Raw genomic sequence first — 82,663 nt, 5'->3', positions numbered from 1 at the left:
GACCGGCCCGCGGGCCGGTCTCGCTCCTATTTTCGACCGGTCTCGGTGATAAGTGGGGATTATTGGAGGAGGGACTCGACGGCGTCGACGATCCTGCTGCGGTAGCGCTCCACGGAGAAGCGCTCAGCGGCGTCCGCCCGCCCGGCGAGCGCGAGCTCGCGGGCCCGGGTGGGGTCGCGCTCGAGCACGGCCAATGCCGCCGCCAGAGCCTCCGGCGACTCCGGGGCGACGAGCAGCCCCGTCTCGCCATCGCGCACGACCTCCATCAGGCCCTGGACGCGCGAGGCCACGAGCGGGCGCCCCGCGTGCAGGGCCTCGACAGCCGTATTGCCGAAGGGCTCGGCCCGCGAGGGGACGATGACCGCATCCGCATCGGCCAGGATAGGCCAGGTCGGGTTGACGTAGCCCAGCAGCTCGACGGCGCTGCTCAGGTCCGGCCGGCTGATCCGCTCCCGCAGTTGCTCCTCGTACCACTCGTATCCGGGGAAGATGGATCCGGCCACCACGAGACGCGCATCCACGTCCTCGGCGCGGAGCAGGCCGATGGCCTCCAAAGCGATGTCGATGCCCTTGCGGGGTGAGAGCCGGGCGATGAGGGCCACTCGGAAGGGGGTGCCCGCCGTCCGATTCCGCGGCCCCGGCAGGGGCCGCTCAGGGCCGGGGACGCCGTTGTGGATCACCCTTGTTCGGTTCTTGAGCGGGGGCTGGGCGGTCAGGAGGACGTCCCGGGCCGCCCCCGAGTTGGCGATGACGGCGCGCGCCGTCAGCAGCGGTGCGTTGAGGCCCGCGCGGATGATGAGCGGCTGAGAGTCCTCCGCCTCATGCACATGGGCGATGACCGGTACTCCTGCGAGGCGCGCAGCCAGTGGCCAGGTGGGGATCGTCACGGTGTTCGTCAGGACGGCCCGGGCTCCGGAGGAGCGGATGATCCTCGCCAGTCTCAGCGCCTCCGGGCCCGCCTCCGCCCCGAGGCCCGCGAGTCCGCGCGGGTTGAGCAGCGCCTTGCGCAGCACTGTGAAGGGGATGATGGCGACGGCGGCGCCCGCCTCTCGCAGCACTGCGACGAGCGGGCCGTCGGTGGGCAGCGCCACCTTGACCATGTGGCCGGCGCCGATGAGCGCGTGAATGGTCTCGACCAGCTGCAGGTCGGATCCGTACAGGTCGGGGGAGGGGTGGGCGACGAGGATCGTGCTCATGCGGGGAAGGCCCCCGTCCTGCGTCCCGAGGGGCGGTGGCGCACCGGGCCGCTCAGGGCCAGGCGGCGGCACAGCGCCTCATAGGAATCAGCGACGGCATCCCAGTCGTAGCCCTCGGCCCGTTCCCGGGAGAGCTCGCCGCGCGCCGCCGTGCCGTCCGGATCGGCCTCGGCGGATTCGATGAGGGCGCGGACGTCGTCGGCGGTGGTCCAGTAGCGGCCGGCGGGTCCGAGCACCTCCCGGTTGAAGGAGACGTCGAAGGCGTCAACGGCGGCCCCCGCCCCGATCGCGCGCAGCAGTGAGGGGTTGGTGCCCCCCACTGAGTGCCCGTGGAGGTAGATCGCGGCCCCGCCGTAGAGCTGGTCGAGGAGCTCCTGGTCCCACAGACCCCCGAGCAGGCGCACCCGGTCGTCGGCCAGGGAGTGGATCCGCTCGGTGTACTCGTTGGCGTAGGGCGCCGAGCCGACGACGACGAGCGGGTGCTCTGCGCTGGAGGCCGCGTAGCCCTCCACCGCGACGTCGACGTGGTTCTCAACCTCGAAGCGGGCGACCACCAGGTGGAAGCGGCCGGCCTCGAGGCCCAGCTCGGCCAGGCGGTCGGTGCCGGCGTGGATGCGCGGGGCGCCGTAGGCGATGAGGTCTGTGGGAGCGTTGAACTCGGTGTCGTAGTAGTCGGCGATGCCCTGAGCATCGGCGATGAGTGCGTCGGAGTAGCGCACGGCCAGGGCCTCGGCGGCCCGGTAGTAGCGCTTGCCGGTGGGCCCCCACTTGCCGCGCTGCCACTCCAGGCCGTCGACATGCGTGGCCACGGGGATGCGGGCGGCGCGCAGGGCGGGCAGGAAGGGGGAGTTGGCGGCATTGAAGACGATGGCGGCGTCGGGGTGCACACGGCGCAGGAGGTGGACAGTGCTCAGGGCCGTGTGGGAGAGGGTCTCGAGACTGCGCTTGCGCATGGCGGGCAGCTCCACGAGCCTCATGCCGAGGTACCTCTCGGGCAGGGGGTCGGCGGGCTCGGGGTTGCGGCAGTAGACGAGGACCTTGTGCCCCTTGGCGGCCAGGCGCCTGCCGACCTCCTCGACGGCGGTCTCGAAGCCCCCGTACCGGGCGGGCACGCCGCGGGTGCCGATCATCGCGATGCGCAGTCGGTCGGGGGAGGCAGTGGTCACGTCGGGGCCTTTCATGTGGGGCGCGGACCCGGGGCGTGCCGGTGCGCCGGAGGGTTGGGGCGGCCGGGCGCGCCGGATGGGGCGGCTTCGGCAGGGCGAGGGCGCGGGGCCGTCGCATGGGAACAGCACCATGGTACCGAGGTCGGGAGTTCCCCATCGCATGGGAGGGCGATGTGAATGAGCCGGGTCGAGGAGCGGGAGCGGGGCGATACTCGCCGTCGGTTCCAGATCGAGTGTGTTGCTTCTCACCAGGCTGACGGACGGGCGGTTATCCGTGGCGGACCTGTGCGGGCCTCGCCCGCCGCGCCCGGTGATGTCCGCAGGATTGGCATGTCAGAGGGCGGATCGCCCTCGTGGACCCGGATAGGCGGGGGCCGTGATCTTTGAGGATCTCCCAGGGGGATTGACGTTATCTGAAAGTTATCTGAGTGCTAGGGTCGGGGTCGGCGCCTGGCCCTTCCGAGCTCCCACGGCGATGCTCGGCGCCCATGCCGGAAGCCGTCCCTGTTATCCCCAAGCGTTGAACGGAATATCTCCATGCGTCTACGTTGCCATGCCCGAAGGCTCGCCATGTCCGCCGGGCTCCCCCTCGCCCTGGTGGCGTTGTCCGTCCTTCCCTTCACGAGCCCGACCGCCCACGCCGCCGACGCCCGGGGTGCGGCGGGCGAAGTGGCGGTCGCCTCCCCGACGCCTCTCCCGACAGCCCAGATCAACGGCGTCGTGTGGGATCAGAAGATCGTCGGCAACACGGTCTACGCCGTCGGCGAGTTCTCCAGCGCGCGCCCGGCCGGTTCCTCGCGGGGCGAGAACGAGGTCCCGCGCTCCAACGCGATGGCCTACGACATCACCACCGGCGCCCTCCTCGATTGGGCGCCCACCACCAATGGCGTCATCTACTCCATCGACGCCTCGAAGGACGGCAAGACCCTCTATCTCGGCGGCAACTTCACCCGTCTCAACGATAAGGACACTTTCCGCCTCGGAGCTGTCAATGCCTCCGACGGCAATCGCGTGAACCTCGGCATCTCCCCCAACACCGAGGTCCGTGACGTCGAGGTCTCCCCGGACGGCTCCACCCTCTACTTCTCCGGCGCCTTCACCCAGGTCAACAACAAGGCCCGTTCCCGCGTGGCCGCTGTCAGCCTGCCCACGCTGTCCCTGGCCGACTTCGCCCCCCGGGTGGGTCGCGGTCTCGTCCGCACCATCACCGTCGCCCCCGATGGCGCCCAGGTGGCCATCGGAGGCTCCTTCAGCGATGTCGGGGGCTCCTCCAACCCCGGCATGGCGATCATCGGCAGCGACGGCACCGTCAAGTCGACCAACATCAACTCGGTCATCCGCAACTCCGGCACCTACGCCGCGATCTTCTCCCTGAAGTCGGACAACCAGGGCCTTTACGGCGCCGCCTACTCCCAGGAGGGCACCTTCGAGGGCATGTTCCGCGCCAACTGGTCCACCGGCGACCTCGACTACATGGCCGACTGCCACGGCGACTCCTACGACGTCCACCCCGCGGGCGGTGTCACCTATGTCGCGGGCCACCCGCACGACTGCTCCAACATCGGTGGCTTCAGTGACACCGCGCCGAGCAGTTACTACAACGCCCTGGCCTACGTCAACGGGCGCACCGGTACGGTTCAGCGCAACCACGTCCGCGGTTACACGGACTACTCCGGCCAGCCCGCCACGACGGCGCTTCAGAGCTTCCGCCCCAATTTCATCGTCGGCAGCTACACCGGCATGGGCCAGGCCACCTGGACCGTCGAGGGCAACGACAAGTACGTCGTCTACGGCGGCGAGTTCATCGGCGTCAACAAGAAGGGCCAGCAGGGCCTCGTCCGCTTCGCCATCGACTCCAAGGAGGTCCCGCCGCAGGGCGAGGGCGACGACAACGGCGGCCAGGACAACGGTTGGAACAACAACGACTGGTGGAACAACGGCGGCGGTCGCGACAACGACGATGACGATGATCGCGACAACGACGGCTGGAACAACTGGGGCTGGAACGGCGGTGGCCGCAACGACCGTTGGAACAACTGGGGCTGGGGATGGCGCTGATGACGCGCCACCACCCGGGACGTGTGGGGATGGGCGCGCTGCGTCGCGCGGCTCGCCCATCCCTCGCGCTCCCCGTGGCCCTGATCCTGGCGCTCGGAGCCTGCTCCAGTGACAAGGCTCCCGGCTCGTCGGCGCCCAGCGCCTCGACGACGGCCGACGCCACTGCCGGCACGACGCCCTCGACCACCGTCACCCCCTCGATGACGGGCGAGCCACTGCCAACCGGTTCCGAGACGCCGTCGGCGCAGGCGGCCACGCCGGATGCCACGGCCCTCAGCATGGGCGATATCTCCGCCGATGAGCTCCCTCCCGTCGCCCTCGACCAGACGAGCACTGTCGACGGCGCCGCCATCGCGCTGGGCGCCATGCGCTCCGAGAACCTCCAGGCCGGGCCTGGCGAGACCGGTGGTCCGGGCGTGGTCATCCCGGTGACGATCACGAACAACACCGGATCGGACCTGTCGCTGTCCGGCCTCGTGGTCACCGTGACCTACGGTGCTGATAAGGCCCCGGCGGCGGAGCTGGTCAGTGCCTACGGCGCGGTGCCCGACTCCGTCGCCCCGGGTGAGACCCAGACCGTGGAGAAGGCCTTCACGATTCCGGCCTCCGGCCGCGGGCAGGTGCATATCGTCGTCGACCTCGGCGCCGATCATGCGGCCGCCACCTTCGACGGCGCGGCGCCCAACTGAGCCCGAACCGCCGCTCATCCTCCCTCCCGCCCGCCGAGAGCCCCATGGCCTGGCGGGCGGGATGCGTATCGGCGCCGCTCCACGGGCGCACTCGGGAATCGTGAACGCGCCCGGGGGGTGTGAACGCGCCGTCGGGGCACGTCCACAACCCCCGGGCGCGTTCACAACCACAGGGGACGTCGAGCACGTCGTCGAGCGCAGGGCCCGCCGGCCCGCTATCGCAGGATCGGCTCGTCCTGGGAGGGCAGGAGCCCCCGGGCCGCCCGGCGCGCGAGGCGCAGACCGTCCAGGGTCGCGCGCAGTGCTGTCGCCACCGGCCTGGGTGAGCGCAGCAGCTGGCGCCTCCCCCCGCGCAGGACGATCTCGCGAGCCGCGCCCGGCGCCGTCGCCCGCCACCGACGGCGGCCCTGGGCGTCCATGTGCAGGCCTGCGTACAGGAGCCGGTTGCGCGCGTTGTAGTAGTAGTACGTGTCCGACTTCTCCACCTGTCCCGCTGAGGAGCCGTGGGTGGCGCCCTCGTCGTGCACGGCCGCAGCCCGGCGCTCCAGGACCAGGCTCCCCCCGGCAGCGAGCACCCGCGCGGAGAAGTCCACATCCTCCCAGTACAGGAAGTAGCGGGCATCGAAGCCCCCTACCCGCTGGTACAGGGACGCCGAGAGCGCCAAGCACGCCCCGCTCAGCCAGGGCGCGGTGCCGCCGGGCGGGATCGGCCGTCGCGAGCGGCGCGACCGCATCGACCCGTCCGCCAGGCAGACCACGTGGCCATCGGACACGATCGCGCCGCTGGAGTCCCGGATGACCGGTCCTACGAGCACCAGGGGGTCGGTCTGCGCGTGTCGCGCCAGAGCCACCAGGGAGTCCCGCTCGATGACGGCGTCCGGGTTGAGCAGGACGAGGATCTCCGCGCCATCGGCGATCGCCCGGGCGGCCCCCAGGTTCATCCCCCCGCCGAAGCCCGTGTTCGACTCCGGGCACTCCAGGGCCCAGCCGCGCGCCTGGGCCAGGGCGCGGATGCTCTCGCGGGCCCCGGGGGAGGAGTAGTTGTCGACGACGACGACCCGGGCCTCGGGGGATCGCCGGGCCACCTCGGCGAGGTTGCTCGCCAGGAGCTCGGCGGAGTCGTAGTTGACGACGATGATCGCGGTGCGCGCGAGCAGCTCGGCGGCCTCGGCGCCGGTGGGGGGCTCGCCGGACGCGCCGGGGGAGAAGAGATCGGGGGGGAAGTCGGCCATGGGGTCCTCTCAGGTCCTCATCGATGGGTGCCGCGCCGTCCTCCCCTGGGCGCGCCGTCGTCTCGGGCGCCTGCGGGCGGGGCCCGTGCGCCTGCATAGTAGCGTTGTCCCAACCCCACCCCTCCCATCGACGCCCTGTCCGTCGACCTGCCGTCCAGGAGGACGTATGAGCCTGTCTTCGACACCGCCCGCGCCGGTCCCACCGCCACTGCCGCCATCGGTCTCATTGGTCGTCGCCGTGACCACCTACCGGCGCAATGACTGGCTCGCCGAGCTCCTGCCTCAGCTCGTGGACCAAGCCCGTGCCGCCCGCGCGGATGAGGAGGCCGGCGTTGGGCGGGCGCGCGTCGTGGTGGTCGACAATGACCCGGATGCGGGCGCTCGCGAGGTCGTCGAGGCGGTCCGGGCCGCCAACGCCGACGAGCCCGGAGCGGCTGGGATCGGTCCCCATTACGCCCATGAGCCCGTCCCCGGGATCACCGCTGCCCGCAACCGCGCCCTCGATGAGGCCGCCGACGCTCGCCTCCTGGTGTTCATCGACGACGACGAGCTCACCCGCCCCGGCTGGCTCACCTCCCTCGTGCGTGCCTGGCGCACCCACGGCTGCGCGGCTGTCACCGGTCCCCGCCATCCGCTCTTCGAGGCCGAGCCCAGCGCCTGGGTGCGCGGCTCGGGGGTCTTCGACGCCGTTCGCGCCATCGATGGTGCCATCATGCCCAGCGCGGCCACCGCCAACCTCCTCCTCGACATGGACGTCATGCGCGCCCTGAGCCTGCGCTTCGACGAGCGCTACGGCCTCACCGGAGGCGAGGATTCCATGCTCATGCGCTCCCTGCGCAAGGGCGGCGGGATCATCCGCTTCGCCGCTGACGCCGTCCTGGACGAGCGCGTGCCGGCCGCGCGCGCCACCCGGGGCTGGGTGCTCCGCCGCTGCCTGCGCTCGGGGTCCACATGGGCGCAGGTGCGCATCGAGACGGATGCCGATGGCAGTGGATCGGGCATGCCTCTACGGCTGCGCTACGCCGCCAAGGGCGCGGTGCGCGCCGGCCGCGATGGCGCACTGGCCGCCATCGGCACCATCCGCCGTGATGATGACTCCCGCGGTCGTCATGAGGCCGCCTGCGCGGGTGCGGTCGGCATGGTGATGGGGGCCATCGGCGGGCGCGTTCAGGAGTACGGGCGAGTCTCCCGACTTCCCTGGAGGCGCAAGTGAGCGCCAAGGGCGTGGCTGCCGCCGGCTCGGGAGGGAGCGCCGCTCGCGGGATGGACCCGGGCGGTGCCTCCCTCATCATCGCCATCCCGACCTACAAGCGCCCGCACGGCCTGGAGCGCGCCGTCGGATCCGTCCTGCCCCAGCTGAGCGCCGTGGTCTCGGATGAGGCCAGTCCGGTGGCCCGGGCCGAGTTGCTCGTCATCGACAACGATCCCGCCGCCAGCGCGCGCTCCGCCGTCGAGCGCCTGGCTGCCGGGCCCGGCGGGGGCGCGCTGCGCTACGTCATCGAGGAGCGCCCCGGCGTGGCCGCCGTGCGCAACCGCGCCCTCGATGAGGCCGCCGGCGCTCGCCTCCTGGTGTTCATCGACGACGACGAGGAGGCCCTCGAGAATTGGCTCTCCTCCCTCGTGGGGCTCTGGGCCCGCGAGGGGGCGCAGGCGGTGGCGGGGCATGTGCTGCCCGCCTACGACACCGAGCCGGAGCCATGGGTGGTCGCCGGGGGCTTCTTCGAGCGCGCCACCTGGCCCACAGGCACTGCCCGGCCCGCCGCCGCCTCGAACTGCCTGCTGCTCGATCTGGACTTCCTGCGCGCGCGGGGCCTGCGCTTCGATGAGCGTTTCGGCGCCACCGGCGGGGAGGACACGCTGCTCACCCGCTCACTCGTGGCCGCCGGCGGAACGCTCCTGTGGTGCGCCGAGGCCCAAGTGGTCGACCACGTGCCCGCGCAGCGCCTAGACCGGGCCTGGATCCTGCGCCGCCAGCGCAGTCATGCCGCCACTTCCGTTCGGGTCGACCTCGTTCTGGCGGGTGCGGGGGACCGCGCCACCCGAGCGCGGATCCGGGGCAAGGCGCTCATCGGGGGCGCGGCGCGCCTCATCGCGGGCGCAGGGCGCGCGGGCGCCGGGGTCCTGCTGAGCTCCACGGTCCACCGCGCCAGGGGGGCCCGTCTCATGGCCCGGGGCGCGGGTCTGACCTCAGCGGCTCTGGGCCGCGCCGGTCATGCCGAGTACGGCCGCCCGTGAAGGACCATCCCCCCGGTTCCCGGTCCGACGGCGCCGAGTTACGCGGCTAGCGGCGGTGGCGCATCGAGGCCGGGAGGAGCTTGGAGGAGGCTGGCGGTGGTGTGTGGTCCTCAGTGGGCAATGGCACCGACACGGTCGGGCCTGTCTCCTCGTCGGTCCGTGGGTCGGAGTCGCCCCCCACGTGGGCGACTCCGACCATGGTCCTACGGCCTTCCCCGCGGCGCCCTGTCAGGCCCGCGCGGCGCATGAGGATGACGATCGCGGCGCCGACCGCGGTCCCGATGAGCGCGCCGTTGAGGGCGTAGCGCGAGGCGATGGGCGCGATGGGGGCGGTGGGCAGGGTGGGCGGATCCTGCTCCTTGATCTCGAGCGTCTGCCCGTCCTTGTAACCCCACTTGCCCACGGCCTTCTTGAAGGCGTCGATCTCGGCTTCGACCACGGCCTGGGCCTGATCCGCGGAGGGGGCCTTGGCGGTGATGTCGATGAAGAGCGTGTTCTCCCTGGCGCTCAGCATGAGCATGCGCTTGACCGCCGCAGGATCGAGCCCTGTGTTCGTGGCGACCTCGTTGAGAACGGCCTGGGTGGTCCCTATCTGGACGAGTGTGGGCATGAGGAGGGAGTTCTGGCCGGAGGCCGAGCCGAGATCCTGCCCGCTGCTGTCGCGACTCGAGGTGGACACGACGACGCTCGCATGCGAGGAGTAGATCGGAGTGCTCATCATCGCCACTGAGAACCCTGCCAGGGCGCCGAGGACGATGTGCAGGATGAGGATGGGGGCGTGCCTGCGCAGCAAGCGGAGGATATCGGCCGGCTCCATACGCGTGTCGTTCCTTCGAGATCAGAGGAGAGGATGGTGGCCCACGAGCGAGCCGTCATGGGTACACCGTAGACCAAGGTTCAGGGGCGGCTCCTCCCCGGGCAGGTGATGGCGGACTCAGGCGGCATGCCTGCCTCGGGGCGCTCGGCGGCTCCCGTTGCGGCGTGCGCGGAATCGGGAGCTGGCCCAGCGGCCCGCCGCTCGGGACCACCGATGGCTCGGCCTCTCGATGAGCCGGTGGAAGAGGCAGGCCGGCGGCAGCGCCGCGGCCGGTCCCGCCAGGAGCATCCACCACGGGGATATCGACGGTGCCAGGGTGCGCACGAGGAGCACCATCGGGGTATGGACGAGGTAGAGAGAGAAAGACAACTCACCGGAGATCTGCACCACTTTCGAGCGCAGGAGCGGGCGCAGCGCCCCGGCGCGCACGATGAGCGCTATGGTGGCCGCTGCGCTGGCGACGGCGATCGCTGATCCGAGCCGATGCCCCCAGGGAGAGGCGGGGGAGCCCAGGGGGACTAGCGCCGCGGACGGCTCTCCCGAGAGCAGGCCCGGCCAGGTCTCCGGGGCGGTCCACCACGGGCTGGTCATGGTGATGAGGCAGACCACGGCGGCCGCGCCGGCCCAACGGGCGGGTCGGGCGGGCAGCGGGTCGGGCATCGTCCCCCAGCGCCAGCCGAGCACGGCTCCGATCGCGAACACCGGCAGGAACAGGGCGGAGCCGGGGTCGCCGCTCACCAGCGGCACGGCCAGTGCTGCCGCCAGCAGGGCCCAGCTCAGGCGCGCCCGGGCCGCCAGCGCCACGATGAGGATGATCAGCGGCAGGAGGATGGAGAAGATGGCCTCGGCGTGCAGCGACCACAGAACCGAGTTGCGATAGGCGTAGGTGGGCAGCAGGGCGAGTTCCCGGACCGTCTGCTTGATCGAGATATCTGACACATAGTGGGCCCGCACCCATGCCCCCAGAGAGGCGTCGTTCGAGCGCGGCACGAGGATGATGAGCGCGATCGCCAGGAGTGTCGAGGCGCCGGCCGGCACCCACAGGCGGATGAGGCGGCGGGGAGCGTAATCAACCCAATCGAATTGAGTCCCCGCGGCGCGCCGCTGGGCGATCGGGTAGCTGAGCGCCACTCCGGACAGGATGAAGAAGATGAGCACCGCCTCGTAGCCGCCCCACAGGAGATGCGCCGGTGTGAGGCTGAGCAGGCGCTCCAGGGCGCCGTCCGGCGCCGTCCCCGGGCGGGCGCCGACCTCCGCCAGCGCGGGGACGGTGAGCAGGCAGTGATGGATGAGGACGACGATGGCCGCCAGGCCGCGCAGGCCATCCAGCTCCCGCAGGCGGCCCGCGCCCTGGGGCGGCGCGGGGGGCGTGGCGGTGGCGCCCTCGGCCGAGGGCTGATGGCGGATCGAGATCATGGGGCTCCGTGGGCGGGATCATGCCGCGCGTGGCGGCTGGACGTGGACGGCGGTCCGGATCGGTCCGCTCAGGGGTCAATGATCCTCCTCCCGGTGGTCGCGGAGGGCGCCGATGCCACTCGTTGATCAAGTTGCGGCGAAAAAGTGAGACACTGGCACCGCGCAGGAACATGCCTGATTCCGCGGAACCAGGTGTGGCCTGCGCATTCCGCCCTGGTGTAGTGGCAGCACGCAGGCCTTTGGAGCCTTGAGGCCCGGGTTCGAATCCTGGGGGCGGAACCGGTGCGCGGCGTCGTAGGATGTTCCCGTACCGGCCCGCTCGGCCAGCACGGGGCGTCATGTTCCCGGCAGCGCCGCAGGACGCCCATCTCGAGCGAGAAGAGGACTCGTGGCTCCCACCACTCCCGCCGCCGTCATCGTCATGGCCGCAGGCAAGGGCACGCGCATGCGCTCCGCCACCCCTAAGGTCCTGCACCGCATCGGCGGGCGCAGCCTTCTCGATCACGCGGTCACCGCGGCCCGGGGCCTGGATCCCGAGCGCCTCGTCGTCGTGGTCCGCCACGAGCGCGATGCCGTCGTCGCCCACCTGGAGCAGGTCGCCCCCGACGCCATCCCGGCCGATCAGGATGAGATCCCCGGCACCGGCCGCGCCGTGGCCTGCGGCCTGGCGGCCCTGCCCGAGGATGCCGGGGGCGCCGTCGTCGTCACGAGCGGGGACGTGCCCCTGCTCGATACCCCCACCCTGTCCGCCCTCGTCGCCCAGCACCATGAGCGGGGCGACGCCGTGACCCTGCTGACCGCCGTCGTCGACGACCCGCACGGCTACGGCCGCGTCGTGCGCGAGCCGGATGGCACTGTCTCGGCGATCGTCGAGCAGCGCGACGCCACCGAGGCCCAGCGGGCCATCACCGAGATCAACGCGGGCGTCTACGCCTTCGACCTGGCGCACCTGCGCTCGGCCCTGGCCGCCCTGGGTACGGACAACGACCAGGGCGAGGTCTACCTCACCGATGTCGTCGCCCACGCCCACGCCGCGGGCCGCTCCACCTCCGCGCTCGTCGTGGCCGATCACTGGCTCGTCGAGGGTTGCAACGACCGGGCCCAGCTCGCGGTCCTCGGCGCTGAGCTCAACAGCCGCATCCTCGCCCGCGCGATGGAATCCGGTGTCGGCGTCGTCGATCCCTCCTCCACCTGGGTCGACGTCACTGTCGAGATCGGCCCGGACGCGTCCCTGGAGCCGGGCGTCCTCCTGAGGGGCGCCACCCGCATCGGCCCCGGCGCCCGCATCGGCGCCTACGCCATCCTCGCCGACGTCGATATCCCGGCGGGCGCTGTCGTGGCGCCCTTCGCCCAGTACGACGCCGAGACGCCGGTTCCCGCCCAGGGCTCCGGCACCACAGGCGCGTGACCGCCCAGGCTCCGCGCACCGACCGGGCCCGGCGGGCCCGAACGAAGGGAATCACTTCATGACGGGCATCATCACCAGCGGCGAGAAGCGACTGGTCATCGTCTCCGGCCGGGCCCACCCGCAGCTGGCCCTGGATGTGGCGCGCGAGCTGGGCACCGAGGTCCTGTCCTCGACCGCTTACGACTTCGCCAACGGGGAGACCTACGTCCGCTTCAACGAGTCGGTGCGCGGCTGCGACGTCTTCGTCGTGCAGTCCCATGGGGACCGAGTCAACGACTGGCTCATGGAGCAGCTCATCATGGTGGACGCCCTCAAGCGCGCCTCGGCCAAGCGCATCACGGTGGTGGCCCCCTTCTTCCCCTACGCGCGCCAGGACAAGAAGCACCTGGGCCGCGAGCCCATCAGCGCCCGCCTCGTGGCGGACATGTACGCCGCAGCGGGCGCGGACCGCATCATGAGCGTCGATCTCCACACCGCTCAGGAGCAGGGCTTCTTCGACGGCCCCTGGGACCACCTGTGGGCCCAGCCCGTACTCGTGGACTACATCAAGGGCAGGCTCGACGTGACCAACGCCGCCGTGGTCTCCCCGGACGCCGGCCGCATCCGCGTCGCCGAGCGATGGGCCAACGCCCTGGGCGGCTCGCCGCTGGCCTTCGTCCACAAGACTCGGGACATCACCCGCCCCAACGAGGCCGTGGCCAACCGCGTCGTCGGCGACGTCGAGGGGCGCTCCTGCGTTCTCGTCGACGACATGATCGACACCGGCGGCACCATCGCCAAGGCCGTCAAGGTGGTCCTCGATGCCGGCGCGAAGGACGTCATCGTCGCCGCCACCCACGGAGTGCTCTCCGGCCCGGCCATCGAGCGCCTGGCCACCTGCGGCGCCCGCGAGGTCGTCATCACCGACACCCTGCCGATCCCCCAGGGGAAGCGATTCGAGCGGCTCACCGTCCTGTCCATCGCCCCGCTGCTGGCCCGCGCCATCAAGGCGGTCTTCGACGACGGCTCCGTTGCCGAGCTCTTCGACACTACCGAAGTGTGACGAGATTCACTACCCCTCAAGTGAGGGGTTGTCTCGCCCTCCCCTCCCTCCGGGGGGCGGGCCTCCCCGCCTCCTCCTAAAGTCGATCCCGCACTCCGGCGCAGGTCGGAGTGGATCGGAGAATCGTCGTAATCGGAACGATACGAAAGTGATGGGTGTCGCTTTTTAGCGCAGAATTACCCATAATCAGCCACGCTGTCATTCCGGTGCCCCAGTGCTCTAGGCTCACTCAGGCGCCTGCGCCCCCCAACCGCCGGCGCCATGCCCTGATCAACGGAGAACCTTTACGTTTCCCTTGGTTCGTCTACACAGTCCCGGAGTGTCTAGTACCGTGAGTTCTCACCGTTCCATGCGCAGATTGGCCGCACTGGCCGCCTGCCTTCCCCTGGCCCTGTCCGTCCTGCCCGTGGCGACCGCTGCTGCCGCCGAGGCCGACAGCTCAGGCCGTCCCCAGTCCAACTACACGGCCGATCCTCTGCCCACCGTGCAGATCAACGGCGTCGTGTGGGACCAGCTCATCGTCGGCGACATCGTCTACGTCGCAGGCTCCTTCACCCAGGCCCGCCCCCACGGCGCTCCCGCCGGCTCCCAGGAGACGCCCCGAGCCAACCTCCTGGCCTACCGCCTGAGCACCGGGGAGCTCATTGCGGACTTCGCCCCGACGCTCAACGGCCAGGCGCGCGCCCTCGCTGTGTCGGAGGACAAGCGCACGCTCTACGTCGGCGGGGACTTCAACAAGGTCAACGACGAGTGGCACAGCGCCATGGCCGCCTTCGACATCTCGAACGGCACCGGCACCCTCATCTCGACCTTCCGGCCCCAGTTCCAGACCACCGTGCGGGCCATCGCCGTGCGTGGGAACACGGTCTACGCCGGAGGCGCCTTCAAGCACGTCAACGGCGTCCAGCGCCTCAAGGCGGCCGCGGTGAGCGCCTCTACCGGAGAGACCCTCTCCTGGGCGCCCAAGGCCGACGGCAGCAACGCCCAGGTCTGGTCCCTGCAGATCTCGCCCGATGGCTCCAAGGTCGCCATCGGCGGCTCCTTCACCTCCCTCAACGGCTCGAGCAATCCCGGCTACGGCCTGGCCCTCGTCTCCGCCTCCGACGGCACCGTCCTGTCCACCCCCGTCAACTCCGAAGTCCGCAACGGCGGCGTCTACGGCGCCATCACGGACCTCAAGACCGACGGCACCAGCCTGTACGGGACCGGCTACTCCTTCTCCGTGCGCAATGCCAACCTGGAGGGGACCTTCAAGGCCGACTGGAACGGCAACATGACTTGGGTGCAGCCCTGCCACGGTGACTCCTACGCCGTCTACCCCACGAGCGACCAGGTCTACGTCGCCAGCCACGCGCACTCCTGCGAGACCATCGGCGGATTCGCGGACTCCTACTACAAGGACGAGAACGGCCGCACCCGGCAGCGCCAGTACCGCCTCACCTCCTACACCGCCACCGGCGAGGTGACCGTCTCCCGCAAGGGCACCGATGGCTACAAGGACTGGTCGGGGCGCACCGCCCCCAGCATCATCGACTGGTTCCCCGACCTGTCCGCCGGCACCTACACCGGCCTGGGCCAGGGCGCCTGGGATGTGACCGGCAACGACCAGTACATCGTCGCCGGAGGCGAGTTCCTCGCCGTCGACGGCAAGCCCCAGCAGGGGCTCGTCCGCTTCCCCAAGCGAGGCGCCACCAAGAGCCACGCCCCCGAGGGGAAGGCCGCCGACCTCGCTACGAGCATCTCCAGCCCCGCCGACGGCACCGTTGACGTCGCCTTCACCCCCACCTGGGACCGCGACGACTCCACCCTCACCTACTCGCTCTACCGTGACGGCCGATCGGCCCCGGTGAGCACGACCACGGTCTCGGACCGCTTCTGGAGCCGCGAGTCCCGCAAGACCCTGCGCGACAACCTCGCCCCCGCGGGCGAGCACACCTACAGGCTCGTCGTCTCCGATGCCGGCGGCAACACGCTGGCCAGCGAGCCGATGAACATCAAGGTGGCCAAGGGCTCCGACCTCGACGACCTCGACACCGGCGCGGCGGAGCTGGGGGCCAAGCACCTGTGGACCTTCGACGAGTCGACCGGGACCACCTTCAAGGACGTCCTCGGCGGTGCCAACATGACTGGCCAATCCGGTGTGAAGCCCGGTCAGGAGGGCTCCCGCAGCGGTTCCAAGGCTCTGGGCATCAGTGATCGCGCCGGCGCCGTCTCCTCCGCCTCCGACGGCCCGGTCAACACCTTCAGCATCGAGACCTGGGTGCGCACCACCTCCACCAAGGGCGGCGCCATCGTCGGCTACGAGGCGAACGGCGACCGCGACCGTATGCTCTACATGACCCCCAATGGGGCCATCCGCTTCGGTGTCTACCCCGGCCAGGTCAAGGTCGTTGAGTCGCGGTCTGGCCTCAACGATGGCCAGTGGCACCACGTCGTCGCCACCCTGGGTACGGGCGGCCAGCACCTCTACGTCGACGGCAAGCTCGCCGCCTCCGACAAATCGGTGACCACCGCGCAGAACTTCTCCGGCTCCTGGCGCCTCGGCCTGAACACCCTGTCGGGGTGGCCTGGTGTTGAGGCGGCCCCGGGGACTCTCGAGGCGACCGTGGACTCCACCGCCATCTACCACACCCAGCTGACCGATGCGCAGGTGAGCCAGCGCGCGGGCCAGAAGGACAACGCGGCGCCCCATCCCGTCATCCGCCCGCAGGTCGACGGCATGACCGTGACCGCTGACGGCGCCGGCTCGGCCGACCCCGACGGCACGATCGAGTCATACGAGTGGGACTTCGGCGATGGGACCACCGCCACCGGCGCCACCGCCACGCACACCTACACCGAGGCCCGCGACTACACGCTGACCCTCACGGTCACCGACAACACCGGTACCCGCAAGTCCACCAGCCAGACCATCACCATCTCCGATGTCCCGCAGGGCCAGGGCATCCTCGCCCGGGCCGACTTCGCGAAGGCCCAGGAGAAGGGCTGGCCCGACGCCAAGGTCGCCGGCGCCTGGAAGATCTCCTCCCCCTCGCGCTTCTCCACGGCTGACGGCGTCGGCGCCATCGCGCTGAACAAGGCCGCCTGGACCTCCACGGCCATGCTGCCCAAGGTGTCCTCATCGTCGACGGAGCTGGCTTCCAGCTTCACCCTCGCCGAGGTTCCCACCGGTGGTGGCGTCTACGCCTCCTTCTTCCCCCGCTCCACCGCCTCGGGCTCCTACGCCACGAAGATCCATGTCAAGAGCACCGGCGAAGTGCTCGTGCTCCTCACCTCGCAGGTCGGAGGGACTGAGAAGATCCTCGCCCAGACCACGTTGCCGACCCGTTGGGCCATGGGCACTAAGATCAACGTGAAGACCTCCGCCGTCGGCACGGGAACCACGTCCCTGAGCGCCACCGTGTGGCTCGACGGAGAGCAGGAGCCCAACACGCCCACCCTGACTGCCACGGATTCCACCGAGCAGATCCAGGCGGCCGGCTCAGTCCTCATGTCGACCTACCTCTCCGGCTCGGCAACCTCCTTGAACAACAAGATCCTGGTATCCGATTTCCAGGCCCGATCTATCGGGCAGTGATCGGCGACCAACACCGGCGCCGGCCGGCGGCGGCCGATACCACACCGCCGCCGGCCGGCGCTCCCCACCCGATCCCAACGATCCCACGGAAGACACCATGTCATCTCAGATAAGTCCCCGGATCCTCCGGGCCTCCGCCCTCGTCCTCTCAGCGGTGATCCTCGCCGGCTGCTCGAGCGACTCCGCGTCGACCAGCGCCGCGGACACCGAGTCCATGCCGCCGGTGACCACCACCGAGACGGCCGGAGCCACCACCGAGCCGACCCCGGTGGTCGCCGCGAGCACTGAGGACGCCCAGTCCGCCGATCCCCAGAGCCTTCAGCCCGGCCAGGCCGGCTATGTGGAGCCCTCCGCCTCGCCCGTGGCCTTGGACCAGACCGCGACCTCCGGGGACGCGACTGTCGCCATCACCTCCCTCGAGGCCATCGAGGTCTCCGGGGATGCCATCGTCCCCGGCGAGATCGGCGGCGCCGCGCTCCAGGTCAATCTCTCCGTCACGGCGGGCGCCCAGGACGTCGACCTGTCCGGTGCTCTGGCCACCCTCACCTACGGCGGGGACGCCACCCCGGCCGCCCCCCTCAGAGCCGCCGAGGGCACCGAACTGCCCAGCAGCGTCGCCGCGGGGCAGACCGCCACCGGGTCCTTCCGCTTCTCCGTGCCCGCGGATGCCCGCGACCGGGTCACCGTCACCGTCACGATCGAGCCAGGACAGCCCGCCGTCGTCTTCCAGGGCTCAGCGTCCTGACACCACCGTCTGACCCGCACCCCTGCGCGGTGGCGGGGAGCGCGTAGTAGCCTCTTAGCGCCTCCTCGGGGGCGCCGTCGCGGGAAGAGAGGAGGGCCCGATCATGCAGATGCTTCTGCTCGCGGCCATCGTCCTCCTGTCCTACCCGGTCATCGCGATGATCCTGTGGACGGTTCGGCGCAGGCCGATCGTCGGCGCCAGGCTCGTCGCGGTCGCCATCGCCCTCATGGGCATCTGGATGACCGTGAACGTCGGCCTCATCATCCCGCCGGCCGCCGGGGTCTGCATACTCGTGTGCCTGGCGCTGGCCGCCGACTTCTCCTGGAGGCTCACCCCGGGCGATCTCCTCATCTGCACGGGCTTCGCCCTCGTGGCGATCTCGCTGGTCGCGGGGGCCTCGACGAACACGGTCCTGGGCGAGCTCATCCTCGACGCCGTGCCTGCCTACTTCGCCGGGCGCATGCTCGTGGAGAGGATCGGACTGAGGGATTTCGCCACCACCATCGCCACCGTGTGGCTCATCGCCGCCGCGCTCGGCTACTTCGAGGCACTCACCCGCATCAATCCCTTCGTGCTCATCGAGTTTCCCACCCGCGCCTACGCCTACTGGGCGGAGATCCAGATCCGCGCCGGACTGCCCCGCATCGAGGGGGCCTTCGGCCACTCGATCGTCTTCGGCGTGTCCATGGCGGCGGGCATCCCCATGGTGGCCATCGCCCGCTGGCCCTCATGGGCGAGGATCGCCGGGATGGCGGCGCTCGTCGGCGTCACCCTGCCCTCCCTGTCGCGCGCGGGCATCCTCGGCGCCGTCATCGCCCTCATCCTCTCCCTGACGATCCTACGCACCGACCTGACCCCCTCCTGGCGCTCGGCCACCCTCATCACGCTGATCGCGGGGACGTTCGTCGTCGCCCCCGTGCTGCTGCGCGTCTTCGCCAAGGCCGGTGACGAGCAGGAAGGCAGCGCGGAGTATCGGGGGCAACTGCTCATCCTGGTCAAACGACTGGTGCTTATCGGGGCCTCGCCCGCCCGCACCGTCCGCAACGGCACGGTGTACTGGGAGGGTTTCCGCTCCATCGACGACCAGGTGCTCCTGGCCGCCCTCCGCTACGGCTGGGCGCCCGTCATCCCCTTCATCATCGGCGCGCTCTACGTCGTCCTGCGTGTGCTGGGCGGCCGTGGCAACGCCGCCCAGGTCGCCATCGCCTCCATGATCCCGGCCTTCGTATCCGTCGCCTTCATCACCCAGCTGTCCACCGTGGTCTGGGTGATCGCGGGGGCGAGCGTCGCTGCCAGCGCCGCCGAGCGCGAGGGGAGGGCCGACGCAGCCGGGCTGCCCCAGGAGCGCTGGGAACCCGGCGAGATCGACGACGGCGAGCGCGCCCAGGCCCCGCTCTCCGCCGACGGCGGGGCAGTGGCCGGTTCTCCCGACGGGGTCCCGGCGCCCGTCGCCGCGCCGAGCGCCGCCGTCCCCGGGCCCGGAGTGCCGATCAGCTCGTCGGCCGACACCTCGCCCATTTCCGCCTCCCGCCGCGCCCATCACCCGGGATAGGAGCGCGGCGGTATTCCGCCCCGCGTCGATGGCCGGCGGGTGAGCGCCCTCCCGCCCCTCGGCTCGGCCCCTGTCCCCGGCGCCTCTAGACTCTCCGCGTGCGACTGACCGCCCTCCTCCCCCCGCTCCTGGCCGACCCCGCGATCGCCGAGCTCGTCCGCACCGCCGCCGCGACCCGGCGAGGCGAGAACAGCGCCGTCGTCGCCTCCGGGGCGCGCCCCGCGATCCTCGCCGCCATGGCGATGGGGGAGCGCGGCGTCGCTCGCGCCGTCGGGGTGGAGCCCGGCGCCTCCGGCGCCGGGGGTGAGGGGACGCCACTGCTCGGCGTCACCGCCACCGGCCGCGACGCCGAGGAGCTCGCCGCCGCCCTCGCCTGCTACCTGCCGCCCACCGATATCGCGGTCCTCCCCGCCTGGGAGACCCTGCCCCACGAGCGTCTCTCGCCGCGGGCGGACACCGTGGCCACCAGGCTCGCGGTCCTGCGCCGTCTCGCTCACCCCGTCGAGGGGCCCGCGAGTGCCGACGGCCCCATCCGCGTCCTCGTCGTCCCCATCCGCGCCCTGCTCGCGCCCGTCATCGACGGCCTGGGGGAGATCGAGCCCATCCGACTCGCCGCCGGCCCCAGTGAGGGCCTGGAGGCCATCGCCGCCCGACTGGCCGACGCCGCCTACACCCGGGTGGATATGGTGGAGGCGCGCGGCGAGTTCGCCGTGCGCGGCGGCATCCTCGATGTTTTCCCACCCACACTGCCGCGCCCCGTGCGCGTCGACTTCTTCGGCGACGACATCGAATCCGTCTCCTCCTTCGCCGTCGCCGATCAGCGCACAGTGGAGGAGCTGGACGGCGCCACCCTCCATCCCTGCCGCGAGCTGCTCCTCACCGACGCCGTGCGTGAGCGCGCCCGGGCACTGACCGGGGCGATCCCGGGAGCCGCCGACATGCTCGACAAGATCGCCGAGGGCATCCCCTGCGAGGGCATGGAGTCCCTCGCTCCCGTGCTCGCCCCTCGCATGGTGCCCGTCCTCGACCTCGTCGGGCCACGACTCGTCGTCGCCCTGGAGCCCGAGCGCATCCGCAGGCGCGCCGAGGACCTCGTGGCCACCACCTCCGAGTTCCTCGCCGCCGCCTGGACCTCCGCCGCCTCCGGCGGAACCGTCCCCGTGGACCTGTCCGCCGCCGCCTTCGCGAGCCTCGGCGAGGCCCGAGCGCTGGCCCTGTCCAGCAACCTGGGCTGGTGGTCGCTCACCTCCCTGGCCTCCTCCCCGGATGCGACGGCGCCGGCGCTGCGCGATCCCGCCGGCTACCGGGGCCGTCTCGACGAGGCCGTCATGGACCTCGGCCGCATGGCCCGCGAGGGGTGGGGCGTTGTCGTGGCCACCGACGGGCCCGGGCCCGGCCGCCGCATGGCCCAGCTGCTCGCCGACGGCGATGTGCCCGCCCGCATCGTCACCCAGCTCGACGAGCCCGCCGATCTCGGGTGGTCCGTCGCCGACGATGGGCCGCGGGGCGACGGCGTCGTGCGCATCACCCAGGCCTCCGCCGGCCACGGCTTCGTCGCCGAGGGGCCGCGTCTCGCCCTCATCGCCGAGTCGGACCTCACCGGGCGCGCCTCCACCGGCCCGCGCGGCCCCAAGGCCCTGCCCGCCCGCCGCTCCCGCGCCTCCGTCGACCCCCTGTCCCTGCGCCCCGGCGACCTCGTCGTCCACGCCCAGCACGGCGTCGGGCGATTCATCGAGCTGCGGCGCCGCGCCGTCGGCACGGGCAAGAGCGCCGCCACCCGGGAGTACCTCGTGATCGAGTACGCGCCCTCCAAGCGCGGCCAGAGCGGCGACCGGCTCATGGTCCCCACCGACTCCCTCGATCAGGTCACCAAGTACGTCGGCGGGGATGCGCCGGCCCTGAACAAAATGGGCGGCGCCGACTGGGCCAAGACCAAGTCCAAGGCGCGCAAGGCCGTCCGCGAGATCGCCGGCGAGCTTGTGCGCCTCTACGCCGCCCGCGCCGCTGCCGCAGGGCACGCCTTCGGTCCCGACACCCCCTGGCAGGCCGAGCTCGAAGAGGCCTTCCCCTACACCGAGACCCCCGACCAGCTGGCCACCATCGACGACGTCAAGGCCGACATGGAGAGGCCCCAGCCCATGGACCGCCTCATCATGGGCGACGTCGGCTACGGCAAGACCGAGGTCGCCGTGCGCGCCGCCTTCAAGGCCGTGGCCGATGGCAAGCAGGTCGCGGTCCTGGCCCCCACGACCCTGCTGGTCAGTCAGCACGCGGAGACCTTCACCGAGCGCTACGCGGGCTTCCCCGTGCGCGTCGCCCAGCTCTCCCGCTTCCAATCCGAGGCCGAGTCCGCCGAGGTCCTGGCCGGGCTCGCCGACGGCTCCATCGATGTCGTCGTCGGCACCCACCGCCTCATCACTGGGCAGGTGCGCTTCAAGGACCTCGGCCTGCTCATCATCGACGAGGAGCAGCGCTTCGGCGTCGAGCACAAGGAAGCCCTCAAGGCCCTGCGCACCGATGTCGACGTCCTGGCCATGTCCGCCACACCCATTCCCCGCACCCTGGAGATGGCGGTGACCGGTATTCGCGAGATGTCCACCCTGGCCACTCCGCCCGAGGACCGCCACCCCATCCTCACCTACGTGGGGGCCTGGGAGACCAAGCAGGTCGGTGCCGCCATCCGCCGCGAGCTCCTGCGCGACGGGCAGGTCTTCCTCGTCCACAACCGCGTCTCCGACATCGACCGCGTCGCCGCCCGGATCGCCGAGCTCGTTCCCGAGGCGCGCGTGGCCACCGCCCACGGGCAGATGAGCGAGGCCCGGCTCGAGGCCGTCATCGACGACTTCTGGCGCAAGCGGATCGACGTCCTCGTGTGCACGACGATCGTCGAGACCGGCTTGGACGTCTCCAACGCGAACACCCTCATCGTCGACCGCGCTGACCGCTTCGGCCTGTCCCAGCTCCACCAGCTGCGCGGGCGTGTGGGCCGGGGACGCGAGCGCGCCTACGCCTATTTCCTCTACCCCGCGGACAAGCCGCTGACCGAGACCGCCCTGGAGCGCCTGCGCACTATCGCCACCAACACCGACCTTGGTGCCGGCATGCAGGTGGCCATGAAGGACCTGGAGATCCGCGGTGCCGGGAACCTGCTGGGCGGGGAGCAGTCCGGTCATATCGCCGGGGTCGGCTTCGACCTGTACATGCGCATGGTCTCCGACGCCGTGGCCGCCTACAAGCGCTCCCTGGGGATGGGGGAGGGGGCCGGCGTCGCGGACGATGGCGAGGACGAGCTGCGCATCGAGCTGCCCGTGGACGCCACCATCCCCGAGGACTACGTGCCCCACGAGCGCCTGCGCCTGGAGGCCTACACGAAGTTCGCCGCCGCCCGCAGCGATGAGCAGGTGGCCGACGTGCTGGATGAGCTCGCCGATCGTTACGGACCCGTGCCCGAACCGGTGACGCGTCTGGCCGCGCTGGCTCGGCTGCGCGCGCTCGCGGCCGGGCTGGGGGTGCGCGAGATCGTGGCCCAGGGCAAGTCCATCCGCTTCGCGCCCGTGGAGCTGCCCGAATCCAGTCGGATGAGGCTCACCCGCCTCTACCCGGGCACGACGATCAAGCCCGCCACCCGTACCATCGTGGTGCCCGCCCCCGGCGCGGCGCGCATGGGCGGCGGGCCGATCGAGGGAGAGGCCCTCCTGCGCTGGGCAGAGGTGCTGCTGCGCGCCGTCGTGGCCGGGGAGGCCGACTACGAGGCCGAGGCCACCGCATACCGGCGCCGCCGTTGATCGATCCTTCGCCCCCAGTGGTGCGGGTAGAACGCTCCACTCGGCGTGGATGGCGCCACTCGGGGATACGATGGCTTGGTGACTCGCCGTGAGAACAGGAGAAGCACTGTGACCGCTCCCCGGATCGCCTCCCGCGCGCCCCGACTGCTCGCCGCCGCCGCGGCCCTCCTGCTCGGCGCTTCGGCCCTGGGGGCCTGCTCCGTCCGGCCCGGCATCGCCGCTACGTCCTCCTACACGGGGCTCGATGGCACCACCCACTCGACGACGATCACGGAGAGGGAGCTTCAGGAGGCCGCTGAAGAGCTCAAGCCGTTGAACTGGCCCGTCTCCGGGACGCTCAGGCTCCTCCTCTCCGCCGACATCATCGAGGAGGTCTGCGCGTCCCAGGGCCTGGCCGTGAGCGATGAGCAGGTCGATCTCCTGCTCGACGACCAGATCGGCAAGGGCAGGCACTCCGTCCAGGCGCGGCGGGCGATGCGCGCCACCTACCTGTACGGCATCATCTCCAACCCCGGCCGGGGCGGCATCGGCGCCCCGCGGGCCGCGCAGGCGCAGGCCGACATCCAGCGGATCGACGGTGCCGCGGAGGTCGAGGTCTCCCCGCGCTACTCGAGTGCCCGCCCCTGGCTCCTCGCTCCCTCCGCGGCCGGGCCCGTCCCCCCGGAGCGCGGCGCGCAGCAGCCGGCCACGCGCTGACGCCGAAGTGCTGCCGCGTCCCGCGCCCGGGGCCGGGTTCGGGACGCGTGCTCGCCGGACGTGAACTCCGCCGATCCGGGGACCATGGCCCTCGTGCGGACCTGCTCATCCCGGTAGGCTTGGGATCGCATCCGGATCACCCCGATCGGTTCACACGACAAAGGAGCACCAAGTGGCCCTCATCGAGAACGTTCACGCCCGCGAAATCCTCGACTCCCGCGGCAACCCGACCCTCGAGGTCGAGATCCTCCTGGAGGACGGCTCCTTCGCCCGCGCCGCCGTCCCCTCGGGCGCCTCCACCGGCGCGTTCGAGGCCGTCGAGCTGCGCGACGGCGACAAGGGCCGTTACCTCGGCAAGGGCGTCGAGAAGGCCGTCGCCAACGTCAACGAGACCATCGCCCCCGAGATCATCGGCTACGACGCCGCCGACCAGCGCGGCCTCGACCAGCTCATGATCGACCTGGACGGCACCCCCAACAAGGGCAAGCTCGGCGCCAACGCCATCCTCGGCGTCTCCCTGGCCGCCGCTGCCGCCTCCGCCGACTCCGCCGGCCTCGAGCTCTTCCAGTACGTCGGCGGCCCGAACGCCCACGTCCTGCCCGTCCCGATGATGAACATCATGAACGGTGGCTCCCACGCCGACTCCAACGTGGACATCCAAGAGTTCATGATCGCCCCCATCGGCGCCAAGACCTTCCTCGAGGCCCTGCGCATGGGCGCCGAGGTCTACCACTCCCTCAAGGCCGTCGTCAAGGGCCGCGGCCTGTCCACCGGCCTGGGCGACGAGGGCGGTTTCGCCCCCAACCTCGACTCCAACCGCGAGGCCCTCGAGCTCATCGTCGAGGCCATCGAGAAGGCCGGTTACAAGCCGGGCGCCGATGTCGCGCTGGCCATGGACGTCGCCTCTACCGAGTTCTTCGACGAGGCGACCAAGACGTACAACTTCGAGGGCGAGGCCCGCGACAACGCCTTCATGGTCGACTACTACGAGAAGCTCATCACCGACTTCCCGATCGTCTCCATCGAGGACCCGCTGAGCGAGGACGAGTGGGATGACTGGAAGGCCCTCACCGACCGCATCGGCGACCGCGTCCAGATCGTCGGCGACGACTTCTTCGTCACCAACCCCGAGCGCCTCGCCAAGGGCATCGAGCTCGGAGCCGCCAACGCCCTCCTGGTCAAGGTCAACCAGATCGGCTCGCTCACCGAGACCCTCGAGGCCGTCGAGATGGCGCACCGCGCCGGTTACAAGTCGATGACCTCCCACCGCTCCGGTGAGACCGAGGACGTCACCATCGCCGACCTCGCCGTGGCCACCAACTCCGGCCAGATCAAGACCGGTGCCCCGGCCCGCGGCGAGCGCATCAACAAGTACAACCAGCTCCTGCGCATCGAGGAGTCCCTCGGCGAGGCCGCCGTCTACGCCGGCGCCTCCGCCTTCCCGCGTTTCAAGGCCTGAGCCCGGGGCCGGGCGCCGTGCCCGCCCTTGGATCGGGGCGATCTGACGCCCACACCGCCTCGCGCGGGCCGGTGACCGTCGGCCCGCGCGAGGCCTTTTGGCCTCCACCGCCCCGTGATCCTTCCGCGCCCATGGCCCGTACCACTCCCGCGTGCGCCTGCTTGGAGGAGGCCCGGCCCTGCGGCAGGATCGCCCCATGAGCCCGCGCCGCCCGACCCCCGCCCGCCCGAGGGCCCGCTCCGAGGCGCGCCCCGCCCCGCGCACGATCCCCCGCGGCACCGGGCCCGGGCGCCCCACCGATACCGGCGACGCCGTTCGCCCCCGCCGCGCTGAACGGCCCGAGCGCTCCGACCGCCCTGAACGGCCCAGCACGACGTCCGAGCGCGGCTCGGCCCGGGCCGGCACCGCTGAGCCGGCGTCGACCCCGATAGTCCTGCGCCTTGGAGGCCCGGAGGGTCTCGCCCTGCCCGTCCGCCTGCTCGTGCTCGCGGCCGTGCTCATTCTCGCGCTCGTCGTCGTCCTGCCCACCCTCAACCACTACCTGGCTCAGCGCGCCCGGTACGACGCCGTCGCCCGGCAGATCGACGCCGCCAGGGCCACCGCCACCGCCCTCGAGCAGGAGGCGGCCCAGTGGAAGGACGAGGCCTACGTGCGCGCCCAGGCGCGCGAGCGCCTCTCCTACGTGATGCCGGGGGAGAAGAGCTACGTCGTCGTCGGCGCCGACGAGGTGCAGGCGCAGGCCGATGCCGATGCCCGGGCCGCCGCCAAGGAGGAGACCCGCGCCCCCTGGTACGACGCCCTCACGGAGTCCGCCGCCGTCGCCGGTGGCGCGACGACGCCGGCCGCCGGCCCCTCCGCGAGCCCGAGCGCCTCCCCCGCGGCGCCCGCCACCCCCGAGGCCACGAGATGAGCGCCGATCAGACGGGGCGGGGAGTGCAGGAGCGGCCGGAGGAGAATGCGACGGTGAGCGAGAACCCCATGCCCCCATCCCCCCCGGAAGTCTCCCAGGCCGATCTCGACGCCCTGGCCGAGCAACTCGGGCGCGTGCCCCGCGGCGTCGTCTCCATCGCGGCGCGCTGCGTGTGCGGCCGCCCGACCGTCGTACGCACGGCGCCCCGCCTCCCTGACGGCTCCCCCTTCCCCACCAGCTACTACCTCACGCACCCCGCCGCCGTGCGCGGCTGCTCCACCCTCGAGGCCGAGCACCTCATGGAGGACTTCAACGCCCGCCTCGGCCAGGACCAGGCTCTCGCCGACGCCTACGGGCGCGCCCACGGGCACTACCTGGCCGCCCGCGCCGAGCTCGGCTCCCCCCATGAGATCGAGGCAGTGAGCGCGGGCGGCATGCCCACCCGCGTCAAATGCCTCCACGCCCTCCTCGGGCACGCCCTGGCCGCCGGCCCGGGCATCAACCCGATCGGCGATCTCACCCTGGAGGCCCTGCGCGAGCGCGGCCTGTGGGACGATCGCCGCTGCAGCTGCTGACCACTGCCGACCCTGCTCGGAGGATCCATGGCGCCCATGCCCACCCGCGTTGCCGCGATCGACTGCGGCACGAATACGATCCGCCTGCTCATCGCCGACGCCCACCCCGACGGCGGACCCACCGGCTGGCGCCTGGAGAGAGTCCAACGGCATTCGATGATCGTGCGCCTCGGTCAGGGCGTGGACAGGACCGGCCGCCTCGATGATGGGGCCCTTGAGCGCACCCTGGATGTCGTCACCGACTACGCCGAGCGCATCCGGGCCACCGGCGCTCAGCGCACGCGCTTCGTCGCAACCTCCGCCACGAGGGACGCGAGCAACCGGGACGTCTTCGTCGATGGCGTCCGCCGGCGCCTCGGCATCGAGCCCGAGGTCGTCTCCGGTCAGGAGGAGGCCCGCCTGTCCTTCGCCGGTTCTCTCCTCGGCGCGCAGGGCATCCGCCGGCGCCTCGTCGTCGACCTCGGCGGCGGCTCCACCGAACTGGTCCTCGGCGCGCGCGTGCCCGAGGCTGCGATCTCCCTGGACACCGGCTCCGTGCGCGTCACCGAGCGCTACCTCGCCGACGGCGTCACCCGCGCGGCCGAGGCCGCCGCCCGGGCGCATGTGTGCGATCTCCTCGACCGCGCCGAGGAGGTCATGGACCTGGGCGCCGCCGAGGAGATCGTGGGCCTGGCCGGCACGATCACCACGATCACCGCCCACGCCCTGAGCCTGGCGGACTTCGAGCCCGACTCAATCCACGGCTCCCGCCTGCCGCTGGGCACCGTGCTGGCCTCCTGCGAGGCGATCCTTCGCTCGACGGCGGCCGAGCGCGAGTCCTGGGGCTACCTGCGCCCGGGGCGGCGCGACGTCATCGCCGCGGGAGCCCTCGTATGGTCCGAAGTCATCGGCCGGGTCGCCGAGCGCACGGGCGAGGCCGGGCGCCCCCTGGAGTCCGCGATCACCTCGCTCACCGACATCCTCGACGGCATCGCCCTGTCCCTGGCCGACGGCGGGGAGCGGCGCCGTGGCTGAGGCTCCCGCCACGGGGGCGGGCCGGACCCCGTCGCCTGGTTCGCCGCTCTGCCCGCGCCCCGCGAGGATCGGGGCCGCCGAGCTCGGCGGGGAGCGCGTGGTCGTCGCCGTGGCCACGACAGCCGGCGCCATCGATGGCGCCGATAGCGCTGGGGACTCAGGCTCCGCGCTCGCCCAGGCGCTCGCGGCGGCGGCGGCCGGAGCGGATCTCGTCGAGCTCCGGCTCGACCTGCTCTCATCGCCGCAGGCCGCCGGACCGCAGGCCCAGGCCGCCTTCTGGCATGAGGCCGTCCTCGCGGTCTCCGCGGTCCTGGCCCCCACCGGCACGCCTCTGCTCGCCACCGCGCGCAGCCGGCGCGAGGGCGGTGGCGCGGCCATGGATCCGCGCGAGCAGGCCGAGGCCCTGGGCGCGCTCATCGACCTCCAGGCCGAGCATCGCGCCGGGCACGCGGTCGCTGACGCGCTCGACGTCGAGCTGTCCACCGGCGCCCTGACCGCCCTGGCGGCGCGGGCCCACGAGGCGGGGATCGCCGTCGTCGCGTCGAGCCACGACTTCACCGCCACCCCGCCGGACGGGGAGATGCTGGAGAGGCTGGAGCGGATGGAGACCGGCGGCGCCGATTGCGCGAAGATCGCCGTCATGCCGCGCAGCGAGGAGGACGTCGACCGCGCGCTCCAGGTGACGGCGCGGGCCCGGGCCTGTCTCAGCATCCCGGTGGCGGTCATCTCCATGGGGGAGCGAGGGCGGCGCAGTCGCCTGGAGGGCTGGCGCTACGGCTCCGCCCTCACCTTCGCCGCCCTCAGCGCCGATCCCGCCGCAGCCTCAGCCCCCGGCCAGCCCACCATCGCCGCCCTCCTCTCCCACCGAGACCGGTCGAAAACAGGAACGACACCGGGCGGTTTTCCACAGGCCGACTGACGCTGGGCCCTGTCCCGAGAGCGTCCGGGGGCGTCGGGGAATCGATGAGCCTCGCCGAATCCCGCTACAGCGCAACGACGGTGATCAACTCGTCGAGCCCTCGGAGAACCTCCGGATTGCGCGTGAGGAGAGGCATGTCCTCGGCGAGCGCGGTCGCGGCGATCATGAGGCCGGCGACCCGGCTGCCTCCCAGACGCGATGACGGCGCCCGGGGTGGCCCGCCTCACCGGCTCTCGCCTGGCCCGCACCCGGCGGTGTGCCGTACTGTTGGCCCGAAACCCCGGCGAGGGACACGCGCGAGCGCGTGCATCCGTGATCGACGTGGTGGCACCGGAGCGTGCCGCGCGTCGTCGCGCCACGCCGGACCACCGACGCGCGGGGCGCGCCCCGCCCTCCCCAGGAGACCCAGATGTCCAACGCCATCACCCTCAAGGCCACCATCCGCACCGGCTCCGGCAAGGGCGCCGCCCGCCAGGCCCGCCGCGATGGCCGGTGCCCCGCCGTCGTCTACGGCCACGGCTCCGAGCCCCGCCACATCCTCCTCGAGGAGCACGCCACTCGCCTCGCTCTGCGCGGCAACGAGAACGCCCTGATCAACATCGACCTGGAGGGCCAGGACCTGCTCGCCATCGTCAAGGACATCCAGCGCCACCCCATCCGCCCCGGCGTGCAGCACGTCGACTTCCTCCTGGTCAACCGCAATGAGCGCGTCGACGTCGAGGTGCCGGTCAACGTCATGGGCACCTCCGCTCCCGGCACCATCCACATGATCGAGCTCGACCACGTCGAGGTCACCGCGCCGGCCATCGCCATCCCCGAGGCCATCGGCGTCGACATCACCGGCGTCGAGGGCGGCACCATCATCACCGTGGCCGACCTGGCCCTGCCCGAGGGCGTCGAGGCGATCTCCGACGCCGAGCTCGCTGTCGTCAACGTGACGATCCCGACGACCCACGATGCGGGCGACGCCGCCGAGGCCGGCGCCGGCTCCGAGGCCGCCCCGGCCGCCGAGTGACGCGCACGCGCGGCCAACGCCCATGAGCGGCCCCTGGCTCATCGTCGGCCTGGGGAACCCCGAGGCCCGGTACGCCCACAACCGCCACAACATCGGTCATATGGTGATCGACGCTCTGGCGGGGCGGACCGGGTCCCGGCTCTCCCGCCACAAGGCCCGCGCCCGCGTCACTGAGGTCCGCCTCGGCCTCCTGTCCGGCGGCGCGCCGGGGCCGCGCGTCATCCTCGCCCGCCCGGAGGCCTTCATGAACGTCTCCGGTGGCCCGGTCAAGGCCCTCGTGCGGTTCTACGGCGTCGACCCCGCCGCGCGCCTGCTCGTCATCCATGACGAGCTCGACATCAGTCCCCATGAGATGCGTCTCAAGCGCGGCGGTGGCGAGGGCGGGCACAACGGATTGAGGTCGATCTCCCAGGCCCTGGGCACGCGCGACTACGCCCGCCTGCGCGTGGGCATCGGCCGGCCGCCCGGTCGCCAGGCCCCGGCCGACTTCGTGCTCTCGGACTTCCCGGCGCGTGAGCGCTCCGAGTGGGCGGTCACCTGCGAGGAGGCCGCCGACGCCGTCGAGAGCGTGGTGTTCCTCGGACTCGACGCCGCCCAGCGGCGGCTCCACTCCGCCTGAAGGGAAGGGGCGAGAGGGGCCGGGCGGCTTCGGGGCCCGCCGCGCCCCCTGTCTCACTCAGGGCGCCATGAGTCCCGTCTCGTAGGCGACGACGACGGCCTGCACCCGGTCCCGCACGTCCAGCTTGGCCAGGACGTTGCCCACATGGGTTTTGACCGTGGTCGTGGAGACGATGAGCTCGTCCGCGATCTCCTGGTTGCTCATGCCCTGGGCCATGAGGATGAGGATCTCCCTCTCGCGGGGGGTCAGCGATACCAGGCGCGGGTCCTCGGAGTCGGGGGCGCTGGCCGCGTTCGGCAGGTCGCCCGCGAACATCTCCAGCATCCGGCGCGTGATGCGCGGCGAGACCACCGCCTCCCCGCCGGCCACGGTGCGGATCGCCTCAGCGAGCTCGGTGGGCCGGGTGTCCTTGAGCAGGAACCCCGAGGCCCCGGCCCGCAGGCCCGCGAAGGCGTACTCGTCCAGGTCGAAGGTGGTCAGGATGAGGACACGCGTCTGCGGGCACTCGGCGGTGATCCTCGCGGTGGCCTCGATGCCGTCCATGCCGGGCATGCGCACGTCCATGAGGATGACGTCCGGTTGGAGGGCCCGGGCCTGGGCGACGGCGGCTGTGCCGTCGGAGGCCTCGCCGACGACCTCGATGCCCTCCTCGGCGTCGAGGACCATGTGGAATCCCATGCGCATGAGGGACTGGTCGTCGGCCAGGATCACGCGCACCGGGGCGCCGGCGCCCTCCGGCGACGCCGCTTTGGGCGCGGGGTCGGTCTGCTCGGCCGTATCGGCCCCGTTCACATGGGCATCTGCCATGGCGCGGATCCCTCCTGGTCCTCCTCGTCCCAGCGCAGGACCGCGCGTACGCGCCATCCCGAGGCGCGGGGCCCTGCTTGAACGCTGCCACCATAGACGGCTGCGCGCTCCCGCATGCCGATGAGTCCTTTCCCCGAGCCGTGCATGGGGGTGGTGCCGGGGGCGGCCTCGTTGTCCACCGTGAGCACGGCGGTCCCGATGCGCCTCTGGACGTCAACGCTCACCCTGCTCGTGGTGGGGGCGTAGCGGAGCACGTTGGTCAGGGACTCCTGGGCGAGGCGGAAGAGGGTCATCTGCAGCCCTCGGTCCTCAGGAAGGTCGCGCCCCCGCCAGGAGTAGGTGATCGGGATTCCCGCGGAGGCGAGGCGGTCGACGAGGATTTGGAGATCCGCCTGCTCGGGGGCCGGTCTCATGGGGACCGCATCGCCGCCGCTGCCGTCCGCGTGGGCTGCGGCGGCGCGCCGCAGGTTGGCGACGGCGGTTGTGGGCTCGCGCGGCGCGACCGTGCCGGGAGGGGCGAACTCGGGGACGGGGAGGTCCTTGATGCGCTTGCCGTCGATGTCGGTCGAGTCGTCAGCCACGCCGGTGGCGCGGGTCGTGAGGGCGCCGACCTGCGGGTCTTCGCGCAGCACGCCGACGAGCCTCCGCGTGTCGGCCAGGGCGCTGCGGCCCGTCTGCGCCAGTGCCGCGATCGCCTGCCGGGCCATCTCGGGATTCCGGTCGAGGGAGGCCGCCGCGCCGTCGGCCATGGTGACCATGACGGCCAGGGAGTGGGCGACGACGTCGTGCATCTCGCGGGCGATGCGGGAGCGCTCGGCGGCGACCGCCAGGAGGCTCGCCTGCTCCCTCTCCAGGGCGATCCGATGGGACCGCTCGAGCTCACGGGTCAGCCGGGCCCGCTGGGTGCGGATCGTCAGGCCGATTGCCGTGCCGCCCAGGTTGAGGAGCACGATGACGAAGGAGTTCTGCATGATCATGCGCGAGGAGAGGAGCTCAACCGGATCCATCCGATTGATCACCGCGTCGAATCCGGCTTGGCTGATGATGGCGGTGAGAGTCGTGATCAGGGCGGCGCCGCAGCCGTGGCGCAAGGGGAAGCGGGCGGCGATCGTCCCGAGGATGATCGAGGCTGCCGGCAGGAAGAAGTGGGGGACGATGTCGAGGACGGGGGCCGCGCGGAGGTCATCGAGCCAGAGGAGCATCAGAGCGATGTGGTGGACCGGTAGTGCCAGGGTCACCACGGCCCAGGCGAGGCGGGCGGCCCGCCGCCGGAGGAGCAGGCAGGCCGGGCACAGCGCTGAGATGACGACGGAGAACGGCAGCCACGGTTGCGTGCTGGAGCCGGCGCCGAGGGCCTCGAGACCGAGGAGGGTGTTGAGGGTGACCGTCAGGGAGAGCCCTGCGACCGCCGCGGTGATGAGCAGGTCCACCGCGATCGGCGGCATGGACGCCCCGATGGCGCGCAGGCGCCGGCGTCGGGGACATCGGCCCTGGCCGCCCTCGGGGGAGCGGGACTGAGGCGGGGTCTCCGGAGCGGCTTCGGGCCCGGGGACGGCGAGGCCCGCCGCAGCCCCCGGGAGGGCTGCGGCGGGCTCGTTGAGGGGCGCTGGGCTCATCGGATGATCATCAGGCATCGCGCCGGGAGAAGACCGTGTAAGCGATGATCGTGGGAATGATGAACCAGGCGCAGGACACGAGAGCGGCCTGCCAGTGGTTGAGGAAGCCGCTCCAGGAGTGGGCCCGGGCGAAGGGGTCGGTCAGGGCGAGCACGGCGTTGCCGGGCAGGGTCTCGGCCAGATTCATGGCCCACTCGAACCGCAACGACAAGATGCTGAAGGGGATGGTGATGACGAAGAGGAGGACGACCGCCAATGAGATCGCCCCGGCGGTGGAGCGGAAGATGAATCCCAGGGCGAGGCCCATCAGCGCGATGGCGGCGAAGCCGAGGCCTGCCCCCCAGATGTAGCCGGCGTACTCGGCGTCGGTCAGGGACACCGCGTGGTCCCCGATGAACGGAGCGGAGATGGCCCAGGCCAGGAGGACGGAGACGGCTCCGAGGAGGAAGGCGAAGATAGCTGTGACCAGGGACTTGGCCGCGAAGACCTGTGAGCGGTGGGGGGTGGCGGTCAGGGTGGAGCGGATCTGGCCGGAGGCGTACTCGCCGGTGATCATGAGGGCGGCGAGCACGGCGACGGCGATCTGCCCGAAGGGCGTCCCGGCGGCGATGTTGTCGGCCGCGTTTGCGGGCAAATCGGAATTCGAGGATATGCCGAAGGCGATGGTGATGCCGGCGCCGAAGAGGACGGTGATGCTCATGGTGATGGCGGAGGCGATCCAGGTCGAGCGCAGGGTGCGGAGCTTGAGCCATTCCGAGCGCAGGGCGCGGCCGAAGGTCTGCTTGCCGTTGATGCGGGGGGCGCGGGTGGCTCGCCGTGCAGTGCCGGGGGTGGTGGGTGCGGTCATGGGGGTTCTCCTTGGGGGCGGCGGGGTCAGGCTCGGTGGGCTCCGCGCGTGCTGGGACGGTTGGCCTGGGCGGGAGCGGTGCTGTACTCGGTGGCGCCTCCGGTGAGCTCGAGGTAGGCGTCCTCGAGGCTGGCCTTGATGGTGGTCAGCTCGTGCAGGGTGATGCCGTGGGCGGCGGCGAGCTCGCCGATGCGGGCGGCGGGAGCCTCGGTGAGGGTCAGCACTCCGGGCTCGGGGGTGGCGACGGTGATGCCCTGGGAGGCCAGGAGGGCCGCGAGGTCGGTGGCCTGGGGGGAGGCCACGCGCACGGTGTCGGTGGTGGCCGAGGCGATGATCTCGCTCACGGGGCCGGTGGTGAGGATGCGGCCGCGGCCGATGACGATGAGGCGGTCGGCGGTCTGGGACATCTCGCTCATCAGGTGCGAGGAGATGAAGACGGTGCGTCCCTCGGCGGCCAGGGCGCGGCAGGTCTGGCGCACCCAGATGACGCCCTCGGGGTCGAGGCCGTTGATGGGCTCGTCGAAGATGAGGATGTCGGGGTCGCCCAGGAGGGCCGCGGCCATGCCCAGCCGCTGGCCCATCCCGAGGCTGAACCCCTTGACTCGCTTCTTGGCCACCTGGGTCAGGCCTGTGATGTCCAGGACCTTGTCGACGCGGCTGGTGGGGATGCCGTTGGAGACAGCCAGTTGCGTGAGGTGGGCGCGGGCCGAGCGTGATCCGTGCAGTCCTTTGGCGTCCAGGAGGGCGCCGACGGAGCACAGGGGGGCGTTCAGGTCCTTGTACTTCTTGCCGGCCACGGTCACGGTGCCGGCGGTGGGCTTGTCCAGGCCCATGATCATGCGCATGGTGGTGGATTTGCCGGCGCCGTTGGGGCCCAGGAAGCCGGTGACGGCGCCGGGCTCGACGGTGAAGGAGATGTTGTCCACGGCCAGTTTGTCGCCGTAGCGCTTCGTCAATCCACGTGCCTCGATCATGGTTCCGGGCTCCTTAGGTTCGGGGGGCTGATCGCCGTGCGGCTCGCGCGGCCCGACGGGGTCGCTGGGCGCCGTCGGGACCGGAGAGGTGACTGTTCTGGTCCCGGCTAGTCCCGACGGCGTGGTACCAGGCTAGTCAACGGTACTCGCCGGTCCATCGGCGCGCGGGATGAATCTGCGAGGGGAGCGGGGCAGGACCCACGGTGGACGCGTCTCCTCCTCGGGGAGGAGACGCGGGGGAGATGCGGAGACGGCGAGGAGACCGGGCGGAGGTGGGTACTCGTGCCCGGGACGACGGTCGACCGGGAAGGGGAATGTGCGGCAGGATGGCGGCGTTGAGATGGAGGGCCCGAGCCGGGCCGCGCCGTCGGCAGTCCCCGTCCAGAGAGGACACATACCCTTGAGCAACCCCTTCTTCGATCGAAACCCGGCCTTCAACGGCGGGGCGCGCACCGCCGTCGCGACGCCCCAGACCACCCCCGCCGGGTACCCCGCGATGCCCGGGTACCAGCCGGGCCAGTACGTCCAGGCCCAGCAGTACGGCCAGGCCGCCCCCTACGGGCAGGCGCCGTACGGCCAGCCAGTGGGATACGGTGCTCCCCAGCAGGCGGGCTACGGCCAGGTCACCCCGGCCCAGCTCGACCGGATGGAGACCCAGTACGGGGCCCCGGCCGCCACCAACGTGGACCGCGGCCGCATGACCTACGACGACGTCATCATGCGCACGGCCGCGATGTTCGCGGTCATTCTCGCCGTCGGCGCCGTCTCCTGGGTCATGGCGACCACCCCCTCCACATCCCCCATCGGCGTCCTCCTGATGCTCGGAGGGGCGATCGGCGCCCTCGTCCTGGGCCTGGTCAACTCCTTCAAGAAGGTGCCCTCGCCCGCGCTCATCCTGGCCTACTCGGCCTGCGAGGGCGCCATGCTCGGCGCCTTCTCCGGCGTCATGGAGGCGCGCTTCCCCGGGATCGTCATCCAGGCGGTGCTGGCCTCCGTCGCGGTGTTCGCCGTCATGCTCGGCGCCTACAAGATCGGCGGCTTCCGGTTGTCCGGCAAGGCGCAGCGGATCCTCATGCTCGCCATGGGCGGCTACCTCGTCTTCTGCCTGCTCAACTTCGGTGTCATGATGTTCTCCGACGTCGGCGGGCCCTTCGGCCTGCGTTCCTTGGAGATCGCGGGCATTCCGGTCGGCATCATCGTGGGCCTGCTCGCCGTCGTCATGGCGGCCTTCAGCCTGGCGATGGATTTCGAGTCAATCCAGCGGGGCGTCGAGGCCGGCCTGCCCACCCGCTACGCATGGGCCGGGGCCTTCGGGCTCGTCGTCACCCTCGTGTGGCTGTACATCGAGATCCTTCGGATCCTGGCGATCTTCTCCGACGACTGATCCGCTCAGCGTCCTCTCCCGTTCGCGGGGGCGCGGGGCCGACCGGGCATGACCCGGCCGGCCCCGCCGCATGGGCGGCCGGCGGAGAGGCGGCGCTCCGATCAGCGAGGGCCAGGGCTCATCGCGTAGGCTGGCGCGCATGATCAACTCGAATATGCCCACTGTTGAGGGTGCCAAGGGCACCAAGCCGGTCCTCACCTTCCCCGGCCCGGATGCCCCCGCGGGCCTCCAGGTCCAGGTGCTCGACGCCGGTGACGGCCAGGTCGTCGAGGCCGGGGACACCATCGTCGCCCACTACCTCGGTCAGTCCTGGAACGGCGACGTCTTCGACAACTCCTACGACCGCGGCCAGCCCCTGAGCTTCCAGATCGGCGTCGGCATGGTCATCCGCGGTTGGGACGACGGCCTCGTCGGCCAGCGCGTCGGATCGCGCGTCCTGCTGTCGATCCCCGCCGAGCTCGGCTACGGTGAGCGCGGCGTGCCGCAGGCCGGCATCAAGGGCGGCGCCACCCTCGTCTTCGTCACGGAGATCCTCGGCGTCATGTGAGCAGCGCCCACCCCCCTTCGCCGAGACCGGTCGACATCAGGAACGAGACCGGTCCGGAGCGAGAGGCGCGTGCGAGGACCGCACAGTGACCACCCGCATCGAGATGACATGGTGGCCGCTAATCTGGGCATCGCCTCATCGTCGTCGGCCCTGCCGAGCCGAGAACAGGAGCCCTTATGCCGCGGTACCGCAGCGCCACCTCCACATCTGGCCGCAATATGGCCGGTGCCCGCGCGCTCTGGCGCGCCACCGGTGTCAAGGACACCGACTTCGGCAAGCCCATCATCGCCATCGCCAACTCCTTCACCGAGTTCGTCCCCGGGCACGTCGGCCTGCGCGATGTCGGCCGCCGCGTGGCCCGCCGGATTGAGGCGGCGGGCGGCATCGCCAAGGAGTTCAACACGATCGCCGTCGATGACGGCATCGCCATGGGCCACGACGGCATGCTCTACTCCCTGCCGTCGCGCGACCTCATCGCCGACTCGGTGGAGTACATGGTGGGCGCCCACTGCGCCGACGCCCTGGTGTGCATCTCCAACTGCGACAAGATCACCCCCGGCATGCTCATGGCCGCGCTGCGCCTCAACATCCCCACGATCTTCGTCTCCGGCGGGCCGATGGAGTCGGGCAAGATGACAGCCGCGGACGGAACCACCCGCAAGCTCGACCTCATCGACGCCATGATGGACGCCGCCGACCCCACCGTGGATGATGAGACGATCTCCGCCATCGAGCGCTTGGCCTGCCCCACCTGCGGCTCCTGCTCGGGCATGTTCACCGCCAACTCCATGAACTGCCTCACCGAGGCCCTGGGCCTGGCCCTGCCCATGAACGGCACGCTGCTGGCCACGCACTCCGATCGCGGCGGGCTCTTCGATGCCGTCGGCCGCCAGATCGTGGAGATCACCCGCGCCTACTACGAGGGTGACGACTCCACCGTCCTGCCGCGCTCCATCGCCACCAAGGCGGCCTTCGAGAACGCCATGAGCCTGGACATCGCCATGGGCGGCTCCACGAACACGGTCCTGCACCTGCTGGCCGCGGCCCGTGAGGCCGGCGTCGATTTCCACATGGCCGACATCGACCGCCTCTCGCGCAAGGTCCCGCACCTGTGCAAGGTCGCGCCGTCGACGACCATCTACCACATCGAGGACGTTCACCGCGCCGGCGGCATCATGGGCATCCTCGGCGAGCTCGACCGCGCCGGACTGCTGGACACATCCACGCGCACGGTCCTGCGCTGCACCCTCGACGACGAGCTCGCCGCCTTCGACCTGGCCCGCCCCGGTGACGACGGCGCGCTCGGCTCCTCGGTGAGCGAGGCGGACCGGATTCGCTACCTCGCGGCGCCCGCGGGCGTGCGCACCACGGAGATGTTCTCCCAGGCCTCGCGCTGGGAGTCCCATGACGTTGACCGCGAGGCCGGCTGCATCCGCGACCTGGAGCACGCCTACTCGCGCGACGGCGGCCTGGCGGTCCTCTTCGGCAACATCGCGACCAAGGGCTGCATCGTCAAGACTGCCGGCGTGGACGCCTCCATCCTCACCTTCTCCGGGCCGGCCGTGGTCTTCGAGTCTCAGGACGAGGCTGTCGAGGGGATCCTGGGGGGGAAGGTGAAGGCGGGTGACGTCGTCATCATCAGCCATGAGGGCCCGCGCGGCGGTCCGGGCATGCAGGAGATGCTGTACCCGACCACGTACATCAAGTCCATGCACTTGGGCAAGGAGTGTGCGCTGCTCACCGATGGCCGCTTCTCCGGCGGCACCTCGGGGTTGAGCATCGGGCACGTCTCCCCGGAGGCCGCGGCGGGCGGGCTCATCGGGCTCGTGCGCACGGGGGATGTCATCGACATCGACATTCCGGCCCGCTCGATCTCCGTGCGCCTGTCCGACGACGAGATCGCCTCGCGCCGCGCCGCCGAGGAGGCTCGGGGCGAGGCCGCCTGGACGCCGCACGAGGAGCGCCCGCGCCACGTGAGCGCCGCGCTGCGCGCCTACGCCATGCTCGCCACAAGCGCAGACCTGGGCGCCGTGCGCGACCTGTCCAGGCTCGGCATGTGAGGCGCGCGCTCCCTGAGTGACGCCGACCTCGCCCAGGCCAGGGAGCGCGTGGCCGCGGGCGTGCCCAGGGCGGTCGTGGCCCGCGATCTGGGCGTGCACCGCTCCACCCTCCACCGAGCACTCAGCCGATGAGGCGTGGGAGTGAGGCGTCAGGTGCTGGGGAGGTTCGGGTCAGCGTAGTCGGTGGGGTCCTGGACGTGGAGGAAGTCGGCCTCGGTGAGGAAGTGGCACCAGGGGGTCTGGGTGCTGTTGATGCGGAGGCGGCGGCCGCCGCTCCAGCAGGCGAGCTCGACGTGGCAGGGAGTCTCGTTGTAGACGAGCTCGATTGCGGGGAGGATGTCCGTGTCGCTGGTGAAGACGATGGCGGCGTCGATGCTGCCCTTCATGGCGTGCTTGACGAGGTCGACGCGATGGCGGCGTCGATGCCCTTCTCGGAGGCGGGGATGTCGGGCCACTGGGGCGGGTACTGGAGGTTGCGTCGGATGACGGTGACGCCGGTTGCTTCCCAGTCGGCTGTCTGGCGGTCGTTGGCTCGGGCGGAGACGGCCTGGCGTGTGGGGTTGGGCCGGCCGCGGTAGACGCGGGTGCCGACGAGCTGGCTGGGTCTGCGGCGGCGGCTGACGAGGAGCTCGGCTGCGGTCTTGGGCCGGATGTGGCCGTCAGCGGCGCTGAAGCAGCGCTTCGCCCAGCCGACGACGTTCTGGTAGTCGACGAAGACGGCGACGCGATCCATGACGGGTACCTCACCTGGGCAAAAAACCCCGCCAATCCGAGAGGATTGCGGGGCGGAATGAGGAAACCATACCGCGGCGGGGCGGTGGCCGCAACAGGCGGTGCGTGGGCGTGATGGCGTGGTGTCCGCGCTCCCAGGTTGCTTTCTGCGCCGGTAGGCGCCGGGGTCGTCCTGCTGGATGGGCGGGCCCCGGAAGGCCTCGATGCGCTCGATGGTGGCCCCGTGGCGCTCATCGGTGATCTTGGCGTTGCGCGCCTGGGCGAGTTGGCAGGCGAAGCGGAAGGGGTCGATGAGGCCCTCCTCGGGTGGGGGCCCGGGGAGGAACAGGGATGCTCCTGTGAGGTGGATGTTCTGGTAGTCGACGACGACTGCCATCTTGAGGGTCGCGGAGGTCTCCGGAAAAAGTTAGACCCCGCCAGTCCTTGAGGACGGCGGGGAGTTATGGTTTAAGAATATTCGGGCATGACCATCACGCGCAATAGTGACTCACGTCATGGTGAGGGGCGTCTTGAGGGCGTCGTAGGGGTCGTGGTCAGGCCGGGCCGCCGCGCCGGAGGCGGAGCCAGGCGGCGGCGCTGGACTGTCCACGGCCCCGGCGCGGGTCCCGCTGTCCACCTGTGTGTCACCGCCGGCCCGGCGATAGCCGGCGGCCACGGACTGGTGGCGCCGACGGGGCCGCGAGCCGACTCCTCTAGGCTGACGACGTGAATGAACCTGACGGCACCGATACCCCGTGGGACTCCTCCCAGTACTTGCGCGCGATCCTGCGCGCCCCCGTCTACGAGGCCGCCGAGCACACGCCCCTGCAGCGCATGGACGCCCTCTCCGCGCGCCTGGGCTGTGAGGTGGCCGCCAAGCGCGAGGACTTGCAATCGGTCCACTCCTTCAAGATCCGCGGCGCCTACACGTGCATGCGCATGCTCTCCGACGACGAGCGCGCTCGCGGTGTGGTGACCGCCTCGGCCGGGAATCACGCCCAGGGCGTCGCCCGGTCCGCGGCGCTGCTCGGCTGCCGCGCCCTCATCGTCATGCCGACCGTCACCCCCCGCATCAAGGTCGACGCCGTTGCCGCCCTGGGCGGAGAGGTCCTGCTCCACGGCGACAACTTCGACACCGCCAAGGCCGAGGCGCAGCGCCTGGCCGACGAGGACGGCCTGACCTATGTGGCACCCTTCGACGATCCCCGTGTCATCGCTGGTCAGGGGACCATCGGCCTGGAGATCATCCAGCAGGATGCCGGGCTCGACCGCGTCTTCGTGCCCGTGGGCGGGGGCGGCCTGGCCTCCGGCATCGCCGTGCTCATCAAGCAGCTCCTGCCGAATGTGCGCATCATCGGCGTCGAGCACGAGGAATCCGCCTGCCTGACCGCGGCACTCGCCCAGGGCGCGCCCGTCACGCTCGGCCGGGTGGGGCTCTTCGCCGAGGGCGTGGCCGTGCGCCGCATCGGGGATGAGACCTACCGCCTGTGCTCCGAGCTGCTCGATGACGTCATCACAGTCTCCTCCGACGAGGTCTCCGCCGCCGTCAAGGACCTCTTCGAGGACCTGCGTGCCATCTCCGAGCCCTCCGGCGCCGTCGCCCTGGCCGGCCTCAAGCGCTACGCCTCCGAGCGCGGCCTGGCCGGGGAGCGCCTGGCATGCGTTGTCTCGGGAGCCAACCTCAACTTCCACCAGATGCGCTACATCTCCGAGCGCGCTGAGATCGGTGAGCAGCGCGAGGCGATCCTGGGGGTGACCATCCCCGAGGAGCGCGGTTCCTTCCTGCGCTTCGCCCGGATCCTCGGTGGGCGCAGCGTCACCGAGTTCAACTACCGGGCGGCGCCGGGCCTCGACGGATCCCTCGAGCCCGGCCCCGCCCGCATCTTCGTGGGCGTGGGGCTGAGCCGCGGGCGCGAGGAGCGCGCCGAGATCGTCGCGGACCTGGAGAGGGCCGGGTACGGCGTCGTCGATCTCACCGACGACGAACTCGCCAAGGTCCACGTGCGCTCGATGATCGGGGGGCGGGCCCCGGCCGGGCTGACCGAGCGGCTCTTCAGCTTCGAATTCCCCGAGTCCCCGGGGGCGCTCGTCCACTTCCTCGAAGTGCTCGGCACCCGCTGGAACGTCACCCTCTTCCACTACCGGACCGACGGCGCCGACTACGGCCGTATCCTGTGCGCCTTCCAGGTGGGGGCCCGCGGCCTCAGTCCGGAGGCGGAGGCCCGCGAGCTGCGCGAGCACATGGATCGCCTCGGCTACGCCTACCACGAGGAGACGGAAGACCCCGCCGCCGGCTTCTTCCTGGCGCGCTGAGGCCCGCCGCCGCCAGTACGACCAGTACGGACGGCGGTACCGCGCGGACCGCGCCGCCCGCCCGGTACCGGCGGGCGGCGCGCTCATAGCCCGAAGGCCATGCCGGGCAGGGCGTCCGGCGGGTACTCGTCGTAGGGCGTGAAGAACCATGCGAAGTGGCGCCAGATCGGCTCGGGCAGATCCCTCAGAGTGATGAGCGGGCGCTCGATGGAGGGCCCCGGTGCCGTGAGCGGTGACCAGGAGCCGTCGGCGCTCACGTGGTAGAGCAGGGCCGATAGCGGGTGCTCCGCGCGCGCCCACCGAGTCAGCGACCACGTCAGCAGAGCATTGAGATGCGCCTCATCGACGCCTTCGGCCAGGGGCAGGATTCCCAGCGACTCCTGCTCGGGCAGCGTCAGGACGAAGCCGTCGGGCGGATGCGGGATGCTCCGCTGCTGGCATACCTCGGTCAGGCTCATCGCCAGCGCCGCTGTCAGCATCGAGTCCGAGCCGATGAGATGGATGCCCTCGCCGGCGTCCACGTGCTCCGCCCTGTCCAGGACGATGCGGGCATTGGCGAGCGCGGCGGCGTCCACCCTCTCCTCGCCCAGGCGCTCATAGAGGCGGGCCGAGGGCTGGGAGACCAGGAGCCCGCCGATGTCCATGACGCGCGTGAGGCGCAGGCCCGGGGCGATCTCGGGCTCATCGGCCTCGGCGGGGATATCCCTGCTCGGAGGCACCAGTCGCAGCCTCAGGGCTCCCAGTACCTCCTCGTCCGAGTAGTCCTCGAGTTCGCGCGGCATGCCGTCCGGGCGCACGGCCGCCATGAGAGCGCTGATGTGATGGCCCAGGGCCTCCTCCCACAGCTCCCGCTCCGTGCGGGCCAGGCACGCGGCGATCCGGTGCAGGACGAGTCTCGCGCCTTGGGGCGTGCGCAGCGAGACGGGCGAGTCGAGTCGGCTCCCGGGGAAGCGCAGGCAGACCTGGCGCAGCATCTCCGCGCGCAGCCAGTCGGCATCGCGGACGGACAGGTCGGGCAGGAATGGATCAGGCGGGGAGGAATGCGGTGGCGCCTGGCGGGATGAGGCGCGGGAGGCGGTGCCTGCCGCCCGTCGCGAGCGTGATGATCGGGGGGAAGGGTGTCGGAGGTGGGAATAGTGTCGTGCTGGTCTCACTGCGCTCATGCGGAGGACGCTAGGCTGAGAGCGCGTGCCCACGGCGGAGCCCTCCCCAACAGGGCGCCGAACCGGAGCATCTCGAGATATGTGGGTCATGAAGAGCTTATGTGTGGTCTTCGCGCCATGTGATGAGGCTTTGACAAGTGGGGGCCGGCCACTAAAATGATTCATATATCAACTAGATGGTGCTCGACTTATTGGTTGGCATTTTAAATATTCACAATTCCTGCAAGGAGTCCCTCATGCCCATCCGCATCGCCGTCGTTCACGGCTCCGTCCGCCCCACCTCAGCCGGTGCCGCCGTCGCCGACTGGGTCGCCGCCCAGTCCAGCCTGGTCGACGGCGTCGAGGCCGAGGTCCTTCGCCTGACCGACTTCAACCTCCCCTTCTTCGCCGAGGAGCTCCCACCGGCCATCGCCATGCCCCAGAACCCCGCCGGTGTGGCCTGGAACGAGAAGCTCGGCTCCTATGACGCCGTCATCTTCGTGACCCCCGAGTACGACCACTCGATCCCCGGGTCCCTGAAGAACGCCATCGACTACCTCGTCCCCTCCGTGCTCGAGAGCAAGGCGACCGGCGTGGTCGGCTACTCCTACCAGCTCGGCCTGCGCGCTATCGAGCACCTGCGCCAGGTTCTGGGATCCTTCAACTCCTTCGTCGTCGGCCCGCATGTCGCCCTGCACGTCGCGACCGACTGGACCGACGGCGAGTTCACTCCGGCGGCCTTCCGCGAGGGCGAGGTTCCGGCGATGGTCAGGGCGATCGTCGCTGCCACAAACTGATGTGCCCTGGCTGTTCCTGATGCAATACCGCGCGGATCCCAGTGACCTGACACGAGGATGAAGCGCTGCGATGGCGCCTCCCTGGGCGTCGCGCCCCTCGTGCGGACCAGCAAGCGCTGGTCCGCGCGAGGGGCGTTTTCCATGCTTCCGGCTCTTCCGGCTCTGGGGGTGCGAGTGCCTGCAGGAGGTAATGGAGCTTCGGCCGGTGAGGCGAGTCGTGGTTGCGGAGGGTAGGCGCTAAGGCCTAGAGTACTTAATAATTCAAGTACTTCAGATGTGGTACCGAGAGACACCAAGGAGTTGCCATGACCAAGATCGCCGTCATCCTCGGATCTGTCCGCCCCAACCGCGCCGGGGCCTCCGTGGCCGAATGGATCGCCTCCAGGGCGAACGAGGCCGAGGGAGTCCAGGCCGAAGTCCTCGACCTCGCCTCCTTCAACCTGCCCATCTTCGCCGAGGAGCTGCCCCCCATGGCGGCCCCGGCCAAGGACCCGGCCGCCGTCGCCTGGAACGAGGCCCTCGCCGGATTCGATGCCTTCATCATCGTCAGCCCCGAGTACAACCATTCGGTCCCCGGGTCCCTGAAGAACGCCATCGACTTCATCACCCCCTCCGTGCTCGCCAACCGCGCCATTGGCCTCGTCGGCTACTCCTACTCCGCGGGCCACCGCCAGATCGAGCACCTGCGCGCCATCCTGGCCAACTTCACCACCGGCGTCGTCGGCGCCCAGGTCAACCTGCACCTCGCCACCGACTTCTCCGGCGGCGCCTTCGCCCCCGCAGCCTTCCACGACGGCGAGGCCGCCAGCCTCGTCCAGGCCCTCGTCGCCCAGGACAAGGCCCTGTCCACCCTGCGCTGAGCGCGAGCCGCTGATGCGGGCCACCGCGCACGGACGGCGCTCCTCCCCGCGAATGGGCCCGGTGACTGCAAGATCACCGGGCCCACTCGCCGCGTCCTGGAGGCAGAGGACTGCGCGGTGCCCGCTCGGTCAGCCCACCTCGAGTGGCCGGTAGCGGTTGACGGCCGCCGCCACGTCCACCATCCGGGGCCGTACGAGGAACGCCCCGCCCTCGTCGAGTGCGTCCAGGCCCTCGTCGTCGAGCAGGGCTTCCAGGTCGTCGAGGCACTCGCGCAGTGTGGAGGCGCTGTCGAAGCGCTGCTCCAGCAGGGCGCGCAGGGCATGGGCCGCTGCCTCGGCCTGGCCCGGGTCCACGATCCCGGCCACATCCGAGATGTCGACCTCCTCGCGGTCCAGGGTGAGCGCGTCGGTCCCCCGGGCCCGGGTGCGGATCGGGCCGCGCCGAGTGCGCTCCGGGGCGGGCGCCGGGATGCGACCGGAGCCGAGCGGGAAGTCCTCCAGGGCGGTCCCCTCCCGGGGCTGCTCGGCGACGACGACTCGCGCCTGCTCGGTGGCGTCGCGCAGCTCATAGGAGTCCAGGAGGAGGACATGGTCGGCCACATCCAGGTAGTCGCCGGAACCGCCCATGACCATGACCGTGGAGACGCCCAAGCGCGAGGACAGCGCCCCCACCCTGTCCACCAGCGGAGTGATCGGCTCGCGCTCGGCGGCCACGAGCGAGCGCATGCGCGCGTCGCGGATGAGCAGGTTCGTGGCCGAGGTGTCCTCATCGAGGAGCAGCGCCGTGGCCCCCGCTTCAACGGCCTCGACGATCGCCGCGGCTTGGGAGGTCGAGCCCGAGGCGTTGCGGGTGGTGAAGGCGGCCGTGTCCCGGCCCGCGGGCAGGTGGGAGATGAAGGGCGTGAGGTCGACGCCCGTGACGGCCCGGCCATCGGCGGCCCGCACCTTGACGGCGTCGGGGACGGTGGCCACGAGCTCGCGCCCATCGCCCGGCACATGCGGGTAGACGCCCCGCTCGATCGCCGCCAGCAGTGTCGACTTGCCGTGGTAGCCGCCGCCGACGATCACCGTCACGCCCGCCGGCACGGCCGTGCCGCGGACCGCCCCGGCATGGGGAAGATCGACCGTGGCGGCCAGGGACTCCGGTGCTCTCAGGGCGACGCCGCCCGAGCGCAGCGGCTCGTCGCTCACCCCGGATCGGCGCGGCAGGAGGGAGCCATCGGCGAGGAAGGAGACCCAGCCCGCCTCGCGGACCGCCGCCGTGAGGGCCCGGTGGTCCTCCAGGGCCTCCACATGGGCGAGGAGTCGCTCAGCGCGCGCGCCTGTGAGGCTCAGGGCCGTGTCGATCTCGCGGATGAGATCCCGGCCGACGATCCTGGCGGCCCCATGACCCTGGATGGAGCGGCCCTGGGCGGGAAGGGCCATGCGGGCGCGGACCTCGATGCTCCAGTCGCCGGAGTATTCGGCGCTGCTCGCGGCCGGGAGGAGAACGACGGCGGAGCGCTCCAGGATCTCCTGACCGGGTGCCGCGATGGACAGGGCTGTGCCCTTGAATCCCGCGTGGATCTCGCGGGCGAGGAAATCGGCGAGTGCGAGGCGGCGGTCCGCTGTCGCCAGCAGGCCCTCACGCGCCAGGAGCGCCAGCGAGGGCAGGGAGGTGGGCGCGGTGACCCGGATGCGCGTCGGCGGGGCATAGGGGTCGGCCTGGACCCGGTCGATGTGGAGTGACCACCCCTCGGGCGCCAGGTAGCGCCCGAGGATCGCCCGGTAGGACGGGTAGGCGCGCCCGTCCAGGGCATGAAGGTGGCCGATGAGGTCGCTCAGCTCCCCGTCGCGCGGCTCGTCGTCATAACGGCGGCGCCCGCCGTCGCGGTAGCCGGGGCCTCCCCGCCCGCCGTCGCGGTAGCCGCCCCGATAACCGCGGTCGCCCCCGCGCCGATCGCCGCCGTCCTGCCTGGCGTGGCGGCCGTCCCTGCCCGAGTACCTGTCATCACTCATGGGCAGATCCTGGCATACGGTGCGCAGGTGGGCGCCTGAGCGCGCGCGGTCCTCGCCGCCGATCGCCATGCGAGTGGGTGCGGGGCGGGGCGCCCGCATCCTCTATCATCCCAGATCATGAATGGGCTGCCCGCCTCCCTGGCCCCCGCCCTAGCCGGACTTGGCACGGGGCTGGGGCTCATCGTGGCCATCGGTGCGCAGAACGCCTGGGTGCTCCGCCAGGGCGTGCGCCGTGAGCACATCGGGCTCGTCATCCTCATCTGCGCGCTCTCCGACGCCATCCTCATCGCCGTGGGGACGGGCGCGGTCAGGGTCGTGTCCTCCCTCGCTCCCTGGGTGCTGGAGGCCCTGCGCTGGGGAGGTGTCGCCTACCTGGTCCTCTTCGCGATCAACTCGTTCCGCTCGGCGCTGCGCCCCGGCGCCCTGGAAGAGGCCGTCTTGCGGGGCGCGGGCTCAGTCGCCATCACGACACTCGCCCTGACCTGGCTCAACCCCCATGTGTACCTCGACACCGTGCTCATGCTCGGCACGGTCGCCAACCATTTCGGTCCCGATCGCTGGTGGGCGGCCGCTGGGGCCATCGCCGCTTCCGTCATCTGGTTCACCGGGCTCGGCCTCGGGGCGCGGGCGCTGTCCGGACTGCTCGCGAGCCCCCGCACCTGGAGGATCGTTGACGCACTCGTCGGCGTCGTCATGCTCCTCGTCGCCTGGCACCTCGCCACCGGCGCCTGAGCCGACCCCTGCTCGCCGAGAATGGCGAGCTTTGAGGATTGCCCGGGGTCCAATCCGCCTGCGTGCGAGCGCGTACCGCTCTAACCTGCGACTATCTGGGATATGACTAGGTGTCAGAAAAAGGAATCCTCAAACCCCGCCACTTCTCCCGCTCACACCCGCTGAGGAGGCAGCACATCCACCTGCGAGGGTAGGTTCGCGATCCCCACGGGGCAGGTGACGCCATTGGGCCCGTGGTTGCAGTAGCCACCGGGATTCTTCTCCAAGTAGCCCTGGTGGTAGTCCTCCGCCAGGTAGTAGGGGCCGCCGAACTCTGCGTACTGCGCCGACGCCGGATCGATCGTCGTCACGGAGCGCCCCAGCCCGAGCCGGCTCAACTCGCTCTGGAAGGCCTTCTGAGTGGCGATCGCCACCGCGTACTGCTCGGGCGTCGTCGTCCAGACGGCGGAGCGGTACTGGGGGCCGATGTCGTTGCCATGGCGGTTGAGCCGGGTGGAGTCGTGGTTCTCCCAGAAGGCGCGCAGCAGCGCCTCCCCGCCGCGCCCCGCGACCACCGGGTCGTAGGCCACCAGGACGGTCTCGGCGTGGCCGGTCCGCGCGGTGCAGACCTCCTGGTAAGTGGGGTTGGGTGTGGTGCCGCCCATGTACCCCACCGAGGTGACGACGACGCCGGGCTGGCGCCACATGATCCGCTCCACGCCCCAGAAGCAGCCGCCGGCGAGGTAGATGACCTCGGTGCCCTCGGGCCAGGGGCCTGTCAGGGGAGCGCCGAGGACGACGTGGTCGCCGGGCTCGGGGAGCACGGGTGCCTCGCGACCGGGGATGACGTGATTGCGGGACGGAGCGTTCATAGGAGAACGCTACCGTCCCGCTGCTGGCCGGGTCGCCCCCATCCCCGTTCCCTTCGCTCAAGGCGAGGCGCGGGAATGAACGGCGGCGCAGCGTCAGACGCGGCTGACCCTGAGGATCTCCGCAGTGATCCTCTTGCCGTTCGGGGCGTCGTAGGAGACCTTCTCGCCCGCGGCGTGCCCCATGAGGGCCTTGCCGAGCGGCGCGTCGGGGGAGAAGACCTTGACGCCCTCGGGGACGTCCTCGGCGATCTCCTGGCCGCCCAGGGCGAAGCGCTGCTCCTTGCCGGCCACCTTCGCGGTGACGATCGTGCCCGCGGAGACGGTGCCATCGTCGGCGGCCTCGCCGATCTGGGCGTTCTCCAGCGTCTCGGTCAGGGCGATGATGCGGGCCTCGTTGAGGGCGGCCTCCTCGCGGGCGGCGTGGTATCCGGCGTTCTCGCGCAGGTCCCCCTCCTGGCGGGCCGCCTCGACGCGCTGGGCGATCTCCTTGCGCTCCTCGCCCTTGCGGTGCTCGAGCTCGGCGCTCAGGCGGTCGAAGGCCTCCTGGGTCAGCCAGGTTCCCTGCTTCTCGGTATCCGCGGCCATGGGGTTCTCCTCGATCTGGTGATCTGGTGATCAGTGGTGGGCCGACGACGGCGTCGTGGCAATGCCCCGATGCGCGGTGGGCGCCCGGGGCCGTGTGTGAGGGGTGAGTCTACCTCTCCGGACCTGCGATCGCCCTGGGAATCGCGCGTCCAGCCGGCCTTGCGGCTCGTCGGCCGGTGCTTCCCGCACCGAGCGGTGCGTGCGGATGGCACCAGTGGGTGCGCAGCACCTGCGGTGGCCGGGGCATCTCGTGCTCCCGGCCTGACTGGGATCAGCCGAGAACCGCGATATAGCAGGCAACGGCGTGACATGCCCATGCCGCCACCGTGCAGGCGTGGAACACCTCGTGGAAGCCGAACCAGCGGGGGAGGGGGTCGGGGCGCTTGCGCGCGTACACGATCGCGCCGACCGTGTAGATCAGCCCTCCGACCATGAGCAGCCACACGATCGCGGGCCCTCCCGAGCGCCAGAACGAGGGCAGGAACCAGAGCGCCACCCAGCCCAGGACGATGTACAGGACCGTCCTCAGCCGGCGTGGGGCGCCCGGCCATATGAGGGACATGACGATCCCGGCCGCCGCGCCTCCCCAGACGATGCCGAGCACCAGGCGCGCTGTCGCCGCGTCGAGCAGCGCCACCGATAGGGGCGTGTAGGTCCCTGCGATGAGCAGGTAGATATTGGCGTGGTCGATGCGCTGCAGGGCGTCGGAGACGGCTCGTGGGAAGCGGCCACTGCCCAGGTGGTAGAGGCTCGAGTTGGCGAACAGCAGCAGCGAGCACACCAGGTACACGGCGCTGGTCCACGTCAGGGCGGTGCCGTCGGCCAGGGTGGTGAGGACGATGCAGGCGGCCAGGGCCAATGGCACCGCGATCGTGTGGATCCAACCCCGCAGCCCGGGCTTGACGGGCTTGATCCGGGCCGGCGCCCGCGCGGGTCGGCGGCCAGTGTCCCGCTCCTGGGGCGGGGCGGCCTCAGCCGCATCGCGGCGCGGATCCGCGTCTGCGCGCATGGAACCTCCTGGCGGGCGCCGATGGCGCTCTCAGGGACGGCGCCCGAACCTACGGTATCGTAGGTTCGAGTGGGGAGGAAGGACCACTACCTGCGGGCGGCGCGCACGATAACGTTGGTTCTACGGCGCAGCCCGGTTCCCCAGCCGGTCGGGCCCGCGCGCACATGCGAAGGAGAGACATGGCGGACGGCTTCCTCTACCAGCTCTATGAGCGCCGTCTGTCCGCGCGCCTCGACTCCTCCCGCGCGCCCCGCCATGTCGGTGTCATCCTCGACGGCAACCGCCGCTGGGCCAAGGCCCTGGGGATCGGCGCCTCCCAGGGGCACAAGCGCGGGGCGGACAAGATCGAGGAGTTCCTCGGCTGGGCGGACGACGCGAGCGTTGCCGTGGTCACGCTGTGGCTGCTGAGCACGGACAACCTCTCCCGCGATCCCGCCGAGCTCGCCCCCCTGCTCGACATCATCGCCCAGGCCGTGGAGGACCTGGCGGGAAGCGGCCGGTGGCGGGTGCGTCTCGTGGGCGCCGTCGACCTCCTGCCCGCCGAGGTCGCCGCGCGATTGCGCGCCGCCGTCGCCATCACCGCTCCCGACGCTGAGCCCGGCCGGACGGGGGAGACGGATCAGCGGATGGAGGTCAATATCGCCGTCGGCTACGGGGGGCGCCAGGAGATCGCCGACGCCGTCCGCGAGATCCTGCGCGAGCGCGCCGCCGCTGGGGCGAGCCTGGAGGAGGTGGCCGCCTCCCTGAGCGAGGAGGACATCACCGACCACCTCTACACCAAGGGCCAGCCCGACCCCGACCTGCTCATCCGCACCTCCGGCGAGCAGCGGCTCTCGGGTTTCCTCCTGTGGCAGTCGGTCCACTCCGAGTTCTACTTCTGCGAGGTGAACTGGCCGGCCTTCCGCCGCGTGGATTTCCTTCGCGCTCTGCGCGACTACGCCGGTCGCGAGCGCCGCATGGGGCGCTGATCCCGCTGGCCGGCGGGCGGGCCCGCCCGCCGGCGCCCTCCTGCGGGACCGGATCGCGATGCCGATCGCCCGCTATGGCGCGCTGGTCGCCGACGCGCTCAACGTCCAGGTCGTCCTCGTCACGGCGGCCGGCGCGATCTCGCGGGCTCAGGCGAGCTCGGCGCGGGTGGGAGGGTTGGCGCCGGCTCGGGAGACGGTGATGTCCGCGATGCGCGAGGCGTGGCGCACCACCCGCTCCAGCGCGTCGGCGTCGATCGCGCGCAGGGCCTCGCGCTGCTGGGCGCCCACGAGCCCCTCGGACCACAGGCCGTCCTCCAGGCCTCCCATGAAGGAGTCGCCCGCGCCCACCGTATCCGCCACGACGACGCTCGGGTCCGCGGGCACCTCCAAGCGCAGCCCCGAGGAGGTCAGGGCCAGCGCCCCGCGCTTGCCGCGGGTGACGACGACGATCGCCGGCCCCATCCGGAGCCAGCCCTCGAGAACGCCCTCGAGGGCGGCGTCGTCGCCCTCATCGATGCCGTAGAACCAGGTCACATCCTCGTCGGAGCACTTGACCAGATCGGACAGGGCCACGAGGCGCTCCACGATCGCGCGCGCCTCGCCGGGCTCTCCCATGAGCTGGGGGCGGGCGTTGGGGTCGTAGCAGACGGTTGCCGAAGCGCGGAAGTCGCGCAGCGCCTGCTCCACAGTCCGCGCGCCCGGCTCCAGGATCGCCGCGATCGAGCCGGTGTGGATGAGGATCGGCGGCTCGGCGGGAGCCGGGTAGGGCGGGTTCCAGTCGAGGTCGAAGACATAGGTGGCCGCCCGGTCCTCGCCGATGGTCGCCTGGGCGGTGGAGGTCCGCTCGGCGCCATCCGAGCCCGGGGTGATGCGCACGCCGTCGGAGACCAGGTGCGAGCGGATCGCACGGCCGCGCTCATCGTCGGCGATCCAGCAGTCGAGCTCGGCGTCGCGGCCAAGGCGAGCCAGGCCGAGCGCCACGTTGGCCGGCGAGCCGCCCGGGATGTCCACCGGCTCTGCGCCGGGGTGGATGACGACGTCGACCAGTGCCTCCCCGATGACGAGCGCGGTCCCGGCGGGTCCAGGAGCAGCGGGGGTGGCAGTGGCGTTCTCGGCAGTAGCGGTGGTCATGATGGGCTCCTTCGCTCCAGTGACGGCGGTTGGTGGGTCGTGGATCAGTCCTGGCCCTGATCCGGGGACGCGACGGCGGCCAGCCGCGCACGAGCGTCGTCGAGCCAGGCCTGGCAGCGGGCGGCGAGCGCCTCGCCCCGCTCCCACAGGGACAGCGCGTCCTCCAGCGGGACTTGGCCGGCCTCCAGGCGCTGGACGACGCCGATCAGCTCCTCGCGGGCCTGCTCATAGGAGAGCACGGCGACGTCATCGTTGTCGCCGGAGGCGGTGGTGGGGGAGTCGGGGCTCAGGCTCATAGTGCTATTCTCGCACGCCACCCGGCCCGGTGGCGCGGCATCGCGGAGAAGCGGCGGAGGATCGGGCGGCCCGAGGGCTCGCCCGATGCGATCCTCGGGGGATGACCGGGTGCCCCGCCCGGCCTCAGTCGGCCGCGGGTATCTGCGAGGCGGGCTTCGTGGCGCCCACGACCTGGGCGACGAGTCGCCCGGAGGAGAGGATCCCCTCGATGAGATCGCCCTTCTTGACATCCTCCGCGCTCGTGATGACGGCGCCCCCCGGGCGGCGCAGGATCGTGTAGCCGCGATCGAGCACTCCCTGCGGGGACAGCGCCGTCAGGCGCGCCCGCTCGGCTCGCAGATCCGAGGCGGCCAGCGTCAGCGCGTGGTCGAGGCCGCGGCGGATGCGCTCACGGGCGGCGTCGAGCTCGGCGACGCGGTCGCGGATGATGACGGAGGGGTCGGTCATGATCGGGCGGGCGCGCACCTGATCGAGCCCCCGCTGCTCGGCGTCGAGCCGCTGGGCGAGGATTTCCCGCAGGCGGGCGCGGGCGCTGTCCAGACCGACGGTCTCCTGGGCGAGGTCGGGCACGATCCGCCGGGCGGCATCGGTGGGGGTGGAGGCGCGGTAATCGGCCACGAGGTCGAGCAAGGGGCAGTCGGTCTCGTGGCCGATCGCCGAGACCAGTGGGGTGCGTGCCGCGGCGGCCGCGCGCACGAGCCCCTCATCGGAGAAGGGCAGCAGGTCCTCGACGGCGCCGCCGCCGCGCGCCACGACGATGACATCGATCCCCTCCATGGCGTCGAGCTCCCGGATCGCGGCGGTCACCTCCCGCACGGCGCTCGCGCCCTGCACGGCGACCTCGCGGATCTCGAAGGGCAGGCCCGGCCAGCGCAGGCGCGCGTTGACGACGACGTCGTCCTCGGCTTTGGATCCGCGCCCGCAGACGAGCCCGACCCTCCGGGGCAGGAATGGCAGGGGGCGTTTGCGCTCGGCGTCGAACAGGCCCTCGGCGGCGAGGATCCGGCGCAGCTGCTCGATGCGCGCCAAGAGGTCCCCGACGCCGACGAGCCGGACGTCCTCGGCCAGGAGCTGGAGCGTGCCGCGCTTGGTCCAGTACGTGGGGCGGCCCTGGACCACCACGCGGGCGCCGGAGTCCAGGGGCTCGGGCAGGGCGCGGTCGATGGCGGCCAGGGTGCGCGTGTAGAGGGACACGGAGATGGAGACATCGGCGTCGGTGTCCCGCAGGGTGAGGAACTGCATGCCGGCGCCGGGGCGGCGGCTGAACTGGACCACCTGGCCCTCCACCCACACCTGCGTCATCTTGGAGACGTACTCCTCGATCTTCGTGGCCAGCAGGCGCAGGGGCCACGGGTTCTCCGCGGTGGTCTCGCGGGCGAGGCGGGCAAGCGGCCGGGCCCGGCCCGGGGTGGGAGGCTGTGTCACATGCACCACTGTGCCACGGTCCCGTCTGGGGGCCGGAGCGGCGCTGTGGCACAGTGAGACCGTGACAGATACCTCCGCGCCCACCACCGCCCCCGTGATCCCGCCCGCGGGCGGGGCCAAGAGGATCCTCGTGGCCGCCCCGCGCGGCTACTGCGCCGGCGTGGACCGGGCGGTCGACGCCGTCGAGCAGGCCTTGGCCCACTACGGGACGCCGATCTACGTGCGCAAGGAGATCGTCCACAACAAGTACGTCGTGGAGGCCCTGACCAGGCGCGGCGCGATCTTCGTCTCCGAGACCGATGAGGTGCCCGAGGGCGCGCGCGTGGTCTTCTCCGCGCACGGTGTGGCACCGGAGGTGCACGAGCAGGCCGCCGCCCGCCACCTGCAGACGATCGACGCGACCTGCCCCTTGGTGACCAAGGTCCACAAGCAGGCGGTGCGCTTCGCCGGTGACGACTACGACATCATCCTCGTCGGCCACACGGGCCACGAGGAGGTCGAGGGCACGCAGGGCGAGGCGCCCGAGCGCATCCAGGTGGTCAACGGCCCTGAGGAGGTGGACCGCGTGGTGGTGCGCGACCCCTCGAAGGTCGCCTGGATCAGCCAGACCACGCTGTCGGTGGACGAGACCCTGGAGACGGTGCGCCTGCTGCGCGAGCGCTTCCCGGAGCTGATCGACCCGCCCACGGACAACATCTGCTACGCCACTCAGAACCGGCAGGCCGCGGTCAAGGCGATCGCGCCGCATGCCGACGTCATGCTCGTCGTGGGCTCGGGCAACTCCTCGAACTCGGTGCGCCTCAAGGAGGTGGCGCTGGAGGCTGGGGCCCCGGCCGCCTACCGCGTGGACTACGCGCGCGAGATCGACGATGCCTGGTTCGACAGCGCCCGCACCGTGGGCCTGACCAGCGGCGCCTCGGTGCCCGAGATCCTCGTGCGCGAGGTCATCGAGCACTTGGGGGGCCTGGGTTTCACGGACGTCGAGCAGGTGCGCACCGCCACGGAGAAGATCACCTTCTCCCTTCCCAAGAACCTGCGCGCCGACCTCAAGGCCGCTGCCGGCGACTCCGCGCCCGAGCACCGCCGACGCGAGCCCGTCGCCGATCACACCTGCTGACGCCCGGCGACGCGCCCCAGCGCGCTGGTGAGGCGGGGTGCGGGCTCGCTATCCGGCGGCCTCGGCGCGGGGCCGGGAGGCGGCGTCGTCGCCACCGTCGAGCACGGCGGTGGAGCGGGCCTGCGCCCGGGCGCCGTCGAGCACGGCCCAGGTGATCAGGCCCGCGATGAGGCCGGTGATGAGGGCTGCCAGGAGGTGGCAGGAGGGGGAGAGTCGTCGGTCATGGACCGATACACCATGGGTGTCCGGCACCGGGTGTCCGACACCCATGGGGGCATTCAGGATCTTTTCGGGATAGCGCTGCCGTGTTGCATCATGTTCCCATGCCCGTCCCCCTCCTCGCGGCCTCCGCGCCGTCTATCCCGTCCCTGAGCGGCCTCGCCGCCGTGCGCCTGCTCCCTGCTGGTATCTCCGAGATCAGTGTCTTCTCGCCCTGGGCCGTACGGGGGATCGGTGTCGTCGCGCTCATCGCCGTGCTCGCCACCGCCGTCCTCCTATGGGCGCGGATCCGTCCGGGGCGGCGCCGCTTCCCCCGGGCCCTGCTCCTGGGAACGGTGCTCGCCGTCGTCCTGGCCCAGATCCTCGTGGTGAGCGCGATCGGCGCGCGAGCGAATGCGCGCCTGGGCTTCGTGCGAACCATCGGGGACGTTGTCGCCCAGATCAGGGGTGAGCGCGCTTTCGCTGATCGTGGTCCCGCCGTGATCTCCGTCCCCGAGGAGCCCACCTCTGTGCCCGCCGGCCCTCCCGCGACCTCGCCCGCCGATGCGGCCGAGTTCACGCCGATCAAGGGCGGCTCGGACTACACGGGCTTCTCGAAGGCGACCGTGACGGGCCGGCGCAGCGGCGTCACCCAGGAGGTCTGGGTGTGGACGCCTCGCGACTACTCTCCGACCGATGGCGCGACCTACCCCGTGTTCGTCATGCTCCACGGCGATCCCGGCAGTCCCGACGGCGTCGTCACCGCCGTCAAGGCGGCCTCGGCGATGCAGGCGGCGATCGACTCGGGTCGGATGCAGCCGGCGATCCTCGTCCTACCGAGCCTCAACGCCGACCGCCGTCAGACCGCGATGCCGGACTGCGCGGATGTCGTCGGCCGCGCCCAGGTGGGTACGTGGGTCCAGGACGATGTTCCCGCCATTGTGCGCGCCTCCTTCCCCAACGTGAGCCCGAACCGCTCAGGCTGGGCGATCGGGGGCATCTCCTCCGGGGGCTTCTGCTCGACCTGGACGGCGATCATGCGCTCGGATGTCTACGGCTACGAGATCGGCATGTCCGGCTACGACGTCCCCTTCACCGGAGCGATGTCCTCCAGTGACGAGCTCAAGCGCTCCAATGCCCTGAGCACCCTCCTGCGCACCCGCGCCCACCAGAGCCTGCGCATATGGCAGATGGCCGCGCAGGACGACTCGGGCACCGCCGAGCTGCGAGCCAATCTGCCGGCGGCGGTGCCGTCCACGGATACCTTGGAGATGGTGACCCCGCAGTCCGGCGGGCATTCGGCCACCCTGTGGCGCCAGACCTTCCCGACGGCGCTGACATGGTGGGGCTCCCAGTTGAAAACCCCGGTGGCTCCCGATGCGCCGCTGTCGGTCCCGAGCGCCGAGCCGCCCTCGTCCGCCCAGCAGATCCACAGCCCGTCCGGCGGGGATACTGCGACGGGAGCCGGGGACGGGTCCGATACGGGTGCCCGGGGAACGCTCCAGGAGATGTTCACCGGCATCCAGGGGATCGGGACGATCATCCTCGCGTGGATCGTGGCGCTGGCGCTGAGCCTGGCGGCGATCGTCCCATGGCGCGGGGGAGGCATCCCGGGGCTGCGGCGCCGCCTGCGGGGCCTGAGCGGTCTACTGCCGGGCCGCGCGCGCTCGGCGGGGGCGGCGTCGGCGGATGAGCCGTCGAGGACGGGGGCGGCGGAGACGCGGGAGCCCCACGGCGCGCAGGAATCATGGGACCCGCTAGGAGCACCGGAGGGCAGTGCTGAGGACCCCACGCCGGTGGCCTCGCCCGATCCGGGTCGCTCCAGGACGCTCCGGGCCCTCCTGCGGGGCGCCCGCCCGGTGGGCGCGCGCCTGATCGTGCTCGCACTGGCCTGCGTGGCGGGGACGCTCGCGATCGCCCTGGTGGGCAACCGGATCGTCAATTTCTTCCCGACGTGGTCGATCGCCATCCAGGACCTCGTGCTCGCGCTGCCCTGAGGGCAGGCGCTCCCCTCCGGGCCCCGGCAGGACCTGCGATGGCGCCCTCGCCGGTGCGGGATGGGGACGGCGGGCCGCGGGCGTTGGGCGCTCGTGGCGCGAGCGCATCAGCGGGCGCGTTTAGACTCGGCGCGTGGCACTCACTATCGGAATCGTCGGACTGCCCAACGTCGGCAAGTCCACCCTGTTCAACGCCCTGACCCGCGCGACCGTCCTGGCCGCCAACTACCCCTTCGCGACGATCGAGCCGAACGTCGGCGTCGTCCCCCTGCCCGATGAGCGACTGGGGCGCCTGGCGGAGCTGTTCCACAGCGAGCGGGAGGTCCCGGCGACGGTCTCCTTCGTGGATATCGCCGGGATCGTGCGCGGCGCGAGCGAGGGGGAGGGGCTGGGCAACCAGTTCCTGGCGAATATCCGGGAGGCGGACGCGATCTGCATGGTGACGCGGGCCTTCGAGGACCCGGACGTCGTGCACGTGGATGGCGAGGTGGACCCGGCCTCGGATATCGAGACGATCGTTACCGAGCTCGTGCTGGCCGATATCCAGACCCTTGAGAAGGCTGTCCCGCGCCTGGAGAAGGAGGTGCGCGGCAGGAAGACGGACCCGGTGGTGCTGGAGACGGCGAAGGCAGCGCTGGCGATCCTGGGGGAGGGGACGATGCTGTCCGCCGCCGTGGCCTCGGGCGCCGCGGAGAAGATGGGCGTGGATGAGGGGACGCTTCGTTCCTTCCAGCTCATGACCACCAAGCCGGTCATCTACGTGTTCAACATGGATGATGCCGGGCTGGCCGACGAGGCCCGCCAGGCCGAGCTCCGGGCGATGGCGGCGCCCGCGGAGGCGATTTTCTTGGACGCGCAGTTCGAGGCCGAGCTCGTGGAGTTGGACCCCGAGGAGGCCGCGGAGATGCTGCACGAGAACGGGCAGGAGGAGTCCGGCCTGGACAAGCTGGCGCGGGTCGGTTTCGACACCCTGGGCCTGCAAACCTATTTGACGGCGGGGCCGAAGGAGGCCCGCGCCTGGACGATCCGCAAGGGGGCGACGGCACCCCAGGCGGCAGGCGTCATCCACACGGATTTCGAGCGCGGCTTCATCAAGGCGGAGATCGTCTCCTTCGACGATCTCATGGAGTACGGCTCCGTGGCCGAGGCCCGCGCCGCTGGAAGAGTCCGCATGGAGGGCAAGGACTACATCATGGCCGACGGCGACGTCGTGGAGTTCCGGTTCAACGTGTAGGGGACGCCTCCGCGCTGGAACCACTGGCCGGGAACCCCGATGAGAGGGCCCGATGCGCTGACGGGGCGCGTCGGCTGAGCGGGACCGCTTCGCGAGGCGGTCCCGCGGCTGCCGGCGCAACGATCAAGTGAGGACCGAGGTGACGGCAGCCGCCACCGGCCGATCGGTCAGGGAATGGGGGCGCGGAACTGCTGTCCCGCGCCCCCATTCCCTCCTCCCTCCCCGGTGCGGGGATGGGCCGCTCATGCGCCGTGCCCGGCGGCCTCCTTCGATGCGGGGGATCAGATCTTCGCGGCGCGGTACCCGGCGTTCTCCGCGTCAGCGCCGCTGACGAAGCACTCCTCGGCCTTCGTTTGGTCGTAGAAGCGCTGACCGGGGCGGTGATAGATCGTCGACTCGCGATTGCCCTTGATCGGCGCCCAACTCGGGCACGTGTACGTCCCCGGGTTGTAGCGGCTCGCCAGTCGTCCATTCCCGCTGAAGCGGTACCATGTGGCGCCGTCCTGGGCCCAGCCGGTCGCCATCGTTCCATCCGCCTTCAGGTAGTAGTCGCCCACCCACATGCTCGTCGCCATCGCGCCCGACGCCGTCAGGTAGTACCAGTTGCTCCCCGAGCTGATCCACGTCCCTCTCTCCATCGCGCCGGTCGGCGTGAAGTGGTACCAGGAGCCTCCGTCCTGGGCCCAGCCGGTCGCCATCGTTCCATCCGCCTTCAGGTAGTACCAGGTACCGCCCTGTGCGACCCACTGATGGGCTGCCATCCTCCCGGACGGGAGCAGGTAGTACCAGGCGCCGCCCGACTCCAGCCACCTGCCGTACTGCATCGCGCCCGTGGAATCGAAGTAGTACCAGGCCTTGCCATCGTGCGCCCAGCCGGTCGCCATCGCGCCGTCGGGCATCAGGTAGTACCAGAAGCCGTCCGGGGCGATCCACCCCCTCTTGGGCGCGCCCGCCTCGTAGAAGTACCACTTGCCACCGCTTCGCACCCAACCCGCCCAGGCTAGCGGTGCGGGCGCGGGCTGAGGCGCCGTCATCCGGATCGCGGTGGGCGACGCCGTCGCAACGACTGCGGGAGAGGGACTGGGGGAGGGGGCCTCATCCGCGGCTGCTGCTGGAATGGCCAATCCCAGCAGTGAGAGCGCGGAGATCGCCCCGATAGCCGATCGACGAAGGTGATTCATGGGATTCCTCCATATGGTGGCCCGTGCGCCGCCTCTGATGGCGGAGCATGCGGGTAAGAGCCGGAATCTTGACCGTGCCTTGGGAAATCAGGGAGGGGAATGCAAGGATGAGAGCTCTCATGGGGAGTGTACGGCACCCCCCATGGGGCGATCCGCATGGCCAGGGAGGACTCTTGCCGGTGCCGACCTCGCCCGGGATCGTGCGTCCCCCTACACGGTCACCGCCATCCGGCGGGGCCCGTGCGCATGGAGCCGACCGAACCGCAGGTACCGTCTCGTCCCGTCCTTGCGCCCTCAAACTGCAAGGATGAGACGGTATCTGCGGGCTGAGACGGTAACGCCGGGCTGGGGCCGCGCCATCGGACCGCCGGCGTCCGCAGAGCGATCGTCATGCGCTGGACATATGACTGATGCCTACTCTTCTGCGGTCCCCGGCCGGGCCCCTGCCCGAGCCGTGGCCCGAACGCCAAGGGACGGCACGACGAACTCCTAGGGGGACTCATGATCAGGGTCGCGATCAACGGATACGGCAACCTCGGGCGGGGCGCGGAGCAGGCCATCTCGAAGAGCGAGGACATGGAGCTCGTCGTCGTCTTCACCCGCCGCGATCCCGCCTCGGTCACCACCCAGGGCGCCCCCGTCGCCCGCATCGACGACATGCCCGCCTGGGCGGACAAGGTGGACGTCTGCCTCAACTGCGGGGGCTCGGCCACCGACCTCGCCGAGCAGGGCCCCGCCGCGGCCGCTCACTTCACCACCGTCGACTCCTTCGACACCCACGCCGAGATCCCCAGCTACTTCGCTTCCGTCGACGCCGCAGCGAAGGCCTCCGGACACCTCGCCATCATCTCCACGGGCTGGGACCCGGGCCTGTTCTCCATGCTGCGCGTCCTGGGGGACTCGGTCCTCCCCGACGGCACCACCACCACCTTCTGGGGCCCCGGCGTCTCCCAGGGCCACTCCGACGCCGTGCGCCGCATCGAGGGCGTGCTCGACGCCCGCCAGTACACGCTGCCGGTCGCCGAGACCGTCGACGCCGTCAAGGCCGGTGAGGACGTCGAGCTCACCACCCGCTCCATGCACCGCCGCGACTGCTACGTGGTGGCCGCCGAGGGCGCTGATCTCGCTCGCATCGAGAAGGAGATCGTCGAGATGCCCAACTATTTCGCCGACTACGACACCACCGTCACCTTCATCTCCGAGCAGGAGATGGCCGCCAAGCACGCCGGCATTCCGCACGGCGGCACCGTCATCCGCCGCGGCCGGACCTCCGATGGCGTGGCCGAGCGCATCACCTTCGAACTTGCTCTCGACTCCAACCCCGAATTCACCGGCTCCGTCGTGTCCGCCATGGGCCGCGCCGCCGCCCGCATGGCCGCACGCGGCCAGACCGGCGCGCGCACCGTCTTCGACGTCACCCTCGCCGACTTGTCCCCGAAGGACCCCGCCGAGCTCCGCGCCTACTACCTCTGAGCACTGGACCTCAGCCGATCACGGTTGCGGCGGAACAAGGTGAGGTACGGGTGGGCGGCGTCGAGCACGGCCTCGGCGTCGCTCACCAGCGCCTCGTCCAGGGAGCGCGCCCGAGGAATGTCACCGGCCGCCTCGCAAGCCCGGGCGAGATTGTTCCGCGCCGACAGCGCATCGGGATGCCTTCGGCCCAGTATCCCTGCGGCGTCGTCGACGATCCGCTCATGGAGAACCACCGCCTCGCGCGCCCGACCCGCGTCCGCGCAGGCGCCGGCCAGGGCGCTGCGGGCGGTGAGCGACTGGGGAGCTTCCGCTCCGAGCAGCCTCTCGGTCCCGGCGACTACCTGCTCCAGCAGCGTCACCGCCGAGGCCGGATCCCCAGCCGCGCGGTGGGCCCGGGCCAGATGGAAGCGCGCGCCCAGCACCCGGTGATCCTCCGGCCCCAGCTCGCGGGACAGCTCGGCGACGGCGCCCGCGAGCGCGATCGCCTCCTGCGGGCGACCGGCCGCCGTCGCATCGCGCAGCGCGTCGACAAGAGCGGCGCCGTCGTCGTACCCCTCGCCGGGCGCTGGATTCTGCGCACCCCCGTGCATATGCGTGCTCATGGGGATACTGCTCCTCTCTCAGGTGATGGGCCACCGCAGTGAACGGTACCGTTGTTCGTCACCGCCCCAGGAGCACGCCATGTCGATCAGTGCCACCGGGGCCCATCGTGCTCCGCTCCCGCGTCGCGCCCCGTCGGTCCCGCTGGATGACGCAGGCCGACGGGTGGCGCCGGGGCGATCAGCCGAAGTAGGCGCGCATCATCTCCGCCAGGCTCGTGCCGTAGCCGGGGTCGGTCGCCCAGCCGACGCGGGCTGGGTTCTCCTTGATCCCCAGGTATTGCACGTACGGTGCGGTGCCCTTGCGCACATAGGAGAATCGCGGGTCCACCACCGGGTGAGCGAGCGAGGACGCTGAAACGGAGGAATCGGCGTAGGCGCGCAGATGCTGTACCTGGGCGCGTAGGCCGGTCCTCACGTCCGCGAAGGAGGCGCCGCGGACACCGCCGCCCGTGGCCCCCAGACCCCCGAAGTTGAACTGGCCGATGCTCACATCGCCGCCGAAGCGCAGCCAGGCGGTCTCCTTCATCACCTGGCAGAACAGCAGTTCGGGGCTCACCCCCTCCGACGTCGCCTCGTCGTAGATGATCCCCGCAAACGCCTCGATCGTGGGCGCGCCCCCAGCGCTGAGCGCCGACGACGGGTAGGGACTGCCGGAGGAGCGGTAGGCGCTCGCCATCGAGGAGATGAGTGCCTCCCGGCTCGATGACGGCGCGGTGAGCACCGGGGTCAAGTCGGCATAGCCCAGCCATGCGCCATTGGCGGCGAAGCGAGAGGAGCGCCCGTCGACGGGCACGGTGCCCGTGGCCATCGCCCCCGAGCCGTAGAGGTAGTACCAGGTGGTCCCCTCCTTCAGCCAGCCGGTGGTCATCGCGCCCGAGGTGGGGGCGAGGTGGTACCAGTGCCCGCCGTCGAACAGCCAGCCGGTGGCCATGGCACCGGAACCGGTGAGGTAGTACCAGGTGGTCCCCTCCTTCAGCCAGCCGGTGGCCATGGCACCGGAACCGGTGAGGTAGTACCAGTGCCCGCCGTCCTTCACCCAGCCGGTGGCCATGGCGCCCGAGCCGGTGAGGTAGTACCAGCGCCCGCCGTCGAACAGCCAGCCGAGCGTCCTCGCCCCATTGAGACCGAAGTGGTACCACTGGCCGCCCCTCGCAACCCATCCGGTGGCCCGCGCGTGGGCAACGGCGGCGGGTGGCGCGGCGACGGCCGTGCTGGCGGGAATGGCGATACCGCCGAGCGCTGTGACGGCGAGGGTCAACGATGCGGCCGATGAGAGGGTGCGGGACGGCATGAAGGGCCTTTCGAGTCGAGGAGCACAAGCGTGGGACAGATGCGACTCCAGGGATGGGTGAGATCTATTATGTCAATGGATTCCCTGTGCGCTCAGGCAGCCCTGTGGACGACGACATCGGCCCCGTCTCGCTTGGAGGAGACGGGGCCGATATCTGTTGCGCGAAAAGGGCCTACGAGAGGCCCTGCTGCTGGTACGGCGAGGGCTGATCGCCCCCGCCCGCCCACGCATCCGGCTCGTCCCGCACCGCGAAGGTGAGGTGGAGGACCGAGATGAGCAGGAGGATCGCGCCGCTGACCGCCAGGAGGATCGCGCCAGAGCCGACGGAGGCGCCCGTGGCCCCCTCCAGGTCCGGTGCGTCCCCGGAGAATCGGATGATGTTCCGGAAGCCGTCGCTGACCGCCAGGAGGGCGGATACGGTGCTCGCGATCCCCGTGAGGATTAGCCGAGACCGCTGCGGGGTGATGATCGCGGCGAGGGCGATGCCGGTCGCGATGATGAAGACCGCCAGGAGCATGAGCGCCTCTTGGAGGCCGTCCCCGTTCCAGTAGTTGAACGACCAGGTCCCAGTGTCGAAGGTGATGGTGACGATTGGCAGGAAGGTCGAGACGAGGCACAGGATGGACAGGACCGGCACGGCGTACAGCAGGAGGCGGCGCCAGAGGGAGGCGGCCCCGTTCTCGTCCCGTGGGAAGGACCTCTCTGAGGCGGGCTGGTCGCCCCCCGAGGGCACAGCGAAGGCGGGGATAAGAGGTTCAGGTGACGTCCGGGGCGCGCTGCTCCTGACGGGATCGGCACTGGGGCCCGACGGCGCCTCACCACTGCCGGGGGCGCCGGGCATTGCCGCCGCGGGGGCAGTGGGCTCAGAGGCGGCGGGGACCTCCATGCCCGGAACCGCGGTGATGATCTCCGGGGCGGACGCGGGCGGGATGATCTCGGGGGCGGAGTGCGCCGAGCGGGCCGAATGCACCGAGACGACGGCGGGTGAGACGATATTGCCGACCGGGGTCGCCGTGTCGTCCGCCGACGCCGAGGCAGCGCCTGAGGCTGAGCGCGACGACGGTTCCGAGGCCGTTGCCGATGCGGCGGAGGCCCACGTGGAATCTGCCGCGGCGCCGTCGTCCGACACCGCCCGCTCCGCGGTCGACTGCTCGGCCGCCTCGGACTCCAGGAGGGCGGCCCGCTGCTCGATCCACACGGCGAGCTCCGGGTAGCAGGCCGGGTGCTTGCGCACGAGCGGATGCAGATCCGGGCGGAACTGGGCGATCCGGGCGAGATCCATTTGGGTGATCGCAGGGTTCGCGAGGTCGGCAGGGGTGCACGACATCGGATCAAGGACGGTCATGAGATCTCCTGTAGGGGTTCTCCACTGAGGCCACGGTACCGCGTCCCTCGCGCCGGAAGACAGCCCCGCAGGCGCCGGGCCCGCCGCCCCAGCGTCGTGGGCCCTAGCCGAGCCAGGCGCCCGAGGGGGAGAAGGAGTGTGCTACGCGGTCGATCATGACCCTGCCCGTGGCCAGGGATCCGGAACCGGTGAGGTAGTACCAGGTGCCGCCCTGGTAGAGCCAGCTGTTGGCCCGCATCGCACCGGAGTCGTCGAGGTAGTACCAGGTGGTCCCGTCCTTCAGCCAGCCGGTGGACATCGCGCCGCTGTCCCCCACGTGATACCAGGAAGCGCCTGAACGGATCCATCTGCTTGTGGACATGGCGCCTGAGGCGCCGAGGTGGTACCAGGCGGCTCTACTGGCCACCCATTGGTTGGCGGCCATCCGTCCGGAACCGGGGGCGAGGTAGTACCAGGAGGAGCCGTCCTGCGCCCAGCCGGTCCTCATCGAGCCATCCGCTCCCAGGTAGTACCAGGAGGAGCCGTCCTTCAGCCAGCCGGTGGACATCGCGCCGTCGGGACCCAGGAAGTACCAGCCTCCCCTCCAACTCACCCAGTCGCTCTCAGTGGCGTAGGGGCTGTTGGAGAACCAGTAGTAGCTCCCGTCGCTGCGTCTCCAACCGGTGAGCGCGGTGGCGACGCCGTGCCGGTAGGCCGCGACGCGGGGACTGCCCGACCAACGGGTGCGCAGGACGAGCCCGCCGCTCGTGGCGTCGACGTCGGCGAGGTGGACGCCGTCGTCGGCGAGGGCGACGACGAAGCTGATGCGCCCGGATGCGCGGACCTCATCCGCTGAGTACCACCTGGTGCCGAGGCGGTCCAGGATGCGCTGGGTGGCGGGCGACAGGGCTCGGAAGCGCCCGGTCTGGAAGGCGATCTCGGGGCGCAGCGCGGTCAGGAAGCCCTCGCTGCTGGAGGAGATGGAGCCGTGATGGCCGAGCTTGAGGACGTCGACGTCGCCGATCAGCGGGGCCAGGCGGTCCTCGTCGCCGTAGAAGTTCTCGATGTCCGATGCCAGGAACGCCGAGCGCCCATGGGCAGTGACCTTGACGCCCCAGGCGCTCTCGTTGGCGTCGTAGATATAAGGGGGCTGCTTGTAGGACTCGTCGTAGTTGACGATCTCGATGCGCATGTCCCCGAAGTCGAAGGTGGGAGACGCTGTGGTGGGTGCGCTGGGGTCGGGCGCGACGGGGGCGCCGGGGACCAGGTGCTGGATGAGAGCGGAGCCGTGCTCGGCGCGGGCCCTGCCCGCCGCTGCGATCATCCGGTCGTAGACGTACTGGTTGTCCCACAGCTTGCGCGGGTTGTTGATCCAGGCGTCGGAGTACTCGGGGGCGTAGATCCGCTTCGGATGGTACTTCTCGATGACGGTGTCGGCGGTGCCGATGTGGTCGGAGTGGGCGTGGGTGCCGATGTAGAACTCGAGGTTGTCGGGGCTCACGCCGAGCTCGTCGAGGTAGGCCCACATGGCGTCCTCGTCCGGCGCCCCTTGGGCCACCCCTGGGCGCAGGGGGTAACGGGGGTCATCGCCCCGGGGATAGTCCTTGTCCTCTCCGGAGTCGACGAGCGCGAAGCGCCCGTTGCTCTCCAGCACGATGACATCGGAGTCGATGAAGGACAGGATGTGGATCGACTCCTCGGTCGAAGCGAGGGGCGAAGTAGGCGGAGCGGAGGCGGAGGCGGGGGCCGAGCCGATGGCGGCCAGTGCGGCGCCGACGAGTACCGGCGCGATCGTGCGGAGGGCCCGGCGCAAGGCGCGGCTGGAGGCGCCCTGGGATCTTGGTTCGCTGTTGGATTCGGGCATAGCCATATCAGTCTCCTCGGGATGCCCCGCTCCCGCCTGGGGAGGGCGGAGTGCGGGGGAGGTGCGCCACTGCCGGATCTGGGAGCGTGGCGTCGGGCGAGGATACCTGGGCGGATCGTCCTCACAGGTTGTGGTTCCCCGTGATTCCAGTGATTTTCGGCATGAAGCGCGAGGTCGGGCGGTCCGGTGTGAGATACGCGTCGATGGTCGCGGCTCGGCGAGTGGCATCGGGCTCGGGATCGATGCGGGGCGCGACGAGCATGCCGGCGCCGGTGGCGCCTCCCCATTCGGGACCCGGGCGCGCCTGTCTAGGCTGAGGCCATGACGAACTCGACGCCCTCCGGGCCCATCGACGGGATCCTCGCGGCGGCCGCCGCCGACTGGGCCGGGGAGGCCGCCGCGGGCCCGGGCACTGCCCCCGGAGCTCCCGGAGCCGCCGCTCTCGCCGCGGCCCTGGCCGACGGGCGCCTCATGCTCTGGCAGGCCGATGCCCGCGACACCCACCGCGTCGCCCGGCTCCTGGCACTGCGCGGGACCACGATCCAGGAGGCACTCGAGGCCGCCCCCGGCATGATCGACTCGATCCCCGTGCTCGTCCTCGCCTCCTTGGAGGACCCCGCCCATCCCGACGACGTCGACGCCGCGATCTCCGTGGCCCTCGCGGGCGCCTTCCTCCTGCCCGCCGACCCCGACGAGGGCCGGGAAGCCTCCTGGATGGTCACCGGTCTCATCCTCGACCCAGCCGCCAAGACCCGCCCCATCGGCCGCGATCTTCTCGAGGGCCTCGCCGAGGCGGTCGACATCGCAGACCCCGGCGCCCCACTGTGGGCTTTCGTCGAGGCCGGCGAGCACGCCGTCGTCGCCAGCCACCTCGCCGCCGGCTTCAAGAAGGTGGAGCAGCGCCCTCACTACGCAGGCATCACCTTCCCCACCGGTGATGGCGCACTGCTCGTCCGCGAGCCCCGGGCGCGCCCGGAGGAAGAAGGGTCCGACGGCGCGGCCTGAACCACCCCGCCGGACCTCCCGCCGTCCGCGGCTGTCAGCGGCTGACCGGCCGGGGATCGGTCAGCCGCACGGCGTCGCGCGGGACCTCGTACTCCACTCCCGGGTAGCGCCCGAACTGCTCCTCCGCAGCCACCCGTGGCCGGGTGGCGTCCATAACGGCGAGGACTTGCCCCGGTGTCGGCCATGTCCTGCTGCCATCGCGGCCCACGGGGCTGATCGGCCCGGCGAGGACGCCCTGCTTCGGACGGACCATGAGCCGGCCCGGCCGACTGCGGTCCCGCAGGGCGTGCGCGCGCCAGGTCAGCGCCGGGTGGCTCGTCCACCAGGAGGCGACGTGGAGCCAGAAGCCCCGCTCCGTCACGGCGCGGTCGGCCAGCGCATGGAAGTTCACCTGCGCCCCCAGGTACTTCCCGGCCGCGATCAGTCCTATCGTGCCGGGAACGCCCTGCGGAGACGCCGCGTAGCCGTGGTTGTCCGCCGTGTACTCCTGGGCGCGGCTCAGGGCCGACCCGATGATCGGGATCTGCATGCCCAGTGTCGTGATCGCCAGGCGCAGGAAGGAGGCGTGGCCCGCGGCCAGGTGCCCCACCTCATGATTGATGACGAAGCGCAGCGCCTCCGGATCGCGCGCCGAGCCGCCCACCTCGAACAGGTCGGAGTGGATGATGACGTAGCGGCGGAGCCCGTGCCCAGTGGCGAAGGCGTTGATCGTCCCATTGCCGGGCACCACATAGGCGTCCGGCACGCGCCGTAGCCCGAAATTGTGCGCGGCCTCCACGACCATCCGGTACCCCTCGGGGAACTGCGTGACGCTCATCTGCACCCCCTGCGCGCGCTGCTGCGCATACAGGATGGCGCGCGCCGCCCACAGGAGGATCGGGAGGAGGGGGATGAGGAGGAGGTACTGGTCCAGAGAGTTCGTGATGTACGAGCGCACCTCCGCCCCTACCCCAGTGGGCTCGGGGTCGACGATCAACCAGGCGATGAAGCCCAACCATGAGGCGTAGACGCCCAGTGTCAGCAGCCCGCAGACTGCCATGAGAGGGAGCTCCTTGGGATGGCGCAACGCACGGATCCCGAACCATCCGTGGATGGTCGCCCCATTGAAGAGGGCGGGGGGCTCCACCGGTGGCTGGACCGTCTGGGGGACCCGAGCGGCGGAGGTCATTCCGGTGGGGGCGCCCGGCGCCGTGCCCGGCGTGGGGCTCTGCGAGGACTGCCCGTCCAGGGGAGCTCCGGAGACGGTCTCAGGGAAGTGCTGCTGCGTCATATGCGGCACTGTAATGGGTCTCGCGCATGGGACTGTCGTCCTGCGGACGGACATGGCGCCGACGCGCCCCAGCCTGGGGGTGGGGACCGGCTCCCGGGTGCTGCGATCGGATCCCTATGGTCTCCGCCACTATGCTCCCGCCGTAGCGGTGGCGACGGCGGCGCGCGAGAATCCTCCTCATGAATGAGCGCCGAGCCGAGCCCCTGAGCCCGCGGCCCGAGGGCGTGATGGAGGTCTTCCCCAGCGCTGCCGCGGGAGACGCGGCCGCCACCGCCGTCTTGTCCGGCTATGAGGGGATCGAGGGCGACGGCGGCTTCGGGGCCGCCCGCCCAGGGCCCGCCTGGCACGCGGTCATGCTCGCCTGGATCTGGCGCGCCGCCATCATCGGGCTCGCAGGCTACGGGCTCTGGCACCAGCTTGAGCCGGCGCTGCGAGCCGACGGCATCGTCGGCGGACACGCCCTCGTCCTCCAGCAGCTCCGTTTCTTCACCACCCTGAGCAACGCGGTCGCCCTCGTGGCCATGGCGGGCGCCCTCCTCGAGCCGCTCGTGGGGCGCACGGGCGCCTTCAGCCTGGGGATGCGCGCGCTCGGCCAGCGGGTGCGGGGCCTGGCGGTCGTCATGACGGTGTTCACGCGGCTCGTCTTCGGATTCCTGAAGGACGGCTTCGATGAGCCCATCAGCTGGATCCCGCATCTGGCCCTGCCCGCCGCCGATGCTCAGGCGGGAGGCGGCTGGTGAGCGCCGCAGCCCCGGACGGGCGCCACTCCACCACCGGGCGCCCGGACCGCGCCACCCCCTGGGCGATGCAGATCGCCGTGCGCTACGACAAGGTCGCCCCTCCGCGGTCGATCGACGTCGCCGAGGCCGCCGCCCGCGCTGTCGTCCGCCTCCTGGCCGACCCCCGCAGCGCCCCCGGTGGGACCTGGGCCCAGGAGGTCGGCTACTGGCGCGACGGCCGTATCCGCAAGCTCGTGCGCCGCACCCGGGGCAAGCGCTGGGAGGAGGTCCAGGAGCTGCCCGGCCTCACGGTCGAGCAGGGTGGGCCATTGGGCTGGGGGCGCGCCGCCGCGCGGGCCTTCGTCCCCGGTCCCGTCCGCCCCCTTCCGCAGCCACTGGCCAAGACCCAGGTGGAGGGCACCCATTTCCCCGACGGCGCGGCCCTCCCGCCCCCGCCCGCCGCCATCACCGCTGCCCTCGGCAAGGACCCCGCCAGCGCGCCGCAGCGGATTGCTCTTGGTGCGGAATCGGCGTCGTCGGGGGCACTGGTGATCATCGAGGTGACGCCCCTGCATGAGATGACCTCCGGAAAGCTCTGCGCGCAGGCTGCCCATGCCGCTCAGCTCGCCTGGGAGAGCGCGGCCATGCCCGAGGCGCTGCGGGAGGCCTGGGCGGCTGACGGCTTCCGGGTGCGCATCGAGCGCCCGGATCGCGCCGCATGGGAGGCGGCGAGCAGACCCGTGAGCGTCGTCGACGCCGGGTTCACCGAACTCGACGGCCCCACGGAGACCACGCGCGCCCACTGGTGAGCAGCGGGCGCGGAGAGCGGGACGGCGGCGGGGCCGGGCCCGCCGATCAGGCTGACGCGGGGGCCCTGTCGCGGGCAGAGTCGCGGAACACCCACAGGCGCACGAACACGTACAGGTACAGGCCCTCGCAGCAGGCGGAGATGACCCGGGCCACCAGCGCGTCGACACCGAGCCAGTGCAGGAGGCTGGACAGCCCCAGGATGAAGATGACGTACTGGCTGATCAGACCGATGAAATAGCGGCCGCCCTGGAGGGCCAGGTGCTCATGGGACTGGAAGTTGAGCCAGCGGTTGAGCAGCAGCGAGTACACCCCGGCGATCGTGTAGCCCATCGTGACCGCCAGGGAGTACCACCAGTGCAGGTGGTTGTAGAACACGCTCAGGCAGGCGATGTCGAGCAGGAAGGCCGAGCCGTTGATGACCGCGTAGCCGATGAAGGTCTCCGGGATGAGGCGGCGCAGGCGCGCTGGGATCGCGCGGTGGACAGTCCCGGTGAAGCGGGCGAAGCCCTCGGGGGCGCGTGAGGCGCGAGCCGCCGGCGCCGGGGCGCCGCCGGGAGCCTCCGGGGCGCTGAGAGGGGCGGCCGATTCGCGCGCGGCGCTTCGCTTCCCCGCCACGACGGCGGCCTCGGGCCTCGTGCTCGCCATACCAGTCCTTCCTCGCGCTCGCGACCGGGGACCGCCGGCTGTGGCTCGCGGCGCCCCATGCCATCCAAGTCTTGCTCAGCCGCGCCCCCGCGACCAACTCCTCCAGGCGGATAACGGGCGCCGCGCCCTCCGCCGCGCCGCCCGCGGACGGCCCCGCCTGCGAGGCAATGACGTTCGCAGGAACGTTCGCACGTGCAGGAGGCGGCCGCCGGCCGTACCGGTAGGAACTAGGAACAAGGCCCTCATCCGCGCCGGTTCATCATCGGTGCGAGGATGCGGCCATGCCCGAGACACCCGCACTGCCCGTCCCCTCCGGCCCCGCAGACACCGCGCGCGGCGCGCTCCACGACGTCGATGTCTACGCCCGCGAGCTCATGGACTACGTGTCCGCCTCCCCGAGCTCCTACCACGCCGCCGCCGAGGCCGCGCGGCGACTGGCCGCCGCCGGATTCACCGCTCTCGACGAGACCGAGCCCTGGGGGCCCGCCACGCCCCGGCGCGGCTACGCCGTCCGCGACGGCGCCATCGCCGCCTGGGTCCTGCCCGAGGCTCCCGGGAGCGCCAGCGCCTTCCGGATCGTCGGCTCGCACACCGACTCCCCCGCCCTCAAGCTCAAGCCGGCGGCCCGGATGGGCCGCGACGGCTTCTCGCTCATCGGGGCCGAGGTCTACGGCGGACCCCTGCTCAACTCCTTCCTCGACCGCGAGCTCGGCCTGGCCGGGAGGCTCGTCACCCGTGACGGCGCCGGCCACCTCGTGCGAACCGGCCCCATCGCCCGCGTCGTCCAGGTAGCCCCGCACCTCGACCGCAGTGTCAACGAGTCCCTCCACCTCGACCGCCAGGCCCACCTGGCCCCCATCTGGGCCCTGGGCGCCGCGGGCGCCGCCGACGACGTCGAGGCCCACCTGTGCGAGATCGCCGGGATCGAGCGGGGAGACCTCGCCGGCCACGACATCCTCACCTATCCCACCGAGGCCCCCGCCCGGTTCGGCCGCCGGGCCGAGTTCATCGCCTCCTCCCGCCTGGACAACCTCAGCTCCGTGATCGCGTCACTGGTAGCGCTGGAGTCGCTGTGCTCAGGCGAGGGCGGGCGGACCGTCGGCGGTGGGACGGTGTCGGGCGATGTCGTCGTCCTGGTCGCCAACGACCATGAGGAGGTCGGCTCCGGCACCCGCTCCGGCGCCGCCGGCCCCTTCCTCGAGCAGGTCCTGCGGCGCCTGGCGAGGGCGCTGGAGATCACCGGCGAGGCCTACGAGGCGATGCTCGCGCGCTCGACCTGCCTCAGCGCCGACGCCGCGCACTCCGTCCACCCCGGCTACGGCGGGCTCCACGACCCCGTCGTGCGCCCCGTGCTCGGCGGCGGGCCCGTCCTCAAGATCAACGCCCAGCAGCGCTACGCCACCGACGCGATCGGCCGGGCCCTCTGGGAGCGGGCCTGCGCGGCTGCGGGCGCGCCCCATCAGGTCTTCGTGTCCAACAACGCGGTGCCCTGCGGGACGACCATCGGGCCGATCACCGCCCAGCGCCTCGGGATCACCACTGCGGACGTCGGCCAGCCGATCCTGTCCATGCACTCCCAGCGGGAGATGTGCGCCGTCGTCGATGGGCCATGGCTCGCCCAGGCGCTCGCCGCCTACTGGGCCGGGGCATGAGCGGCGTGCGCACCGCCGGGGCGCGCGCATCGGATCCCTGCCCCTGCGGGAGCGGCGCGGTGTTCGGCGCGTGCTGCGAGCCGATCCACGACGGCGCCCCCGCCCCAACCGCCGAGGCCCTCATGCGCTCGCGGTACTCGGCCTTCGTCGTCGGCGACGAGGACCACATCTTCCGCACCTGGCACCCGCGCACACGCCCGCCCGGGCCGTACTGCCACCCCGGAACGGCCTGGCTGGGCCTGCGGATCGTGGAGACGGTCGGCGGGGGAGCGGGGGATGAGACCGGCATCGTGGAGTTCGTGGCCCGCTACCGGGCCTGGGACGGGCGCGGCGGGGTCGTGGAGGATGAGCTGGCCGAGCGCAGCTGCTTCATCCGCCGCGCCGGCCGCTGGCTCTACGAGACCGCCCTCTGAGCGAAACCGGTCGAAAACAGCACCGAGACCGGTCGAAATCAGGATCGAAACCGGTTCGGCGCGCCGAACGCCCCAGGGGCGGACGGCGCGCCGAACGGCCGGCCGACCTTCACCGCCAGGCGCCGCGCCAGTACTGGACCGGCAGCCCCGCCTCGCGCCAGTCGTTGACACCCAGCTCATGGGCCCAGCGCACGGGCAGGTAGGGATCCCGCAGGGCTGGGCGGCCCACTGCGATCGCGTCGGCATCGCCCGCGGTCAGGATCGCCTCGGCCTGAGCTGCGGAGTCGATCACCCCCACCGCGGCCACAATGATGCCCGCGCCCGGCCCGCCGTCGGCGGCCGAGGCCGCTAGGGCGGCGCGCGCCTGGGCGGCGTAGGGCACCTGGTAGCCAGGGCCCACCGGCACCGTCCCGGGCACGTTTCCGCCGGTGGACACATGAATGGCATCGACGCCGGCGGCCGCGAGCTCGACCGCGAAGCGCGCGGTGTCCCGGCCGGTGAGCCCGCCCTCGGCCCAGTCGGTGGCCGACAGGCGGATTCCGAGCGCCCGCGGGGCAGCCGCCTCAGCGCCGCCGGTAGCGCCCGCCGCGCTCCCGGCGTCGTCGATGGCATGGCGCACTGCGGCGACCATCTGGAGCGGGAAGCGGCGGCGGCCCGCCTCATCGTCCCCGAAGGCGTCGGAGCGGGTGTTGGACAGCGGCGAGAGGAACTGGTGGACGAGATAGCCGTGCGCGCCATGGATCTCGATGAGGTCGTAACCGGCGGCGGCCGCCCGGCGCGCGGCCCGGGCGAAGGCCTCCACGAGCCGCGCGATCCCGGCCTCGTCCAGCTCGCGCGGGACCGCGTGCCCCTCGCTGGGATAGGCGATCGCGCTGGGCGCCACGAGGTCCCAGCCCTGAAGCGTCCCCGCGCGGGCGCCCGCCACATCCGGCCGCCACGGGGGCGTGCCCGCCTTGCGGCCGCCGTGCCCGAGCTGCACCCCGGCCAGCGCGCCGCCGTCGTGGATCGCCGCGACGATACGGCGGTGCCCCTCGATCTGAGCGTCGTCCCACAGACCCAGGTCGAACTCGGACAGCCGCCCCTCGGGGGTCACCGCGGTGGCCTCGACGATCACCGTGCCGAAGCCGCCGACGGCGCGCGTCCCGTAGTGCAGGACGTGCCAGTCGGTGACGACGCCGTCGTGCTCCTGAACGCTGTACATGCACATGGGCGGCAGCCACAGGCGGTTGCGGGCGGTCAACGGGCCGATCCGGAGGGGTGAGAGGAGGCCTGGAGTGCTCATGCCGCGACGCTACGACCCTCCGAGCCCCAAGGGCAGGGGGAAGGCGGGGTGAGAAGCATCGTTCTCCTCTGGGGGAACATGGGAACATGGGGCGCCCGGCAGAGAGACGGACCGGTCTTGATCCTCATATCTACCGGTCTCGATGCTGTTTTCGACCGGTCTCGATGAGGAGGGGCGGGAGGGGTAGCGTGATGCCGTGACCTCCCGCAATCAGCAGCCCGGCTACTACCCCTACGGGCACCCCCTGCACGCTCCCGCTCCCGCGACCGCCCGGATCGACGACGTCGCCCTCGTCTTCGAGGGGGGCGGCATGCGCGGCGCCTACACCGGCGCCCTCGTGCGCGCCCTGCTGGAGGAGGGCCTGGAGTTCGGATGGGTGGGCGGCATCAGCGCAGGTGTGACCAATGCCGTCAACATGGTCACCCGCGACACCTGGCGCGCCCGCGAGGCCTACCTCGGCATGCCGCTGCTCGGCGATGCCGGTGGCTGGGGCAGCTTCGCCCGCGGCCGCGGCTACTTCAACTCCGATCGCATCTACCACCACACCTCCGCCCCGGACGAGGAGATGCCCATCGACTGGCCGACCCTCGAGGCCTCCGATGCCGAGCTCGTCCTGGGCGCCTTCCGCTGCGACACCGGTGAGCAGGTCTACTTCCACCGCTCCGACATGCCCACCCCCGATGATCTCCTCGCCCGCGCCCAGGCCTCCGCGTCCATGCCGGTGCTCATGCCCGTGGTCGAGATCGACGGCGCCCCCTACCTCGATGGCGCTCTCGGGCCCACCGGGGGGTTCGCCACCGATGCCGCGCTCGCCGACGGCTATGAGCGCCTCCTCGTGATCTCCACCCGCCCCGCCGGCTACCGCAAGCCCGAGGAGAAGCGCCCCGAGGTCTACCGACGGCTCCTGCGGCAGTACCCCGCGGCCGCCGATGCCCTCATCAACCGCCCGCGCCACTACAACGCCACCCTGGAGGACCTCGAGCGGCGCTGCGCCGAGGGAAGCGCCTACCTGTACTGCCCCGACCGCATGGACATTGCCAATGGCGAGCTGCGCTACGACCGCCTCACCACCGCTTTCGAGGCGGGACTCGTCCAGGCCCGGCGGGAGATGCCTGCGATCAGGGCGTTCCTCGGACTCTGAGCCGCGCCCGCGGGGGCGCGTCCTCGCGCGGCCGCGTCTCAGCGCGGGCGTGCCACCGCGCAGCGCTCGATCCGCTCGCCGTCGAAGCCGAAGGGCAGGATCGCGGGCACGGGCGCGCCGCCGTCGAGAGCCGCGGCGAGGCGCTCCAGGACGACCCGCTCATGCGGCGGGACCGGCTCGGGGAGGTCCGCCAGTGCGAACCACCGCAGCCCCGCGCATCTCGTGCCCTCCATGATCCGTGGCTCGCCCGTCCAGGAGCGCGCGGCGAAGAAGAAGTCGACGCGCTGCTCCAGCGCCGCCCCGCCCACGTCGTTCGAGCGGTGCATACCGGTGAGCGGCTCGAGGCCCGCCGCGCCGACGTCGATGCCGAGCTCCTCGCGGGCCTCGCGCACGGCCGCCGCCACGACTGATTCGCCCGCCTCCACATGGCCGGCGGCGCCGCTGGCCCAGTAGCCGTCCATGAAGCCCGTGCCCCGGCGCAGCTGGAGCAGCACCTGCGGTGAGGAGGCCGGCCCGCCTTTGGAGGCCGGCCCGGCCCCGGGCGCCTCGCGCAGAAGCAGGATGTACACGGCTGGGATGAGGGCGAAGCGGGGCGGGACCATGCCGACCACGGTACCGGCAGTCCGCGCGCCGTCAGGCGGCATACCGACGATGGGGCTGTCGGTGCCGCCGCCTGCCTGCGCGACCTGACGGCCTTCCGGGGCGTATCCTCCGGCCGCCCCATGCGACCCGCTGTGTACATCTTTTCGTAACAAAACCTGTACAAACTGCCGGGGTCGGCCCGGGTCCCATGGCCGCGCGCTCTACCCACTCCACCGGAGGTCCCTATGACGACTACAACAATCTCGCGCCGCATGTTCGGCGGCCTCGGCGCTGCCGGTGTCACGGCCGTCCTCCTGAGTGCTTGCGGCTCCAGCGGCTCCGGCAACTCCTCCTCCGGCGGCCAGGGCGCTGCCTCCGGCGGTCGGCTCACCCTCGCCTACAACTCCGACGGCCCTCACAAGGCCTGGGTCGAGGCCGTGTGCAACTCCGTGTCCAACACGCTGGGCATCACGATGGAGCCGCTGCCTCTCGCCCAGTTCTCCGAGCTGCGCAGCCAGATCACCGATCGCACTCTCGTTGGAGCCTTCCGCACCGGCTGGCAGGCCGACTACCCGGCGATGGCCAACTTCCTCGGCGCCCAGTACCGGACGGGCGCCGGCTCCAACGACAGCGACTACTCCAACCAGGAGTTCGACCGCCTCCTGAGCGAGGCGGCCGTCGCCTCCGACGAGGCCGGTGCCACCGACCTGCTCCTGCAGGCCCAGAGCCTGCTCCTGCAGGATCTGCCGACCATCCCGCTGTGGTATCAGAACGGCTTCGGCGGCCACTCCAGCCTGGTGTCCGGCGTCGTCTTCGACTGGAAGTCCGTGCCCGCCTACGGCCGCATCGCGACCACTGCTCCCGGTGGCGTCGTGCGCGCCAACGGCACCGAGCCGCAGAACCCCCTCATCCCCTCCAACACCAACGAGGTCGGAGGCGGGCGCGTCATCGACCTCCTCTTCGCCAACCTCGTGCGCTTCGAGACCGACGGCACCCTCGTCAACGAGGTCGCCGAGTCCATCGAGACCCAGGACAACCAGACCTACACGATCAAGATCAAGGACGGTTGGACCTTCACCGACGGCACCCCCGTCACCTCCGACTCCTTCATCAAGGCGTGGAACTACGGCGCACTGCTGTCCAACGCCCACCTGTCGAGCTACTTCTACGACGTCATCGAGGGATTCTCCTACGATAAGGACTCCGAGCTCACCGGCCTGGTCAAGGTCGACGACCTGACCTTCACCATCACGCTCAAAGCGCCGGCCTCCGACTTCAAGCAGCGCCTGGGCTACTCCGCTTTCGCGCCGCTGCCCGAGGTCGCCTTCGCGGACATGAAGGCCTTCGGCCAGGCCCCCATCGGCAACGGCCCCTACAAGATCGACTCCTGGACCCACGACGCCGAGATCGTCCTGTCCAAGAACACCGACTACAAGGGCGGCCAGCAGATCGCCAACGAGGGCGTCACCTTCACCCTCTACGCGGACTACGACGCCGCCTACAACGACCTGCTCGCCGATTCCCTCGACGTGCTCGATGCGATTCCCGACTCCGCGCTGTCCTCCTTCGTCGGCGAGCTGGGCTCGCGCGCGGTCAACCAGCCCGGCGCCGTCATTCAGGGCTTCTCCATCAACGTCAGCGCTGAGCACTTCAAGATGGATGAGGAGGGCCGCCTGCGTCGCGCCGCGATCTCGCGCGCCATCAACCGCAAGGAGATCTGCGACACGCTGTACTACGGCACCCGCACGCCCGCCTCGGACTACACCTCGCCGGTCATCGCCGGCTGGACCGAGTCCGTCAAGGGCAACGAGGTCCTGAGCTTCGACGAGGCCGAGGCCAAGCGCCTGTGGGAGCAGGCCAATGCCATCTCCGAGTTCTGAGCCCGGTCGGAGGCGGCCATCAGGCCGGCTCCCTCTCCTCCGGGCCCGTACCCCGCACGGTACGGGCCCGGAGCACGTCGGGATCGCCCCGACCCGCCCCACACCCCGATCCACCCAAGGAGGCGCCGATGGTCCGCTACGCCGGACGCAGGCTGCTGCAGATGATCCCCGTCTTCTTCGGGGCCACCCTCCTCATCTACGCGATGGTCTTCGCCCTGCCCGGCGACCCCGTCGCCGCTCTCGGCGGTGAGCGTGCGCTCAGCCCTGCCGTCCAGGAGCAGATCCGGGCCGCCTACAACCTGGACAAGCCCTTCCTCGTGCAGTACCTGCTCTTCCTCAAGGGCGTGTTCACTTTCGACCTGGGCACCACCCTGCGAGGCTCGCGCCCCATCGCCGACGTCCTCGCCGGCGCCTACCCCGTGACGATCCGCTTGTCCCTCATGGCCCTGTTCCTCGAGGCGGTCGCCGGTATCGTCGTCGGCTTCATCGCCGGCGTGCGCAAGGGCCGCTGGTTCGATGCCACCGCCCTCGTGCTCTCCCTCGTCGTCATCGCCGTGCCCACCTTCGTCATCGGCTTCCTCCTGCAGTTCTTCATCGGCGTGCGCCTGGGGTGGCTGCCGGTCACCGCGGGCGAGGCCCCCGGGTTCAAGGAACTGCTCATGCCGGCGCTCGTGCTCGGAGCCGTCTCCTTCGCCTACGTGCTGCGCCTGACGCGCACACAGGTCGCCGAGAACCTCTCCGCCGACTACGTGCGCACCGCCCGCGCCAAGGGCCTGTCCGGTGCGCGCGTCATGGTCGTCCACGTCCTGCGCAACTCCCTGGTCCCCGTCGTCACCTTCCTGGGAGCCGACCTCGGCGCGCTCATGGGCGGAGCGATCGTCACCGAGGGCATCTTCAACATCAACGGCGTCGGAGGCACGCTCTACAAGGCCATCCTCCAGGGCGAGGGCCCCACCGTTGTGTCCTTCACCACGGTCCTCATCCTCGTCTTCATTATCTCCAACCTCGTCGTGGACCTGCTCTACGCCGCTCTCGACCCGAGGATCCGCTATGCCTGACACCCCCCGCACCGCCGCCCGCCCCGGCCAGGAGCGCTACGTCGCCGAGGTCGACGAGCAGGGCCTGGGCGCCGTCGACGCCGTTCCCGACGACTGCGCGCCCTCCTCCGTGTGGGTGGAGGCCTGGAGGCAGCTGCGCCGCCGTCCGATCTTCTGGGTCTCCGCCGTCCTCATCCTCGGCGCGCTCACCCTGGCCGTCGCCCCGGGGCTGTTCACCGGTGCCGATCCGGCCTTCTGCGAGCTCAAGAACTCCTACGGCCCCGCTAGCAGCGGTCACCCCTTCGGTTTCGACCGCCAGGGCTGCGACATCTTCGCGCGCACCGTGCACGGCGCGCGCGCCTCGGTCACCGTCGGTGTGCTCACGACGCTCATCGTCGTCGTCATCGGCGCCGTCGTCGGCTCGCTCGCCGGCTTCTTCGGCGGCTGGATCGACGCCCTGCTCGCCCGCTTCACCGACATCTTCTTCGCGGTGCCCTTCGTGCTCGCTGCGATCGTCGTCATGCAGATGTTCAAGGGACGCTCCTCCATCGTCACCGTCGTCATGGTGCTGGCGATCTTCGGCTGGCCGCAGATCGCCCGCATTACCCGCGGCGCCGTCCTGGGCGTCAAGAACGAGGATTTCATCACCGCCGCCCGCTCGCTCGGCTCCGGCCGCCTGGCGATCCTCGTGCGACACGTGCTGCCCAACGCCGCCGCACCGATCATCGTCACCGCGACCGTCCAGCTCGGCTCCTTCATCGTCTCCGAGGCGACACTGTCGTTCCTCGGCGTCGGCCTGCCGCCGAAGGTGGTCTCCTGGGGAGCGGACATCGCCACCGCGCAGGCCGCCCTGCGCGACCATGCCTCCGTCCTTCTCTACCCGGCCGGGGCCCTGGCCCTGACCGTCCTCGGATTCATCATGATGGGCGACGCCGTGCGCGACGCCCTCGACCCGAAGGCCCGCAAGTGAACACCGAGAATATCCTCGCCGCTGACGCCGCGCCCCTGCTCGAGGTCCGCGACCTCGAGGTCGCCTTCCGCTCCTCCACCGGGCTCGTGCCCGCCGTGCGCAAGGCGAGCCTCACCCTCTACCCGGGACAGTCACTCGCCGTCGTCGGCGAGTCCGGCTCTGGCAAGTCCACCCTCGCCTCCGCCGTCATCGGCCTGCTGCCCGGAACCGGGCGTGTGACCGGTGGCAGCATCGTCTTCGACGGTCAGGACATCACCCGGGCCGACGCACGCGTCTACCAGGCCCTGCGCGGCAGCGACATCGGCCTGGTCCCCCAGGACCCGATGAGCAACCTCAACCCCGTGTGGTCCATCGGCTTCCAGGTCAAGGAGGCCCTGAGGGCCAACGGCCTGGCCGGGGTCGCCGACGCCCGGCTCGACGCCCTCGCGGCTGCGGAGAAGGGCGAGGGCAGGCCGACGGGAGGACGCATCGACGTCGATGAGCAGGTCGCCCTCCTGCTGGAGGATGCCGGGCTGCCCGACGCCGCCCGCCGTGCCCGCCAGTACCCGCACGAGTTCTCCGGGGGGATGCGCCAGCGCGCCCTCATCGCCATCGGGCTGGCCGCCCGGCCCAAGCTGCTCATCGCCGACGAGCCCACCAGCGCCCTCGACGTCACCGTCCAGCGCCGCATCCTCGACCACCTGGGCGAGCAGATCCACACGCTCGGCACCGCGATGCTGTTCATCACCCACGACCTGGGCCTGGCCGCCGAGCGCGCCGAGCACATCGTCGTCATGCACCGCGGGCGCGTCGTCGAGTCCGGCCCCTCCATCGAGGTCCTCCAGGACCCGCGCCACCCCTACACCCAGCGCCTGGTCAAGGCCGCGCCCTCGCTCGCCTCGCGCCGCATCCAGACGGCGCACGCCGCCGGTATCCAGGTCAGTGAGGACGAGCTCGGCGTGCACGAGATCGCCGCCGACGTCGACGAGGTCCTGCGCGTCGAGCACCTGACCAAGGTCTTCGACGTGCGCGGCGCCAAGGGCGAGGCCAAGACCCTCACGGCCGTTGACGACGTCACCTTCGGCGTGCGCCGCGCCACCACCACGGCCCTCGTGGGTGAGTCCGGCTCGGGCAAGTCCACAGTCGCCAACATCATCCTCAACCTCCTCGACCCCACCTCCGGCAAGGTCTTCCACAACGGGGTCGACCTGTCAACGCTGGGGGCCAAGGAGCTGTTCGCGCTGCGCCGCATCATGCAGCCGGTCTTCCAGAACCCCTACGGCTCCCTCGATCCCATGTTCTCGATCTTCCGGGTCGTCGAGGAGCCCCTGCGGGTCCACCGCGTGGGCACCCGCAAGGAGCGCGAGGCGCGGGTGGCCGAGCTTCTCGACCTCGTCTCCCTGCCGCGCTCAGTCATGCGCCGCTACCCCAACGAGCTCTCCGGCGGTCAGCGCCAGCGCGTCGCCATCGCTCGGGCCCTGGCCCTCAAGCCGGAGATCATCGTGCTCGACGAGGCCGTCTCCGCCCTTGACGTCCTCGTCCAGGCGCAGGTCCTGCGCCTGCTGACCGACCTGCAGTCCGAGCTGGGCCTGACCTACCTGTTCATCACCCATGACCTGGCCGTCGTGCGCCAGATCGCCGACGACGTCGTCGTCATGGAGCACGGGCGTCTCGTCGAGGCCGGGCCCTCCGACGACCTGTTCGCCCACCCGCAGCGGGACTACACGCGCGAGCTCATCAACGCCGTGCCGGGTGCCTCCATCCCGCTGTACGGTGAGGAGACCCGCGGGTGATCCCGTAGGCCCCGGTTCATCTTCCTCTCCGCGAGGATCGAGGTCGAAGGCCGTGGTCGCGCGCTCGTCTCCTGATACCCCGCTCCTCTTGTGGGAATCGCACAAGGCGGGGTGGGGTGAGGCTGCGCGGGTCCGGGGTATCCCGCTCGGAGAGCACCCGCATACCGTGGGCCCATGATCAAGAAGACCTCGCCAGCGACCGGTGCGGCTGCTGTCGCGACCGCTGCTGCCCCCTCATCCCGCTTGGCCCTTGCCGCGCGCGAGACCGCCCTCATCGGCGTCGGCACCACGGCCATCGCCCTTATCGGCCAGATCTCGCTCCCGCTGCCCTTCACCCCGGTCCCGGTGACCCTGGGCTCCCTCGCCGCCCTCGGCGTCGGCGCGGTACTCGGCAGCCGGCGCGGCATCGCCTCCTCCCTCCTGCTGGCCGCGTTGGCCGCCGTCGGCGCGCCCGTCCTCGCCGGCTGGAGCAGCGGGGTTACCGCTTCCTTCGGCTATGTCCTCGGTTACGCCCTGGCCGCTGGGCTCGCCGGCCGCGTCGCCCGCTCGGACGCCGGCCTTCCCACCCGTTTCGCCCTCATGCTCATCGCCTCGAGCTCCGTGTTCGTCCCCGGGGCCATCTGGCTCAAGATCGCCCTTGGGGTGGGCTGGGGTAAAGCCGTCGCCCTGGGGCTGACGCCCTTCCTCGTCGGCGATGTCCTCAAGGCCGCTTTCATGACGGTGGTGACCGCCAAGCGCCGCTGAGCGCGGAGCCGACTCCGCGACCGGCCCGGGTGATCGACGCCCGGGCCGGTCGCGTGTCCGGCATGCCGCCGGGCTTGGGAGGATTGCGCGAGGTGACGCGCTGTGCCTTCTGGCCCACGTATTCTCCCGGCCGGGGCCATATCGTTCCGCCATGAGCGCCGACCTGTCCGTCCTCGACCCCGTCCCCTCCGTCGTCGGGCGCGGCCGGGGCTCCGCCCTGATCGAGATGCGCGAGTTGGCGCGCGTGGCTGACAGGGCCGGCTACGCCCGATACTGGGTCACCGAGTACCACGCCTCGCCCCTCTACCTGTCCTCGGCCACGCCGATCCTGCTGGGCCAGGTGCTCGCCGCGACGGAGCGGATCGGTGTGGCCAGCTGCTCGATGCTCCCCAATCACTCGCCCCTGGTCGTCGCCGAGCAGTTCGGGACCCTTGCCACGATCTACCCCGGGCGGGTCGGGATCGGGCTGGGGCGCGCGCCCGGCACGGACACGATGACGGCGGAGGCGCTGCGGCGGGGCCCGGCGGACCCCGCCGCCTTCACATCGAGCATCACCGACATCCTGGGCTACCTGGGTCACGGCGAGCCGGAGGGTCCCGGGAGCCGGGTCCGGGCGGTCCCGGGGGAGGGGACCCGCCCGCCCGTCTGGGTGCTCGGCTCCTCGGTCAACGGGGCGAGGGTCGCCGGCGCGCTGGGTCTGCCCTTCGTCGTCGCTTCGCATTTCGCCCCCTCGCAGGCCGAGGCGGCCGTGGCCACCTACCGGTCGGTGTTCGACGCCTCCGCACCGACGGCCACCACCGAGGCCCCGCGCGTGGCCGCGGCGGTGAACGCGGCCGTCGCGCCCAGCGAAGATGAGGCGCGCCGCCTCTTCTCCACCGCGATGGCCTCCTCAGCGCGGCTCGTCTCCGGCGCCCCGGGCCCGTTGGAGCCGCCGCTGGAGGATGCGGAGGACTGGCGGGCGCTGGCGGCCGGGAGGGAGCGCGCTGTTGAGGAGGCGATGCGCCTGTCCTTCGTGGGGGCGCCCGAGACCGTGGTCACCGGCCTGCACGAACTCGAGGAGCGCTGGGGCCTGGAGGAGGTCCTCGTCCTGTCGTACATCTACGACGCCGCTGCCCGCCGCCGCTCCTACGAGCTCCTCGCCTCCGCCTGGCGCCCCTGATCCCATGAGCGAGACCGGTCGAAAATAGGAGCGAGACCGGTCCGCGGACCGGTCTCGCTCCTATTTTCGACCGGTCTCGATGAAAGGGGAGGGGAGGATAGAGGGGAGGATGGGCGCATGCT

Annotated in this window: 71 protein-coding genes, 1 tRNA gene and 1 pseudogene; 44 read left to right on the top strand and 29 right to left on the bottom strand. The window is 71.3% G+C overall.

All coding sequences use genetic code 11. The features are described 5' to 3' along the window. Window positions 1-59: 59 nt before the first annotated feature. Window positions 60-1,196, bottom strand: coding sequence for a glycosyltransferase family 4 protein (locus tag B1H50_RS07910; protein WP_080463238.1), 1,137 nt, complete (start codon window positions 1,194-1,196; stop codon window positions 60-62). After that, the gene (locus B1H50_RS07905; RefSeq protein ID WP_373284829.1) at window positions 1,193-2,326 is read right to left on the bottom strand and encodes a DUF1972 domain-containing protein; all 1,134 of its coding nucleotides are present in this window, start codon (window positions 2,324-2,326) and stop codon (window positions 1,193-1,195) included. Before B1H50_RS07905 ends, B1H50_RS07910 begins: the two co-directional genes overlap by 4 nt. 606 nt (window positions 2,327-2,932) lie before the next feature. Between B1H50_RS07905 and B1H50_RS07900 the strand changes: the two genes are divergently transcribed. Beyond that, window positions 2,933-4,420: a WD40 repeat domain-containing protein gene (locus B1H50_RS07900; RefSeq protein WP_229657992.1), complete on the top strand. Its 1,488-nt coding sequence runs from the start codon at window positions 2,933-2,935 to the stop codon at window positions 4,418-4,420. Beyond that, entirely contained in the window at window positions 4,420-5,109 is a 690-nt protein-coding gene (locus tag B1H50_RS07895) for a hypothetical protein (protein WP_080463236.1), read from the top strand. The genes B1H50_RS07900 and B1H50_RS07895 overlap by 1 nt, the downstream gene beginning before the upstream one ends. A gap of 215 nt (window positions 5,110-5,324) precedes the next feature. On the opposite strand, the gene B1H50_RS07890 is transcribed toward B1H50_RS07895, so the two are convergent. Next, window positions 5,325-6,341, bottom strand: coding sequence for a glycosyltransferase family 2 protein (locus tag B1H50_RS07890; RefSeq protein WP_095532520.1), 1,017 nt, complete (start codon window positions 6,339-6,341; stop codon window positions 5,325-5,327). A gap of 166 nt (window positions 6,342-6,507) precedes the next feature. Here B1H50_RS07890 and B1H50_RS07885 point away from each other — a divergent pair, with 166 nt between their 5' ends. Next, window positions 6,508-7,554, top strand: coding sequence for a glycosyltransferase family 2 protein (locus B1H50_RS07885; protein ID WP_080463235.1), 1,047 nt, complete (start codon window positions 6,508-6,510; stop codon window positions 7,552-7,554). Then, a complete protein-coding gene (locus B1H50_RS07880) occupies window positions 7,551-8,576 on the top strand; it encodes a glycosyltransferase family 2 protein (RefSeq protein ID WP_229657991.1) in 1,026 nt (341 codons plus the stop codon). Before B1H50_RS07885 ends, B1H50_RS07880 begins: the two co-directional genes overlap by 4 nt. Before the next feature lie 46 nt (window positions 8,577-8,622). Here the strand turns inward: B1H50_RS07880 and B1H50_RS07875 are convergent, their stop codons facing one another. Together B1H50_RS07875 and B1H50_RS07870 are read right to left on the bottom strand one after the other, a co-directional pair. Next, complete coding sequence (locus tag B1H50_RS07875) at window positions 8,623-9,393, bottom strand: YveK family protein (RefSeq protein WP_080463234.1); 771 nt, start codon at window positions 9,391-9,393, stop codon at window positions 8,623-8,625. Window positions 9,394-9,510: 117 nt separating this feature from the next. After that, on the bottom strand, window positions 9,511-10,809 hold the full coding sequence (locus tag B1H50_RS07870) for an acyltransferase family protein (protein ID WP_080463233.1): 1,299 nt from the start codon (window positions 10,807-10,809) through the stop codon (window positions 9,511-9,513). Between the two features lie 207 nt (window positions 10,810-11,016). On the opposite strand from B1H50_RS07870, the gene B1H50_RS07865 reads away from it, so the two are divergent. The 15 genes from B1H50_RS07865 (at window position 11,017) to pth (ending at window position 30,125) form a co-directional block, all read left to right on the top strand. Beyond that, a tRNA-Gln gene (locus B1H50_RS07865) sits at window positions 11,017-11,088 on the top strand. A 109-nt stretch (window positions 11,089-11,197) separates the two neighbouring features. Further along, on the top strand, window positions 11,198-12,217 hold the full coding sequence (locus B1H50_RS07860; RefSeq protein ID WP_080463232.1) for a bifunctional UDP-N-acetylglucosamine diphosphorylase/glucosamine-1-phosphate N-acetyltransferase GlmU: 1,020 nt from the start codon (window positions 11,198-11,200) through the stop codon (window positions 12,215-12,217). 58 nt (window positions 12,218-12,275) lie between these two features. Next, the gene (locus B1H50_RS07855) at window positions 12,276-13,259 is read left to right on the top strand and encodes a ribose-phosphate diphosphokinase (RefSeq protein WP_080463231.1); all 984 of its coding nucleotides are present in this window, start codon (window positions 12,276-12,278) and stop codon (window positions 13,257-13,259) included. A 349-nt stretch (window positions 13,260-13,608) separates the two neighbouring features. Beyond that, window positions 13,609-16,836, top strand: a complete 3,228-nt coding sequence (locus B1H50_RS07850; protein WP_080463230.1) for a PKD domain-containing protein — start codon at window positions 13,609-13,611, stop codon at window positions 16,834-16,836. A gap of 97 nt (window positions 16,837-16,933) precedes the next feature. Continuing rightward, a complete protein-coding gene (locus tag B1H50_RS07845; RefSeq protein WP_080463229.1) occupies window positions 16,934-17,581 on the top strand; it encodes a hypothetical protein in 648 nt (215 codons plus the stop codon). 103 nt (window positions 17,582-17,684) lie between these two features. Beyond that, window positions 17,685-19,133 (top strand): hypothetical protein, encoded by a 1,449-nt coding sequence (locus B1H50_RS07840; RefSeq protein ID WP_080463228.1) that lies wholly within the window; start codon window positions 17,685-17,687, stop codon window positions 19,131-19,133. Window positions 19,134-19,231: 98 nt separating this feature from the next. Then, window positions 19,232-22,918 (top strand): transcription-repair coupling factor, encoded by a 3,687-nt coding sequence (gene mfd / locus B1H50_RS07835; RefSeq protein ID WP_080463227.1) that lies wholly within the window; start codon window positions 19,232-19,234, stop codon window positions 22,916-22,918. A 108-nt stretch (window positions 22,919-23,026) separates the two neighbouring features. Then, window positions 23,027-23,614 carry a hypothetical protein gene (locus tag B1H50_RS07830; RefSeq protein WP_080463226.1) on the top strand — a complete coding sequence of 196 codons (588 nt, stop codon included), beginning with the start codon at window positions 23,027-23,029 and terminating at the stop codon, window positions 23,612-23,614. Window positions 23,615-23,786: 172 nt separating this feature from the next. Then, a complete protein-coding gene (gene eno, locus B1H50_RS07825) occupies window positions 23,787-25,073 on the top strand; it encodes a phosphopyruvate hydratase (protein ID WP_080463225.1) in 1,287 nt (428 codons plus the stop codon). Window positions 25,074-25,269: 196 nt separating this feature from the next. Then, entirely contained in the window at window positions 25,270-25,983 is a 714-nt protein-coding gene (locus B1H50_RS07820; protein WP_080463224.1) for an FtsB family cell division protein, read from the top strand. A gap of 68 nt (window positions 25,984-26,051) precedes the next feature. Then, the gene (locus tag B1H50_RS07815; RefSeq protein WP_095532522.1) at window positions 26,052-26,558 is read left to right on the top strand and encodes a DUF501 domain-containing protein; all 507 of its coding nucleotides are present in this window, start codon (window positions 26,052-26,054) and stop codon (window positions 26,556-26,558) included. Between the two features lie 36 nt (window positions 26,559-26,594). Next, on the top strand, window positions 26,595-27,572 hold the full coding sequence (locus tag B1H50_RS07810) for a Ppx/GppA phosphatase family protein (protein ID WP_080463245.1): 978 nt from the start codon (window positions 26,595-26,597) through the stop codon (window positions 27,570-27,572). Continuing rightward, window positions 27,565-28,491, top strand: coding sequence for a type I 3-dehydroquinate dehydratase (aroD, locus tag B1H50_RS07805; RefSeq protein ID WP_080463222.1), 927 nt, complete (start codon window positions 27,565-27,567; stop codon window positions 28,489-28,491). Before B1H50_RS07810 ends, aroD begins: the two co-directional genes overlap by 8 nt. 409 nt (window positions 28,492-28,900) lie before the next feature. Then, window positions 28,901-29,506, top strand: a complete 606-nt coding sequence (locus B1H50_RS07795; RefSeq protein ID WP_080463221.1) for a 50S ribosomal protein L25/general stress protein Ctc — start codon at window positions 28,901-28,903, stop codon at window positions 29,504-29,506. A 22-nt stretch (window positions 29,507-29,528) separates the two neighbouring features. Further along, the gene (gene pth, locus B1H50_RS07790) at window positions 29,529-30,125 is read left to right on the top strand and encodes an aminoacyl-tRNA hydrolase (RefSeq protein ID WP_080463220.1); all 597 of its coding nucleotides are present in this window, start codon (window positions 29,529-29,531) and stop codon (window positions 30,123-30,125) included. Window positions 30,126-30,182: 57 nt separating this feature from the next. On the opposite strand, the gene B1H50_RS07785 is transcribed toward pth, so the two are convergent. The 4 genes from B1H50_RS07785 to B1H50_RS07770 are packed head-to-tail and all read right to left on the bottom strand — an operon-like array spanning window position 30,183 to window position 34,369. Further along, window positions 30,183-30,932, bottom strand: coding sequence for a response regulator (locus tag B1H50_RS07785; RefSeq protein ID WP_080463219.1), 750 nt, complete (start codon window positions 30,930-30,932; stop codon window positions 30,183-30,185). Further along, a complete protein-coding gene (locus tag B1H50_RS07780; RefSeq protein WP_229657990.1) occupies window positions 30,914-32,548 on the bottom strand; it encodes a sensor histidine kinase in 1,635 nt (544 codons plus the stop codon). The genes B1H50_RS07785 and B1H50_RS07780 overlap by 19 nt, the downstream gene beginning before the upstream one ends. Before the next feature lie 10 nt (window positions 32,549-32,558). Continuing rightward, window positions 32,559-33,395 carry an ABC transporter permease subunit gene (locus B1H50_RS07775; protein WP_080463218.1) on the bottom strand — a complete coding sequence of 279 codons (837 nt, stop codon included), beginning with the start codon at window positions 33,393-33,395 and terminating at the stop codon, window positions 32,559-32,561. 26 nt (window positions 33,396-33,421) lie between these two features. After that, window positions 33,422-34,369: an ATP-binding cassette domain-containing protein gene (locus tag B1H50_RS07770; protein ID WP_080463217.1), complete on the bottom strand. Its 948-nt coding sequence runs from the start codon at window positions 34,367-34,369 to the stop codon at window positions 33,422-33,424. Window positions 34,370-34,769: 400 nt separating this feature from the next. On the opposite strand from B1H50_RS07770, the gene B1H50_RS07765 reads away from it, so the two are divergent. The 4 genes from B1H50_RS07765 to B1H50_RS10145 all read left to right on the top strand — a co-directional run bounded on the left by B1H50_RS07765 (window position 34,770) and on the right by B1H50_RS10145 (window position 38,492). Further along, window positions 34,770-35,753: a Bax inhibitor-1/YccA family protein gene (locus B1H50_RS07765; RefSeq protein WP_080463216.1), complete on the top strand. Its 984-nt coding sequence runs from the start codon at window positions 34,770-34,772 to the stop codon at window positions 35,751-35,753. A gap of 139 nt (window positions 35,754-35,892) precedes the next feature. Next, window positions 35,893-36,300, top strand: coding sequence for an FKBP-type peptidyl-prolyl cis-trans isomerase (locus B1H50_RS07760; RefSeq protein ID WP_073453665.1), 408 nt, complete (start codon window positions 35,893-35,895; stop codon window positions 36,298-36,300). Window positions 36,301-36,476: 176 nt separating this feature from the next. Continuing rightward, window positions 36,477-38,360, top strand: coding sequence for a dihydroxy-acid dehydratase (gene ilvD, locus B1H50_RS07755; protein WP_080463215.1), 1,884 nt, complete (start codon window positions 36,477-36,479; stop codon window positions 38,358-38,360). Window positions 38,361-38,372: 12 nt separating this feature from the next. Then, window positions 38,373-38,492 (top strand): helix-turn-helix domain-containing protein, encoded by a 120-nt coding sequence (locus tag B1H50_RS10145; protein WP_373284828.1) that lies wholly within the window; start codon window positions 38,373-38,375, stop codon window positions 38,490-38,492. Between the two features lie 17 nt (window positions 38,493-38,509). Here the strand turns inward: B1H50_RS10145 and B1H50_RS07750 are convergent, their stop codons facing one another. Then, complete coding sequence (locus B1H50_RS07750; protein WP_080463214.1) at window positions 38,510-38,746, bottom strand: PIN domain-containing protein; 237 nt, start codon at window positions 38,744-38,746, stop codon at window positions 38,510-38,512. Then, window positions 38,743-39,468: an NYN domain-containing protein gene (locus B1H50_RS07745; RefSeq protein WP_080463213.1), complete on the bottom strand. Its 726-nt coding sequence runs from the start codon at window positions 39,466-39,468 to the stop codon at window positions 38,743-38,745. The genes B1H50_RS07750 and B1H50_RS07745 overlap by 4 nt, the downstream gene beginning before the upstream one ends. A 329-nt stretch (window positions 39,469-39,797) precedes the next feature. Between B1H50_RS07745 and ilvA the strand changes: the two genes are divergently transcribed. Further along, entirely contained in the window at window positions 39,798-41,384 is a 1,587-nt protein-coding gene (gene ilvA, locus B1H50_RS07740) for a threonine ammonia-lyase, biosynthetic (RefSeq protein WP_080463212.1), read from the top strand. 83 nt (window positions 41,385-41,467) lie between these two features. On the opposite strand, the gene B1H50_RS07735 is transcribed toward ilvA, so the two are convergent. Next, window positions 41,468-42,358, bottom strand: coding sequence for a hypothetical protein (locus B1H50_RS07735; protein WP_080463211.1), 891 nt, complete (start codon window positions 42,356-42,358; stop codon window positions 41,468-41,470). A 425-nt stretch (window positions 42,359-42,783) separates the two neighbouring features. Here B1H50_RS07735 and B1H50_RS07730 point away from each other — a divergent pair, with 425 nt between their 5' ends. Both B1H50_RS07730 and B1H50_RS07725 read left to right on the top strand, forming a co-directional pair. Further along, a complete protein-coding gene (locus B1H50_RS07730) occupies window positions 42,784-43,323 on the top strand; it encodes an NADPH-dependent FMN reductase (RefSeq protein WP_080463210.1) in 540 nt (179 codons plus the stop codon). A 305-nt stretch (window positions 43,324-43,628) separates the two neighbouring features. After that, window positions 43,629-44,183: an NADPH-dependent FMN reductase gene (locus B1H50_RS07725; protein WP_080463209.1), complete on the top strand. Its 555-nt coding sequence runs from the start codon at window positions 43,629-43,631 to the stop codon at window positions 44,181-44,183. Window positions 44,184-44,312: 129 nt separating this feature from the next. On the opposite strand, the gene B1H50_RS07720 is transcribed toward B1H50_RS07725, so the two are convergent. After that, window positions 44,313-46,181 carry an ABC-ATPase domain-containing protein gene (locus B1H50_RS07720; protein ID WP_080463243.1) on the bottom strand — a complete coding sequence of 623 codons (1,869 nt, stop codon included), beginning with the start codon at window positions 46,179-46,181 and terminating at the stop codon, window positions 44,313-44,315. Between the two features lie 117 nt (window positions 46,182-46,298). Between B1H50_RS07720 and B1H50_RS07715 the strand changes: the two genes are divergently transcribed. Next, complete coding sequence (locus B1H50_RS07715) at window positions 46,299-46,913, top strand: LysE/ArgO family amino acid transporter (protein WP_080463208.1); 615 nt, start codon at window positions 46,299-46,301, stop codon at window positions 46,911-46,913. A 152-nt stretch (window positions 46,914-47,065) separates the two neighbouring features. On the opposite strand, the gene msrA is transcribed toward B1H50_RS07715, so the two are convergent. The 3 genes from msrA to trhA form a co-directional block, all read right to left on the bottom strand. Next, window positions 47,066-47,764 (bottom strand): peptide-methionine (S)-S-oxide reductase MsrA, encoded by a 699-nt coding sequence (gene msrA / locus B1H50_RS07710; RefSeq protein WP_080463207.1) that lies wholly within the window; start codon window positions 47,762-47,764, stop codon window positions 47,066-47,068. A gap of 93 nt (window positions 47,765-47,857) precedes the next feature. Continuing rightward, window positions 47,858-48,349 carry a GreA/GreB family elongation factor gene (locus B1H50_RS07705; RefSeq protein WP_080463206.1) on the bottom strand — a complete coding sequence of 164 codons (492 nt, stop codon included), beginning with the start codon at window positions 48,347-48,349 and terminating at the stop codon, window positions 47,858-47,860. Window positions 48,350-48,620: 271 nt separating this feature from the next. Then, window positions 48,621-49,358 (bottom strand): PAQR family membrane homeostasis protein TrhA, encoded by a 738-nt coding sequence (trhA, locus tag B1H50_RS07700; protein ID WP_080463205.1) that lies wholly within the window; start codon window positions 49,356-49,358, stop codon window positions 48,621-48,623. A gap of 179 nt (window positions 49,359-49,537) precedes the next feature. Here trhA and B1H50_RS07695 point away from each other — a divergent pair, with 179 nt between their 5' ends. Then, window positions 49,538-50,326 (top strand): isoprenyl transferase, encoded by a 789-nt coding sequence (locus tag B1H50_RS07695; protein WP_080463204.1) that lies wholly within the window; start codon window positions 49,538-49,540, stop codon window positions 50,324-50,326. A 147-nt stretch (window positions 50,327-50,473) separates the two neighbouring features. Here B1H50_RS07695 and B1H50_RS07690 read toward each other — a convergent pair whose 3' ends face one another. The 3 genes from B1H50_RS07690 to xseA form a co-directional block, all read right to left on the bottom strand. Further along, on the bottom strand, window positions 50,474-51,457 hold the full coding sequence (locus B1H50_RS07690; protein ID WP_080463203.1) for a PfkB family carbohydrate kinase: 984 nt from the start codon (window positions 51,455-51,457) through the stop codon (window positions 50,474-50,476). Between the two features lie 44 nt (window positions 51,458-51,501). Beyond that, complete coding sequence (locus tag B1H50_RS07685; protein ID WP_080463202.1) at window positions 51,502-51,753, bottom strand: exodeoxyribonuclease VII small subunit; 252 nt, start codon at window positions 51,751-51,753, stop codon at window positions 51,502-51,504. 124 nt (window positions 51,754-51,877) lie between these two features. Next, window positions 51,878-53,188 (bottom strand): exodeoxyribonuclease VII large subunit, encoded by a 1,311-nt coding sequence (gene xseA / locus B1H50_RS07680; protein WP_080463201.1) that lies wholly within the window; start codon window positions 53,186-53,188, stop codon window positions 51,878-51,880. A 52-nt stretch (window positions 53,189-53,240) separates the two neighbouring features. Here xseA and B1H50_RS07675 point away from each other — a divergent pair, with 52 nt between their 5' ends. Beyond that, a complete protein-coding gene (locus tag B1H50_RS07675; RefSeq protein WP_229657988.1) occupies window positions 53,241-54,296 on the top strand; it encodes a 4-hydroxy-3-methylbut-2-enyl diphosphate reductase in 1,056 nt (351 codons plus the stop codon). 48 nt (window positions 54,297-54,344) lie between these two features. Here the strand turns inward: B1H50_RS07675 and B1H50_RS07670 are convergent, their stop codons facing one another. Then, window positions 54,345-54,566, bottom strand: a complete 222-nt coding sequence (locus tag B1H50_RS07670) for a hypothetical protein (RefSeq protein WP_080463200.1) — start codon at window positions 54,564-54,566, stop codon at window positions 54,345-54,347. 53 nt (window positions 54,567-54,619) lie between these two features. Between B1H50_RS07670 and B1H50_RS07665 the strand changes: the two genes are divergently transcribed. Beyond that, window positions 54,620-56,491: an alpha/beta hydrolase gene (locus tag B1H50_RS07665; protein WP_080463199.1), complete on the top strand. Its 1,872-nt coding sequence runs from the start codon at window positions 54,620-54,622 to the stop codon at window positions 56,489-56,491. A 133-nt stretch (window positions 56,492-56,624) separates the two neighbouring features. Beyond that, window positions 56,625-57,725 carry a redox-regulated ATPase YchF gene (gene ychF / locus B1H50_RS07660; RefSeq protein ID WP_080463198.1) on the top strand — a complete coding sequence of 367 codons (1,101 nt, stop codon included), beginning with the start codon at window positions 56,625-56,627 and terminating at the stop codon, window positions 57,723-57,725. A 281-nt stretch (window positions 57,726-58,006) separates the two neighbouring features. Here ychF and B1H50_RS07655 read toward each other — a convergent pair whose 3' ends face one another. After that, on the bottom strand, window positions 58,007-58,711 hold the full coding sequence (locus B1H50_RS07655; RefSeq protein ID WP_229657987.1) for a sunset domain-containing protein: 705 nt from the start codon (window positions 58,709-58,711) through the stop codon (window positions 58,007-58,009). 696 nt (window positions 58,712-59,407) lie between these two features. Here B1H50_RS07655 and B1H50_RS07650 point away from each other — a divergent pair. Next, entirely contained in the window at window positions 59,408-60,379 is a 972-nt protein-coding gene (locus B1H50_RS07650; RefSeq protein WP_080463196.1) for a diaminopimelate dehydrogenase, read from the top strand. Here the strand turns inward: B1H50_RS07650 and B1H50_RS07645 are convergent. From B1H50_RS07645 to B1H50_RS07630, 4 genes and pseudogenes are all read right to left on the bottom strand, one after another. Then, complete coding sequence (locus B1H50_RS07645) at window positions 60,370-60,981, bottom strand: tetratricopeptide repeat protein (RefSeq protein WP_080463195.1); 612 nt, start codon at window positions 60,979-60,981, stop codon at window positions 60,370-60,372. The genes B1H50_RS07650 and B1H50_RS07645 overlap by 10 nt on opposite strands. A 178-nt stretch (window positions 60,982-61,159) precedes the next feature. Then, window positions 61,160-62,149, bottom strand: a pseudogene (locus B1H50_RS07640) (glucosaminidase domain-containing protein); the annotation flags it as partial. A 295-nt stretch (window positions 62,150-62,444) separates the two neighbouring features. Then, window positions 62,445-63,617: a variant leucine-rich repeat-containing protein gene (locus B1H50_RS07635; RefSeq protein WP_080463193.1), complete on the bottom strand. Its 1,173-nt coding sequence runs from the start codon at window positions 63,615-63,617 to the stop codon at window positions 62,445-62,447. 103 nt (window positions 63,618-63,720) lie between these two features. Next, window positions 63,721-65,466 (bottom strand): MBL fold metallo-hydrolase, encoded by a 1,746-nt coding sequence (locus tag B1H50_RS07630; RefSeq protein WP_158082836.1) that lies wholly within the window; start codon window positions 65,464-65,466, stop codon window positions 63,721-63,723. Between the two features lie 315 nt (window positions 65,467-65,781). On the opposite strand from B1H50_RS07630, the gene B1H50_RS09625 reads away from it, so the two are divergent. Further along, the gene (locus B1H50_RS09625; RefSeq protein ID WP_143231773.1) at window positions 65,782-66,465 is read left to right on the top strand and encodes a hypothetical protein; all 684 of its coding nucleotides are present in this window, start codon (window positions 65,782-65,784) and stop codon (window positions 66,463-66,465) included. 34 nt (window positions 66,466-66,499) lie between these two features. On the opposite strand, the gene B1H50_RS07620 is transcribed toward B1H50_RS09625, so the two are convergent. Further along, window positions 66,500-67,633: a M48 family metallopeptidase gene (locus B1H50_RS07620; RefSeq protein WP_080463241.1), complete on the bottom strand. Its 1,134-nt coding sequence runs from the start codon at window positions 67,631-67,633 to the stop codon at window positions 66,500-66,502. Window positions 67,634-67,914: 281 nt separating this feature from the next. On the opposite strand from B1H50_RS07620, the gene B1H50_RS07615 reads away from it, so the two are divergent. Continuing rightward, window positions 67,915-68,475 (top strand): hypothetical protein, encoded by a 561-nt coding sequence (locus B1H50_RS07615; protein WP_080463190.1) that lies wholly within the window; start codon window positions 67,915-67,917, stop codon window positions 68,473-68,475. 65 nt (window positions 68,476-68,540) lie between these two features. After that, window positions 68,541-69,263 (top strand): peptidyl-tRNA hydrolase, encoded by a 723-nt coding sequence (locus tag B1H50_RS07610; protein WP_080463240.1) that lies wholly within the window; start codon window positions 68,541-68,543, stop codon window positions 69,261-69,263. A 46-nt stretch (window positions 69,264-69,309) separates the two neighbouring features. Here B1H50_RS07610 and B1H50_RS07605 read toward each other — a convergent pair whose 3' ends face one another. After that, window positions 69,310-69,909, bottom strand: coding sequence for a GtrA family protein (locus tag B1H50_RS07605; protein ID WP_080463189.1), 600 nt, complete (start codon window positions 69,907-69,909; stop codon window positions 69,310-69,312). A gap of 281 nt (window positions 69,910-70,190) precedes the next feature. Here B1H50_RS07605 and B1H50_RS07600 point away from each other — a divergent pair, with 281 nt between their 5' ends. Then, window positions 70,191-71,561: a M18 family aminopeptidase gene (locus tag B1H50_RS07600; RefSeq protein ID WP_080463188.1), complete on the top strand. Its 1,371-nt coding sequence runs from the start codon at window positions 70,191-70,193 to the stop codon at window positions 71,559-71,561. Continuing rightward, on the top strand, window positions 71,558-71,974 hold the full coding sequence (locus B1H50_RS07595) for a YchJ family protein (RefSeq protein ID WP_080463187.1): 417 nt from the start codon (window positions 71,558-71,560) through the stop codon (window positions 71,972-71,974). The genes B1H50_RS07600 and B1H50_RS07595 overlap by 4 nt, the downstream gene beginning before the upstream one ends. 109 nt (window positions 71,975-72,083) lie before the next feature. On the opposite strand, the gene B1H50_RS07590 is transcribed toward B1H50_RS07595, so the two are convergent. Beyond that, on the bottom strand, window positions 72,084-73,256 hold the full coding sequence (locus B1H50_RS07590; RefSeq protein WP_080463186.1) for an oxidoreductase: 1,173 nt from the start codon (window positions 73,254-73,256) through the stop codon (window positions 72,084-72,086). Between the two features lie 196 nt (window positions 73,257-73,452). Between B1H50_RS07590 and B1H50_RS07585 the strand changes: the two genes are divergently transcribed. Continuing rightward, a complete protein-coding gene (locus tag B1H50_RS07585) occupies window positions 73,453-74,397 on the top strand; it encodes a patatin-like phospholipase family protein (protein ID WP_080463185.1) in 945 nt (314 codons plus the stop codon). A 38-nt stretch (window positions 74,398-74,435) separates the two neighbouring features. Here B1H50_RS07585 and B1H50_RS07580 read toward each other — a convergent pair whose 3' ends face one another. Next, window positions 74,436-74,999: an NUDIX hydrolase gene (locus B1H50_RS07580; RefSeq protein WP_080463239.1), complete on the bottom strand. Its 564-nt coding sequence runs from the start codon at window positions 74,997-74,999 to the stop codon at window positions 74,436-74,438. A 225-nt stretch (window positions 75,000-75,224) separates the two neighbouring features. Here B1H50_RS07580 and B1H50_RS07575 point away from each other — a divergent pair, with 225 nt between their 5' ends. From B1H50_RS07575 to B1H50_RS07550, 6 genes are all read left to right on the top strand, one after another. Continuing rightward, on the top strand, window positions 75,225-76,859 hold the full coding sequence (locus B1H50_RS07575; protein ID WP_080463184.1) for an ABC transporter substrate-binding protein: 1,635 nt from the start codon (window positions 75,225-75,227) through the stop codon (window positions 76,857-76,859). A 128-nt stretch (window positions 76,860-76,987) separates the two neighbouring features. Beyond that, window positions 76,988-77,917 carry an ABC transporter permease gene (locus B1H50_RS07570; RefSeq protein ID WP_080463183.1) on the top strand — a complete coding sequence of 310 codons (930 nt, stop codon included), beginning with the start codon at window positions 76,988-76,990 and terminating at the stop codon, window positions 77,915-77,917. Continuing rightward, window positions 77,910-78,866 carry an ABC transporter permease gene (locus B1H50_RS07565; protein ID WP_080463182.1) on the top strand — a complete coding sequence of 319 codons (957 nt, stop codon included), beginning with the start codon at window positions 77,910-77,912 and terminating at the stop codon, window positions 78,864-78,866. Before B1H50_RS07570 ends, B1H50_RS07565 begins: the two co-directional genes overlap by 8 nt. Next, complete coding sequence (locus B1H50_RS07560) at window positions 78,863-80,638, top strand: dipeptide ABC transporter ATP-binding protein (RefSeq protein ID WP_080463181.1); 1,776 nt, start codon at window positions 78,863-78,865, stop codon at window positions 80,636-80,638. The genes B1H50_RS07565 and B1H50_RS07560 overlap by 4 nt, the downstream gene beginning before the upstream one ends. Before the next feature lie 174 nt (window positions 80,639-80,812). Continuing rightward, window positions 80,813-81,382 (top strand): biotin transporter BioY, encoded by a 570-nt coding sequence (locus B1H50_RS07555; protein ID WP_080463180.1) that lies wholly within the window; start codon window positions 80,813-80,815, stop codon window positions 81,380-81,382. A gap of 151 nt (window positions 81,383-81,533) precedes the next feature. Then, window positions 81,534-82,541 (top strand): LLM class flavin-dependent oxidoreductase, encoded by a 1,008-nt coding sequence (locus tag B1H50_RS07550; protein WP_080463179.1) that lies wholly within the window; start codon window positions 81,534-81,536, stop codon window positions 82,539-82,541. The last annotated feature ends 122 nt before the right edge of the window (window positions 82,542-82,663 follow it).

It is taken from the genome of Actinomyces gaoshouyii (assembly GCF_002072175.1).
GTDB classification, from domain to species: Bacteria; Actinomycetota; Actinomycetes; order Actinomycetales; family Actinomycetaceae; genus Actinomyces; species Actinomyces gaoshouyii.
Note: the sequence above shows the minus strand (reverse complement) of the source record. Positions and strands in the feature narration are given on the sequence as shown.

Coding starts and splice junctions, on each gene's coding strand:
- B1H50_RS07695 (WP_080463204.1), top strand. CDS start 49,538: ATGGCGGACGGCTTCCTCTACCAGCTCTATGAGCGCCGTCTGTCCGCG.
- B1H50_RS07595 (WP_080463187.1), top strand. CDS start 71,558: ATGAGCGGCGTGCGCACCGCCGGGGCGCGCGCATCGGATCCCTGCCCC.
- pth (WP_080463220.1), top strand. CDS start 29,529: ATGAGCGGCCCCTGGCTCATCGTCGGCCTGGGGAACCCCGAGGCCCGG.
- B1H50_RS07780 (WP_229657990.1), bottom strand. CDS start 32,548: ATGAGCCCAGCGCCCCTCAACGAGCCCGCCGCAGCCCTCCCGGGGGCT.
- B1H50_RS07735 (WP_080463211.1), bottom strand. CDS start 42,358: ATGCTGCGCCAGGTCTGCCTGCGCTTCCCCGGGAGCCGACTCGACTCG.
- B1H50_RS07645 (WP_080463195.1), bottom strand. CDS start 60,981: ATGAGCACGCATATGCACGGGGGTGCGCAGAATCCAGCGCCCGGCGAG.
- B1H50_RS07590 (WP_080463186.1), bottom strand. CDS start 73,256: ATGAGCACTCCAGGCCTCCTCTCACCCCTCCGGATCGGCCCGTTGACC.
- B1H50_RS07840 (WP_080463228.1), top strand. CDS start 17,685: ATGCAGATGCTTCTGCTCGCGGCCATCGTCCTCCTGTCCTACCCGGTC.
- B1H50_RS07820 (WP_080463224.1), top strand. CDS start 25,270: ATGAGCCCGCGCCGCCCGACCCCCGCCCGCCCGAGGGCCCGCTCCGAG.
- B1H50_RS07705 (WP_080463206.1), bottom strand. CDS start 48,349: ATGGCCGCGGATACCGAGAAGCAGGGAACCTGGCTGACCCAGGAGGCC.
- msrA (WP_080463207.1), bottom strand. CDS start 47,764: ATGAACGCTCCGTCCCGCAATCACGTCATCCCCGGTCGCGAGGCACCC.
- B1H50_RS07870 (WP_080463233.1), bottom strand. CDS start 10,809: ATGATCTCGATCCGCCATCAGCCCTCGGCCGAGGGCGCCACCGCCACG.
- B1H50_RS07855 (WP_080463231.1), top strand. CDS start 12,276: ATGACGGGCATCATCACCAGCGGCGAGAAGCGACTGGTCATCGTCTCC.
- B1H50_RS07615 (WP_080463190.1), top strand. CDS start 67,915: ATGAATGAGCGCCGAGCCGAGCCCCTGAGCCCGCGGCCCGAGGGCGTG.
- trhA (WP_080463205.1), bottom strand. CDS start 49,358: ATGCGCGCAGACGCGGATCCGCGCCGCGATGCGGCTGAGGCCGCCCCG.
- B1H50_RS07815 (WP_095532522.1), top strand. CDS start 26,052: ATGCCCCCATCCCCCCCGGAAGTCTCCCAGGCCGATCTCGACGCCCTG.
- B1H50_RS07720 (WP_080463243.1), bottom strand. CDS start 46,181: ATGAGTGATGACAGGTACTCGGGCAGGGACGGCCGCCACGCCAGGCAG.
- B1H50_RS07785 (WP_080463219.1), bottom strand. CDS start 30,932: ATGGCAGATGCCCATGTGAACGGGGCCGATACGGCCGAGCAGACCGAC.
- B1H50_RS07795 (WP_080463221.1), top strand. CDS start 28,901: ATGTCCAACGCCATCACCCTCAAGGCCACCATCCGCACCGGCTCCGGC.
- B1H50_RS07875 (WP_080463234.1), bottom strand. CDS start 9,393: ATGGAGCCGGCCGATATCCTCCGCTTGCTGCGCAGGCACGCCCCCATC.
- B1H50_RS07775 (WP_080463218.1), bottom strand. CDS start 33,395: ATGACCGCACCCACCACCCCCGGCACTGCACGGCGAGCCACCCGCGCC.
- B1H50_RS09625 (WP_143231773.1), top strand. CDS start 65,782: ATGACGAACTCGACGCCCTCCGGGCCCATCGACGGGATCCTCGCGGCG.
- B1H50_RS07570 (WP_080463183.1), top strand. CDS start 76,988: ATGGTCCGCTACGCCGGACGCAGGCTGCTGCAGATGATCCCCGTCTTC.
- B1H50_RS07685 (WP_080463202.1), bottom strand. CDS start 51,753: ATGAGCCTGAGCCCCGACTCCCCCACCACCGCCTCCGGCGACAACGAT.
- B1H50_RS07900 (WP_229657992.1), top strand. CDS start 2,933: ATGTCCGCCGGGCTCCCCCTCGCCCTGGTGGCGTTGTCCGTCCTTCCC.
- B1H50_RS07770 (WP_080463217.1), bottom strand. CDS start 34,369: ATGATCGAGGCACGTGGATTGACGAAGCGCTACGGCGACAAACTGGCC.
- B1H50_RS07565 (WP_080463182.1), top strand. CDS start 77,910: ATGCCTGACACCCCCCGCACCGCCGCCCGCCCCGGCCAGGAGCGCTAC.
- B1H50_RS07725 (WP_080463209.1), top strand. CDS start 43,629: ATGACCAAGATCGCCGTCATCCTCGGATCTGTCCGCCCCAACCGCGCC.
- B1H50_RS07580 (WP_080463239.1), bottom strand. CDS start 74,999: ATGGTCCCGCCCCGCTTCGCCCTCATCCCAGCCGTGTACATCCTGCTT.
- B1H50_RS07635 (WP_080463193.1), bottom strand. CDS start 63,617: ATGACCGTCCTTGATCCGATGTCGTGCACCCCTGCCGACCTCGCGAAC.
- ilvD (WP_080463215.1), top strand. CDS start 36,477: ATGCCGCGGTACCGCAGCGCCACCTCCACATCTGGCCGCAATATGGCC.
- B1H50_RS07910 (WP_080463238.1), bottom strand. CDS start 1,196: ATGAGCACGATCCTCGTCGCCCACCCCTCCCCCGACCTGTACGGATCC.
- B1H50_RS07905 (WP_373284829.1), bottom strand. CDS start 2,326: ATGATCGGCACCCGCGGCGTGCCCGCCCGGTACGGGGGCTTCGAGACC.
- B1H50_RS07605 (WP_080463189.1), bottom strand. CDS start 69,909: ATGGCGAGCACGAGGCCCGAGGCCGCCGTCGTGGCGGGGAAGCGAAGC.
- B1H50_RS07890 (WP_095532520.1), bottom strand. CDS start 6,341: ATGGCCGACTTCCCCCCCGATCTCTTCTCCCCCGGCGCGTCCGGCGAG.
- B1H50_RS07600 (WP_080463188.1), top strand. CDS start 70,191: ATGCCCGAGACACCCGCACTGCCCGTCCCCTCCGGCCCCGCAGACACC.
- B1H50_RS07715 (WP_080463208.1), top strand. CDS start 46,299: ATGAATGGGCTGCCCGCCTCCCTGGCCCCCGCCCTAGCCGGACTTGGC.
- B1H50_RS07730 (WP_080463210.1), top strand. CDS start 42,784: ATGCCCATCCGCATCGCCGTCGTTCACGGCTCCGTCCGCCCCACCTCA.
- B1H50_RS07665 (WP_080463199.1), top strand. CDS start 54,620: ATGCCCGTCCCCCTCCTCGCGGCCTCCGCGCCGTCTATCCCGTCCCTG.
- B1H50_RS07620 (WP_080463241.1), bottom strand. CDS start 67,633: ATGACCTCCGCCGCTCGGGTCCCCCAGACGGTCCAGCCACCGGTGGAG.
- B1H50_RS07850 (WP_080463230.1), top strand. CDS start 13,609: ATGCGCAGATTGGCCGCACTGGCCGCCTGCCTTCCCCTGGCCCTGTCC.
- B1H50_RS07895 (WP_080463236.1), top strand. CDS start 4,420: ATGACGCGCCACCACCCGGGACGTGTGGGGATGGGCGCGCTGCGTCGC.
- B1H50_RS07750 (WP_080463214.1), bottom strand. CDS start 38,746: ATGAAGGGCAGCATCGACGCCGCCATCGTCTTCACCAGCGACACGGAC.
- B1H50_RS07845 (WP_080463229.1), top strand. CDS start 16,934: ATGTCATCTCAGATAAGTCCCCGGATCCTCCGGGCCTCCGCCCTCGTC.
- B1H50_RS07810 (WP_080463245.1), top strand. CDS start 26,595: ATGCCCACCCGCGTTGCCGCGATCGACTGCGGCACGAATACGATCCGC.
- B1H50_RS07760 (WP_073453665.1), top strand. CDS start 35,893: ATGATCAACTCGAATATGCCCACTGTTGAGGGTGCCAAGGGCACCAAG.
- B1H50_RS07650 (WP_080463196.1), top strand. CDS start 59,408: ATGATCAGGGTCGCGATCAACGGATACGGCAACCTCGGGCGGGGCGCG.
- B1H50_RS07745 (WP_080463213.1), bottom strand. CDS start 39,468: ATGGCAGTCGTCGTCGACTACCAGAACATCCACCTCACAGGAGCATCC.
- B1H50_RS07670 (WP_080463200.1), bottom strand. CDS start 54,566: ATGGGTGTCGGACACCCGGTGCCGGACACCCATGGTGTATCGGTCCAT.
- B1H50_RS07555 (WP_080463180.1), top strand. CDS start 80,813: ATGATCAAGAAGACCTCGCCAGCGACCGGTGCGGCTGCTGTCGCGACC.
- B1H50_RS07550 (WP_080463179.1), top strand. CDS start 81,534: ATGAGCGCCGACCTGTCCGTCCTCGACCCCGTCCCCTCCGTCGTCGGG.
- B1H50_RS07690 (WP_080463203.1), bottom strand. CDS start 51,457: ATGACCACCGCTACTGCCGAGAACGCCACTGCCACCCCCGCTGCTCCT.
- B1H50_RS07885 (WP_080463235.1), top strand. CDS start 6,508: ATGAGCCTGTCTTCGACACCGCCCGCGCCGGTCCCACCGCCACTGCCG.
- B1H50_RS07610 (WP_080463240.1), top strand. CDS start 68,541: ATGCAGATCGCCGTGCGCTACGACAAGGTCGCCCCTCCGCGGTCGATC.
- B1H50_RS07630 (WP_158082836.1), bottom strand. CDS start 65,466: ATGGCTATGCCCGAATCCAACAGCGAACCAAGATCCCAGGGCGCCTCC.
- B1H50_RS07575 (WP_080463184.1), top strand. CDS start 75,225: ATGACGACTACAACAATCTCGCGCCGCATGTTCGGCGGCCTCGGCGCT.